Annotated in this window: 87 protein-coding genes and 2 pseudogenes (1 of these 89 running past the window's edge); 56 read left to right on the plus strand and 33 right to left on the minus strand. The window is 61.0% G+C overall.

Annotated features, from left to right (window positions below; translation table 11 throughout):
* Window positions 1-116 precede the first annotated feature (116 nt).
* The gene (locus LIY36_RS21640) at window positions 117-605 is read left to right on the plus strand and encodes a DUF1289 domain-containing protein (protein WP_226457092.1); all 489 of its coding nucleotides are present in this window, start codon (window positions 117-119) and stop codon (window positions 603-605) included.
* A 124-nt stretch (window positions 606-729) separates the two neighbouring features.
* Here the strand turns inward: LIY36_RS21640 and mdeB are convergent, their stop codons facing one another.
* A complete protein-coding gene (gene mdeB / locus LIY36_RS21645) occupies window positions 730-3,390 on the minus strand; it encodes an alpha-ketoglutarate dehydrogenase (protein ID WP_226457093.1) in 2,661 nt (886 codons plus the stop codon).
* A 192-nt stretch (window positions 3,391-3,582) separates the two neighbouring features.
* Between mdeB and LIY36_RS21650 the strand changes: the two genes are divergently transcribed.
* The 3 genes from LIY36_RS21650 to LIY36_RS21660 all read left to right on the plus strand — a co-directional run bounded on the left by LIY36_RS21650 (window position 3,583) and on the right by LIY36_RS21660 (window position 6,322).
* On the plus strand, window positions 3,583-4,497 hold the full coding sequence (locus LIY36_RS21650) for a class I SAM-dependent methyltransferase (RefSeq protein WP_226457166.1): 915 nt from the start codon (window positions 3,583-3,585) through the stop codon (window positions 4,495-4,497).
* A 150-nt stretch (window positions 4,498-4,647) separates the two neighbouring features.
* On the plus strand, window positions 4,648-5,367 hold the full coding sequence (gene pcsA / locus LIY36_RS21655; RefSeq protein WP_192299583.1) for a phosphatidylcholine synthase: 720 nt from the start codon (window positions 4,648-4,650) through the stop codon (window positions 5,365-5,367).
* A 175-nt stretch (window positions 5,368-5,542) separates the two neighbouring features.
* Window positions 5,543-6,322, plus strand: a complete 780-nt coding sequence (locus LIY36_RS21660; RefSeq protein ID WP_226457094.1) for a TSUP family transporter — start codon at window positions 5,543-5,545, stop codon at window positions 6,320-6,322.
* On the opposite strand, the gene nudC is transcribed toward LIY36_RS21660, so the two are convergent.
* Window positions 6,290-7,123, minus strand: a complete 834-nt coding sequence (gene nudC, locus LIY36_RS21665; protein ID WP_226457095.1) for an NAD(+) diphosphatase — start codon at window positions 7,121-7,123, stop codon at window positions 6,290-6,292. The genes LIY36_RS21660 and nudC overlap by 33 nt on opposite strands.
* A gap of 5 nt (window positions 7,124-7,128) precedes the next feature.
* The gene (locus LIY36_RS21670) at window positions 7,129-7,941 is read right to left on the minus strand and encodes a crotonase/enoyl-CoA hydratase family protein (protein WP_226457096.1); all 813 of its coding nucleotides are present in this window, start codon (window positions 7,939-7,941) and stop codon (window positions 7,129-7,131) included.
* 172 nt (window positions 7,942-8,113) lie between these two features.
* Between LIY36_RS21670 and LIY36_RS21675 the strand changes: the two genes are divergently transcribed.
* From LIY36_RS21675 to LIY36_RS21685, 3 genes are all read left to right on the plus strand, one after another.
* Window positions 8,114-8,668, plus strand: coding sequence for a UPF0149 family protein (locus tag LIY36_RS21675; RefSeq protein WP_192299587.1), 555 nt, complete (start codon window positions 8,114-8,116; stop codon window positions 8,666-8,668).
* A gap of 91 nt (window positions 8,669-8,759) precedes the next feature.
* Window positions 8,760-10,016, plus strand: coding sequence for a 3-phosphoshikimate 1-carboxyvinyltransferase (locus tag LIY36_RS21680; protein WP_226457097.1), 1,257 nt, complete (start codon window positions 8,760-8,762; stop codon window positions 10,014-10,016).
* 32 nt (window positions 10,017-10,048) lie between these two features.
* Entirely contained in the window at window positions 10,049-10,438 is a 390-nt protein-coding gene (locus tag LIY36_RS21685; RefSeq protein ID WP_192299589.1) for a hypothetical protein, read from the plus strand.
* Window position 10,439: 1 nt separating this feature from the next.
* Here the strand turns inward: LIY36_RS21685 and LIY36_RS21690 are convergent, their stop codons facing one another.
* Window positions 10,440-11,039, minus strand: a complete 600-nt coding sequence (locus tag LIY36_RS21690; protein WP_226457098.1) for an NAD(P)H-dependent oxidoreductase — start codon at window positions 11,037-11,039, stop codon at window positions 10,440-10,442.
* Between the two features lie 69 nt (window positions 11,040-11,108).
* Here LIY36_RS21690 and LIY36_RS21695 point away from each other — a divergent pair, with 69 nt between their 5' ends.
* On the plus strand, window positions 11,109-11,741 hold the full coding sequence (locus tag LIY36_RS21695; RefSeq protein WP_226457099.1) for a TetR/AcrR family transcriptional regulator: 633 nt from the start codon (window positions 11,109-11,111) through the stop codon (window positions 11,739-11,741).
* Window positions 11,742-11,889: 148 nt separating this feature from the next.
* Here the strand turns inward: LIY36_RS21695 and LIY36_RS21700 are convergent, their stop codons facing one another.
* Together LIY36_RS21700 and LIY36_RS21705 are read right to left on the minus strand one after the other, a co-directional pair.
* The gene (locus tag LIY36_RS21700; protein ID WP_226457100.1) at window positions 11,890-12,567 is read right to left on the minus strand and encodes a GNAT family N-acetyltransferase; all 678 of its coding nucleotides are present in this window, start codon (window positions 12,565-12,567) and stop codon (window positions 11,890-11,892) included.
* 28 nt (window positions 12,568-12,595) lie between these two features.
* A complete protein-coding gene (locus LIY36_RS21705; RefSeq protein ID WP_226457101.1) occupies window positions 12,596-13,489 on the minus strand; it encodes a LysR family transcriptional regulator in 894 nt (297 codons plus the stop codon).
* A 113-nt stretch (window positions 13,490-13,602) separates the two neighbouring features.
* Between LIY36_RS21705 and LIY36_RS21710 the strand changes: the two genes are divergently transcribed.
* The 6 genes from LIY36_RS21710 (at window position 13,603) to LIY36_RS21735 (ending at window position 21,481) form a co-directional block, all read left to right on the plus strand.
* Complete coding sequence (locus tag LIY36_RS21710; RefSeq protein ID WP_226457102.1) at window positions 13,603-14,775, plus strand: MFS transporter; 1,173 nt, start codon at window positions 13,603-13,605, stop codon at window positions 14,773-14,775.
* Window positions 14,776-14,829: 54 nt separating this feature from the next.
* On the plus strand, window positions 14,830-15,540 hold the full coding sequence (locus LIY36_RS21715; protein ID WP_192299595.1) for a FadR/GntR family transcriptional regulator: 711 nt from the start codon (window positions 14,830-14,832) through the stop codon (window positions 15,538-15,540).
* 103 nt (window positions 15,541-15,643) lie between these two features.
* A complete protein-coding gene (gene lhgO, locus LIY36_RS21720; RefSeq protein ID WP_226457103.1) occupies window positions 15,644-16,837 on the plus strand; it encodes an L-2-hydroxyglutarate oxidase in 1,194 nt (397 codons plus the stop codon).
* A 58-nt stretch (window positions 16,838-16,895) separates the two neighbouring features.
* The gene (locus tag LIY36_RS21725; protein WP_192299597.1) at window positions 16,896-18,221 is read left to right on the plus strand and encodes an MFS transporter; all 1,326 of its coding nucleotides are present in this window, start codon (window positions 16,896-16,898) and stop codon (window positions 18,219-18,221) included.
* Between the two features lie 82 nt (window positions 18,222-18,303).
* On the plus strand, window positions 18,304-19,155 hold the full coding sequence (locus LIY36_RS21730; RefSeq protein ID WP_226457104.1) for a CAP domain-containing protein: 852 nt from the start codon (window positions 18,304-18,306) through the stop codon (window positions 19,153-19,155).
* A gap of 139 nt (window positions 19,156-19,294) precedes the next feature.
* Complete coding sequence (locus LIY36_RS21735; protein ID WP_226457105.1) at window positions 19,295-21,481, plus strand: ATP-binding protein; 2,187 nt, start codon at window positions 19,295-19,297, stop codon at window positions 21,479-21,481.
* A 4-nt stretch (window positions 21,482-21,485) separates the two neighbouring features.
* Here LIY36_RS21735 and LIY36_RS21740 read toward each other — a convergent pair whose 3' ends face one another.
* The 5 genes from LIY36_RS21740 to LIY36_RS21760 form a co-directional block, all read right to left on the minus strand.
* On the minus strand, window positions 21,486-22,652 hold the full coding sequence (locus tag LIY36_RS21740; RefSeq protein ID WP_226457106.1) for a GGDEF domain-containing protein: 1,167 nt from the start codon (window positions 22,650-22,652) through the stop codon (window positions 21,486-21,488).
* A gap of 119 nt (window positions 22,653-22,771) precedes the next feature.
* On the minus strand, window positions 22,772-26,767 hold the full coding sequence (locus tag LIY36_RS21745; RefSeq protein ID WP_226457107.1) for a hypothetical protein: 3,996 nt from the start codon (window positions 26,765-26,767) through the stop codon (window positions 22,772-22,774).
* A 397-nt stretch (window positions 26,768-27,164) separates the two neighbouring features.
* Window positions 27,165-29,396: a 1,4-alpha-glucan branching protein GlgB gene (gene glgB / locus LIY36_RS21750; RefSeq protein WP_226457108.1), complete on the minus strand. Its 2,232-nt coding sequence runs from the start codon at window positions 29,394-29,396 to the stop codon at window positions 27,165-27,167.
* Window positions 29,393-32,734, minus strand: a complete 3,342-nt coding sequence (gene treS / locus LIY36_RS21755) for a maltose alpha-D-glucosyltransferase (protein ID WP_226457109.1) — start codon at window positions 32,732-32,734, stop codon at window positions 29,393-29,395. Before treS ends, glgB begins: the two co-directional genes overlap by 4 nt.
* A 97-nt stretch (window positions 32,735-32,831) precedes the next feature.
* A complete protein-coding gene (locus LIY36_RS21760) occupies window positions 32,832-34,808 on the minus strand; it encodes an alpha-1,4-glucan--maltose-1-phosphate maltosyltransferase (RefSeq protein ID WP_226457110.1) in 1,977 nt (658 codons plus the stop codon).
* A gap of 203 nt (window positions 34,809-35,011) precedes the next feature.
* Here LIY36_RS21760 and LIY36_RS21765 point away from each other — a divergent pair, with 203 nt between their 5' ends.
* Window positions 35,012-35,188 (plus strand): hypothetical protein, encoded by a 177-nt coding sequence (locus LIY36_RS21765; protein ID WP_192299604.1) that lies wholly within the window; start codon window positions 35,012-35,014, stop codon window positions 35,186-35,188.
* Here LIY36_RS21765 and LIY36_RS21770 read toward each other — a convergent pair.
* Window positions 35,166-35,657 (minus strand): MgtC/SapB family protein, encoded by a 492-nt coding sequence (locus LIY36_RS21770; protein WP_192299605.1) that lies wholly within the window; start codon window positions 35,655-35,657, stop codon window positions 35,166-35,168. The genes LIY36_RS21765 and LIY36_RS21770 overlap by 23 nt on opposite strands.
* A gap of 121 nt (window positions 35,658-35,778) precedes the next feature.
* Here LIY36_RS21770 and LIY36_RS21775 point away from each other — a divergent pair, with 121 nt between their 5' ends.
* The 4 genes from LIY36_RS21775 to LIY36_RS21790 all read left to right on the plus strand — a co-directional run bounded on the left by LIY36_RS21775 (window position 35,779) and on the right by LIY36_RS21790 (window position 39,513).
* Window positions 35,779-36,018: a DUF3203 family protein gene (locus tag LIY36_RS21775; RefSeq protein ID WP_192299606.1), complete on the plus strand. Its 240-nt coding sequence runs from the start codon at window positions 35,779-35,781 to the stop codon at window positions 36,016-36,018.
* Between the two features lie 185 nt (window positions 36,019-36,203).
* On the plus strand, window positions 36,204-37,619 hold the full coding sequence (gene ccoG / locus LIY36_RS21780; RefSeq protein ID WP_226457111.1) for a cytochrome c oxidase accessory protein CcoG: 1,416 nt from the start codon (window positions 36,204-36,206) through the stop codon (window positions 37,617-37,619).
* Window positions 37,620-37,779: 160 nt separating this feature from the next.
* Window positions 37,780-39,189, plus strand: coding sequence for a GntR family transcriptional regulator MpaR (mapR, locus tag LIY36_RS21785; RefSeq protein WP_226457112.1), 1,410 nt, complete (start codon window positions 37,780-37,782; stop codon window positions 39,187-39,189).
* 66 nt (window positions 39,190-39,255) lie between these two features.
* Complete coding sequence (locus LIY36_RS21790; RefSeq protein ID WP_226457113.1) at window positions 39,256-39,513, plus strand: hypothetical protein; 258 nt, start codon at window positions 39,256-39,258, stop codon at window positions 39,511-39,513.
* Between the two features lie 7 nt (window positions 39,514-39,520).
* Here the strand turns inward: LIY36_RS21790 and LIY36_RS21795 are convergent, their stop codons facing one another.
* The 7 genes from LIY36_RS21795 to tpx form a co-directional block, all read right to left on the minus strand.
* Complete coding sequence (locus tag LIY36_RS21795) at window positions 39,521-40,267, minus strand: SDR family oxidoreductase (RefSeq protein WP_192299610.1); 747 nt, start codon at window positions 40,265-40,267, stop codon at window positions 39,521-39,523.
* A gap of 54 nt (window positions 40,268-40,321) precedes the next feature.
* A complete protein-coding gene (locus LIY36_RS21800) occupies window positions 40,322-42,418 on the minus strand; it encodes a putative bifunctional diguanylate cyclase/phosphodiesterase (RefSeq protein WP_226457114.1) in 2,097 nt (698 codons plus the stop codon).
* Window positions 42,419-42,826: 408 nt separating this feature from the next.
* On the minus strand, window positions 42,827-44,296 hold the full coding sequence (locus LIY36_RS21805; protein ID WP_192299612.1) for an efflux transporter outer membrane subunit: 1,470 nt from the start codon (window positions 44,294-44,296) through the stop codon (window positions 42,827-42,829).
* A complete protein-coding gene (locus LIY36_RS21810; protein WP_226457115.1) occupies window positions 44,293-47,400 on the minus strand; it encodes an efflux RND transporter permease subunit in 3,108 nt (1,035 codons plus the stop codon). The genes LIY36_RS21805 and LIY36_RS21810 overlap by 4 nt, the downstream gene beginning before the upstream one ends.
* The gene (locus tag LIY36_RS21815; RefSeq protein WP_192299614.1) at window positions 47,397-50,498 is read right to left on the minus strand and encodes an MdtB/MuxB family multidrug efflux RND transporter permease subunit; all 3,102 of its coding nucleotides are present in this window, start codon (window positions 50,496-50,498) and stop codon (window positions 47,397-47,399) included. Before LIY36_RS21815 ends, LIY36_RS21810 begins: the two co-directional genes overlap by 4 nt.
* The gene (locus LIY36_RS21820; protein WP_226457116.1) at window positions 50,495-51,799 is read right to left on the minus strand and encodes an MdtA/MuxA family multidrug efflux RND transporter periplasmic adaptor subunit; all 1,305 of its coding nucleotides are present in this window, start codon (window positions 51,797-51,799) and stop codon (window positions 50,495-50,497) included. The genes LIY36_RS21815 and LIY36_RS21820 overlap by 4 nt, the downstream gene beginning before the upstream one ends.
* A gap of 232 nt (window positions 51,800-52,031) precedes the next feature.
* Window positions 52,032-52,532, minus strand: a complete 501-nt coding sequence (gene tpx / locus LIY36_RS21825) for a thiol peroxidase (RefSeq protein WP_226457117.1) — start codon at window positions 52,530-52,532, stop codon at window positions 52,032-52,034.
* A gap of 156 nt (window positions 52,533-52,688) precedes the next feature.
* On the opposite strand from tpx, the gene LIY36_RS21830 reads away from it, so the two are divergent.
* The 12 genes from LIY36_RS21830 (at window position 52,689) to LIY36_RS21885 (ending at window position 71,001) form a co-directional block, all read left to right on the plus strand.
* Complete coding sequence (locus LIY36_RS21830) at window positions 52,689-53,978, plus strand: glycosyltransferase (RefSeq protein WP_226457118.1); 1,290 nt, start codon at window positions 52,689-52,691, stop codon at window positions 53,976-53,978.
* Between the two features lie 72 nt (window positions 53,979-54,050).
* Complete coding sequence (locus tag LIY36_RS21835; RefSeq protein ID WP_192299618.1) at window positions 54,051-54,956, plus strand: AraC family transcriptional regulator; 906 nt, start codon at window positions 54,051-54,053, stop codon at window positions 54,954-54,956.
* A gap of 139 nt (window positions 54,957-55,095) precedes the next feature.
* The gene (locus LIY36_RS21840) at window positions 55,096-61,497 is read left to right on the plus strand and encodes a hypothetical protein (RefSeq protein WP_226457119.1); all 6,402 of its coding nucleotides are present in this window, start codon (window positions 55,096-55,098) and stop codon (window positions 61,495-61,497) included.
* 254 nt (window positions 61,498-61,751) lie between these two features.
* Entirely contained in the window at window positions 61,752-63,062 is a 1,311-nt protein-coding gene (locus tag LIY36_RS21845; RefSeq protein WP_192299620.1) for an ABC transporter substrate-binding protein, read from the plus strand.
* A gap of 160 nt (window positions 63,063-63,222) precedes the next feature.
* Complete coding sequence (locus LIY36_RS21850) at window positions 63,223-64,149, plus strand: carbohydrate ABC transporter permease (protein WP_226457120.1); 927 nt, start codon at window positions 63,223-63,225, stop codon at window positions 64,147-64,149.
* Window positions 64,150-64,159: 10 nt separating this feature from the next.
* The gene (locus LIY36_RS21855) at window positions 64,160-64,990 is read left to right on the plus strand and encodes a carbohydrate ABC transporter permease (protein WP_003173672.1); all 831 of its coding nucleotides are present in this window, start codon (window positions 64,160-64,162) and stop codon (window positions 64,988-64,990) included.
* Window positions 64,991-65,012: 22 nt separating this feature from the next.
* Window positions 65,013-66,116: an ABC transporter ATP-binding protein gene (locus LIY36_RS21860; protein WP_226457121.1), complete on the plus strand. Its 1,104-nt coding sequence runs from the start codon at window positions 65,013-65,015 to the stop codon at window positions 66,114-66,116.
* A 16-nt stretch (window positions 66,117-66,132) separates the two neighbouring features.
* Window positions 66,133-67,608 (plus strand): mannitol dehydrogenase family protein, encoded by a 1,476-nt coding sequence (locus LIY36_RS21865; protein ID WP_226457122.1) that lies wholly within the window; start codon window positions 66,133-66,135, stop codon window positions 67,606-67,608.
* Window positions 67,609-67,662: 54 nt separating this feature from the next.
* The gene (gene xylB / locus LIY36_RS21870) at window positions 67,663-69,144 is read left to right on the plus strand and encodes a xylulokinase (protein ID WP_226457123.1); all 1,482 of its coding nucleotides are present in this window, start codon (window positions 67,663-67,665) and stop codon (window positions 69,142-69,144) included.
* Window positions 69,145-69,156: 12 nt separating this feature from the next.
* Window positions 69,157-70,095, plus strand: coding sequence for a carbohydrate kinase family protein (locus LIY36_RS21875; RefSeq protein WP_226457124.1), 939 nt, complete (start codon window positions 69,157-69,159; stop codon window positions 70,093-70,095).
* Window positions 70,096-70,266: 171 nt separating this feature from the next.
* A complete protein-coding gene (locus tag LIY36_RS21880) occupies window positions 70,267-70,521 on the plus strand; it encodes a DUF2790 domain-containing protein (protein WP_192299624.1) in 255 nt (84 codons plus the stop codon).
* An 81-nt stretch (window positions 70,522-70,602) separates the two neighbouring features.
* Window positions 70,603-71,001 carry a hypothetical protein gene (locus tag LIY36_RS21885; protein ID WP_226457125.1) on the plus strand — a complete coding sequence of 133 codons (399 nt, stop codon included), beginning with the start codon at window positions 70,603-70,605 and terminating at the stop codon, window positions 70,999-71,001.
* Here LIY36_RS21885 and LIY36_RS21890 read toward each other — a convergent pair whose 3' ends face one another.
* A complete protein-coding gene (locus tag LIY36_RS21890) occupies window positions 71,002-71,268 on the minus strand; it encodes a DUF1652 domain-containing protein (RefSeq protein ID WP_192299626.1) in 267 nt (88 codons plus the stop codon). It abuts the gene before it with no gap.
* A gap of 258 nt (window positions 71,269-71,526) precedes the next feature.
* Window positions 71,527-72,495 (minus strand): annotated as a pseudogene (gene ilvA, locus LIY36_RS21895) (threonine ammonia-lyase, biosynthetic); the annotation flags it as partial.
* 254 nt (window positions 72,496-72,749) lie between these two features.
* Between ilvA and LIY36_RS21900 the strand changes: the two are divergent.
* Window positions 72,750-72,950 carry a ParD-like family protein gene (locus LIY36_RS21900; protein ID WP_226457126.1) on the plus strand — a complete coding sequence of 67 codons (201 nt, stop codon included), beginning with the start codon at window positions 72,750-72,752 and terminating at the stop codon, window positions 72,948-72,950.
* Window positions 72,950-73,711, plus strand: a complete 762-nt coding sequence (gene map, locus LIY36_RS21905) for a type I methionyl aminopeptidase (protein WP_226457127.1) — start codon at window positions 72,950-72,952, stop codon at window positions 73,709-73,711. The genes LIY36_RS21900 and map overlap by 1 nt, the downstream gene beginning before the upstream one ends.
* Here map and sfnG read toward each other — a convergent pair.
* A complete protein-coding gene (gene sfnG, locus LIY36_RS21910; protein WP_226457128.1) occupies window positions 73,683-74,780 on the minus strand; it encodes a dimethylsulfone monooxygenase SfnG in 1,098 nt (365 codons plus the stop codon). The genes map and sfnG overlap by 29 nt on opposite strands.
* 255 nt (window positions 74,781-75,035) lie before the next feature.
* Between sfnG and LIY36_RS21915 the strand changes: the two genes are divergently transcribed.
* On the plus strand, window positions 75,036-76,274 hold the full coding sequence (locus LIY36_RS21915) for an acyl-CoA dehydrogenase family protein (RefSeq protein ID WP_226457129.1): 1,239 nt from the start codon (window positions 75,036-75,038) through the stop codon (window positions 76,272-76,274).
* 73 nt (window positions 76,275-76,347) lie between these two features.
* Here LIY36_RS21915 and LIY36_RS21920 read toward each other — a convergent pair whose 3' ends face one another.
* The 3 genes from LIY36_RS21920 to LIY36_RS21930 all read right to left on the minus strand — a co-directional run bounded on the left by LIY36_RS21920 (window position 76,348) and on the right by LIY36_RS21930 (window position 79,293).
* Window positions 76,348-77,133: a sulfite exporter TauE/SafE family protein gene (locus LIY36_RS21920; protein ID WP_226457130.1), complete on the minus strand. Its 786-nt coding sequence runs from the start codon at window positions 77,131-77,133 to the stop codon at window positions 76,348-76,350.
* A gap of 153 nt (window positions 77,134-77,286) precedes the next feature.
* Complete coding sequence (locus tag LIY36_RS21925; RefSeq protein ID WP_226457131.1) at window positions 77,287-78,588, minus strand: ATP-binding protein; 1,302 nt, start codon at window positions 78,586-78,588, stop codon at window positions 77,287-77,289.
* A 3-nt stretch (window positions 78,589-78,591) separates the two neighbouring features.
* Complete coding sequence (locus tag LIY36_RS21930) at window positions 78,592-79,293, minus strand: response regulator transcription factor (RefSeq protein WP_192299634.1); 702 nt, start codon at window positions 79,291-79,293, stop codon at window positions 78,592-78,594.
* 290 nt (window positions 79,294-79,583) lie between these two features.
* Between LIY36_RS21930 and LIY36_RS21935 the strand changes: the two genes are divergently transcribed.
* From LIY36_RS21935 to LIY36_RS21950, 4 genes are all read left to right on the plus strand, one after another.
* Window positions 79,584-80,738 (plus strand): efflux RND transporter periplasmic adaptor subunit, encoded by a 1,155-nt coding sequence (locus tag LIY36_RS21935; RefSeq protein WP_226457132.1) that lies wholly within the window; start codon window positions 79,584-79,586, stop codon window positions 80,736-80,738.
* A 6-nt stretch (window positions 80,739-80,744) separates the two neighbouring features.
* Window positions 80,745-83,837, plus strand: a complete 3,093-nt coding sequence (locus LIY36_RS21940; protein ID WP_226457133.1) for an efflux RND transporter permease subunit — start codon at window positions 80,745-80,747, stop codon at window positions 83,835-83,837.
* Window positions 83,838-84,029: 192 nt separating this feature from the next.
* Window positions 84,030-84,671 (plus strand): DUF1345 domain-containing protein, encoded by a 642-nt coding sequence (locus tag LIY36_RS21945; RefSeq protein ID WP_226457134.1) that lies wholly within the window; start codon window positions 84,030-84,032, stop codon window positions 84,669-84,671.
* Between the two features lie 324 nt (window positions 84,672-84,995).
* Window positions 84,996-85,457 (plus strand): hypothetical protein, encoded by a 462-nt coding sequence (locus LIY36_RS21950; protein WP_226457135.1) that lies wholly within the window; start codon window positions 84,996-84,998, stop codon window positions 85,455-85,457.
* Window positions 85,458-85,521: 64 nt separating this feature from the next.
* Here the strand turns inward: LIY36_RS21950 and LIY36_RS21955 are convergent, their stop codons facing one another.
* From LIY36_RS21955 to LIY36_RS21965, 3 genes are all read right to left on the minus strand, one after another.
* Window positions 85,522-87,786: an autotransporter outer membrane beta-barrel domain-containing protein gene (locus LIY36_RS21955; RefSeq protein WP_226457136.1), complete on the minus strand. Its 2,265-nt coding sequence runs from the start codon at window positions 87,784-87,786 to the stop codon at window positions 85,522-85,524.
* 245 nt (window positions 87,787-88,031) lie between these two features.
* The gene (locus tag LIY36_RS21960; protein WP_226457137.1) at window positions 88,032-90,026 is read right to left on the minus strand and encodes a hypothetical protein; all 1,995 of its coding nucleotides are present in this window, start codon (window positions 90,024-90,026) and stop codon (window positions 88,032-88,034) included.
* 221 nt (window positions 90,027-90,247) lie between these two features.
* Window positions 90,248-91,495 (minus strand): hypothetical protein, encoded by a 1,248-nt coding sequence (locus LIY36_RS21965; RefSeq protein WP_226457138.1) that lies wholly within the window; start codon window positions 91,493-91,495, stop codon window positions 90,248-90,250.
* 248 nt (window positions 91,496-91,743) lie between these two features.
* On the opposite strand from LIY36_RS21965, the pseudogene LIY36_RS21970 reads away from it, so the two are divergent.
* The 5 genes and pseudogenes from LIY36_RS21970 to LIY36_RS21990 form a co-directional block, all read left to right on the plus strand.
* Window positions 91,744-92,783: pseudogene (locus tag LIY36_RS21970) on the plus strand (LacI family DNA-binding transcriptional regulator); the annotation flags it as partial.
* Between the two features lie 44 nt (window positions 92,784-92,827).
* A complete protein-coding gene (locus tag LIY36_RS21975) occupies window positions 92,828-93,610 on the plus strand; it encodes a sugar phosphate isomerase/epimerase family protein (protein WP_226457139.1) in 783 nt (260 codons plus the stop codon).
* The gene (locus LIY36_RS21980) at window positions 93,603-94,544 is read left to right on the plus strand and encodes a sugar kinase (RefSeq protein ID WP_226457140.1); all 942 of its coding nucleotides are present in this window, start codon (window positions 93,603-93,605) and stop codon (window positions 94,542-94,544) included. Before LIY36_RS21975 ends, LIY36_RS21980 begins: the two co-directional genes overlap by 8 nt.
* A gap of 45 nt (window positions 94,545-94,589) precedes the next feature.
* Entirely contained in the window at window positions 94,590-95,882 is a 1,293-nt protein-coding gene (locus LIY36_RS21985; RefSeq protein ID WP_226457141.1) for an MFS transporter, read from the plus strand.
* Complete coding sequence (locus LIY36_RS21990; protein WP_226457142.1) at window positions 95,879-96,856, plus strand: 2-hydroxyacid dehydrogenase; 978 nt, start codon at window positions 95,879-95,881, stop codon at window positions 96,854-96,856. The genes LIY36_RS21985 and LIY36_RS21990 overlap by 4 nt, the downstream gene beginning before the upstream one ends.
* Window positions 96,857-96,939: 83 nt before the next feature.
* Here LIY36_RS21990 and LIY36_RS21995 read toward each other — a convergent pair whose 3' ends face one another.
* Window positions 96,940-98,565 (minus strand): methyl-accepting chemotaxis protein, encoded by a 1,626-nt coding sequence (locus tag LIY36_RS21995; RefSeq protein WP_226457143.1) that lies wholly within the window; start codon window positions 98,563-98,565, stop codon window positions 96,940-96,942.
* Window positions 98,566-98,799: 234 nt separating this feature from the next.
* Here LIY36_RS21995 and LIY36_RS22000 point away from each other — a divergent pair, with 234 nt between their 5' ends.
* Both LIY36_RS22000 and LIY36_RS22005 read left to right on the plus strand, forming a co-directional pair.
* Window positions 98,800-100,227 carry a nucleobase:cation symporter-2 family protein gene (locus LIY36_RS22000; protein ID WP_226457144.1) on the plus strand — a complete coding sequence of 476 codons (1,428 nt, stop codon included), beginning with the start codon at window positions 98,800-98,802 and terminating at the stop codon, window positions 100,225-100,227.
* Window positions 100,228-100,239: 12 nt separating this feature from the next.
* On the plus strand, window positions 100,240-100,683 hold the full coding sequence (locus LIY36_RS22005; protein ID WP_192299650.1) for an LEA type 2 family protein: 444 nt from the start codon (window positions 100,240-100,242) through the stop codon (window positions 100,681-100,683).
* 147 nt (window positions 100,684-100,830) lie between these two features.
* On the opposite strand, the gene LIY36_RS22010 is transcribed toward LIY36_RS22005, so the two are convergent.
* Complete coding sequence (locus LIY36_RS22010; protein ID WP_192299651.1) at window positions 100,831-101,757, minus strand: carbon-nitrogen hydrolase family protein; 927 nt, start codon at window positions 101,755-101,757, stop codon at window positions 100,831-100,833.
* Between the two features lie 81 nt (window positions 101,758-101,838).
* Between LIY36_RS22010 and LIY36_RS22015 the strand changes: the two genes are divergently transcribed.
* Window positions 101,839-102,732, plus strand: coding sequence for a LysR family transcriptional regulator (locus LIY36_RS22015; protein WP_226457145.1), 894 nt, complete (start codon window positions 101,839-101,841; stop codon window positions 102,730-102,732).
* Here LIY36_RS22015 and LIY36_RS22020 read toward each other — a convergent pair.
* Complete coding sequence (locus LIY36_RS22020) at window positions 102,725-102,979, minus strand: hypothetical protein (protein WP_003190904.1); 255 nt, start codon at window positions 102,977-102,979, stop codon at window positions 102,725-102,727. The two genes, LIY36_RS22015 and LIY36_RS22020, sit on opposite strands and share 8 nt — an antisense overlap.
* Before the next feature lie 163 nt (window positions 102,980-103,142).
* Here LIY36_RS22020 and LIY36_RS22025 point away from each other — a divergent pair, with 163 nt between their 5' ends.
* Window positions 103,143-103,463 carry a DUF883 family protein gene (locus LIY36_RS22025; RefSeq protein WP_095015928.1) on the plus strand — a complete coding sequence of 107 codons (321 nt, stop codon included), beginning with the start codon at window positions 103,143-103,145 and terminating at the stop codon, window positions 103,461-103,463.
* A 34-nt stretch (window positions 103,464-103,497) separates the two neighbouring features.
* Here the strand turns inward: LIY36_RS22025 and LIY36_RS22030 are convergent, their stop codons facing one another.
* Entirely contained in the window at window positions 103,498-104,535 is a 1,038-nt protein-coding gene (locus LIY36_RS22030; RefSeq protein WP_226457146.1) for an Ldh family oxidoreductase, read from the minus strand.
* Between the two features lie 194 nt (window positions 104,536-104,729).
* Between LIY36_RS22030 and LIY36_RS27755 the strand changes: the two genes are divergently transcribed.
* Both LIY36_RS27755 and LIY36_RS27760 read left to right on the plus strand, forming a co-directional pair.
* Complete coding sequence (locus LIY36_RS27755; protein WP_329959619.1) at window positions 104,730-106,772, plus strand: hypothetical protein; 2,043 nt, start codon at window positions 104,730-104,732, stop codon at window positions 106,770-106,772.
* Window positions 106,699-109,875: a dermonecrotic toxin domain-containing protein gene (locus LIY36_RS27760; RefSeq protein WP_329959620.1), complete on the plus strand. Its 3,177-nt coding sequence runs from the start codon at window positions 106,699-106,701 to the stop codon at window positions 109,873-109,875. The genes LIY36_RS27755 and LIY36_RS27760 overlap by 74 nt, the downstream gene beginning before the upstream one ends.
* 19 nt (window positions 109,876-109,894) lie before the next feature.
* Here the strand turns inward: LIY36_RS27760 and LIY36_RS22040 are convergent, their stop codons facing one another.
* Window positions 109,895-110,164 carry a PepSY domain-containing protein gene (locus LIY36_RS22040; RefSeq protein ID WP_192299655.1) on the minus strand — a complete coding sequence of 90 codons (270 nt, stop codon included), beginning with the start codon at window positions 110,162-110,164 and terminating at the stop codon, window positions 109,895-109,897.
* Between the two features lie 142 nt (window positions 110,165-110,306).
* Here LIY36_RS22040 and LIY36_RS22045 point away from each other — a divergent pair, with 142 nt between their 5' ends.
* From LIY36_RS22045 to LIY36_RS22075, 7 genes are all read left to right on the plus strand, one after another.
* Window positions 110,307-111,302, plus strand: a complete 996-nt coding sequence (locus tag LIY36_RS22045; protein ID WP_226457147.1) for a FecR family protein — start codon at window positions 110,307-110,309, stop codon at window positions 111,300-111,302.
* Between the two features lie 351 nt (window positions 111,303-111,653).
* Window positions 111,654-112,088 (plus strand): hypothetical protein, encoded by a 435-nt coding sequence (locus tag LIY36_RS22050; protein ID WP_192299770.1) that lies wholly within the window; start codon window positions 111,654-111,656, stop codon window positions 112,086-112,088.
* A complete protein-coding gene (locus tag LIY36_RS22055) occupies window positions 112,085-112,636 on the plus strand; it encodes an adhesin (RefSeq protein ID WP_226457148.1) in 552 nt (183 codons plus the stop codon). The genes LIY36_RS22050 and LIY36_RS22055 overlap by 4 nt, the downstream gene beginning before the upstream one ends.
* A gap of 67 nt (window positions 112,637-112,703) precedes the next feature.
* The gene (locus LIY36_RS22060; protein WP_226457149.1) at window positions 112,704-113,453 is read left to right on the plus strand and encodes a hypothetical protein; all 750 of its coding nucleotides are present in this window, start codon (window positions 112,704-112,706) and stop codon (window positions 113,451-113,453) included.
* A gap of 61 nt (window positions 113,454-113,514) precedes the next feature.
* Window positions 113,515-114,195 carry a C39 family peptidase gene (locus LIY36_RS22065; RefSeq protein WP_226457150.1) on the plus strand — a complete coding sequence of 227 codons (681 nt, stop codon included), beginning with the start codon at window positions 113,515-113,517 and terminating at the stop codon, window positions 114,193-114,195.
* A 39-nt stretch (window positions 114,196-114,234) separates the two neighbouring features.
* Complete coding sequence (locus LIY36_RS22070; protein ID WP_226457151.1) at window positions 114,235-114,981, plus strand: hypothetical protein; 747 nt, start codon at window positions 114,235-114,237, stop codon at window positions 114,979-114,981.
* A 49-nt stretch (window positions 114,982-115,030) separates the two neighbouring features.
* Window positions 115,031-115,343, plus strand: the beginning of a protein-coding gene (locus LIY36_RS22075; RefSeq protein ID WP_192299661.1) for an autotransporter outer membrane beta-barrel domain-containing protein. Its footprint extends 992 nt past the window's final position; 313 of the gene's 1,305 nt are visible here — the first part of the coding sequence; the start codon lies at window positions 115,031-115,033; the stop codon falls past the right edge of the window.

Raw genomic sequence — 115,343 nt, forward strand, 5'->3', positions numbered from 1 at the left:
CCAAACCGGCGGCGCGTTGAGCTGGGACTAAAAATGTGGGAGCGGGTTTGCTGTGGCGAGCCCGCATCTACATTATTGGTTTTCGGTGTTCTCTGGATTTTGCAAGCAAGCGACTTATGCCCAACCAAACCATCAAGACCCCGTGCATCGGCCTGTGCTCCACCGTCTACGGGGACCTCGTCTGCCGGGGCTGCAAGCGTTATCACCACGAAGTGATCCAGTGGAACGGTTACAACGCCGAGGAAAAACAGGCGGTGTGGCTGCGTCTGGAACAGCTGCTGGTGCAGGTGATGGCCAGCAAGCTGGAAGTGTTTGATCCGCACCTGCTGCGCCAGCAACTGGAAAGCCGCAAGATCCGCTTTGTGCCGCATCAGTCGCCGTATTGCTGGGCGTACCAGTTGATTGCCCGGGGGGCGCGGGTGATTTCCCGGCTGGATGCGTATGGGCTGGTCCTGCAACCGGAGTTTCGCGAGCGCCAGCTGGCGGATTTGCGTGATGCGATTGATCGGGAGTTTTTCCTGCTGTCCGAAGCGCACTACGAGCGCTATATCGCCCCAGGGTTTCTGAAGGAAGCATTTGGGCCGGCCCTGATAGCTACCCTCTAAAGACCAGCACAAAACCCATGTGGGAGCGGGCTTGCTCGCGAAGGCGGTGCATCAGTCAGCACATGCATTGCCTGACACAGCGCTTTCGCGAGCAAGCCCGCTCCCACATTTTGATTTGCGCCTGTCAGGAGATCCAGGACGCCGCACGTTCCGTCTGCAAACCGTATTTCTCAATCGCCTGCTGACCCATCTGCGCGTCCAATGCCGTCAACGCCGCCAGCACGATGTGATATCGATCCACCTCAAAAAAGTCGCGCAACGCCGCCCGCGTATCACTGCGCCCAAATCCGTCGGTACCCAGCACGGTGTAGCGACTGTCCAGGTACGAAGCGATCATCTGCGGCACCGCCCGCACATAGTCAGAAACCGCGATGACCGGCGCGCCGTGGGGCAAGCAGGCATTCACATGGCTTACCCGCGCTGTCGCCTGGGGATGCAACCGATTCCAGCGTTCCACCTCCCGCGCGTCCCGCGCCAGTTCGCTGTAACTGGTGACGCTAAACACCTCGCTCGTCACTTGCCAATCATCGGCCAATAGCTGCGCCGCCGCCTGGGCTTCGCGCACCAGCGTGCCCGAACCCAGTAACCGCACCTGGGCGCCAACCGTGCCTTCCAGACGGTACATGCCCTTGATGATCGCTGCTTCAACCCCTTGCGGCAGGCTCGGCTGCGGGTAGTTTTCGTTCATCAGCGTCACGTAGTAGAACTCGTCCACCTCGTGCTCCAGCATCTGGCGCATGCCGTGGTCGAGGATCACCGCGAATTCCCCGGCGAACGCCGGATCGTAGGCGCGGCAATTGGGCACGGTGGCCGCCATGAGATGGCTGCTGCCGTCCTGATGCTGCAAGCCTTCACCCCCCAAGGTAGTGCGCCCGGCCGTAGCGCCGAGCAGGAAGCCACGGGCACGCTGGTCGGCGGCGGCCCAGATCAGGTCGCCGACGCGCTGGAAGCCGAACATCGAGTAATAGATGTAGAACGGCAGCATGCGCAGGCCATACACCGAATAGCTGGTGGCCGCAGCGACCCAGGAGCTGATGGCGCTGGCTTCGCTGATGCCCTCTTCGAGGATCTGCCCGTCGGTGGCTTCGCGGTAGCTGAGGATCGAACCGATGTCTTCCGGCTCATAACGCTGGCCGACGCTGGAGTAGATGCCGATTTGCTTGAACAGGTTGGCCATGCCGAAGGTGCGCGCCTCATCGGCGACAATCGGCACAATGCGCGGCCCCAGGGCCTTGTCCTTGAGCAGGTTGGTCAGCATGCGTACGCAGGCCATGGTGGTGGACATTTCCTTGCCATCGGCCGCCGTGGCAAACCCGGCGTAGCCCGCCAGCGGCGGCACGCTGAGCGGCGCGGCAAGCGGGCTGCGGCTCGGCACATAACCGCCGAGCGCCTGGCGGCGCTGGTGCAGGTAGCGCATTTCCGGGCTGTCGTCGGCGGGCTTGAAGAAGCTCAGGGATTCGGTCTGCGCATCGCTCAGGGGCAGTTGAAAGCGATTGCGGAAAGCAAGCAACGCGTCGCGGTCCAGCTTCTTCTGCTGGTGGGTGGTCATCTTGCCCTGCCCTGCTTCACCCATGCCAAAGCCCTTCTTGGTCTGGGCGAGGATCACCGTGGGCTTGCCTTTGACCCGGCGCGCGGCATGGTAGGCCGCATGGATCTTGACCATGTCATGGCCGCCGCGCTTGAGGCGGTCGATCTGTTCGTCGCTCATGCCTTCCACGAGTTTGGCCAGGGCTTCACTCTGACCGAAGAAGTGCTCGCGATTGAAGGCGCCGTCCTTGGCGGCGAAGGTCTGCAATTGACCGTCGACGGTTTGCGCCAAGGTGTTCACCAGCGCGCCGTCGTGGTCCTTGGCCAGCAAGGGGTCCCAATCCGAGCCCCACACCAGCTTGATCACGTTCCACCCGGCGCCGGCGAACAACGCCTCCAGTTCGTCGATGATCCGCCCGTTGCCGCGCACCGGGCCGTCAAGGCGCTGCAGGTTGCAGTTGACCACCCAGGTCAGGTTGTCCAGGCCTTCGCGCGCGGCCAGGGTCAGGGCCGACATGCTTTCCGGTTCGTCCATCTCACCGTCGCCGAACACCCCCCAGACGTGGCGGTCAGTGGTGTCCAGCAGGTTACGGTGTTGCAGGTAACGCATGAAACGCGCCTGGAAAATCGAGCTGATCGGGCCGATCCCCATGGAACCAGTGGGGAACTGCCAGAAGTCAGGCATCAGCCACGGGTGCGGGTAGCTGGACAGGCCACGTGCGCCAGCCTTGGGCCCGCCGATTTCCTGGCGATAATGGGCCAGGTCTTGCTCGCTGAGGCGCCCTTCAAGGAAGGCGCGGGCGTAGATACCAGGCGCGGAATGGGGTTGATAGAACACCAGGTCGCCGCCAAACCCGTCACGGCGAGCGCGAAAGAAATGGTTGAATCCCACTTCGAACAAATCCGCCGCACTGGCATAGCTGGCGATATGCCCCCCCAACTCGCCATACGCCTGGTTGGCGCGGACCACCATGGCCAGGGCGTTCCAGCGGACCAGCGAGGCCAGGCGTTCTTCGGTGGCCAGGTCGCCGGGAAACGCCGGCTGCTGCTCGACGCTGATGCTGTTGACGTAGGGCGTGCCGTGGCGCGGTTTCCAGTCGATGTGCGCAGCGCTGGCGTCCTGGGCCAGTTGGTCGAGGATCTGCCGGGCCCGCGCAGGACCGGCGTTGGCCACCAACGACGCCAGGGCGTCGCGCCACTCGTCCAACTCTTGCTGATCCAGGGCGGTGTGATTGACTGCGCTCGCGAAACCGTTCATGGGCATCTCCAGGCCTTTTTTTCCAGTTTATGTCGACGCCCAAGGATTTTTTGTCTGTTCTCAGGCGTAAAATTCTGAATCTTGAGCATGAATCACTGGTATTGCGATTTTCCCCAGCACGATGTGCTCAACCCCCCCGGAACCTCGCCATTGTGTTTAAAATGCCGCCCGCTCAATGACTGACGTTTAATGATGAACCCAGACGCACTCGCTACCCTGCACGCCCACCTGCTCGACGCCTTGGCGACCCCACCAGACGAAACCCGGCGCCTGTTCCACGGCCGCGGGCGCTGCTGGCCGGGCCTGGAGCAACTGACGGTGGACTGGCTGCAAGGCGTGATACTGGTCGCATTGTTCAAGGAGCCGGAACCGGCCCAGTTGGAAGCCCTGAAACAGTTGCTGCGAACGCAGTTGAGTGCCTACACCGTGGCGCTGCAACACCGCTACCTGCCGCAAAGCACCACCGAATGGCTGGTGGGCAGCCCCATCGACGAGTTGACCATCACCGAAGGCGGCCTGCGTTATTTGATCGACCTGGGTAAAAAGCAGAACAGCGGGCTGTTCCTCGACATGCGCTACGGCCGCAATTGGGTGCGCGAACACGCCAAGGGCCAGCGCATCCTCAACCTGTTTGCCTACACCTGCGGCTTCTCCGTGGCCGCCATCGAAGGCGGCGCCGACCATGTGGTGAACCTGGACATGGCCCGTGGCGCCCTCAGCCGTGGCCGTGACAACCATCGCCTGAACGGTCATGACCTGAGCCAGGTCACGTTCCTGGGCCACGATCTGTTCAAGTCCTGGGCCAAGGTCACCAACAGTGGCCCCTATGACTTGGTGATCATCGATCCGCCGTCGTTCCAGAAAGGCAGTTTCCTGCTGACCAAGGACTACCAACGCGTGCTGCGCCGCCTGCCGGACTTGCTCACAGCCCAGGGTACGGTGCTGGCGTGCATGAACGACCCGGCCTTCGGCGAAGACTTCCTGATCGACGGTGTGACCCGTGAGGCACCGGGGCTGCGATTTGTCGAACGCCTGGAAAACCCGCCGGAATTTCCGGATATTGACGCGCAAAGTGGTCTCAAGGCGCTGGTGTTCCGCCAGGGTTGATGCCGAAACGGCCAGCGCTTGCTACGCTTAACTCTAACGCCGGGGTGGTGAACCTTATCCCCCCCTTCCCGGTCGATACCTGCATTCCCTGGCCAGACTCGACCGCGCTTCGCTGTCGGCTGCCCCGTTTCACCTTTTGGAGAACCGCCCGTGATAACGACCCTGCATGTAGCCAGACTCAAAGCCTGGGGCGCCCACGGCTTTACCGCCACCGGCGTGGTACTGGCTTTTCTGGCCACCCTGGCGCTGCTGGAAAATTCCCCCAAGGCCTGCCTGCTGTGGCTGGGCCTGGCGCTGGTGGTCGATGGCGTCGACGGTTCCCTGGCGCGCAGGGTCAATGTCAGCACGGTGTTGCCGAGCTTTGACGGCTCGGTGCTGGACCTGGTGATCGATTACCTCACCTACGTGTTCATCCCCGCGCTGTTTATCTACCGCTATATCGACCTGCCGGACTTTACCCACCTGTTCACCGTGTCGGTGATCCTGGTGTCGTCGTTGTTCTGCTTCTGCAACGTCAACATGAAGAGCAAGGACAACTACTTCGTCGGCTTCCCCGCCGCCTGGAACGTGGTGGCGCTGTGTGTGTACATCATCCAGCCGGATGCCTGGGTCACCTTGCTCACGGTGATCGGCCTGGCCCTGCTGACCGTGACGCCGATGAAGTTCTTGCACCCGTTCCGCGTGAAGCGGTTCATGCCGATCAATATCGCAGTGACCACCATCTGGTTGCTGTGCAGCTTCTTGATGGTGGTGGATTATCCGAACACCAACCCGTGGACGTTTGGGTTGTGGTCGCTGATGTCGGCGTACTTTCTGGGGATTTGTATCTGGCGCACGGCCTTGGAATGGTTGGATAAACGTCACGGCTGATCGCTGTTAAACATGTGGGAGCGGGCTTGCTCGCGAATGCGGTAGTTCAGTCAAAAACTTAGTGACTGACACACCGCCTTCGCGAGCAAGCCCGCTCCCACATTTGGTTCTGTGTACATCTGGCAGTAAGATGGCGGCCTTCCGCATAGCGCCTTGCCAACCATAAGCCCTGTCCATGCCCTTCGAACTCAGCGTTGACCTCACCACCCTCGCCATTCTCGCCGCCGTGGCCTTCGTCGCCGGTTTTATCGACGCCATCGCTGGCGGCGGCGGCCTGCTCACTACCCCGGCCCTGCTCACCGCGGGCATGCCACCGCATCTGGTACTGGGCACCAACAAGCTCAGTTCCACCTTCGGCTCGGCTACCGCCAGCTTTACCTTCTACCGCCGTAAGCTGTTTCACCCGCGCCATTGGGTACACGCCATTGTCGGCACCTTCATCGGCGCACTGACCGGCGCGGTGGTCGCCCACTACCTGCCAGCCGAAACCCTGAACAAGATGCTGCCGGTGATCGTCTTCGGTTGTGGCCTGTACCTATTGTTCGGCGGCACGCCCAAGGCGCCGCTGGAAGCCGACGCACCGATAAAGAAGAAGTGGCAATCCACCCAGGGTTTCGGCCTGGGCTTCTACGACGGCGTGGCCGGCCCCGGCACCGGCGCGTTCTGGACCGTCAGCACCCTGCTGATGTACCCCGTCGACCTGGTGAAGGCCAGCGGCGTGGCGCGCAGCATGAACTTCGTCAGCAACGCGGCGGCACTCTCGGTGTTTATCTTCAACGGCACGGTGGACTGGATCGTCGGCCTGACCATGGGCATCTGCGTGATGTTCGGCGCATTCTTTGGCGCTCGCAGCGCGATCAGCGGCGGCGCCAAATTCATTCGCCCGGTGTTTATCACCGTGGTCCTGGGCCTGACCGTGCGCCTAGCCTGGCAGCACTGGTTCAGCGTGGCCTAAGCGCCGCGCCAGGTAGAGGTCGATCAGGTAGCGCGCAATCGAACGTGACGCCGGCAACGGCGGCAGGTTATGGATATTGAACCATTGCGCATCTTCGATCTCGTCGGCTTGGGGCACGATGTCGCCACCGGCGTATTCGGCATGAAAGCCCAGCATCATCGAATGGGGGAACGGCCAGCACTGGCTGCCCATGTACTGGATGTTCTTGACCTCCACCTGCACTTCCTCGCGCACCTCGCGGATCAGGCAGTCTTCGGCCGACTCACCCGGCTCGGCAAAGCCCGCCAGGGTGCTGTAGACACCACTGACGAAGCGCGGCGAACGCGCCAGCAGGATCTCGTCGCCACGGGTCACCAGCACGATCATGCTCGGCGAAATCCGTGGGTAGCTGCGCAGGTCGCAAGCCTGGCAGAACATCGCCCGCTCCCGTGGCACCTGGGCCATGGCCTGGCCGCAACTCCCGCAAAACCGGTGTTCCCGCGCCCAGGTGCCGATCTGCGCGGCGTAGCCCAGCACTTTGTACAGCCTGTGATCACCTTGCAGCATAAAGCCGCGCAGGCCCTGCCAACTGCACCCCGGCACGTCGACGGGGGCGTTGAGTTCCAGCAGGTACACCGGCTCGCCGTCGAGGTGGCCGATGCCGTGTTCGGCAAACACCGACACATCCTGGCGCTTGAGCCATTCCCGGGGGAACAGCGGGCCATTGCTGTCATGCAAAAAGCCCTCGCGGCTGCGGGCGACGGCCCAGCCGCCAGGGGTGTCGTTGTCCAGCAGTGTGGTGGTAATCCAGCCTGGGGTCATGTCAGTCAATCCACGAATTCGGGTTTCTGCTTGCTCATATGGGCCGCGATGGCCACGCGCAGGTCGTTGGATTGCAACATAGCCGCGTTCCAGGTGGCAACGTATTCCAAGCCATCATTGACTGTATGGTCACGCATGTAGCTGATCATGGCTTTGGTGCCGGTCACCGCAATCGGCGACTTAGCGGCGATTTCACGGGCGATCTCCATCACACCGGCCAGCAGGCTTTCCTGATCGGCGTAAACGCGGTTGACCAGGCCGATGCTGCGCGCCTCTTCGGCGCCGAACTGGCGCCCAGTGTAGGCCAGCTCACGCAACATGCCGTCGCCGATAATGCGCGGCAAGCGTTGCAGGGTGCCGACGTCGGCGGCCATGCCGATGTCGATTTCCTTGATCGAAAATTGCGCGCCCTCGGCGGCGTAGCGCATGTCGCAGGCGCTGATCAGGTCGATGGCGCCGCCGATGCAGTAACCCTGGATCGCCGCCAGCACGGGTTTGCGGCAGTTGTCGACGGCGTTGAACGAGGCTTGCAGTTCGAGGATCTTGCGCCGCAGCAGACGCGCATTGCGGCCCACGTCCTTACCGAACTCGTTGGCCACCGAGGCCAGCATCATCAAGTCGATCCCCGAGGAGAAATGCTTGCCGGCACCGCTCAGTACCACGGCGCGTACCGCGTCGGTGTCTTCGATCCACTGGAAGATGTCGATGATCTCGGTCCAGAACACCGCGTTCATCGCGTTGATCTTTTCCGGGCGGTTGATCTGCACATGGGCAACATTGCCGCTGAGTTCGACAACGAAAGCTTGATATTCGGACATGGCAGTGATCCCTGACTGGCGAGTGATAAGGGCCGAACTATAACAAGGGTGCACAACGGCGCATCGGCCAAAAGCGGGACTGGGAAAACGCTGGATAAAACCCCGCACACACGCCATCCTTCGCGTTTTAAGCCGCCCCGTCCGCGGCGCTCGACGTTTGAAGGATATGCCCATGCACGCCCAACCCCTCTCCCCGGCCGAATTCGACTTTATCGAAGACACCCTGCAAAAGTACGGCGACGACCATTCGGTGCTGAACCTCGCCGAACTGGACGGTTACTTCACGGCACTGGTGTCGAGCCCGGCCCAGGTGGACGTGGCCGAGTGGTTCCCCGCGATCTGGGGCGGCCAGAATCCCGCGTGGGACAACATGGACGAGGCGCAACGCTTCCTTGAACTGTGCGTACGCCACATAAACACCCTGGCCGGGCAGCTGGCGACCGATGCGACGGGCTTCAAGGCCCGCTTTGACGACACCGAACACCAAGGGCAAACGGTGACCCTCGCCGAGGAATGGTGCTTTGGTTATATCCGTGGCGCAGCCATCGGCAACTGGCCCGCGCTGCCAGCACCACAGGCCGCCGAATTGGAAAAAATCTCCTGGTGCGCCGAACAGGACAATTTCGAACTGCCGGCCGACCTGGATGTGGCAGCGCACCAGCAACGCGTCAGCCAGATCGAACCGGCGGCGCGGGCGCTGCACGATTACTGGCTCAGCCAGCGCTAAGCCTCGACAAGCACTGCGGGTTTGGCCGATTATTCGGGTCCGCCCGTCGGCCACTCCGTACCACCTTGCCTTGCATCAGGAGCCTTGTACCTTGAGTTCGCAGAAAACCGTGACCGTTACACCGCCCAATTTCCCCCTCAATGGCAAGGTCGCGCCCCCCGGCTCCAAATCCATTACCAACCGCGCCCTGTTGCTGGCGGCCCTGGCCAAGGGCACCAGCCGCCTGAGCGGCGCGCTGAAGAGCGATGACACCCGCCATATGTCGGTGGCCCTGCGCCAGATGGGCGTGAGCATCGACGAGCCGGACGACACCACCTTTGTCGTCACCAGCTCCGGCAAGCTGCAACTGCCGACGCAACCGCTGTTCCTCGGCAATGCCGGCACCGCGATGCGCTTTCTGAGCGCCGCCGTCGCCACCGTGGAAGGCACCGTGGTGCTGACCGGCGACGACTACATGCAAAAACGCCCGATCGGCCCGCTGCTGGCGACCCTGCGCGCAAACGGCATCGCGGTCGACAGCCCGACCGGCTGCCCGCCAGTGACCGTGCACGGCGCGGGTAAGGTGCAGGCCAAGCGCTTCGAGATCGACGGCGGCCTGTCCAGCCAGTACGTCTCGGCCCTGCTGATGCTCGCCGCCTGCGGCGACGCCCCGATTGAAGTGGCGTTGACCGGCAAGGACATCGGTGCCCGTGGCTACGTCGACCTGACCCTCGACTGCATGCGGGCCTTCGGCGCCCGGATCGAAGAAGTCAACGACACCACCTGGCGCGTGGCTGCGACCGGCTACAGCGCCCACGATTACCTGATCGAACCGGACGCGTCCGCCGCCACCTACCTGTGGGCCGCCGAAGTGCTGACTGGCGGGCGCATCGACATCGGCGTCGCCGCCCAGGACTTCACCCAACCGGACGCCAAGGCCCAGGCCGTGATCGCCCAGTTCCCAAACATGCAGGCCACGGTGGTCGGCTCGCAGATGCAGGACGCGATCCCGACCCTCGCGGTACTCGCAGCGTTCAACAACACCCCGGTGCGCTTCACCGAGCTGGCCAACCTGCGCGTCAAGGAATGTGACCGCGTGCAAGCCCTGCATGACGGCCTCAATGAGATCCGCCCGGGCCTGGCGACCATCGAAGGCGACGACCTGCTCGTAGCCAGCGATCCGGCACTGGCCGGTACCTCGTGCGATGCGTTGATCGACACCCACGCCGACCACCGCATCGCCATGTGTTTTGCCCTGGCCGGGTTGAAAGTCGCGGGCATCCGCATTCAGGACCCCGACTGCGTGGCCAAGACCTATCCTGACTACTGGAAGGCCCTGGGCAGTCTTGGGGTCCAGCTCAGCGACTGAGCCGGCAGCGTCGGAATGGGGAGGCCAAGCACATGAATATTCGCCAACCCTGCCCACCCGGCGCTTGCGACTGCGACCGCGAACAACTGCTGCAAAGCCCTGGCGCCGATGTGCGCATCCTCAACCTCACGCGCCAGGAAGAGAAGAAACTGGTCGAGCGCCTTGAAGACCTCAAGAGCCTGCAAGACCTGGAGCGCATGCAGCAGCTGATGTACCAGCAATTGGGCATCCGCGTGCAGGTCGCGCCGGGGCACACCGAAGTCAGGAGCATGCGCGGGATTCAGATCGAGATCGACGCCTTGCCGGGCCTGTGCCGCAAGACCCGGCAAGCGATTCCGGCAGCGATTCGCCGGGGCCTGGAGAAGCGCCCGGAGATTGCCTACCGCCTGCTCGACGCCCACGACCTGTTTCGCGAAGGTTGAATCAACCCGCCACGGTTTCCCCTTGGAACAGCCGCTGCCCGATCGCCCGGGCGGTGTTCAGGTGCGCCTGCGCGGTGCCGCTTTCCGACTCCAGCATCAGTACAGAGGTCAGCACTTTCGCCCCGCAGTAATCAAAAATCCCATGGTCGATCTGCGTGCGCATGGCCTTGGCGTAACCGTGGCGCTCAAATGCGCTTTCATCCGCCGCACCGACGGCCAGCAAGTGCACGTGCAAGTGCCGCAGCTTTTTCACCACTGGTTTATCCGGACCGTAATCAATCGCCCAGCCGTTGACGAACACGCGGTCGATCCAGCCTTTGAGCAGGCCCGGCAGCGACCACCAGTAGATCGGAAACGCCAGTATCAGCGCATCGGCACGGTCGATACGCGCCTGTTCGGCCAGCACATCGGCAGGCGGCTCGGCGCGGCTGCGATGCACGCGCTGGTCGGCGGCACCGTAACGTGGGTCGAAACCCTCGGCGGCGAGGTCGGCGATCTCATGGGTGTGACCGGCGGCGGTCAGCCCCGCTGCGGCTTGCACAGCGATGCTATGGGTGAGGGATTGTGGGTCGTGATGGGCAACAACGATCAGAGCGTGCATGACATTGACTCCATTTCGGTTTAGGCTGGGCTTAAGTTACCTTTGGTAAGTTACTTTTGGTATATAAGCATGTCAAGCCATGAATCCCCTGCCCCACGTCGCCGCCTGTCGCGCGAAGATCGCCTGCGCCAACTGTTGGATGTGGCCTGGCAACTGGTGCGCGATGAAGGTACCGACGCCCTGACCCTGGGCCGCCTCGCGGAACTCGCGGGGGTGACCAAGCCGGTGGTCTACGACCACTTTGTCACCCGCGCCGGGTTGCTCGCCGCGCTGTATGAAGACTTTGATGGGCGCCAGAATCAGCTGTTTGCCGAGGCTATCGAGGCGAGCAACGCGACACTGGAGGACCGCGCGTGGGTGATTGCCTCGTCCTACGTCGATTGCGTGTTATTGCAGGGCCGCGAAATTCCAGGGGTGATCGCCGCGCTGAGCAGTTCACCCGAGCTGGAAAGCCTCAAGCGCCAGTACGAGGCGATTTTTCTGGATAAATGCCGCGACGCGCTGTCGCCGTTTGCGCCCGGCGGGTGTGTGTCCCAGGCCGGATTGCGCGCCATGCTGGGGGCGGCGGAAGCGCTGTCCCAGGCGGCGGCCAGTGCTGAAATCAGCCGGGAAGAGGCGCAGCAGGAGCTGTTGGCGACGATCATGGCGATGGTGAATCGGCGATCTGTATCGCCAGTGCCGCCGCTTTCGAAGCCTCGCTGAAGCTCGACATCTCCCACAGGGGATTGGCAGTGCCTGAACGATCTCCAGCCGAACACTCACTCTCCATCAACCGCGATCAAATGTGGGAGCGGGCTTGCCCGCGAAAGCGTTGGCTCGGGCAACACATCTCACACAACGGCGCGCTATTTCAGCCCCGCCCCCGCAAAAACACCTGCACCTTGCGCGCCAGTTGATCAAGGTGACGGTCGCGCTGCTTCTCGGCATCGACCATCGCGCGCTTGCCGTGTTTTTGCAGCAGGTAGGTGTGAATCTGCCGCACCTCAAGCGAGCTGTAGATAGGCGCCACTTCCACCACGCCCATCAGCCCGTCGGTCGCGTAATCGCGGGTATTCATCAGCACCTGGGTGTCGCGTGCGCCGCGCACCTGGAAGCCCATGGCTTCGAAGGCCGGCACCTTTTCCACCGCGCAGGCCAGCTCGGCGTGGGGATAGCGCGCAAGCACCTCGCCCACCATGCCGCGCGCCACGCCTTGGCGTCGGCAACCCTGCCGCACTGCCATGAACGCAATGCCGCACGCCTCGGGGTCGTCCTTGACCGGCAAATACAACACAAAGCCGATCACCTTTTCCGGGTCCTGGGCATCGGTGGCCACGACCAGTTCAACCGCAATCCCCTTCGCACCGTTCAAGGCTTCCAGGTACAGGTGCACCTCAAAGCCGATGGCGTACTGGTAGATGTTGTAGAGCAAGTTGCTCGGTGGCAGTGCCACGCTGCTGATGTCGGTGAGGTTGTCCACCACCAGTTGCAGGATCTGGCCATTGATGGACTCCGGGCACGGCGTGGTGTAGCGGGTAAGGCTGAACATGCAAATTCCTGGGGTTGGGGTGCGGCGATTATACCTGTTGCTGTCCGCACACCTCACGCAAACATCCACGCAACCAGCGATGGGCCAGGTCGGCGTCCAGGCGCGGGTGCCAGAGCATGGCCACGGTAAACGTCGGCAGGCTCAATGGCAGCGCAAAGCTGTGCAAGCCTTGGCGTTGGTGCAGGGTGTAGCGCTCGGGCACGCTGGCGATCAGATCGGTGCTGCGGGCCAGGGCGATGGCGGTGGCGAAACCGGCAACGATGGTGCTGATCTGCCGGGCCAAGCCCAGGCCTTCGAGGGCAGCGTCGATCTGCCCACGGTCCTGTCCGCGACGGGAGACGTAAACATGTTGGCCTTCGGCGTAACGCTGCACGCTGACGTCGCCCTGGCTCAGTGGATGCCCACTGCGCACCACGCCAATCAAACGGTCGCGGAACAACGCCTGGGTCAGCACTTCCGGGCTGCCGGCGGGGTCGACCACGCCGGTTTCCAGGTCGACGCTGCCTTCGCGCAGCAACGCACTGTCCTTGTCGGTCTTGTTGACGAAACGCAGGCGCACGCCGGGAGCCTCGCGGGCAATCCGTGCGAGCAGCGCCGGGCCGACGTTTTCGACGAACTCCTCGCTGGTGCGCAAGGTAAAGGTGCGCTCGACAGAGGCCAAGTCCAGGCTTTGCAAGGGCCGCAGTACGGCATGGGCGTCCTGCACCAGTTGGCTGACCTGTTCGCGCAACTGCAGCGCACGCGGCGTCGGCACCAGGCCACGCCCGGCGCGCACCAGCAACGGGTCGCCGGTGGTTTCCCGCAGGCGCGCCAATGCACGGCTCATGGCGGAGGGGCTCAGGCGCAGGCGCTTGGCTGCACCGGCAACGCTGCCTTCAGCGAGCAACACGTCCAGGGTGATCAACAGATTCAGATCGGGCATCGGCGCTCCTTATCAGGCGTTAGACGCAGGTATTCAGTGCAACCCATGCGTCTTCCGCCATGTTAGGCGACGCCGTAGATTTGTAACAGTTGCGATCACTCAAGGAATTCCGGATGCAGACCTCTTCACGCGGCGCGCTGTTCAGCCTGTCACTGTCCATGTTGCTGGCCTCCCTTGGCACCAGCATCGCCAATGTCGGCCTGCCCAGCCTGGCGCAGGCGTTCGAGGCGTCGTTCCAGGCAGTGCAGTGGGTGGTCATCGCGTATCTGCTGGCGATCACGGCGGTGATTGTCAGTGCCGGGCGCCTGGGGGATCGACTTGGGCGCGGGCGGCTGTTGCTGGCTGGCTTGCTGGTGTTCGCGGCGGCCTGCGGGCTTTGCGGCATGGCGCCCACCCTGCCCTGGCTGATCGCCGCGCGGGTGCTGCAAGGCTTGGGCGCCGCGGTCATGATGGCGATGACCCTGGGTATGGTCGGTGACACCGTCAGCAAGGAACGCACCGGCCGGGTGATGGGTTTGCTCGGCACGCTCTCGGCCGTCGGCACCGCCATGGGCCCCAGCCTCGGCGGTGTGTTGTTGAGCCTGTGGAACTGGCGCGCGCTGTTTGTGCTTGGCGTGCCATTGGGCCTGTTGGCGGCCGCGCTCGCCTGGCGGTATCTACCGATGAAGGAAGGGGTACGTCCAGGCGGGCCATTCTGGTCGGCACTCGGAACCCCCGGCCTGCGTTCGGGCCTGGCGCGGAGCACGCTGGTATCCGCGGTGATGATGGCGACGTTTGTGGTCGGTCCGTTCTACTTGTCCCGTGGCCTGGGGCTCGCGCCGGGCTGGATGGGCCTGGTGATGGCGGTCGGGCCGTGTGTCGCCGCCGTCACCGGCGTACCGGCGGGCCACCTCACCGACCGTTTCGGCAGCCCGCCCATGACCCTCGCCGGGCTCGGCATCATGGCCGTGGGGGCGCTGTCACTCGCGCTGGCCGCCGGGCTGCCGGCCTACCTGGGCGCGCTGGTCTTGCTAACGACGGGTTACAGCCTGTTCCAGGCCGCCAATAACACCGCAGTGATGCGCGATGTGGACGGCGCGCGCCGGGGCACGGTATCGGGGCTGCTGAACCTGTCGCGCAATATCGGCTTGATTGTCGGCGCCTCGGGCCTGGGTGCGGTGTTCGCCTGGGCCACGCCGGATGTGATCCGCGCCACCCCGCAGGCCGTAGCTTTTGGCCTGCACAGCACCTTTGGCGTGGCGGTGGGCCTGATCCTGCTGGCGGCAGGAATACGACACAAATATTGACAAGGTAAAATCGTAACGACTATTGTCTGACAACCTGATTACCAAGGTTGTCCCATGCTTGAGCTCCAGCGCCCCGACTCGCTTGTCGTGCGGGTTGTCAGCGCGATTCGCGCAGAAATCGATTCCGGCCAATTGCCGCCGGAATCGCGCATGCCTACCGAACAGCAACTGGCCGAACAACTCAACGTCAGCCGCTCGGTGGTGCGCGAAGCCATCGCCCAGCTCAAGGCCGACGGCATCATCACCGCCCGCCGGGGCCTGGGCTCGTTTATCTCGCAGACGCCTGCCGGCACGGTGTTCCGGTTCCCGCAGCCCAATGGCCGCAGCCCGGACCTGGCGCAGATGTTCGAAGTGCGCCTGTGGATCGAAACCCAAGCCGCTTCGATTGCCGCAAAGCGCCGTGACGAGGCCGACCTGCACCGCATGAAAAGTGCCTTGCAAGCCATGCAGGACAACCGCGACAACTTCGAAGCCGCCGCCATCGCCGACGTGGAATTCCACCGCGCCATCGCCGACGCCAGCAAAAACGAATACTTCGTCGCCTTCCACGACTTTCTCAGGAGCCAATTGGCCAGCGCGCGCAAAACCGCCTGGGAAAACTCCGCATCACGCTTCGCCACCGGCTCTGCCGACGCCACCCAAGAGCACCAGCAGCTCTTTCAGGCGATTGCCGATGGCGACGCCCAACGCGCCGCCGCCAGCGCTGAAGCCCACCTGCGCGCAGCGGCACGGCGTCTGAGCCTGGAGTTGCCCGAGACAAACTGATCCTTTAAGTAGCGTGTCCTGGACACGCCATTTTTTTAACAAAAACATTAGTCTGACAACCTGATAAGCAGACCGAAATGTGCAACTTTAGGTAGCCCACCCCATGATTCACGACTATTGCATTATCGGCGGCGGCATCGTCGGCCTGGCCACGGCGATGGAACTGCTCAAGCGCCAGCCCGGTGCCTCGCTGGTGATCCTGGAAAAAGAGCCCGTGCTGGCCAAACACCAGACCGGCCACAACAGCGGCGTGATCCACGCCGGCATCTACTACGCGCCGGGCAGCCTCAAGGCGGACCTGTGCAAGCGCGGCGCCGAGCAGACCAAACAGTTCTGCACTGAACACGGGATCAAGTTCGAGGTATGCGGCAAATTACTGGTGGCCTCCAGCCCCCTGGAAATGCAGCGCATGGAAGCCTTGTACGCACGCTCCCAGCTCAATGGCATGAAGGTCGAGCGCCTCGACGCCGACCAGTTGCGCCAGCGTGAACCGAACATCGTCGGCCTCGGCGGGCTGTTCCTCGACGCCACCGGCATCGTCGACTATCGCCAGGTCTGCGACACCATGGCCCGGGTGATCCGCAGCAACGGCGGCGAGATCTGCCTGGAGCGTACCGTCACCGCGATCCATGAAGACACCGACAAAGTCACCGTCAACACCCGTGGCGAAAGCTGGCAGGCCCGCCGCCTGGTGGTGTGCGCGGGCTTGCAGTCGGACCGCCTGGCGACGCTGGCCGGCATACCGATCGACCACCAGATCATCCCGTTTCGCGGTGAGTACTTCCGCCTGCCAGCGACGAAAAACAACATCGTCAACCACCTGATCTACCCGATTCCCGACCCGGAGCTGCCGTTTCTCGGCGTACACCTCACGCGCATGATCGACGGCAGCGTCACCGTCGGCCCAAATGCCGTGCTTGGCCTGGGCCGCGAAAACTACCGCAAGTTCTCGGTGAACTGGCGCGACGTGGCGCAGTACGCCAGCTTCCCCGGCTTCTGGAAAACCATCTGGCAAAACCTCGGCTCCGGCACTACCGAGATGAAGAACTCGCTGTTCAAGTCCGGCTACCTGGAGCAGTGCCGCAAGTACTGCCCATCGCTGACCCTCGACGACCTGCTGCCCTACGAGGCGGGTATCCGCGCCCAGGCGGTGATGCGCGACGGCAGCCTGGTACACGACTTCCTGTTCGCCCAGACCCCACGAATGCTCCACGTGTGCAACGCGCCCTCACCCGCCGCGACGTCCGCCATGCCCATCGGCGCGATGATCGCCGACCGCCTGTTCAAGCCCGAGTAACACCCCGTACCACGCGTCCATTTGACAATAACTACAAAGACCCAGAAGGAAGTACAGCATGACGGTAACTGCCCCGATTCCCGGCACCGAAACCCCCGAGCAAACCCGCAAGCGCCTGCGCAAGGTGGCCGCCGCGACCATCTTCGGTTCGATGCTGGAGTGGTACGACTTTTACCTGTACGCCACCATGGCGGCCATCGTGTTCTCGAAGATCTTCTTTGATAACAGCGACCCCAAGACCGCCACACTGATGGCCTTTTCCACCTTTGCCATCGGTTTTATCGCGCGCCCCTTCGGCGGGATTCTGTTCGGCTACCTCGGTGACAAGTTCGGCCGCAAGCAAGTGTTGGTGCTGACCTTCTGCCTGATGGGGGTGTGCACCACCCTGATCGGGCTGATCCCCAGCTACGCCTCCATCGGCATCTGGGCGCCGATCCTGCTGGTGTTTATCCGCATCATCCAGGGCCTGGGCGCCGGTGCCGAGCTGTCGGGCGCGGCGGTGACGTCCTACGAGCACGCCTCCCAAGGCAAACGCGGCAGCCAGGGCGCCTGGCCGGCACTGGGCCTCAACCTGGGCCTGTTGCTGTCGTCGCTGACCGTGTACCTGCTGACCATCAACGGCAACGAGTTCCTGCTGGCCGGTGGCTGGCGCATCCCGTTCGTGTGCAGCATCGTGCTGGTAGGCGTCGGCCTGTGGGTGCGCAACAGCATTCCGGAAACCCCGCAGTTCAACCAACTGAGCAAAGAAGCGACCAAGGCCAAGGCCTCGCCACTCAAGGCGCTGTTCAAGAATGACCTCAAGGGCCTGGCCGTGGTGTTTTTCGTGGCGATTGGCTACAACGCCCTGAGCTACATCTTCAAGACCTTCTCCCTGGCTTACCTGACCCAGTTCAAAGGGGTGGATGTGCACGTCACCTCGCTGTCGGTGACCATCGCCAGCCTGATCGCGATTGTCGCCGTACCCTGCTTTGGCTGGCTGTGCGACAAGTGGAGCAGCAAGACCGTGTTGATGCTCGGCGGGCTGTGCTCGCTGCTGTTCGCCTACCCGTTCCTGGCCCTGCTCAACACCGGCGAAAGCCTGATGATCTACATCGCCATCGGCGTTGGCACCGGCATTCTTGCACCCATGATGTTTGCCCCGCAGGGTTCGTTCCTGAGCCGCCAGTTTCCGACCCAGACCCGCTCCTCGGGTTTTGGCACTGGGCGCGAAATCGGTACCGCCATCGCCGGCGGGCTGGCCCCACTGGGCGCGTTGTCGATGGTGGCGGCATCAGCCACCCACTCCACCGATGGCGTGGTGATCATCCTGGCGATTTCCGCGCTGCTGGTGGTGGTATTCGCCCTGTGTGACCAGGGTCGCAAGCACTCCACATTCAAGAACTGAAGGAAAAAGTTCAGACCAACGGGTGCATGGACGCACCCACATCGCGCATCATGGGCACTTTACAAGCTCAAGGGTAATGTCCATGCGCGTTCTGTCATTGATGATGGGTCTCACGACGCTGGCCGCCAGTTCGGTGTTCTGCGCCAGCGCGATGGCGAATGAAGAAAGTCAGTTGATACAACAGATCAACGTCTACCGCAGCCAGCTCCAGCGCTGCGGTGACCAGGGTTCCCAGGAACTGCCACCGCTGACCAGCGATACGCGGCTGGTGTTGCCGGCCAGCAACGTCGGCGACCTGCAACAGGCCCTGGCGCGGGCGGCGTATCCGATGGTCAACGTGCAGGCCATCAGCCTGTCCGGTCCCAAGGATGCAACGTCGGCGATGAAGGCCGTGCGCGAAAGCTTCTGCCGCGTGGTGCTGGACCCGCAATTTGTCGACATCGGCGTAAGCAACAGCGGCCAGGACTGGCGCATCGTGCTCGCCCGCCCGCTGCTGTCCAGCGGCCTTGGCGACTGGCAGACCGAAGGCAAGCAACTGCTCAACCTGATCAACACCGCCCGATCCCAGGCACGCCAATGCGGCACCCAAGCGTTTACCGCCACCACGCCGCTGAGCTGGAACGACGACCTGGCCGGCGCTGCCAACAGCCACACGCGCAACATGGCCAACGGCAACTTCTTCGACCACCTCGACCATGACGGCCGCACGCCGGGCGATCGTGCCGAGTTGGCTGGGTACATTGCAAAGAACATCGGTGAAAACATCGCCGCCGGTCTGGACACCCCGCGCAAAGTGGTAGACGGCTGGCTCGCCAGCCCCGGGCATTGCGCCAACCTGATGAACCCGCAATTTCGCGAACTGGGCGCGGCGTACGCCATGGACCCGAAGAGTGATGCAGGCATCTATTGGACGGGGTTATTCGGCAGCCAATAGGGGCAATCATTTGGACCAAGCATCAAATTGCCATCACGTGGATAATAGCGCTGAACTGCCAACGGCGATTCCGGTCTGTAGCTTGTTGGCCTGACCCTCCAGGCCACTAAAAGGTTGCGGCAAACAAGGTGTTCTCCCAATGATGAATTGGCTGCAAAGCAGCAGCGACATGGCCGAGCAGGTGCGCGTGTATGACTGGGCCAGTACGCCGCTGGGCCCGCTTGAGCTATGGCCGGACGTACTCAAGACCACCGTCGCACTGTGCTTTGCCTCAAGCTTCCCCCAAGCCATCGTGTGGGGGCCGTCGCTGACCATGCTCTATAACGATGCGTTTATCCCGATCCTGGGTGACAAGCCCTACGCCCTGGGTCGCCCATTCAGTGAAGTGTGGAGCGAAGTCTGGCGTGATATCAGCCCCATCGCCCAGGCGGCCTTTGAAGGGCATGCGACCTACATTGAAAACTACCCGCTGGTGATCGAACGCGGCGCCGGGCCCGAGCAGGCGTATTTCACCTTTTGCTACAGCCCGATCCGTGACCCTCGCGGCGCCGTGGTCGGCATGCTCGACACCGTCACCGAAACCACCGCGACCGTGTTTCTCACCCGTCGCCTGGCCATGCTCGATGCCATCGGCAACGCCGTGGCCAATGCCACCGATGCCGAAGCCATCATGACCAGCACCACGCGCTTGCTGGCGCAGCACCTGCAAGTCACCAATTGCGCGTATGCCGACATGGACGCTGACGAGGATGGCTTCACCATTCGCGGCAATTGGGCGGCTCCAGGCTCGCCGAGCATCGTCGGGCGCTACAGCCTGGCGTCGTTCGGCGAACTGGCGGTACGCCGCCTGCGGGCCGGTGAACCGTTGGTGATCCGCGACAACCGGGTCGAATTCCCGCCAGAGGAGTCGGCCAGCTACCAAGCCCTGGGGGCTACCGCGACGGTGTGTTTCCCACTGATCAAGGAAGGCCGGCTGACAGCACTGATGGCCGCGCACCACAAATCCCCGCGCACCTGGTCGCCCTACGATCTGGCGCTGGTGGGCGAAGTCACCGAGCGCTCGTGGGCGCATATCGAGCGCGTACGCGCCGATGCGGCCGTACGCGAGGGGCTGGCGGCATTTTCAGAACTCAATGCCACGCTCGAGCAACGGGTCGCCGAGCGCACCCTCGCCCTGACCCAGGCCGAAGCCGCACTGCACCAATCGCAAAAACTCGAAGCCATCGGCCAATTGACCGGCGGCGTGGCCCACGACTTCAACAACTTGCTGACCATCATTCGCTCCTCGGTGGACTTCCTGCGCCAACCGGGGCTGTCCGAAGAGCGCCGCCAGCGCTACATGGCGGCAGTGTCGGACACCGTCGAGCGCGCCAGCAAGCTCACCAGCCAACTGCTCGCCTTCGCCAGGCGCCAACCGCTGAACCCGCAGGTGTTCGACGCGTGCCAGCGGGTGGCAAACATCGGTGAGATGCTCGAAAGTCTCACGGGTGCGCGCATCCACGTGCAGGTGGAACTGCCCGCACAGCCGTGCCATGTGCGCGTCGACTCCAGCCAGTTCGAAACCGCGCTGATCAACATGGCCCTCAACGCCCGCGACGCCATGGACGGCCAAGGCACCCTGACCCTGCGCGTGTCGACTGTCAGCGCGCTACCGCGCATTCGTGGCGATGCCGGGTTGCATCAGCCGTTCGTGACGGTTTCACTGAGCGACACCGGCGCCGGTATTGGCTCGGACGTCTTCGAACGTATCTTCGAGCCGTTCTTCACCACCAAGGCCGTCGGCAAAGGCACCGGGTTGGGCCTGTCGCAAGTGTTCGGCTTCGCCAAACAATCGGGCGGCAACGTCGATGTGACCAGCACCCAGGGCCAGGGCACGCGCTTTACCCTGTACTTGCCCGCCGTGGCCGCAGAGGCGGACTCGCCTGCCCCGTCACCCCACGAACAGGCCCCGGTCACCGACACGAGGCAGCGCCATATCCTGATCGTGGAGGACAACCTGGAAGTCGGCCGTTTCGCCAACCAGATCCTGCAAGACCTGGGCTACCAGACCACCTGGGCCACCCATGCCGAACAGGCACTCACCTTGGCAGGCCCGAATGCGATGGCGTTCGACGGGGTGTTCTCGGATGTGGTGATGCCCGGCATGACTGGCGTGGTAATGGCCAAAGTTCTGCGCCAACGGCGGCCGGACCTGCCGGTGGTGCTCACCTCCGGCTACAGTGAAGAGCTGGCCGACAGCGGCTACGAAGGCTTTGAGTTCCTCGCCAAGCCCTATTCCGCCGACCAGGTGGCACGGGTCCTGGCCAAGGCCATGCAGCGCGACTGACGCCCTACTCCGCCACTGCGACTCGGTTGCGACCCTCGGCCTTGGCGCGGTACAGCGCCTTGTCGGCCGTGTTCATCAGGCTGTGCAAGTCCTGGTCAAGGTTGCGGCTCGAGGCCACGCCCAGGCTGGCGGTCAAGCCATGCACCGGCTCGGCGGCCAGCCCGGAGATGGACTTGACCAGCTGTTCGGCGATGTCACGCGCGGTGTCCAATGAAGTGTTGGGCAGCAATACGCCAAACTCTTCGCCGCCCAACCGACCGTACACATCCGACTGGCGAAATGACGCGCTGATCACCCCGCCGATCTGGCGCAACACCTCGTCACCGGCCTGATGGCCGTAGGTGTCGTTGATGTCCTTGAAGTGGTCCATGTCCATCATCAGCGCACACAAGGGTTGCCGGTTGCGCCGGCATTGCGCGTACAGCAACTGGGCGTGCTCAAAGAAGGCGCGGCGGTTCATCAGGCCCGTGAGCTCATCGGTCTGTGCGGCGCGGGCGGAAATATTGTGGGCACGCTCCATCTGCCGGGTCAGGCGAAAGGCTTTTTCCAGGGCGTCCGAGAGTTTGCGCGTGGCGCTGACCACAAAGGTCGAAAACACCAACACCGCCGCCGCCACCCCGACTTGCATCGGTGACGGCTGGAACAGCAGCCACAAGGTACACGGCAACAACACCAGGGACATGGACATCAAGGTCATGTAGCGATATGCCGAGTAACACGACACCGCACTGACCGACATGCCCACGGTAAACAGCATCACCAGCACCTGGGACACGCGGTCATCGGTGGGCATCACTGCAAACGCGCCCAACCCCCAGATTCCGGCGGACAGCATCAGTGTCAGCCAGTAGCGCCGTTCCCAGCGATCCGGCGTGCGTTCGGCACGGGGACAGCGAAACCAGCCCATGAACAAGTGGATACGCAGCAGCGAGGACGCGCTCAGCGCGACCAGCCAGATCAGGATGACCTGATGATCGAACCGATCCCAGCACAGCCAGCACAGCATGATCGCGGCGAAGAAACTGCCGAAAATCGCGGCAAATGACTGGCGAAACAGCTGGTGCAAACGATCGGTTCGCACCTGCTCTTCGATAAAGCAATCCTGGTCCTGCTCACGCTCAAGGCCATTCATGAAATCCGCCTGCTTTGACTGCCACGACAAAGGCGCCATTGTGGCATCCTGCCACCAATCTGAACAACTGAATCCAGCCAGACAGAGCCGTTGTTTGGCCCTAGACGCATGAGACATTCATCGGCGCCAAATCATTGGTTGTGATTGTCGGCCCGCCGTCAAAAAACCTGGGCCTCGCCGTTAACGGTTGCATTTATCCAACGCGGCTCCATGGGGTCACTCCACACCGAGCTAGGCGGTAGCTGGCCATCGCTGATCAGGATTCGCCGGCCTTCCTGGCTCCACTCCTGCATGCGCGCCTTGAATCGGGCGGGATAGTCCGAGGCCTTGCAGGTAATGCCTGCCCACGGATCAACAACCCAGGCATCGGCCCATTCCGGCCCGGTAAAGCCCTTGCTCCTGGAATAGCCTGGCGGGCCGCCGACAATGCCGAAAGTGTGCCCTTTGACTTGCGCGATACGCGCACTGCCACCACTGGCGTTGATGGTATCAACGGCAACCTTGGCCATCTGGTCGCAGTTCCCGGCCCCGGTCTTCAACACGATTTCGGAATAATTTGGCGCATTTGTGCGCGTGTAAAGCCAACCTACCGTCTCGGCGGCAGAGTCTGCACGAATCTTCTCACCGGGTTGTCCCGGCACTTGTTGATTGGCGGACCTGATACCCGTGGCCTGGAACTGATCGTCAACGGCCTTACTCCCCCCTTCAGCATAGAGCTGGTTTTGATCCGCTGGCTGCCGTTGGGAAAAATCTGCCGGCTTCTTGATGGGTTCGAGTCGAACCGGTTTTGCCGCCACCACCACCTTTCCTGGGTTGGGTCCAGACGCGTAAACGCTCATCAGTACTTCGCGCTGCTTCTCGGGAGTAAGACCTTTCAATACCTTGGCAAGGTGTTCGATATCCGCGTTGGACAGGGTATTCTCAGCCACAATTTTCTTGACCAGGGTTTCCATGGTAGGCAGGACAATCAACTGATTGTTTGGACTTTTCTGCGCAGCATAACCATGAAAGTCCCTGTATTGATCATGGGTTTCAATAAAATGCCGGCTGACGGGGTCACTGCTATTCAAGCGGTAAAAGTCGAGCTTGCCTGTTGGGTTGAGCTCGGCGTAGTAATGAACGCCGATATCGCCCTCGACCACCACATATTGCTGCCCGTTGTGGTCGATTTTTTGGCCTCTGACGACTCGTTGATCATTGCTCAAGTCGCTGATCGCATCCACTTTCACCACCACCGTGTCGTTGTTGAGCGAGCGCGATACACCGAAATCATCAAAACCGAAATCTGGCTCGTTGATCACCGTGCCCGACGTTTGTGCCTTGTAGGTCACAGGCTGCGTAGTCACAACCGGCAACAACTCTTGCTTACCCGCTTCATTGACTCGGTATAAACGATGCTCGTGCACCACTGTGCGCGGCCCGTTAGCCTGCGCAGGGCCAGGAATCAGCCGACGGTGGTCAAGGGCTTGGGCGTCCTGGAAGATGGGGGTTCCACCTGGTTCGATCTCCTTGGTGTAACAGAGGTCATTGAGGTCACGCTTGGACCTGCGCCCCCCGCCGCCACACGTCGTTGCGAACCCCTCCAACGGGCCGCCATGATCGGGGCCACCCAGTTTAGTCAGGCTGTCCGGTTTGCCAGGGTCATACCGAAAGACATCATCACCCACGACCACATCGGTGTGATTCTTCCTATTCAGCATCCGTACCTCATCACTGGAGATGCCCTCGGGCACTCGTACGCTTCCACCTTCTGGTAGGTTTCTGGAGGTCAAGGGTATTTTCGGGGTAACGTCATAACTCCCTTTTCCAGGCAGTTGTTTGAAGGGCGATGACCGCCGGAACTGCGCAATGCCTGCCTGGATATTGTCGATGTCCCCTTTCAGGAACTTCAGGCCTTTCCCTCCCTTGATGTTGAAGCCCGCCATTACCGGTTCAAGCGGGTTCAGGTTCTGTACCACAGAAACACCAAATTGCTTTATCAAGGGCAAGAATTTTGGCAGCAGCGCGCGCATGCTGAGCTTGCCAGCATTGGCCATCACTCGCACCGAGCCGGCGGCCAGCTTGCCGGCCGGCCCTGCGAACGTAAACAGACCGTCGACGATAAGACTGATAATGCCATCTTTGGTACGGCCCTTGACGAGGTCCTCGATCCCGCTCCAGAAAGGAATAAAGAACTGGGCCACGCCTTTTATACGCTCCCAGAAACTCTCGTCATTTTTCTTCGCTGAGCTCTCCCTGTTAGGGTCCGCGGTGGCCCACTCCCGCAGTTGGTCTTCATCGACATAAAACAATTTATCGGAAATGGACTTGGCAATGGCTGCCGAGCGTTCTGATTCCAGGGTGTTTGGCACTGCAGCCTTACCGACGCGGTCAGTGGCGGGAAAATGATCGAGCTGTTGCGGGACAACTATCGAAAAGCTCTTGGGCCGCGGGCCTTTGCCAGCCTTGTATTCGCCCCACTGCTTCTTGAACGCCTCCTTGCCGGTGTGGCTATTGCGCACAACCAGCTCTTCGGACGGTACGCCATCATTGGTGTGTTCGATGGAAATAAAGTCTTTGTCATAACTTTTTTCAGCCGGATCGTAGGCCTCCAGGACCGGCTTCAAGTCGTCGCGTCGCCGGGCTATGCCCTTGACCGGGTTGATTTCATAGTAGCTTGTTTGCCCCTCGTGTTCTGCCTTGAGAATGAACCCCGGGCGGGTCTTGGCGGCCTTTTTCTGCTCTTCTGTCTCCTTGTTTGTATCGGGCTTGACCCGCAGTGCATAGACCGTGGTTGCACCCTGTTCAATCGCGACCCGGTCCTGGGTCGGCAACTGCGATAACAGGTTGCGCAGTACTTTGTCATAACCCGACTTGGCATTAGCCAAATACCCATCAAACGCAGACTTGAAACGATCTTCGTCATAAACAGGGTACTGATAGAGGGCATCGGAGGGCTTGATCTTCTCGCCATTGAGGTGCCGGTACAACGCAAAAAACGGGCTTATCAACGACAAGAGTTCGGTCCGAGAGGTGCCCTTTTCCATTTTCTCAAAGTAGTTCTTACGCATTGGCACATCGACTGCAAGTTGCGCCGTCGCCTCTACGATACCGCTGACATGCCCATCAAAAGCTGACACTGCCTTGGCGATCTCTGCCTGCGAATACTCATCTTTTTGTTCAATCACGCCCTGCAAAGCCGCCCATTCCAGCATCGCCGGAATACGGGTCGCCGCGATAAGCGACCACTGCTGGCTTGTCGTCGCCTGTTCGCTGAGCTTGCCGGGCAGGTCCACCAACTCCTGAAAGCTCATGCTTCGCGACGAACCGGGTTCAATCGCCTCCGCCAGCGCCACACCATGCTTGAAATTGACCCACACAGCGGTTCCTTGATAGCGCATCTCCGTCGGGATATCGCGCACGGCAAAGTCTGCCGGGAACTGCGGGCGGAAAAGATAGGCGGCCAGGTTCGCGTCGGTGGAAGATATTTTATTTGCGTCGACCAGGTGTTGCCTGAACTGCGTATCGATTTCTGCGTAGCCCTTGTTGCCATGCTCGCTGGACGCCAGGTGAAACCCTGCAACATGCCCGGGTTTACGCGACTGCACAGGGTCAAGGCTCAAGGTGATGGCCTTGATCAACAACTGAACTTTCACTTGCGGGGAAGTCAGCTGCGTCAAAGGAAAGTCACTGCCGCCAAGCTTTTTCAGTAGCGCTTGAACCAGCGCTTCAGCCTTAGGTGATTTTGCGATCAGCTCCAATAGGGTAGCCGGCGAGCGCTGGGCTTTTTCGAGTGCGGACTCCGAGATGCCCTCGGTCAAATAACTCAACAAAGGCTTTTTGTGCTTGTGTTGCAGCTCACCCACTAGTGCGGATATTGAATCGTCGTTGCTGTCCTGCAACAACGCATCAGCTTTGCTTGACTCATTCCCTATGCCCAGGACAATTTCGCTGCGGGTATTTTCCAGCGCATCAATCGCCGCTTGTACTTGCGTTTGCGTGCTGGGGTTGGCCGGAACAATGCCGTAGTACTTGAGCATATTGTCAAGCCGGTTGGTGCCCGGCTGAGTCGAGCCGTTTTGCGGAATAAGCGGTGAATTCTTGTTGAGGAACAAGCTTTTCTTCTGGGCATTTGGGGGGGCTGGCTGAGCCTGAAGCTCGCGTAAAGCGCTCAACATTTCATCCAGGTCAAGCAGCTTTCCCTGTACCTGCGTAGCTGGCGAGTCGGGTGCGCGTACGGGGGCCTTCACGAGCGCAGGAGCTGACTTGACGACGGGGGCGGTTGCGAGAGTGGAGATTGGCGCCCTGAGCGCTGTCACAGGAGCGTGCACGTTGTTGGTTGAGAATGGCGTCATGGCAGAAGTTTCATTTCCGGGAGTGTTATACACAGACCGAGCGAAGAAACGAGATGTGTTGGAAGACCTACGCTCAATCGCTGACGTCCATGTGTGGACACCCCGTAGGAAATTGTTCCTACGCAATACATGACAATTTGCGTCCAGCTCCTACGGACGTGTCGCCACCGCACGCCCGCAGGTTTTTAGAAACGCCAGCCCTTCTTGGAGACGGCCGTTATTCAGGACGCAGGATCAGCACGCCAAGCGGTGGCAGGTTCAGCGTCAACGACACCGGTTGCCCATGGCGCGGCTCATCCTGAGTAAACACTTCACCACCATTGCCATAGTTCGAACCGGCATAGGTGTCGGCATCCGTGTTGATCACCTCGCTCCAGCGCCCGGCAAATGGCACACCCACCGCGTACGCTTCACGGGGTACCGGGGTGAAGTTGGCCACCACCAGCACCGGCCGGCCGTCCTTGCTCCAGCGCAGCCAGGCATAGACGCTGTTGATTGCATCGTCGCCGATCAGCCACTGGAAGCCCTGAGGCGCGTCATCCTGTTCGTGCAGCGCCGGCTCCTCGCGGTACAGGCGGTTCAAGTCGCCGACCAGTTTTTGTACGCCCTTGTGTTCGGCGTACTGCAACAGGTACCAGTCCAGTTGCTGGTCGTGGTTCCACTCGCGCCACTGGCCGAATTCGCAGCCCATGAACAGCAGTTTCTTACCCGGATGCATCCACATGAAAGCCAGGTAGGCGCGCAAGTTGGCAAACTTCTGCCAGCGGTCGCCGGGCATCTTGTCGATCAGCGAATGTTTGCCGTGCACCACCTCATCGTGGGAAATCGGCAGGATGAAGCGCTCGGACCAGGCATACACCAGGCCAAAACTCAGCTCGTTGTGATGATGGGCGCGGTACACCGGGTCTTGCTGGATGTAATGCAGCGAATCGTGCATCCAGCCCATGTTCCACTTGTAGTTGAAGCCCAGGCCGCCCTGTTGGGTCGGTTGGCTGACGCCGGGCCACGCGGTGGACTCCTCGGCGATCACCAGCGCGCCGGGGGCTTCCAGGGCGACAACGTCGTTCAGGTGGCGCAGGAAGTCGATGGCTTCGAGGTTCTCCCGACCACCGTGGCGGTTGGGCACCCATTCCCCGGCCTTGCGCGAATAATCGCGGTACAGCATCGAAGCCACCGCATCGACGCGCAGACCGTCCACATGGAAGTGTTTCAGCCAGTGCAGCGCCGAGGCCAGCATAAAGCCATGCACTTCGGTGCGACCAAGGTTGTAGATCAGCGTGTCCCAATCCTGGTGAAAGCCTTCCAGCGGGTTGGCGTATTCGTACAGCGCAGTGCCGTCGAACTGTGCCAGACCGTGGCTATCCGTAGGAAAATGCGCCGGGACCCAATCCAGAATCACGCCAATATCTGCCTGGTGCAGCGCGTTGACGAAGTAGGCGAAATCTTCGGGTGAACCAAAACGTGCGCTCGGTGCAAATTGTGACAACGCCTGGTAACCCCACGAGCCGCCGAATGGGTGTTCCATGATCGGCATCAGTTCGACGTGGGTGAAGCCCAGTTGCTGCACATAGGGCACCAGGCGCTCGGCCAGTTCCCGCCAGCCATATTGGCGCGCGACTTCGCCGGCTTCGTCCAGTTCGCACTGCCAGGAGCCCACGTGCAGCTCGTAGATCGAGAGCGGCGCGGTGGTTTTGTGTTTGTCGGCCCGCGCCTGCATCCACCCATGGTCCTGCCAGTCGACCTGCAACGGCGGGGCGACTTTGGAGGCGGTGTCGGGCGGCAGCTGGGTCGCCAGCGCCATGGGGTCGGCCTTGAGCGGCAAGATCCCATGGGCACCAAGAATCTCGTATTTATAGGCCGCGCCCGGTTGCAGGCGTGGGATAAAGATCTCCCACACGCCAGACGGGTGCCGCAAACGCATCGGATGGCGCCGACCATCCCAAATATTGAAATCTCCCACCACTGACACGCGCCGCGCATTCGGTGCCCACACGGCAAAGCGCACACCCTGCACGCCATCCACCGTGGTCACCTGGGCGCCGAGGCAACTGCCGAGGTCGCGGTGGTTGCCTTCGGCAAACAGGTACAGGTCCATTTCACCCAGCAACAATTGGGCGAAGCTGTAGGGGTCCTCGGTAATCTGCTCGCCACCGGCCCACTGGATTTTCAGCAGGTACGCCTGGCGATGCTTGAAGTGCCCGACAAACAGGCCGGGCACCTGGGTCGCGTCCAGGCTGCCGATCAGTTCGCCGCTGTCGCGCTCCAGCACTTGAACGCTCAAGGCTTCTGGCAGAAAGGCGCGGATAAACTGGCCACCGTGTTCATCATCGTGCGGGCCCAGAATCGAGAACGGGTCCGGATGTTCGGCGCGTACCAGCGCGTCGACGTCGTGGGACGCCGGCAGTGCTGTCAACTTAGGCTGCAGCGGTTCTTTATTCGTAAAGCTCATGACCTCTCCCCACCGCGTGCGGTTTTCGATACAAGCCCGCTGAGCAGACCGTGCAACCCCTGCAGGGGCACCGGCAGCCAGCTTGGGCGATTTTCCGCTTCGTAAGCCACTTCATACGCGGCCTTCTCCAGGCTGAACAACGTCAGCGCGGCGTCCTGGCCTTTGGCGTCCTGCCAGTCATGCGCCAGTGTAGACGTAGCTGACTGATAAGCCTGGATAAATGCCTGACGTGCATCAGTCAGGTAACGCTCGGTCACGCGTCGGCGCGCCAACTGCGCGGCAGGCGATTGATCCAGGCCTTGGTCATTGCGCGCCATCGCAGCCGCGTAATCAAACGAGCGCAGCACGCCGCTCACATCCTTATAGGGGCTGTGCTTGCCACGTCGTTCATGCAATGGTCGCGCCGGTTCGCCTTCAAAGTCGATCAGGTACGCATCGCCCTTCACCACCAGCACCTGGCCCAGGTGCAAATCGCCGTGGACGCGTATCCGCAGGCCACCCAGCGTGGCGTTCGCCAATGCCTGGACGTGGCTGGTGATGGCTTTTTTCTGCGCCAGCAAATCACTGACCAACGCCTGATCCGCGGGGTTCAATTGATTTTGATGCAGGTCAAGCAGGTGCAAGGCGCGCTCGATCTGCGCAGCCACATCCTTGGCCCAGGCCTGGGCCTGCCTGGCCGTGGTGAGCTCGGGGCGGAAGTCCTTGTCGCTGGTTTTGGCCCCCAACACCCCATGCATCTCGCCCAGGCGGCGGCCGAGCAACCCGGCAAACTCCTTGAGTTCGTCAAGGGCGTTGTAATGCTGTTCCTGCTCGGAGATGGCTTGGGCCAGCTCATCGCGAATCGCCCGTTCCAGGTTGTTTTGGGTCCAGGCCCACGCATCGCCCTGATTGCTCAGGTAACCCTGGGCGATCATCAACAGGTTGTCCTGCCCTGCCCCGTCACGGCGAATCACCGAGCCCAGCAGCGGCGAGATATTCGGGTAACCGGCAGCGGTCAGGTAGGCGCTCATTTCCAGTTCAGGGTGTACCCCAGAGGCAACTTTGCGAATCAGCTTGAGCACCAGGCTTTCACCCACCACCACCGAGCTGTTGGATTGCTCGGCCGACAGGTAGCGCACTGGTGCGTCGTCGCCCAATGGCAGCTTGGCCAGGTGTGGTGTGGCTTCAAAGCGCAGTTCGCCCTCGCTTGAGTTCAATAGCGTACCGGCTTGCAGCCCATGGATAACGGCACGGATAAACGGCTCAAGGCTGAACGCGTCGGTCACCAACCCCACCTGACGCGCCCGTCGCACCCGGGCCAGGGCCAATTGCTGGGGCAAGGCGCTGGTGAACTGGTCCTCACCCAGAAAACCGAACGGCAACTGATAACGGCTGACCTGCCCGCCGCTGCTCACGTCAATTTCGCTGAGCAACACCGGGTGCTGCGGGTCGCCAAAGCGCACACCGTAGGCGATATGCACGCTGTCGATGCTCGCATCCTTGCCCGCGAACCAGCGGCGTTTGGGCAGCCAGGCGGGTAGCGAAGTCTGCTCCAGGGTGGCGCAGCACGCGGGTTCAAGCAGTTCTTCCAGGCGCTGTTTAAGCACCAGGGTGGTGAAGTCCGGCATGCTTTGCGCCGGTTCCACGTGCCAACTGGGCATCTGGTTTTCCGCGGCCAGCACGAACCAGTAGAAACCATAGGGCGCCAGGGTCAGCAGGAAATTCAGCTGGCCAATGGGCGGGAAGGCATTACCGCCAAGCATCTCTACCGGGACCATGCCGGCGTAGGCCGACAGATCCAACTCGGCGGCCTGGGCGCTGCGCGACACGTTGGCCACGCACAGGATGATTTCGCTGCGACCATCCTCGCCGGTGAACTCGCGGGTATAGGCGAGGATGCGGCGGTTGCTCGGCGAGAGCATCTTCAAGCTGCCCCGACCAAACGCCTTGGACTGTTTGCGAACTGCGAGCATGCGCCGGGTCCAATTCAACAGTGAATGGGGATCTTGGGCCTGGGTTTCGACATTGACCGACTGATAACCGTATTGCGCATCCATGATCGGCGGCAGCACCAGGCTGGCCGGGTCGGCGCGGGAGAAGCCGCCATTGCGGTCGATGGACCACTGCATCGGCGTACGCACGCCGTCGCGGTCACCGAGGTAGATGTTGTCACCCATGCCGATTTCATCGCCGTAATACAGGGTCGGCGTGCCAGGCATCGACAACAGCAGGCTGTTGAGCAGCTCGATGCGGCGGCGGTCGCGCTCCATCAGTGGCGCGAGGCGCCGACGAATGCCCAGGTTGATGCGCGCACGGCGATCGGCGGCGTAGTAGTTCCACAGGTAGTCGCGTTCCTTGTCGGTGACCATCTCCAGGGTCAGCTCATCGTGGTTGCGCAGGAAGATCGCCCACTGGCAATTGGCGGGAATCTCCGGGGTCTGGCGCAAAATATCGGTGATGGGGAAGCGATCTTCCTGGGCCAGCGCCATATACATGCGCGGCATCAGCGGAAAGTGGAAGGCCATGTGGCATTCGTCGCCGTCGTCGCCTTTTTGGTCACCGAAGTAGAGTTGTGTGTCCTCCGGCCATTGGTTGGCTTCGGCCAGCAGCATGCGGTCCGGATAATGGGCGTCGATCTCGGCGCGGATCTGTTTGAGCACCTCGTGGGTTTGCGGCAGGTTTTCGTTATTCGTGCCGTCGCGCTCGATCAAGTAGGGGATGGCGTCCAGGCGCAGGCCGTCGATGCCCAGGTCGAGCCAGAAGCGCATCACTGCGAGCACGGCCTGCATGACTTGCGGGTTGTCGAAGTTGAGGTCGGGCTGATGGGAGTAGAAGCGGTGCCAGAAGTACTGGCCGGCGACCGGGTCCCAAGTCCAGTTGGAGGTCTCGGTGTCGAGGAAGATGATGCGGGTGCCGGCGTATTTCTGGTCGTCATCGGACCACACATAGAAATCCCGCGCGGCCGAACCCGGCTTGGCCTTGCGCGCCCGCTGGAACCATGGGTGCTGGTCGGAGGTGTGGTTGATCACCAACTCGGTAATCACCCGCAGCCCGCGCTTGTGGGCCTCGGCGATAAAGCGCTTGGCGTCGGCCAGGGTGCCGTAGTCCCTGTGCACACCACGGTATTCGGCGATGTCGTAGCCGTCATCACGGCGAGGCGAAGGGTAGAACGGCAACAGCCAGAGGGTGTTGACGCCGAGGTCGGCGATGTAATCGAGTTTGGCGATCAGGCCGGCAAAATCGCCGATACCATCGTTGTTGGCGTCGAAAAACGATTTGACGTGAACTTGATAGATCACCGCATCCTTATACCAGAGCGGGTCTTGGGTAAAGGTGTTCGGGGCGGGCTTCTTCGCCATTGGAAACTCCTGAGAATACGTTCAAAACCACCTGGGGACACTCGCTCAATGTGGGAGCCGGCTTGCCTGCGCCCACATTTTTGGATCTCCAACAGGTTCAAGGGAGGGTGATACGCCAGATACCGAACGGCATCTGCGGCTCCAGCCGCATCCACTGGGTCTTGCCGTACCATGTCCAGCGGTGACCATTCATCAGGTCTTCCCCCCCAGTCTGGGCATCGTCCGGCAAGCCCAATTCCCACAGAGGCAACTCAAAATTCGCCTCCTGGGCGTTGTAGGGGTCAAGGTTCACCGCCACGAGGATAAAGTTGCTGCCATCCTCACTGCGCTTGCCGAAATACAGGATGTTGTCGTTCCACGCGTTGTAGAGCTTCAGCCCCAGGTGCGTGTGCAACGCCGGGTTTTGCCGGCGGATGCGGTTGAGCTGGGCGATCTCGGCGATGATGTTGCCGGGCGCGCTGAAGTCTCGTACGCGGATCTGGTACTTCTCCGAATCCAGGTATTCCTCTTTGCCCGGCACCGGCGCGGCTTCGCACAGTTCATAGCCCGAATACATGCCCCACAGGCCCGAGCCCATGGTGGCCAGTGCGGCGCGGATCAAAAAGCCCGGGCGCCCGGATTCGTGCAGGAACGCCGGGTTGATGTCCGGCGTATTCACAAAGAAATTCGGCCGGAAACACTCGCGCCACGGCGACTGGTTCAGTTCGGTGAAGTACTCGCTCAGTTCGGCCTTGGTGTTGCGCCAGGTGAAATAGGTGTAGCTCTGGGAGTAACCGACCTTGCCCAGGCGCGCCATCATCGCCGGGGTGGTGAAGGCTTCGGCGAGAAAGATCACCTCGGGGTGCTTGGCGCGCACATCGCTGATCAGCCATTGCCAGAACGGCAGCGGCTTGGTGTGGGGGTTGTCGACGCGAAAGGTCTTCACGCCCTCTTCCACCCACCCGACCACGATGTCGCGCAGCTCGGTCCACAGACTGGGGATCGCATCCGCCGCATAAAAGTCGACGTTGACGATGTCCTGGTATTTCTTCGGCGGGTTTTCCGCGTATTTGATCGTGCCGTCCGGGCGCCAGTTGAACCAACCCGGATGCTGCTTGAGCCACGGGTGGTCCTGGGAACACTGGATAGCGAAGTCCAGGGCGATTTCCAGGCCATGCTCGGCGGCGGCCTTGACCAGCCGGCGGAAATCTTCGCGGCTGCCCAGCTGCGGGTGAATCGCCTCGTGGCCACCTTCCTCGCTGCCGATGGCGTAGGGGCTGCCGGGATCATCGGGGCCAGCCGTCAGGGCGTTGTTGCGGCCCTTGCGATGGCTGCGGCCGATGGGGTGGATCGGCGGGAAGTACAGCACGTCGAAGCCCATATCGTGGATCGTCGACAAGCGCGAGTGCACATCATTGAATGTGCCGTGACGCGCCGGGTCGTCGGTGATCGAGCGCGGGAACAGCTCGTACCAACTGGCAAACTGCGCGGCGCTGCGTTCCACATCGATCGGGTACACGGTGCTGATGCTCAAGTAGGCGCGGTGGTCGGCCTGGGTCATCAGGTGTGCACTGTCTTCGTGCAGGAACAGCGCAACCTGCTCGGTTTCCAGCAGGCCGGAGAGTTCGTGGTGCAGCAACATCAGGCGGTCGCGCAGCTCGTTGTCGCTGCGCTCGGCAGCTTGCAGCACCAGGCTGCGGCCTTCCTGCAACTCCAGGCTGACCGGCACGCCGGCCTCATGTTTCTTGCGCAGTTCGTAGCAGAAGCTGGCGAAGGTATCGATCCAGGCTTCGATGCAGTATTCGTGGGGGCCCTGGTCAACCACGGTAAACGCGCCCGCCCAGCCGTTGTTACCCACATCCGTCATCACCACGCTGTGCCAGCTTTCTTCATGCAGCGCGCGCCAGCGAATCAGTACGGCGAGTTTGTCGTGGCCGTCGGCGAACACCTTGCTGCTGACATTGACGCGCTGGCCAACCACGGCCTTGACGGCAAATTCGCCGCCGTCGATGACGGGTGTGGTGCTTTCGATTGCGATCCTGGGCAACAGCAGCGCCTGGGACAGTGGTAACAAAGCCTCTGTTTCAGCAGTCATCGAGCATCTTCCCCTTACGCCCTGTGGACGCTCTTTGCTTGATCCGGATTCCGATACGGCGGCGCTTCCCTGAGCCAGACCGACTTAGGTCCGAGCCCGGGCCCGCGGGAAAAGTTCAGATGGATGTGCCGCCATTGGGCGGGGAATCAAATCCCCCTGGCGGCTGTCCACCGATAGAGCAAAGCACAAAGGAGGCCACACCGATGAATATCCCGATCCCGGCAGAAACCCCAGACCCGAATATCGATAACCCGACCCTGCCGCCCAGTGAACCGGAGCCGATTCCTGAGCAGGAACCACCGCAGCACCAGCCGCCACCGGTCGAAGAGCCGCCGACGAGCATGCCACCGGTGATCGTCAGTCCTTGTCGAAACGCTTGACGATTTTCGGCATCACGCTGAACACCGCCAGTGCCAGCAACGTACTCAACACCGCTGTCGATTCCCGGCCCAATCCGGCCGAGACCCCGATCGCAGCGGTCATCCACAGGCCCGCCGCGGTGGTCAGCCCCTTCACGTGACCCTCTTCATCATCCTTGCCCTTGATGATCGTACCGGCGCCAAGAAAGCCGATGCCGGCTATCACGCCCTGCACCACCCGGCTCATTGCGTCCGCCTGGTTGCCGGACATCTGCGGCACCATCACAAACAGCGCCGCGCCCAACGCCACCAACATATGGGTGCGCACGCCGGCGGCCTTGCCCTTGCTCTCGCGCTCGAAGCCAAGAATGCCGCCGAGCACGGCGGCGATCAGCAAGCGCACGGTGATCTGGGTCAACTGTTTCGCATCACCGATATCGGCGAACTCGGTTTGTAAGGTTTGCCACACTTGATGCCACCAGGCGTCCATGAACAGCTTCCTTTGTCGGGATGGGTAAAGGATGGACAGCAGCGACCGCCAGTCAGTTGCCGGGAACGCTTGGCAATGCACCGGACCCTAACCTTCACCAGCCTTTGTGAAGGAGATCACCATGCCCGTGCGCATTGAAAACCAGACGTGCTATTTCAAGCTCAACACTGATGGCCAGGAACAAAGCCTGCCTGCCAGCGCGGTGACGGTCAGTACCGACATCCCCAAGGCCATGTCCTACGTGGAATTGGCCACAGGCCGGGTGTACATCACCGAACAGGAAGCCGACGCTCTGACTGTTGCCGGCGCAACCGATGGGCGTCAGCACAAGAAGGTCACCGAGCCTGGTTCGGCGATTTGATTGATCTGTATCAGCACAGCAAAAAAACCAGCTGCACCCCAGGCGGGACGGGGTGCAGCAGATTGACGCAGGGTTGCCTGCAGAGCGCATCTGATCCGCTTTTTATCGCCATACCTGAGTCTGTTATGCAAACAGTCCCACGCGCATAGTTCATCGGCCTGATGGAGGCTGATGAGCGAACGACCATGAGCGAAAGAATCCCCGTCCGAACCGTGGAAACCTTTGAGCCACTTCACCCAAAGAAGGTGAAGGCCAAATCCAGCGACAACCTGATCCACACCCGTAGTTTCACCGGCCTGTTCCGCACCTTGCGCTTGAGCGGTGCAGGCTTTCTGTTCCTGGCCTTTTTCGGCACCGTGTGGCTGAACTGGGGTGGGCGCCAGGCCGTGCTATGGGACTTGGCTGAAAGTAAATTCCATATCTTTGGCGCCACGTTCTGGCCGCAGGATTTCATCCTGTTGTCGGCGTTGCTGATCATCTGTGCCTTTGGCCTGTTTGCGATCACGGTGTTCGCCGGCCGTGTGTGGTGCGGCTACACCTGCCCGCAAAGCTCGTTCACCTGGCTGTTCATGTGGTGTGAAAAGGTCACCGAGGGCGAACGCAACCAACGCATCAAGCTGCAAGCCGCGCCGTGGAGCCTGAACAAACTGGCGCGGCGCTCGGCCAAACACACCTTGTGGCTGGGCATCAGCGTGCTGACCGGGCTGACGTTTGTCGGTTACTTCACGCCGATCCGGCCACTGGCGGCCGAGTTGCTGACCTGGCAGATGGGCGGTGTGAGCCTGTTCTGGGTCCTGTTTTTTACCGGCGCCACCTACATCAACGCCGGCTGGCTGCGCGAAGCGGTGTGCATGCACATGTGCCCCTATGCGCGGTTCCAGAGCGTGATGTTCGACAAGGACACCCTGACCATTTCCTACGACGCCGCCCGCGGCGAGCAGCGTGGCCCACGCAAACGCGAGGTGAACCCCGCCGACGTCGGCCTCGGGGATTGCATCGACTGCCAGCTGTGCGTACAGGTCTGCCCCACCGGCATCGACATCCGCGACGGCTTGCAAATGGAATGCATCGGCTGCGCGGCGTGCATCGATGCCTGCGATTCGATCATGGAAAAAATGGGCTATGCCCCAGGACTGGTCAGCTATACCAGCGAGCATCAGTTGCAAGGTGGCAAGACCCACCTGCTGCGCCCGCGCCTGATCGGCTACAGTGCAGTGCTGCTGGTGATGATCGCGGCGTTGGTGGTGGCGTTGGTCGAACGGCCGATGGTGTCGCTGGATGTGACCAAGGACCGTGGCATGTTCCGCGAGAACGCCCAGGGCTTGATCGAAAACATCTACAGCCTCAAGGTCATCAACAAGACCCAGCAGCGCCAGGATTACCGCCTGGAACTGGTGGACGCCGACGGCTTCCAGTTGCAGGGCAAGACCGAGATCAGCCTGGCGCCAGGGGAAATCGTCGATGTGCCGGTGTCGGTGGCGTTACTGGCAGATAAACCGGCAAGCAGCTCGCAGACCTTGCGTTTCAAGGTCACGGATGTGGATGAGCCGTGGGTCTACAGTGCTGCCGACAGCCGCTTCGTAGCACCGCTGAACCGCTGAGACCTGTCCGAATAGAGCAGATCCAAATGTAGGAGCGGGCTTGCTCGCGAAGGTGGTGTATCAGTCACCTTTATTGATGAACTGACCCAGCACCTTCGCGAGCAAGCCCGCTCCCACAGTGTGTTCCGTTTACATTCTGAAGAATTTGTTTAAGGCCAAAATGAAACGCTACGAAAAATTCGCCGACGACATCGCAGAACTGATCCGCTCCGGCGTCCTCGGCCCCGGCCAGCGCGTGCCCTCGGTGCGCTATGCCAGCCAGACCTACGGCGTCAGCCCGTCCACGGTGTTCCAGGCCTATTACCTGCTGGAGCGTCGCGGCCTGATCCGCGCACGCCCGCGCTCCGGCTACTTCGTCAACACCCACGCACCCAGCCCGTTTTCCGAGCCGGTGGTGAGCGAGCAAGTGCACGAATCCACCGAGGTCGACGTGAGCGAGCTGGTGTTCTCGGTCCTCGACTCGATCAAGGACCCGAACACCGTGCCCTTCGGCTCGGCGTTCCCCAGCCCGATGCTGTTCCCGCTACCGCGCCTGGCGCGCTCCCTGGCCAGTGCCAGCCGTGAGATGGACCCGCGCCTGGTGGTCACCGACATGTCGCCGGGCAACCCGCAACTGCGCCGCCAGATTGCCCTGCGCTACATGGTCGGCGGCCTGATGCTGCCCATGGAAGAGTTGCTGATCACCAACGGCGCGCTGGAAGCCCTGAACCTGTGCCTGCAAGCCGTGACCGAACCCGGCGACTTGGTGGCCATCGAAGCCCCGGCCTTCTACGCGTGCCTGCAAGTGCTGGAGCGTCTAAAGCTCAAGGCCGTGGAAATCCCGGTGCACCCGCGGGACGGCATCGACCTCAACGCCCTGGCGCAAACCCTGGCGCGCTACCCGATCAAGGCCTGCTGGACCATGACCAGCTTCCAGAACCCCATGGGCGCCACCGTGCCCGAAGCCAAGAAACAAGCACTGGTGGAACTGTTGCGCACTCACCAAGTGCCGCTGATCGAAGACGATGTCTACGCCGAACTGTATTACGGCCAGCACGCCCCGAAACCGGCCAAGGCCTTCGATACCGAAGGGTTGGTGATGCATTGCGGCTCGTTCGCCAAGAGCCTGGCCCCGGGTTATCGCGTTGGCTGGGTCGCAGCCGGGCGTTTCGCGCAAAAGGTCGAACGCTTGAAGCTGATGACCTCGCTGTGCCCGTCGATGCCGGCCCAGGCGGCGATTGCCGATTACCTGCAACACGGCGGGTACGACCGGCACCTGCGCAAATTGCGCTATGCCCTGGAAGAACAGCAAAGCGCCATGCTCGCCGCCATCGCCCGTTATTTCCCGGCACAGACGCGGGTCAGCCAGCCGGCCGGCGGGTATTTCCTATGGTTGGAATTGCCGGAACAGACCGACTCGTTGAAGTTGTTCCAAATGGCCCTGGCCCAAGGCATCAGCATCGCACCGGGGCCGATTTTCTCGGCGACCCAGCGCTTCAGGAACTGCATTCGCTTGAACTATGGCAGCCCATGGACGGAGGCGTCGGAGCAGGCCATGGAGACCTTGGGAAGGATCGTGCGGTCGTTTTGAATGGGAACCGAATCTGCCAGAAAGCCACAGAGGCCAAGACTTTTCCTCACGGCAATGATCGATGACTTGAGACGACAGGTGGGCGATTGGAGCGGCGCCAACCCGAACCCGCAGACCCGGGCGGACGCGGCCTACGACCTGGACAAAGTCTTGCGCTTTATCGATAACCTCGACGACCGCCAACTGAACGCCAGTCACAGCCGCAACGGCAAAATCGACGGCTTCGCCGACGACGGCTACGACACGCTGGAAAACTCCGAAGCCAGCGTACTCAAGGAATTTTCCGACAAGGGTTATCCAGTGCTGCGCGAGTTTCTCACCTGACCGCTGTCTAGCGACCGCCCCCCAGATCCAGGAACGTCCCGGTCGTGTAGGAAGCCTTATCCGACAACAACCAGATAATCGCTTCCGCCACTTCGTCCGGACGCCCGCCCCGGGCCATGGGGATACCCGACTCCAACTTGCTGACCCGATCCGGGTCGCCGCTGAGCGCATGAAAATCGGTAAAGATATAACCGGGGCGCACGGCGTTGACCCGGATACCCTCCCCCGCAACTTCCTTCGACAGCCCGATGGTGAAGGTATCCAGCGCGCCCTTGGACGCGGCGTAGTCCACGTATTCTCCCGGCGCGCCCAACCGCGCCGCCACCGACGACACGTTGACGATACTGCCCCCCTGCCCGCCATGCTTGGGCGACATGCGCAGCAGCGCATGCTTGGCACACAGGATCGGCCCCAGCACGTTGGTTTTCATGACCTTGAGGATACGGAACTCGGACATCTCATCGACCCGCGACTTGTGCCCCACGGTGCCGGCGTTGTTGACCAACGCTGTAACGCGCCCCAGTTCGGCATCGACGCGATTGAACAGCATGATCACTTCATCTTCGATGCTGACATCTGCCCGCACCGCGATGGCCTGTGCACCCAACGCGCGGACCTGCTCAAGCACGCGGTGGGCAGCGTCCTCGTCGGACTGGAAATTGATGCAGATGCGATAGCCCTGGCGCGCCGCCAGCAAGGCCGTCTGCGCGCCAATCCCCCGACTGCCCCCGGTGATAATGACGACTTTGTCCATGGGAGTGATCTCCTGTTTCAACCGAATGTTTAGGGTTGGGCCCAAGAATACCCGTCACACACGGTTTTTGTCAGGCGCAACGGCCGCTTCCGCGCTTTGGATATCGGCCATGAACCGCTCCGCCGGCAACGGATGGCCCAACAGGTAGCCCTGCAACGAGTTACAGCCCAGCCGCGTGAGGAAGGTTTGCTGCGCATCGGTCTCCACCCCTTCGGCGACGATGCGCAAGCCCAGAGCCTGGCCGAGGGCAACGATGGCCGAGACAATGGCGGCGTCGTCGCCGTCGTGCTCAAGGTCGCGCACAAAACCGCGGTCGATCTTCAGCTCGTTGGCCGGCAGGCGCTTGAGGTACATCAGGCTGGAATAGCCGGTGCCGAAATCGTCGATGGACAGGTCCACGCCCATGTCCGAGAGCTGCTGCAACACGGTCATGCTCGCGTCCGCATCACTCATGGCGGTGGTTTCGGTGATCTCCAGGGTCAGGCTGTTGGCCGGCAACTGGTGACGTTCAAGTGCCGTGGCCACGCTGTTGACCAGCCCGGCGTGGCAGAACTGCAGCGCCGACAGGTTCACGGCGATACGCCAGTCTTCATAACCCTGCACGTACCACAGGCGCATCTGGCGACAGGCTTCGTTGAGCACCCATTCGCCGATAGGAATGATCAGCCCGGTTTTTTCCGCCAGCTCGATAAACGTCGCCGGTAGCAACAGGCCTTGTTGCGGGTGTTCCCAGCGCAACAACGCTTCGGCGCCGACCGGGATGCCAGTCACCGCGTCGAACTTGGGCTGGTAATACAGACGGAACTGTTGCTGCTCGACGGCGTTGCGCAAGTCCTGCAACAACTGCAATTGCTTGCGCGCGTTGGTGTTCATCGACACGTCGAAGAAGCTGTAGCCGTTCTTGCCCATGCCTTTGGCGTGGTACATCGCGGCGTCGGCGTTCATCAGCAGTTCCTGGGGGTTGCTGCCGTTGCCGGGGTAGATTGCAATGCCCACGCTGGCGGAAATCTTCAGCTCATGCTCGGCGACCTTGAAGGCGCGGTTGACCAGGCCCACCTGGCGCTCGGCCAGGCGCAGCGCATCGTCGGGCTGGCTCAGGCGCACCAGCAATACAAATTCATCACCGCCGATGCGCGCCAGGGTGTCCTGGCTGCGCAGGTCTTCGCGCAGGCGCAGGCCGACTTCGTACAGCAATTGGTCGCCCATATGGTGGCCGAACGCATCGTTGACCGGCTTGAACCCATCCAGGTCGATAAACATCAGGGCAAAGCAGCCGCCCTTTTCGTTGACCACCTGCATCGCTTGTTGGATACGGTCGGCGAGCAACGTGCGATTGGGCAGCCCGGTCAGGGGGTCGTGCAGGGCCAAGTGGGTCAGTTCCTGGTTGGCCAGGCTCAGGGAGTCGGCCAGTACCGAGGTACGCGCTTCCAGGCGGGCATCCAGCACCGAGGTGAGCAAGGCAATCACCAGGACCGCCAGGCTGGTGACCACGACCAGGTTGTCCAGGCCCTTGCCACTGAGGCCCGACACCGCGGCGCCGCAGTAACTCTCGTCGGCAAATTGCGCCGCCGCCATGCCGGTGTAATGCATACCGACGATAGCCAGCCCCATGATCACGGCAGCGCCACCGCGCATCAGACGCACGTAAGGCGTATCGCGGCGCAGGTGGAAGGCGATCCACAACGCTGCGCCGGAGGCCACCACCGCGATCAGCAACGAGGCGCTGAAGAGTGTGGGGTCGTAGTCGATGCCGGGGGTCATGCGCATCGCGGCCATGCCGGTGTAGTGCATGCTGCTGATGCCCGCGCCCATGACCAGCGCACCCAATGTCAGTTGCCAGGCGGGCAAGCGTGACTGGTTGACCAGCCACAACGCAAAGCCGCAGGACAACACCGCGATCAGCAGCGACAGCGCAGTGATACCCACGTCGAAACCCAGGGCGAACGGCATGCGCAGCGCCAACATGCCAATAAAATGCATGGACCACACGCCCACGCCCATTGCCACGGCCCCACCGCTCATCCAATACAAGACCGCACGGCCCTTGGCGGTCGCAATGCGCCCGGCCAGGTCCAGCGCGGTATAGGACGCGAGGATCGCAACGAGCAGAGAAATCACGACCAGCGAGGGGGAATAGCTACCGATAAGCATGGGACTTCTCAAGACTGACGGGCCTTAAAAAACCCGTGCCAGGTGGCAAAGGCGGCGATTGTAGCGAGATTGATTATTGTAGAGTTGAAATATTAGCGCATGGCCATCATGGACTTTTTGACGCCAAACTACTGGCTCAAATACCCCAGAATCCGCAGACTGATCGAAACCAGATGTGGGAGATTCCATGGCTGAGGGGCAACCCCTCAACCACAGCGCCGCCTTCGTCGCCTCGCTCAGAAGACTAGCAGTGTCTGGGCGATCCAGCAGAGCACTGACGCCCCATCAACACCCATCAACTGTGGGAGCGGGCTTGCCCGCGAAGGCGCTGGATCAGCCAATGAATCCGTTGACTGACACACCGCATTCGCGAGCACGCCAGCTCCCACATTTAGTCCATGTTTGCCGTTAATCCTTTGCGTCAAACGCGGTTTTCCCGTCCCAACCGCCGCCCAACGCCGCAATCAATTGCACACTCGCCACCAGTTGCGTCTGCAACAGGGTCAGCACGGTGCGCTCATTGCTCAGGGCCGTCGCTTGCACCTGCACCACATCCAGGTAGGCAATCAACCCGGCCTTGTACTGGTTCTGGGTCAGGCGCAGCGACTCACGCGCGGCCTCCAGCGCCTCGTTGCTGACCACCGCCTCGTCTTCCAGCACCTTGAGCTGGACCATGTAGTTTTCCACTTCGCGGAAACCATCCAGCACGGTCTGGCGGTACTTGGCCACGGTCTCGTCATAGCTGGCGACGGTGCGGTCGACTTCCGCCGAGCGCTGGCCACCGTCGAACAGGGTCATGGCGAGTTTGGGCCCCACCGACCAGAAGCGGTTTGGCAGGCTGATCCAGTCGGCGTAGGTGCTGCTGGAGTAACCACCGGCCAGGCTCAGGGTCAGGTCCGGATAATAGGCGGCCTTGGCCACGCCGATATTGGCGTTGGCGGCGATCACCGCGCGTTCGGCCGAAGCGATGTCCGGGCGCCGTTCCAGCAGCTGCGACGGCAGGCTCACCGGGATCTGCGGCAACGCGGGAATATCATTGCTCACCGCCAGCTTGAAGTTGGCCGGAGCCTCGCCGATCAACACCGCGATGGCGTTTTCCAGCTGGGCGCGCTGCCAGATCAGGTCGATCAGGCTGGCCTGTGTCGACTTGAGCTGGGTTTGCGCCTGAGCCACTGCGTCCTTGCCGGACACACCGGCGCGGTATTGGTTTTCGGTCATTTGCAGGGAGCGTTGATAGGTCTCCAGGGTCGCTTGCAGCAGGCGCGTCTGTTCGTCCATGACGCGCAACTGCAGGTAGCTTTGTACCAGTTCCGACTGCTGGCTCAGGCGCATCGCCGCCAGGTCCGCCGAGCTGGCTTCGGCGCTGGCCTCGTTGGCCTCCAGGCCACGGCGCAATTTACCCCAGATGTCCGCCTCCCAACTCACACCCAATTGAGCATTGAGGGTGTCACGGATACCGCTGCTGGAACTGCTCAGGCTGGCGCTGCTGCTGCCGGTACCCTGGCTGGCGCGGGTTTTCCCGGCGCTCAGGTCAACCGTGGGGTAAAACGCGCCACGGGAACTGCGCACCAGCGCCTGGGCCTGACGAAAGCGCGCTTCGGCCTGGGCCACAGTCTGGTTGGCACTGTTCAGGCGCAGCACCAGCTCATTGAGCTGGCGGTCGCCGTACAACTCCCACCAGGCGCCACGGGCCAAGGAGTCGCTTGGGGTCGCCTGGCGCCAACCCTGGGCTTCCTTGAATTGTGCCGGCTCGACCACGTCCGGGCGTTTGTAGTCGGGACCGACGGCGCAGGCACTGAGCAACGCGCCGCAGAGCACCAGGCTCGCCACGCGGGAGCCCCGCAACAGGGCCAATCGGGCAAAGGTTGAATCGGTCATAGCGCAGTGTCCAGGGCAGCATCGGTACGCACGCCGCGCCAGGCGTTGAAGCGGTGGCGCGCGCGGTCGAGATAGAGGTAAACCACCGGGGTGGTGTAAAGGGTCAGGATCTGGCTGAACACCAGGCCGCCGATAATGGTCAGGCCCAGGGGACGGCGCATTTCCGCGCCATCGCCGGCACCCAGCAGCAGCGGCAAGGCGCCGAGGATGGCGGCCAGGGTGGTCATCAGGATCGGCCGCAAACGCAGCAGGCAGGCACTGCGAATCGATTCGAGCGGCCCCATGCGGTCATTGCGCTCCAGCTGCAACGCCAGGTCGATCATCAGGATCGCGTTCTTCTTCACCACCCCAATCAACAGGAACAGGCCCAACAGGGAGATCAGGCTGAACTCGCCTCCCGTCAGGTAGATGGCGAGCATGGCGCCGACACCTGCCGACGGCAAGGTCGAAAGAATCGTCAACGGGTGAATGTAGCTTTCATACAGAATGCCCAGCACCAGGTACACCGCCACCAGCGCGCCGAGGATCATGAACGGCTGGCCCTTCTGGGTCGCCGCAAACGCATCGGCGGTACCGGCCATCTTGGCGATCACATCTTCCGGCAAACCGACCTTGGCGATCGCCCGCTCAATGGCCGCCGTGCCCTGCTCGACCGTGACCCCGGGTGCCATGTCGAAGGCAATGTTCTCGGAAGCGAATTGGCCTTCGTGGCTGACACGGTCGTCGGCCAGGCTGTTCTCATAATGCGCGATGGTCGACAACGGCACCCGCGCCCCGCTGGAGGTGATCACCTGCATCTGGTTGAGGGTGATCGGGTCCTGGGCGTATTTCGGGTTGACCTCCATCACCACCTGATACTGGTTCAGGCTGTCGTAGATGGTGGAAATCTGCCGCTGGCTGTAGGCGTTGTTCAGCACCGCGGTGACCATATTCATATCGATACCCAGGCGCTTGGCCTGGTCGCGGTCGACCACCAGCGTGACCTGCGCCGCGCCACGCCCCTCGCGGGCGTCGATGGCGGTAAGTTCCGGCAGCTCGCGCAAGGCGCTGACCACTTTCGGATACCACAGGCGCAACGCGGCCAGGTCGCCGCTTTGCAGGATGTAGGAATACTGCGCGCTGGTCTGGTCGCGGCTGCCGCCGAACTGCAGGTCCTGGTCAGCCATCAGGAACAGGCGCCCGCCCGGCACCAACGGGACGTTCTTGCGCAGACGCTCGATCACCGCCTGGGCCGAGACCTTGCGTTCACTGATCGGCTTGAGGCGCACCAGCATCACCGCGTTATTGGTGCCGTTGTTGCCGCCGATAAAGCCCGCCACGCTGAGCACCGCCGGGTCCTTGAGCACCGCTACGCGGAAGGTCTCCATCTTCGGCTGCATCACGTTGAACGACAGCCCATCATCGCCGCGCACAAAACCGATCAACTGCCCAGTGTCCTGTTGCGGCATGAAGGTCTTCGGCACCACCACGTACAGCGCAATGTTCACCCCCACGGTGATCAACAGGCTGAGCAGCGTCAGGCGGCGATGGCGCAACGCCCAGTCGAGGCTGGTAGCGTAGCCGGCGACCATGCGGTCATTGACCTTCTGGCTCCAGCGCTGCAACCCACTCAGCTGGCCTTTGACATGTGGCTTGAGCCAGCGCGCGCAGAGCATCGGGGTCAGGGTCAGCGACACCACCAGCGAAACGATGATCGCCGCCGACAAGGTGATGGAAAACTCGCGGAACAGGTTGGTGACGATCCCGCCCATGAACAGGATGGACAGGAACACCGCCACCAGCGACACGTTCATCGACAGCAAGGTAAAGCCGACCTCCTTGGCACCCAGGTACGCCGCCTTCATCGGCGGCACCCCCTCGTCGATATGCCGGGAAATGTTCTCCAGCACCACGATGGCATCGTCCACCACCAGCCCGGTGGCGAGGATCAGCGCCATCAGCGAGAAGTTGTTCAGCGAGAAACCGAACAGGTACATCACCGCAAAGGTGCCCACCAGCGACACCGGCACCGCCAGGGTTGGAATCAGCGAGGCGCGGAAATTGCCGAGGAACAGGTACACCACCAGGATCACCAGGGCCACGGCAATCAGCAGGGTCATTTCGGCTTCATGCAGGGTTGCGGTGATCACCGGCGAACGATCCATGGCCAGGTTCAATTTAACGCTGGACGGCAGCACCGCCTGCAACGCCGGCAACTGCGCCTTGATCTGCCTGACGGTCTCGATGATGTTGGCGCCGGACTGGCGGTTGATCACCAGCAGCACCGCCGCATCGTTGTTGAAGAAACCGCTGTTGTAGCGGTCCTCCACGCCGTCGCTGATCCTGGCCACATCGCCCAGGCGCAAGGCCGCGCCATTCTGGTAGCGGATCAGCAGCGGCTCGTAGTCCTTGGCTTTTTCCAACTGGTCGTTGGCCTGGATCTGCCAGTTGCGCTCGCTGTCTTCCAGCGAGCCCTTGGGCCGCCGCTGGTTGGCGTTGGCGATGGTGTTGCGCACATCGTCCAGGGCCACACCGTATTGATCCAGGGCCTTGGGTTCGAGTTCGATACGCACCGCGGGCAAGGAACTGCCGCCGATCTGCACTTCACCCACGCCCGGCACCTGGGACAGGCTTTGCGACAGGATGGTCGAGGCCAGGTCGTACAACTGGCCCTTCTGCAACACGTCCGAGGTCAGCGACAGCACCATGATCGGCGCCTGGGACGGGTTGATCTTCTTGTAGGTCGGCATGCTGCGCATACCGCTGGGCAGCAGGTTGCGCGAGGCGTTGATCGCGGCCTGCACTTCCCGCGCCGCGCCGTTGATGTCGCGGTCGGAGTCGAACGCGAGGATCACCCGCGTCGAACCCTGGCTGGAGCTGCTGCTCATGGTGGTGATGCCGGCAATTGCGCCGAACGAGCGCTCCAGCGGCGTCGCCACAGTGGAGGCCATCACCTCGGGACTGGCCCCGGGCAAGCTGGCCGAGACCACGATCACCGGGAAGTCGATCTGCGGCAGCGGTGACACCGGCAACAGGTTGAAGCTCACACCGCCCAGCAGCATGATCGCCAGGCTCAACAGCATGGTGGCGACGGGGCGGCGGATGAAAGGTCCGGACAGGTTCATGACTCAACCGGCTCCAGGCTTTGCGGCTCTTTGCGCCAGCGACGGCCAAGGCGGTCGAAATACAGGTAGATCACTGGTGTGGTGAACAGGGTCAATACCTGGCTCACCAACAAGCCGCCGACCATCACCAGGCCCAATGGCTGACGCAACTCTGCGCCGGAACCGGTGGCCAGCATCAACGGCACCGCGCCAAACAAGGCCGCCAGGGTGGTCATCAGGATCGGCCGGAAACGCAGCAGCGCGGCCTGATAGATCGCGGTCTGCGGGTCCAGGCCTTGATTGCGCTCAGCGTCGAGGGCGAAGTCGATCATCATGATCGCGTTCTTCTTCACGATACCGATCAGCAAAATGATGCCGATGATCGCGATCATGCCCAGGTCATTGCCACTGAGCAGCAAAGCGAGCAAAGCGCCCACCGCCGCCGACGGCAAGGTGGAAAGAATGGTGATCGGGTGGATATAGCTCTCGTAGAGCACGCCAAGCACGATGTACATGGTCACCACCGCCGCCAGGATCAGCAGCAAGGTGCTCGACAACGACGCCTCGAACGCCTGGGCCGCGCCCTGGAACTGGGTCTGCACGCCCACCGGCATGCCGATGTCCTTCTGCGTCTGGTTGATCAGTTCCACGCCTTTGCCCAGCGCGACGCCGGGGGCCAGGTTGAACGACATCATCACCGCCGGGAACTGGCCGATATGGGCAATCGCCAACTGCGCCTGGCGCTGCTCGACCCGGGCCAGGCTGGACAGGCGCACCTGGCCGCCATCGGTGGTCTTCACGTGGATCTGGTTCAGCGCGTCCGGGCCGAGGGTTTCGCCGGACTGGGCCTGCAACACCACGCGGTACTGGCTGGCCTGGGTGTAGATGGTGGAAATCTGCCGCTGGCCGAAGGCGTCATACAGCGCGTCGGTGATGGTAGAGACCGTCACGCCCAGGCGCGAGGCCGCATCGCGGTCGATCACCAGAAACACCTGCAAGCCTTTGTCCTGCAAGTCGCTGGCGACGTCAGTGAGTTCCGGCAACTGGCTCAAGGCATGCACCAGCTTGTCACTCCACAGCGCCAGCAAATCGGCGTCTGGCGACGACATGCTGAACTGGTACTGGGTACGGCTCACGCGGTCTTCGATGGTCAGGTCCTGCACCGGCTGCATGTACAGGCGGATGCCCACCAGCTTGTCGATTTGCGGTTGCAGGCGGGTGATCACCTCGGCCGCACTCAAGTCGCGCTGGCCGTGGGGCTTGAGGTTGATCAGCAGGCGACCGCTGTTGAGGGTCGCGTTGTCGCCATCCACGCCGATATAGGAAGACAGGCTTTGCACCGCCGGGTCGGCCAGGATGACCTTGGCCAACGCCTGCTGGCGCTGGCTCATGGCCGCAAAGGAAATCGACTGCGGCGCTTCGGAAATGCCCTGGATCACACCGGTGTCCTGCACCGGGAAAAAGCCCTTGGGCACCACCAGGTACAGAAACACGGTCAGGCCCAGGGTGGCGATGGCCACCAGCAGGGTCAGCGGCTGGTGCTTGAGCACCCACTGCAACTTGCGGCCATAGGCTTCGATCATCCAATCGATCCATGCTCCGCTGGCCTTGTAGAAGCGGCCCTGTTCCTCTTCCTTGGGTTCACGCTTGAGCAGGCGTGCGCACATCATCGGCGTCAGGGTCAGGGACACCACCAGGGAAATCAGGATCGCCACCGCCAGGGTGATGGCAAATTCGCGGAACAAGCGCCCCACTACGTCGGCCATGAACAGCAACGGGATCAATACCGCGATCAGCGACAGGGTCAGGGAGATCAGGGTGAAGCCAATCTGTTTGGCGCCCTTGAGTGCCGCCGCCAGCGGGGTCTCGCCCTCTTCGATATAGCGCGAGATGTTCTCCAGCATCACGATGGCATCGTCCACCACAAACCCGGTGGCGATGGTCAGGGCCATCAACGTCAGGTTGTTGATGGAGAAACCGGCCAGGTACATCACCCCAAACGTGCCCACCAGCGACAGCGGCACGGCGATGGACGGGATGATCGTCGCGCTGAACCGACGCAGGAACAGGAAGGTCACCATCACCACCAGGGCGATGGCGATGAGCAATTCGTGTTGTACGTCAGTGACCGAGGCGCGGATGGTCTGGGTGCGGTCGGTCAGCACGAGCACATCGAGGCCGGCCGGCAGGTTGTCAGTGATGCTTGGCAGCAGCGCCTTGATGCGGTCGACCACTTCAATCACGTTGGCGCCAGGCTGGCGCTGGATATTGAGCAGCACGGCCTGGTTTTCGTTGGCCCAGGCAGCGAGGCGTTCGTTTTCGGCGCCGTCGACGATCTGTGCGACGTCCTTCAGACGCAACGGCGCGCCATTGTTGTACGCCAGGATCAACTCGGCGTATTGCTGGGGCGAGACCAACTGGTCGTTGGCGTCAAGCATCGACACGCGGGTCGGGCCGTCGAAGTTGCCCTTGGGCTGGTTGACGTTGGAGGCAGCGATCAGGGTGCGCACGTCCGACAGGTTCAAGCCGTTGGCCGCCAGGGCCTCGGGGTTGACCTTGATACGCACGGCCTGGCGCTGGCCGCCGGCAATACTGACCATGCCGACGCCACTGATCTGCGCGATTTTCTGCGCCATGCGGGTGTCGACCAGGTCGTTGAGCTTGGGCAGCAGCATGGTCTTGGAGGTGACGGCCAGGGTCAGCACCGGGGTATCCGCCGGGTTGACCTTGTTGTACACCGGCGGCGCGGGCAAGTCCTTGGGCAACAGGTTGGTAGCGGCGTTGATCGCGGCCTGCACCTGTTGCTCGGCGACGTCCATGTTGACGTCGAGGTTGAAGCGCAGGGTCAGCACCGACGCGCCACCGGAACTGGTGGACGCCATCTGCGTGAGGCCGGGCATCTGGCCGAACTGGCGCTCCAAAGGCGCGGTGACGGCACTGGTCATCACGTCCGGACTGGCGCCGGGGTACAAGGTCATCACGCGGATGGTCGGGTAATCCACCTGGGGCAGCGCCGAAACCGGCAGCAGGCGATACGCAATGATGCCGGCCAACACAATGGCCAGCATGCTCAGCGTGGTGGCGACCGGGCGAAGGATAAACAGCCGCGACAGGTTCATGAACCGACCTTTTGCGCCTTGCCGGCGGTGGTGCCGGTCTCCCCTTTCGCCGCAGGCTTGCCTTGCAGGTGTTCGGTCGCAGTGGTCAACACTTCGCTGCTGTCGTTGACCACTTCGATTTCACTGCCGTCCTTCAAGCGGTCGGTGCCTTCCAGTACCACGCGGTCACCCGCCACCAGGCCTTGCTTGATCACGGTGTTGTCGCCATCGGTGTCACCGACTACCAGCGGCTGGATCTTGACCTTCTTGTCGCCATCGAGCTTGTAGACAAAGGTGCCGTTGTTGCCGAACTGGATCGCCGCGGACGGCGCCAGCACAACGTTGTGCAGGGTGTCGGCGAGCAAGTGCACATTGACGAACTGGTTGGGAAACAGCACCTGGTCCTTGTTATCGAAACGGCCCTTGAACTTCAGGGTTCCGGTGGTGACGTCGATCTGGTTGTCGAGGCTTTGCAGCACGCCGGCCGCCTGCTTCTTGACGTCGCCACGGTCCCAGGCTTCCACCGGCAGCTTGTTGCCGGCGTGATAGCGGGCAAGCACCGTGTCGAGGGTGTTTTCCGGCAGGGTGAAGGCCACGTTGATCGGCTGGGTCTGGGTGATCACCGCCAGCGACGTGGTGTCGTTGGCCGCCACCAGGTTGCCCACATCCACCTGGCGCAGGCCGACACGACCACCGATAGGCGCACGGATCTTGGTGAATTCAAGGTTGAGCTTGGCGTCGTCCACCGCGCCCTGGTTGGTCTTGACCGTGCCCTGGTATTGCAGGACCAGTGCTTCGGCGGTGTCCAGGGTCTGCTTGGCGATACTGTCCTGGGCATACAGGCCGCGATAACGCTCCACATCCACCTGGGCGTTCTTCAACTGCGCCTGGTTTTGCAGCAGCGTGCCCTGGGCCTGGAGCAAGGCGTTCTGGTAGCTGCGCGGGTCGATCTCTGCCAGCAGGTCGCCGGCCTTGACCATCTGCCCTTCTTCAAAGGCGATCTTGATCAGCTCGCCGCCCACCCGGCTGCGCACATTGATGGTGTTGAGCGCCGTCACGGTCCCCAGCGCCTTGTAATACACCGGGAAATCACCGACTACCGCAGGCGCGACACGCACCGGGATCGGCCCCGTGGCACCACCAAAGCCCGGGCGCATCATCCCCGACTTGCCAGCACGCCCGGCCGGCGCCTGTGCGGCGGCGTCCTTGTGGCTGGCGGGCCAGAATTTCCAGCACAGGCCGGCGATGACCAGCAGCACGAGCAGGCCGAACAGCCAGCGGCGGGATTTACGGGGGGAGGATTGCATGGATTGATCAACCATTGGGCGCGAGAGCTTCTTCTTCGGGAGGCTGAAAGATAAGCACTGGAGCGCGTTTAGAGAAGCGCCTTTACCGGCTATTTACCTTGGGCTTACAACTTTTAACTTCTGACTTTAGTCCATCCGCTAATTCAGCTAAGCGGTTGACCCTTAAATGAAAACGGCCTGGACTAGGCCAGGCCGCAATCATGTAGCACGCGTGTTACTGCCAAGCGACAGCAATGCGCCGAAACAGTTACTTCAACACAGCCAGGGCTGCATCGTAGTTTGGCTCTTGGCCGATTTCGGCGACCAGTTCGCTGTGCAGGACGTTATCGTTTTCGTCCAGTACCACGACAGCGCGAGCGGTCAGGCCTTTCAGCGGGCCATCAGCAATCGCGACACCGTAGTCAACGGCGAACGCCGCGTCACGGAAGTCAGACAGGTTCTTCACGTTTTCCAGGCCTTCGGAACCGCAGAAGCGCGCCTGGGCGAACGGCAGGTCGGTGGAGATGCACAGGACAACGGCGTTGTTCAGCTCGTTGGCCTGGGCGTTGAACTTGCGCACCGAGGTCGCGCAGGTCGGGGTGTCGACGCTTGGGAAGATGTTCAGCACTTTGCGCTTGCCGGCAAAGGTCGCCAGGGTTGCATCCGACAGATCGCCGGCAGTCAGGGTGAAATCGGGCGCCGGGGTGCCAACTTGCGGCAATTGGCCTTCAACCTGGACAGGGTTACCACGGAGGGTGACTTGAGCCATGAACGGAATCCTTATGCTATTTGGGTTAAACGAATTCGAGAGGCCGAAGTTAACCACAAAGCGCGGTGGCTACCTACCGCCAGACACAAATTCTCATCGGTGGGGTTGTGGTTTAATTGCGCGCTTTTCGCCTGCCCTTCAAGAGAGTCGTTGTTGATGAATCAGCCCGCCACCAAAGTCCTGGTCATTGGTTATGTCTGGCCGGAGCCGCGCTCCTCGGCCGCTGGCGGACACATGATGCAAATATTGCAGAGTTTCCTTACGCAAGGCTGGGATATCACCTTCAGCAGCCCTGCCGCGCTTGGCGAACACAAGGCCGACCTGCAAATACTCGGCATCAGCGAATGCGCCATCGAACTCAATAACAGCAGCTTCGACGATTTTATCCGCGAACTGGCCCCGGACATCGTGCTGTTCGACCGTTTCATGATGGAAGAGCAATTCGGCTGGCGCGTTGAAAAACACTGCCCCGACGCCCTGCGCGTGCTGGAAACCAGCGACCTGCAAAGCCTGCGCGACGCGCGCCAGCAGCGCCTCAAGGACCACCTCAAGGCCCATCCCGACAGCGACGACTTCAGCGCCCTGTTCGCCCCGGCGCTGGAGGAAGAATTCCAGCTGATGGCCGACACCGATATCGCCAAGCGCGAGATCGCGGCGATTTACCGCTGCGACATCAGCCTGATGATCTCCGACGCGGAAATCCGCCTGCTCACCGAACACTTCAAGGTGCCGGCGGCCCTGCTGCACTGGTGCCCGTTGATGCTTGACGCACCGGCCGCGCCCTTCACCCCGTTTGAAGACCGCGCGCATTTCCTCAGCATCGGCAACTTCCGCCACGCGCCCAACTGGGACGCGGTGCTGTGGATGAAGAACAGCCTGTGGCCGCTGATCCGCCAGCAGCTGCCGGGCGCCCAACTGCACATCTACGGCGCCTACACGCCGCCCAAGGCCACCGCGCTGCACAACCCGGCGCAGGGTTTTCATGTAATGAACTGGGCCGAAGACGCGCTGCAAGTAATGGGCGCAGCACGCATCTGCCTGGCGCCGCTGCGCTTTGGCGCGGGTATCAAGGGCAAGCTGGCGGATGCAATGCTCTGCGGCACGCCGAACATCACCACGCCGATTGGCGCCGAGGCCATGGGCGACAGGCAAGCCTGGCCAGGCGTGATCGCCCACAGCGCACCTGCCCTGGCCGCTGCTGCCGTGGCGCTGTATCAGGACCGCGCGCGTTGGACCGAGGCCCAGGAACAGGGGCGTCGATTGCTGGCAAGTCGCTACGACACCGCCCTCCACGCCCCGGCACTGGTGGCCTGCCTGGCGCAGTGCCGCAGCCGCCTCCAAGCCCATCGCCGCGACAACTTCACCGGCGGCATGCTGCGCCATCACGCCCATAAAAGTACCCAGTACATGTCCCAGTGGATCGAGGCGAAAAACCGCACCGTATAAACATCGGCGCTGGCAGGCTTACACGCATAGGGGCATTATTCGGGTCGCAACCAACAATAAAGCGACGGCAGCATGACCCGAGCAACGCGCATCACCGACCCTTCCTACGAGCTGATGGACGATCACAACGGTCTGTCCATCATCTATCGTCAGCACGGCTTCCCCTGCCCGCTGGTGCGCTGGCATTTCCACAAGGAATACGAGCTGCACCTGATCGTCGCCAGCTCCGGCAAGGTGTTTATCGGCGACTATATCGGCAATTTCTATCCGGAAAGCCTGTTCCTCACCGGCCCCAACCTGCCCCACAACTGGATCAGCCAGGTTGAAGAAGACGAAGTGGTGCCCAAGCGCGACATGCTGGTGAACTTCACCGATGAATTGCTGGAAAACGGCAGCCAGATCTTCGCCGAGCTCAAGAGCCTGGCGCCGCTGCTGGAACGTGCCCAATACGGCATCGAGTTCCGCTGCAAAAAGACCATCGCCCAGGCCATGGCCTTGATGCAGCGCATCGAGGATGCCCAGGGCATGGCACGGTTGGGGCACTTTTTTATCCTGTTGGAAGTGCTCAGTGCTTGTGAGGATTACCAGTTGCTGTCTGGCGTGACCACGCCGCAACTGGCTGACGAACACAGCATCGACCGTACCAACCGCGCGGTGGACTACATCTTTGCCCACTACGCGCGCGAGTTGCCGCTGGAGGAAGTGGCGGATTACCTGGGGATGAAACCCACGTATTTCTCGCGAGTGTTCAAACAGGCCACGGGCCGCACGTTTATCGAGTTTGTCAATCGCCTGCGCATCAGCAAATCCTGCGAATTGCTGGCCGATGGCGATAAAGCCGTCACGGATGTGTGCTTTGAGTCGGGCTTCAACAACATCTCCAATTTCAACCGACGCTTCCAACAGCTCAAGGGCATGACGCCGTCCCACTACCGACGCCTGGCGGTGCAGCGGCTCACTGAGCAAAACCTGGCCTGAAACCGCAACACCGCAGCCATAGCCTTTCGGGGGTACAAAAAAGGAACTCATACACGGCCCGCCGCCACGCAATGAGGGAAGTTTCCAATACCGGTTTACGGGAAGTTCTTTCTCATATTCGCAGCTATCCAGGCCCTCTATGATCAGACTTTCGCAGTCCACTCCCGCAGTGACCACTCCACATTTTGACACGCAGCGCCCACCCGTCGAGCGCGCAACCCCCTCTGTCACCTCCAGCGTCATCGGACTTTTCAATCGGCGCACCGAACAAGATCCAACACCCTCCACCCCGTCCGTTGACGTGCCGGCGAGCACGCGTCTACATATTGAATACCTGCTCAGATTTGCCGTGGCAAAAGGGCAACCCAGCCTGGCCGAGCAGATCAAACAACGCGTAATGAGCACCCCTGACCCGCTGAGCGCCTCTGCAGTACGGGCCGACGTAGAGAAACTTCTTGACCAGCCAAGTGCGCTCAATCCGCAAAAAAGCTACGGCCAGTTGATTAAAGAAATACTGGGGGGCACAGCGCACAGTGCGCCGAACATTCGTCCTATTTCATCGCGCTCACGTCGAGACCTGCAAAACACGCCCCCCACCCAAGACTCAGGCAAAGCCCTGTTGCGCAAATTCGCCGACACCCTGGTTAACAAGAGTGATGGGGAGATGGCGATCAATACAGCCTACACCCTGATCAACGCATTGCTTAACGCTGAACAACTTGCCTCAAAAAACCAGATGTATGTGGTGCCCGTCGAGCCCGACTCCACCTTTGGCATGGCCCTGGCCGAGCTGGATGATGCGCTGCGCTCGGAACCCTTCAAGTCGTTTGCCCAAACCCATGACATCGATATTGAATCTTTGGTGTTTGACCCCGCCGGGAGCATTTATATACAGCGGGAGGACGAGGACATCGACATCCGCCATTACGATGAAAACAGTTTTATAAAAGCCACATCAGCGGTGTTCAAAGCCGTCACAAAGCTGGCGGGCCCAGGGGGTGAACGCTTCGGATTTCACGGGCGGGATCAGGCACTTCCCGAGCAGGTTGCCAACTTCTATGGCATGCAACTGCCCAGTGATTATTCCCGCGACTTCAACGGCGATACGTTGTTCAGGATTGGGCAGTTGATTCATGAAGGAACATTCCCTTCGCTGAGTAATACCAATCCGCTCTACGAGAGCCAATTTGCCCCCGTCAAGCAACGTCAACGGGACGCCAAGCAACACATCGTCGATCTGCCAGCGCAACAACTGGATCAACCTCTCGCTCGCCATGCTTCATTGACAGCGGCCCAGACAGTGCAGAACGCAGACAAGGCGCTCGCGTGGCAGTGCAGCAAGATGCTGCTAAAACAAGTGCCAGAACTGAATGGTGGACGTGATAGAACACCGCCTATCCTCGATACCATTCCAGAATATTCAACCTTCAATCAGGTCCGCCAACAGCTCCTGAATGCACTCACAGGCCCGGCTTTCAGCGATTTTGCGCAGAAGCATGGCGTTGACCCCATGACTGCGCGCATCAACCCCAATGATGGAAGCCTGACTGCCAGCGTGAACCGGGTGCAAACCACCTTCACCGTCAACGATGTGTCGGAAGACTGGAGCAATGTCTGGGACGCGATAAAGGATGCGGTGCAACAGATGGCTGCGGGCTCCAATGCGGATGTGCACTACCCCACTGCGTCTACCGCCACACTGGAAGAGGTGATGCGTTTCTACAATGAAGAAATGCCCGCTCAACCAGACACAAAACCACAAGAAGCGAACACCCCCCGACTCACGACGTTACTAAGCCACGGTTTGGAGTTGGTTCGAAAAAGCAGTTTCAAAGCACTGGTCGACACATCATTGAACGATCCCAGGTCTGTTGCCGTACGCAAACACCAGGACACCGTGACGAAAATGCTGGCCTCTGCGCCGCTGACTCTCTCGCCGATTCAAAACCTGGCCGCCGCCATCACCGCCAATCGCCCTACGCCAGTGGAAACTGCAAATAACCGCGAAGAACTTTTGGCGCGCGCCGAAGTTGAACTCGCAACCACTGTTCATCGCGCAATGCTTGAGCTCAAAGCCAAGCCGGAGCAAGCCGCGTCAAAAATCATCCAACCGATACCGGCCAACAGCCTGTTCGGTGAATGGCAGGCCTACCTGAATAAAGCCCTGCAGGGCCGCGGTTTCCAGGAATGGGCACGTAATCAAGGGGTTGACCTCGCGACCCTGCGCTATGACCCCACCGACAACGCGCTGGTTGGCAAAGTGCAGGGAGTGGAGCAGCGCTTCACTACCCGCGACTTCGCGAAACAGTATCCCGAACACTTTGATGTGCTCGAGCCCGTGCTGACCGCGGCAAAGGCATTCGCGAACGATACGCACCCTATCGCACTGTTTAACGCCGAATCCAGCGGCGCACCTTACCAATGGGTGGCCAACTTTTATAACCTCAGCGACCTTCCAGGCAGCCCGAAATTCGAACAACAGGTTGCGCTGATGGGCCGTACCCAACAGTTCCCCGACCACCCTGATGATCCACAAAGCGTAGTGGCCTTTGTGGGCCGGCAAAAAACCGCACTGGGTGATAGCAACAACCGGTATGGGCTGATCAACGAACTGAAAAACTGGACGCCGGACAGCGGCTCCAAGGACTTTGTGGTCGACCCGGACTCTTCTTACCCGCCTGACGGTACGACGTCGGTTGCAACCTTCATCTCGCAAAACGACTGGTACCCAGTGCGTTCAAGGTCAGACGCTGACCATTTGCTGGCCGCCTTGCAGACGCCGATGCCACAGTCCCCACCCCTGGGCAATCGCTGGGGGTTCCTGTCAACACAACTGCCGTTGAGTACCGAACAACGCAACGTACTGGTCAACGAGGTGAAAGAGGCGATAGGCCCCGACACCCTCCTCAACTACCTCGGCAACCAGGTGACCACACTCGACACCAACCCTGAACGCGCCTTGGAGCAACTGCTCACCAGCGACAAGGCACTTGATCTTGCCGAGCACCTGCAAACCCAGATGAAAGGCGCCTTGACCCCATCCAGCGCTAAACAATGGCTTTTGACCGCCTTGGTACTGGAGCTTGATCCAACGGCCGGCACTCAACACAAGACCGTTGCAGGTGCGGATTTAACGGACCCTGATAACGTCGGGCGCGGCGTTTCATCTATCCGCGACCGATTTGACCAATACCTGACCGCCCAGAAAGATATACCTGCCCACCTTGCACCCATAGCGTCATACGTGTTGCTGTCAGGGGCTGCGCCGCAGTTGTTGGTCAACGAGGTACCGAAACAAATAACGCTTGGCTCCCCAGAGTATTTCAACTTTACGGCAGCGGTAAACCTGGTCGAGTGGACTGCACCCGGCGCTAGCGCAAACATGACCTACCCGCAGGTCATGAGGCATTACAACATCCAGCCTGTTTCAGCACTGGAAACGCAGATACAAAGTTACGCACAGATGGCTCCCTTACTGGAATGGGCCTCCATCCATAACAACATCGACAAGAACAACTACACCCTGGAACAGTTGAAAGACAGCCAGCAAAAACTCCAGACACAGATCAATAACACCACCGAAGCGGTACGCTGGCTAAGCACGACTGAAGCGCCCAATAGACGGGATATGGCGCTTAAGGTACTAAGAGAACAGTTCGGTGCCGATATTGATTATGAAAAACGCTTTATGGTGGAAAATGAATTCGCCGGCATAATCACCGGTAATCATTACAGCCTCGTAGAGATCTATGAAGCAGGCAGGCTGGATGAAAGATGGATACAGGAAGGCAATCATGTGGACTTCAACAGCCTGCGTGAAAAAGCCAGAGAGCCTGGCTTTCCGATTATCAACGATGAATTCGACAAGGCCATAAAAGAAGATTTCAACCTCCGCAGACAGCACACCACGACGTTGTTCGAAAACATGCTCAAAAAAATGCCTGTCGAGGAGCAAAAGAGCCTGCTCTATGGCGACGTAGAGTTTTTGAATGTTGAAGGCACCCACAGTGGCAGTGGCAGTGGCATGTTGATAACGTCGAATTACAACGGGGTCAGAAGAGATTTCGCGGTTTATCCGACATGGGGCCAGATCGTAAGAATTGCAGACATTGATCCGAATACACCACTGGGCCAAAAAGTCAGCCTCGACATTGATGCCCAGGCGTTCAAAAGCGGCGAGGAACCCAAGCAAGGGGTTAAATCAGAGGTTGTATTGCGCGTCACTGATCAACACCTGCTGAATGACAATAACGAACCTTGGCCGTTGGAAGTGACCCTTCCAGCCCACAACGAAAATGACACGTTCTCTCCAAACTATGTGGCCGGCAGAATTTCCAAATTGGCCAAGGTCATGATCGACTCGACTTACCTGAATAAAAGCGAGTTTGTAAACCTTCACCGCAATTGGTCCAGCAATACACTCGAAACGGCCACCGAGCCCAGTGACTTCTTCAAAGCGCTGTGGCACTCCTTGCCCGGGGCCAGCACGCTGGAGGATCTCTATCATGGCCAGTTCCTCAAAGCAGCCGTAGACCTTGCCATTGATGTCGCGATCGCGATGGCCACAGAGGGCGCAGGCAATCTGTGGAGCTTGGCAAAATCTGCGGCGTCCTGGGCGGCTGCCAAGGTATCTGCGGGGTTTATCGAGAAGTTTGGCGTTAAAGAAACGGAAGCGATTGCCCTCAAGGACTTCACGGCTGCCACGACCACGCAATCGACTCGCTCCCTGAGCCGGCTACAGAATGGCCAGCTCACTGAGCAGACAGCGGATATGGCAAATGGCAGCGTGTCACTTTCCGGGGCTCAGGGCAGGGTCGAACTCACAGCCATACGCCAGGGCGGCCAGTGGTATGCCTACGACGCGAAGACCGCGGCCGCTTACGGTCCTGCGCTTGAGGGTTTTGTGTCTGACACCTCATCGATCGTGAAACAGGAAACCTTTTCCGACGGCACCCAAGCCCTGGTTACCGAAAAACCTTTGGCCGCAGACGCGTACACCATCACGCGCACCCATGGCTTCGACTTGATCAATGAGGGCAAGGTTTATCGCTACGACTCCCGCAATCCAGGCTTGCTACGCGATCTGGAGTCGGCCGATCACTACCAGCCACTGGAAGGCTTCGAAGCTTTCTGCCCGGCCCCCAGTATCGGCGGCCGCATCAAGCGCGGCGCCAACGACACGTGTTTTACCAAGGTCACCGAGGACGTATCCGGCGAGTTGAAACAGGAACTTCAGGCGCTTGAGCACGTGCGCTTGTTTCCCTCGGCACCGAAGTTCCTGCGAAAGAACCAGTTTGTGGTTTTCGAACGCCGCCGCTGGAAAATGCTCGACGCAGACACGGGGCCAAAATTGATTCCGGTGCCTGAGACCACGCCCATCACCTACAAACCAACGATCACCGGCACGCTCAAAAACGAACCCCAATTCGGCTTTTTCAGCGCACAAAGCAGTGAGGGGCTGGAGCGCGAAACACGTGTGGTCAAGCTCAACCGCATCACTGATGCCGTCGACGATAAACGTGAACTGCGTGGCGTGATCGTTAACGGCCCGGCACGCGGCAGTACCGCCAAATACCTGGTGATCGAGGCGGATACCGCCGAGTTCTACTACGCACAATTGGAGAAGGAACCCGGCAGCCAGCTGACGTTCTACAAATGCACACCTAACGAGCTGCCGATGGTGACTGCTTACCGGAATAAATTCAGCATTCGTCAAGGTGCTGCCACTTTACCGTTTGATGCCAATTTCATTGCGCTGCCGAAATTGAAATCTGCCTTTGAAGAACTGGAGCGCGCGGGCTACTTGAAAGAAGATATAGATGACTTAAAAGCACAGTGCAAAACGCTGACCGAGGAACAGCAACGCGAGGTTGTCTATCAGCTGCAGCGGGCCAAAGCGATCGATAAAGCGAATATCGCCTTGAAACCCAACCAGGTTTCCGCGCTGGCCAAACCCGCCGACTTCACCTCGTGGACCGCTGAGCAGCAAAACAAATTCTACGCACAACAAACGCAAGACAGCGTGAACCGTTCCATGAAAGCCACCGGCCTGGGACCTGCTAACCAAATGCGCTCTAGAGCGGACGAGGCCCGCACTGACGCGGCGAATATGACGATTGGCTGGTTGCGCAGGACCGTACCGCCTGGGGCGTTGAACCATTCAAACCTGATTTTGAAGTCCGGGGCTGGAAACTGTGGGGAAATGGCATTGCTATCCGGAGACATCATCGAAAAAAGCGGAGGAAAAGCACAGCAATGGTATGTGGCAGGAGGCGACCACGTGTTCACAGTTGTCGGCGGACCGGCTTCAGCAGGTAAAGCCACCGTTGATTTTTCACAGGCCGAATGGAAAGACGCCTGGATCGTCGACCCCTGGGCCGACATTTCATGCAAGGCATCCGAGTACACCGAGCTAGTGAAGAATAAAATGGCTGAGTGGGACGCAAAAGGCCTGCAAATTTACACCCGTGGTGAATGGCGTAAGCCGATGGACCCACAGTGGATCAAAGAGCTGACCACGCTTGAAAAAAAATCCTATTAAACCGTAGCGTCTCAACCTCCAAAGACCTGGCGCTGCCGCGCTATTGACGGCGCCAGGTTTTCGGTTGCAAGCCAGCTTCAAGCAGTCACCTGAACTGAAGTGCAAAAAAGTATCAGTCCCAGTGCGCCCAAGGATTTGTCACATCGCCATTTCAAGGCTGTAATCGACGCACACTCTTCCTGACTCCCTGTAGGAAGACACAACAACAATAACTGTCCTTCTGTAGCCCCCCGGGCGCGGAAAAGGAGTGCGCGATGAAGTTCACAGCAAAAGTTCTGCTTGCCTCTACCTGCTTGACTATCAGCGCCGTCAGCCTTGGCGCGCAGACCCTGACCATTGCCACCGTCAACAACAGCGACATGATCCGCATGCAAAAGCTCTCGAAAACCTTCGAGGCCGAGCACCCGCAGATCAAGTTGAACTGGGTGGTACTCGAAGAAAACGTGCTGCGCCAACGCCTGACCACGGACATCGCCACCCAGGGCGGGCAGTTCGACGTACTGACCATCGGCATGTACGAAGCAGCACTGTGGGGCGCCAAGGGTTGGCTGGAACCGATGAAGGATCTGCCTGCATCCTACGACCTCGACGATGTGTTCCCTTCAGTGCGTGACGGTTTGTCGGTCAAGGGTTCGCTGTACGCCCTGCCGTTCTATGCCGAAAGCTCGATCACCTACTACCGCACCGACCTGTTCAAGGACGCCGGGCTGACCATGCCCGAGCATCCGACCTGGACGCAGATCGGCGAATTCGCCAGCAAACTCACCGACAAGACCAAAGAACAATATGGCTTGTGCCTGCGCGGCAAAGCCGGCTGGGGCGAGAACATGGCGCTGATCACCACCCTGGCCAACGGCTACGGTGCGCGCTGGTTCGATGAGAAATGGCAGCCGCAATTCAACGGGCCCGAGTGGAAGGACGCGCTGAACTTCTACGTCGACAACATGAAGAAATCCGGCCCGCCGGGTGCGTCCAGCAACGGTTTCAACGAAAACCTTGCACTGTTCAACAGTGGCAAGTGCGCGATCTGGGTCGATGCCAGCGTGGCCGGCTCGTTTGTTACCGACAAGACCCAGAGCAAGGTGGCTGACCACGTCGGCTTCACCTTTGCTCCCCACGAAAAAACCGATAAAGGCACCTCGTGGCTGTACTCCTGGAGCCTGGCGATTCCCACCAGCTCCAAGGCCAAGGACGCCGCCAAGGTGTTCACCAGCTGGGCGACCTCCAAGGAATATGGCGAGTTGGTGGCCAAGACCGACGGTGTGGCCAACGTACCGCCAGGCACCCGTAAATCCACCTACAGCGATGAATACATGAAGGCGGCGCCGTTTGCCAAGGTGACCCTGGAATCGCTGAAAGTTGCAGACCCAACCCAACCGACGCTCAAGCCAGTGCCCTATATCGGCATCCAGTTGGTGACCATTCCTGAGTTCCAGGCGATTGGGACGCAGGTGGGCAAGTTCTTCTCGGGGGCACTGACCGGCCAGCAAACCGTTGATGCCGCACTGACCGCCGCGCAGACCACCACCGAGCGCGAAATGAAGCGGGCCGGGTATCCCAAATAAAGTGGGTACACCGCGGTAAATGTGGGAGCGGGCTTGCTCGCGCATGCGTTCTTCCAGTGAATACTTCAGTGACTGACACTCCGTATTCGCGAGCAAGCCCGCTCCCACACTGACCGCGCTTCGATTCTAGTTCTGCATGTACCTGACTGGTTCTGATCCTATGAATACCAACACTGCCCAAGTGCAAACCGCCGTGCCGGACAAGCCGCGCAAAAACCGCCTGGCCAACCCCGGCTGGTTCCTTGTCAGCCCCTCGGTAGCCCTGCTGCTGCTGTGGATGATCGTGCCGCTGGGCATGACCCTGTACTTTTCGCTGATCCGCTACAACCTGCTCTACCCCGGCGAAAATCAGTTCGTCGGGCTGGAAAACTTTACCTACTTCATCACCGATTCGGGCTTCTTGCCCGGCGCCACCAACACCCTGTTGCTGGTGGGCAGCGTGCTGCTGATCAGCGTGGTGTTCGGCGTGTTGATCAGCGCCCTGCTGGAGGCCAGTGAGTTCCTCGGTCGCGGCCTGGTGCGGGTGTTGCTGATCTCGCCCTTCTTCATCATGCCCACCGTCGGTGCGCTGATCTGGAAGAACCTGATTTTCCACCCGGTGTCGGGGATTCTCGCCGCCGTGTGGAAGTTCTTCGGCGCCGAGCCGGTGGACTGGCTGGCGCACTACCCGTTGCTGTCGATCGTCATCATCGTGTCGTGGCAATGGCTGCCCTTCGCCATCCTGCTGCTGATGACCGCCATGCAATCCCTCGACCAGGAACAAAAGGAAGCCGCGCGCCTGGACGGTGCCGGCGCCATCGCGATCTTCTGGCACCTGACCCTGCCCCACCTGGCCCGCCCGATTGCCGTGGTGGTGATGATCGAGACGATCTTTTTGCTCTCGGTTTTCGCCGAAATCTTCACCACCACCAACGGTGGCCCCGGCTATGCGTCAACCAACCTCGCCTACCTGATCTACAACCAGGCGCTGGTGCAGTTCGACGTGGGCATGGCCTCGGCCGGCGGCCTGATTGCCGTGGTCATCGCCAATATCGCGGCGATCATCCTGGTGCGGATGATCGGCAAAAACCTGACTGACAAGCCTTGAGGGCCGCGCCATGACGCTTCAACAATCCCGTCGCCTGCAAAGCCTGTTGCTTGGCACCCTGGCCTGGGCCATCGCAATCCTGATTTTCTTCCCGATCTTCTGGATGGTGCTGACCAGCTTCAAGACCGAAATCGACGCGTTCGCCACGCCGCCGCAGTTCATCTTCACACCGACGCTGGAGAACTACCTGCACATCAACGAGCGCAGCAATTACTTCAGCTACGCGTGGAACTCGGTGCTGATTTCCTTCAGCGCTACGGCCTTGTGCCTGCTGATCTCGGTGCCGGCGGCCTACTCCATGGCGTTCTACGAAACCCAGCGCACCAAGGGCACGCTGCTGTGGATGCTGTCCACCAAGATGCTGCCACCCGTGGGCGTGCTGATGCCGATCTACCTGTTGGCCAAGAGCTTTGGCCTGCTGGATACGCGCATTGCGCTGATCATCATCTACACCCTGATCAACCTGCCGATCGTGGTGTGGATGGTTTACACCTACTTCAAGGACATCCCCAAGGACATCCTCGAAGCCGCCCGCCTCGACGGCGCCACCCTGTGGCAGGAAATGGTCCGCGTGCTGCTGCCGATTGCCAAGGGTGGCCTGGCATCCACGGTACTGCTGTCGCTGATCCTGTGCTGGAACGAGGCGTTCTGGTCGCTGAACCTGACGTCGTCCGCGGCCGCGCCGCTGACTGCGTTGATCGCCTCCTACTCCAGCCCCGAAGGCTTGTTCTGGGCCAAATTGTCTGCCGTCTCGACCCTGGCCTGTGCGCCGATCCTGATCTTTGGCTGGATCAGCCAGAAGCAATTGGTGCGCGGCCTGTCCTTCGGCGCCGTCAAATAACAATTCCTAGCGGAGGCCCATCATGGCCAACCTGAAAATCAAGAATCTGCAAAAAGGCTTCGAAGGTTTCTCGATCATCAAAGGCATCGACCTGGAAGTGAACGACAAGGAATTCGTGGTCTTCGTCGGCCCCTCGGGCTGCGGCAAATCCACCCTGCTGCGCCTGATCGCCGGGCTGGAAGAAGTCAGCGATGGCACCATCGAACTGGACGGGCGCGACATCACCGAAGTGACCCCGGCCAAGCGTGACCTGGCGATGGTGTTCCAGACCTATGCGCTGTACCCGCACATGAGCGTGCGCAAAAACATGTCGTTTGCCCTGGACCTGGCCGGCGTCGACAAGCAGCTGGTGGAGAGCAAGGTCAGCGAAGCCGCACGCATCCTCGAACTGGGGCCGTTGCTGGAGCGCAAGCCCAAGCAATTGTCCGGCGGCCAACGCCAGCGTGTCGCCATCGGCCGTGCGATCGTACGCAACCCGAAGATCTTTCTGTTCGATGAACCGCTGTCCAACCTCGACGCCGCGCTGCGCGTACAGATGCGCCTGGAACTGGCGCGCCTGCATAAAGAGCTGCAAGCGACGATGATCTACGTGACCCACGACCAGGTCGAAGCCATGACCCTGGCCGACAAAGTGGTGGTGCTCAACAGCGGCCGCATCGAACAGGTCGGCTCGCCGCTGGAGCTCTATCACCAACCGGCCAACCTGTTTGTCGCGGGGTTCCTGGGCACGCCGAAGATGGGCTTCCTCAAGGGCAAGGTCACCCGCGTCGACAGCCAGAGTTGCGAAGTGCAACTGGACGCCGGCACCATCATCAGCCTGCCACTCAGCGCTGCCAGCCTGAGCGTCGGCAGCGCCGTGACCCTGGGTATCCGCCCGGAACACCTGGAAATCGCCACTCCCGGCCAGACCACCCTGACCGTCACCGCCGACGTCGGCGAACGCCTGGGCAGCGACACCTTCTGCCACGTCAATACGGCCAACGGCGAGCCGTTGACCATGCGGATTCGCGGGGACATGGCCAGCCAATACGGCGAAACCCTGCACCTGCACATCGACCCGGCGCACTGTCACCTGTTCGACTCCGATGGCGTGGCCGTGGCACGTCCACTGCGCGCTGCCGCCTGATTTCGCGAGATTTGTGATGAAACTGAATAAGCAAAACCTCACCCGCTTGGCGCCAGACGTACAACTGCCGACTTACACCCATACCTCCCAGGGCATTGCCCACATCGGCGTCGGCGGTTTCCACCGGGCGCATCAGGCGTATTACACCGATGCGCTGATGAATACCGGCGAAGGCCTGGACTGGAGCATCTGCGGCGTCGGCCTGCGTGCCGAGGACCGCAAGGCCCGCGACGACCTCGCCGGCCAGGACTACCTGTTCACCCTGTATGAACTGGGCGACAGCGACGACACCCAAGTGCGCGTGATCGGCTCCCTCAGCCACATGCTGCTGGCCGAAGACGGCGCCCAGGCGCTGATCGACAAGCTCGCCAGCCCCGAGATCCGCATCGTCTCGTTGACCATCACCGAAGGCGGCTACTGCATCGATGACAGCAACGGCGAGTTCATGGCCCACCTGCCGCAAATCAGACATGACCTGGCGCATCCCAAGGCACCGACGACCGTGTTCGGCTTTCTCTGCGCGGCCCTGACCCAACGCCGCGCCGCCGGCATCCCGGCATTTACCGTGATGTCCTGCGATAACCTGCCGCACAACGGCGCCGTCACGCGCAAGGCGCTGCTGGCGTTCGCCGCGTTGCACAACGCCGAGCTGCGTGACTGGATCGCCGCCAATGTGAGCTTCCCCAATGCCATGGTCGACCGCATCACGCCGATGACCAGCGCCACCCACCGTCTGCAATTGCACGATGAACACGGCATCGACGATGCCTGGCCGGTGGTGTGCGAGCCGTTTGTACAGTGGGTGCTGGAAGACAAGTTCGTCAACGGCCGCCCGGCCTGGGAAAAGGTCGGCGTGCAGTTCACCCATGACGTCACGCCCTACGAAGAGATGAAGATCGGCCTGCTCAACGGCAGCCACCTGGCCCTCACGTACCTGGGGTTTCTCAAGGGTTACCGGTTTGTGCACGAGACCATGAATGACCCGCTGTTTGTCGCCTACATGCGCGCCTACATGGACCTGGACGTCACGCCCAATCTGGCGCCGGTGCCCGGCATCGACCTTACGCAGTACAAGCAGACCTTGGTGGACCGCTTCTCCAACCAGGCGATTGCCGACCAGTTGGAACGCGTGTGTTCCGATGGGTCGTCGAAGTTTCCCAAGTTCACCGTGCCGACCATCAACCGCTTGATCGCCGATGGCCGCGAGACGGAACGTGCGGCGCTGGTGGTTGCCGCCTGGGCCTTGTATTTGAAGGGCGTGGATGAAAATGGCGCGAGCTACAAGATCCCGGACCCGCGTGCGCAGTTTTGCCAGGGGCTGGTGCGTGACGAGGCATTGATCAGCCAACGGTTGTTGGGCGTGGAGGAGATTTTCGGTAAGGCTATTCCCAACTCGCCTGAGTTTGTGGCAGCGTTCGAGAAGTGTTATGCGAGCCTGCGCGACAATGGCGTGACTGCAACACTGAAGCAACTCCAGAAGAAACCGAATTAAAAAATGTGGCAGCGGGTTAACACTCCAAACAATAAAACTGCTGAGCAAATCATCATGACCCAGCAAAACCTGTTCCTTGGCATCGACTGCGGCACCCAAGGCACCAAGGCCATCGTCCTCGACGCCACCAGCGGCAAAGTGCTGGGCCTCGGCGCGGCGGCCCACACCCTGATCAGCGGCGCCAATGGTCGCCGTGAACAGCACACCCAGGAGTGGCTCGACGCCTTTACCGAGGCTACCCACCGTGCCTTGCAACAGGCCGGCGTGGACGGCCAGGCCATCCTCGGCATCGGCGTTTCCGGGCAACAGCACGGCCTGGTGTTGCTCGACGAGCAGGGCCAGGTCCTGCGCCCGGCCAAGCTGTGGTGCGACACCGAAACCAGCGCGCAAAACGACCGCCTGTTGCAGCACCTGGGCGGCGAAAGCGGCTCGCTGGAACGGCTCGGCGTGGCGATCGCGCCGGGCTACACCGTGTCCAAACTGCTCTGGACCCGCGAGCAACACCCCGACCTGTTCGCGCGCATCGCCCACATCCTGCTGCCCCACGACTACCTCAACTACTGGCTCACCGGGCGCGCCGTCGCGGAATACGGCGATGCATCGGGCACCGGTTATTTCAACGTGCGCAGCCGCGCATGGGATGTGGCGCTGCTGCAGCATATCGACCCCAGCGGGCGCCTGGTCAACGCGTTGCCGCAACTGATCGAGGCCGACCAGAGCGTCGGTACGATCCTGCCGCACATCGCCGAACGCCTGGGTATCAACCCCAGCGCCATCGTGTCCAGCGGCGGCGGCGACAACATGATGGGCGCCATCGGCACCGGCAATATCGCCCCTGGCGTAATCACCATGAGCCTCGGTTCTTCGGGCACGGTCTACGCCTTTGCCGATCAGCCCAACGTGAGTCCCCAGACCTCGGTCGCGACCTTCTGTTCCTCCAGCGGCGGCTGGCTGCCGCTGATCTGCACGATGAACCTGACCAATGCCACCGGGGCGATCCGCGAGCTGTTCGAGCTTGACCTCGCCGCCTTCAACGCCCAGGTAGCCGAGGCACCGATTGGTGCCGATGGCGTGAACATGCTGCCGTTCCTCAACGGCGAGCGCGTGCCCGCCCTGCCCCATGCCAGCGGCAGCCTGCACGGCTTGACCATGAGTAACCTGAGCCGCGCCAACCTGTGCCGCGCGGTGGTCGAGGGCACCACGTTCGGCCTGCGCTACGGCCTCGACCTGCTGCGCCAGACCGGCCTGCAAAGCCAGAGCATCCGCTTGATCGGCGGTGGTTCGAAAAGCCCGTTGTGGCGGCAGATGGTCGCCGACATCATGCACACCGAGGTGATCTGTACCGAACAAAGCGAAGCCGCCGCCCTGGGCGCGGCGATCCAGGCAGCCTGGTGCCAGTCTGGCGAATCCCTGGCCAGCCTGTGCGATAGATGCGTCAGTATCGACCCGGCCAGCCGTACCGTGCCGGTAGCGGCCAATGTGAGCGCCTATCAACAGGCTTACGAGCGCTACCAGCAGCTCGTGGCAACCCTTTAAGAGCGAACGACTATGTATCTGGTGTGTGGTGAAGCGCTGTTCGATTTTTTCAGCGAGGAAGATGCCAGTGGGCAGGCGTCCAAGGTCAATTACAAGGCGATTGCCGGCGGTTCACCGTTCAACGTGGCGGTGGGGTTGCGTCGGCTGGGGGTCGAGTCGGGATTGTTGGGCGGCGTGTCGAGCGACTTCCTCGGCAGGCGCCTGGTGCAGGTGCTCAGGGATGAAGGTGTGAGCGAGCAGTTCCTGGTGCAGTTTGCCGCGCCGACCACGTTGTCGATGGTCGCGGTGGGCACCGATGGTTCGCCGCAGTACAACTTCCGTGGCGAGGGCTGCGCCGACCGCATGCTGGAGGCCCACCATCTACCGCCACTCGGCGCTGACATCCGTGGCCTGCATATCGGCTCCTACTCCCTGGTGGTGCAGCCGGTTGGCGACACTTTGCTCAGCCTGGTCCGCCGCGAAAGCGGCAAGCGCCTGATCAGCCTCGACCCCAACGTACGCCTCAACCCGCAGCCGGATATCCAGCTGTGGCGCGCACGCATCGCCGAGCTGGTGCAGCATGCGGACCTGATCAAGGTCAGCGACGAAGACCTGCACCTGCTTTACCCAGACCAGTCGCCGGAGAGCGTCCTGCAAGGCTGGCTGCAACACCGTTGCCAACTGGTATTCCTGACCCGCGGTGGCGACGGCGCCAGCGTGTTCAGCCGCCAGCACGGCCATTGGTCCGCCCCTGCGGTCAAGGTGGTGATGGCCGACACCGTCGGTGCCGGGGATACTTTCCAGGCGGCGCTGATCACTTGGCTGACCGAGCATGGGATGGACTCGGTAGAGGGCCTGCAACAGCTGTCCCGCGAGCAGATCGATAGCATGCTGGGCTTTGCCATCCGGGCTGCGGCGATGACCTGCACCAAGACCGGTCCGGACCTGCCTTACCGTCATCAACTGGGCTAAATACCACGAAGATGTAGGACAAAGTCGGCGATCATGTAGGTAATCGCTTTTTAAACATGAAGCTTTTGTCAGCAACCCCCGGCATTAATCCATGGTTAATGCTTGGGGCCAACAGTGAGCTCGTCCGCCCATCAGCTCGATGGGCCAATGAACTGCTGTTGGAGAACTGTCATGAAAAGCCAATCCCTGCTAATCGCCCTTAGCCTCACGCTGGCCGCCGTGTCGGGCGTGGCACACGCCGATGCCGAACCCGTGCCGTATCGCTACGGCATGCCCATGGATGTGCAGAAAGTCATTTCGATGAACGAACCGCAGACCAGCGAATGCAAGGTGATCAAGGCCAATATCAAGTTCCTGGACAAGGCCGGCACAGAGCAATATGTGAGCTACAAAAAACTCTCCGATGCCTGCATGTCCCAGAATTGAACAGCGTGCTGACAAAGGGCGGCGTTAGCTGTGCCGACAGGTTATCCTTGCGCGCTGACCCCACGGCCGAAAGGACTCATCATGCCGCTGCGCTTTCATACGCTCGCCCTGTTTACCGCCCTGCTCTGCTTCGCCCTCGCATTGACGTGGGGCCTACGCCCCGACTGGCTGCTGTGGTTGTGGAACGTCGAGTATTCAAGTGCCACGGGGCTGGTCTGCCGGCGTAACGCCGCGCTGTTCCTGGCCCTTGGCATCATGTTTTACCGCGTCCGTCACGCACCTGCGTCCGACACACGCCGCGCCATCACCACCGGTTTTATCTGCGGGTGCTTTGTGCTGGCCGCCTTGGGCCTGAGTGAGTGGATCAATGGCAATGCCGGCCCGGGTATCCTGCTGGCAGTGGTGACAGAAATCGTGCTGGGCCTGGCGTTTATCCAGGCCCATAGATCCTCGGTGATTCACCCTCAAACCACAGCCTGATCAGTAGCCGCGCGCTGCCACCCGTTGCAGGGTGGGTGCGTGGCTGTGCTTGAGGTCTTCGCGCAACCCGGTGATCAGGTTGCAAATGGCGCGACTGCTGTCGAGCTTGTCGGCGTTGATGCCTTTGACTTCCAAATCCACCCGGTCACGGTCGCGGTCGTCATAGACCTTGATCGTCAGCGAAGCATCTTCGGCTTTGGTGCATTCGCACCGTTTGGGCAGGAAACTCGTTTCAATGATGCTGCGAAGTTCCAATTCCGAAAGCATGGTCAACCTCTCCTTTCATGAGACTGCCAATCGATTGTTGTGAGTCCGGCAGGCACTGGCCTGCCGCGTCTTGCCGACCCTGGCAGACGTTTACAGTCAATAAGCCTACTCGGCAAAATCCGACCTTGTTGTAACCTTTCCTCATAAGCGCGCAGCACGGTTATATAAGTTGGACGGTGCCGTTTAAAACATCGTCGAACCGCCGCGATTAAACGTTTAACCCGGCGCCCCGATTCAAGCCACAGCTTGCGCAGCCACTCTTTCTGCAACATGTCGCAAACTATCGAAGTTGATATTCGCCCCGGAATTCACCGCCACCAAGGTCTGCCCACGGACGCCGCTGCGCGCGACGTACTGGCAAATGCCTGCCACGGCCAATGCCCCCGACGGTTCGGTGATCGAGCGCGTGTCGTCGTAGATCAGCTTGATGGCGCTGCACAGTTGGTCATTGCTGACGGTGATGACCTCGTCCACCCAGTCCCGGCAGATTTCAAAACCATAGGCGCCGACCTGCGCCACCGCCGTGCCGTCGGCAAAACCGTCGACACCGGGCAACACCACCCGCTCACCCGCGCGCAGGGCCGCCAGCAGGCAACTGGAACCTTCGGGCTCAACGCCGATGATGCGCACATCGGGGCGCAGGTATTTGACGTAGGCCGCGATCCCGGCGATCAGGCCGCCACCGCCCACCGGCACGAAGATCGCGTCCAACGGACCTTGCTGCTGGCGCAGGATTTCCATGGCGACCGTACCCTGGCCGGCAATCACATCCGGATCATCGAACGGCGAAACAAAGGTGCACCCCGACGCTTCGGCCAGTTGCAACGCATGGGCCAGGGCCAACGGGAAACTCGTGCCGTGCAGCACCGCTTCGGCCCCCCGGGAGCGTACGCCGAGCACCTTCAGTTCCGGCGTGGTGGCCGGCATCACGATACGCGCCGCGATCCCCAACTCCCGCGCCGCCAGGGCCACGCCCTGGGCATGGTTGCCCGCCGACGCAGTCACCACGCCCCGGGCCTTTTGCTCGTCACTGAGCTGCACCAGTTTGTTGTAGGCGCCGCGGATCTTGAAGGAAAACGTCGGCTGCAGGTCTTCGCGCTTGAGCAGCAGGGTATTGCCGAGCAACGCCGACAAGGCCGGCGCCGCTTGCAGGGGCGTGCGCACCGCCAGGTCGTACACCGGGGCGGCGAGGATCTTTTTCACATAGTGCTCAAGCAAGGTGCTCATGGGTGTCTCCTGGCGTTGTGTCGAAGGCCCTGGAGACGGATAAACAAAACCCGCCTCTAGGGCGGGTTTGGGTACAGCCGTGCGCTATCCCGCCAAATGAGGAATGGCGGTAATAATCATGCTCGGCTGGGTACGGAAGGCTTGATAGGTCATGCCCTGAAATTAACCGCCGACGCCGGATGAGTCAACAAAAGGTTTACTCGCAACATACGAAACGTATACGCTTTGTATATTACTCAATCACAGTGAACCCCATGGGCATCGTCAAGATCACCGACCAACTGCACGAACAACTGCGCGTGGCCAGCGCCGCGATGGATCGCTCCATCAACGCCCAGGCCGAGTTCTGGATCAAGATCGGCCTGCTCGCCGAACTCAATCCCGACCTGCCCTACAACGCGCTGATCAACAAGCTGCTGCTGGATAAACCCGACCTGATCCGGGGGCGCAGTTGATGATCAAGACCGCCGCACAACTGGCTGTGATGCGTGAATCCGGGCGCCTGCTGGCGCAAGTGTTCGACATGCTCGACGGTTTTGTCGCCGCTGGCCGCTCCACCCTGGAGCTGGATGCCGCCGTCGAAGCCTTCATCCGCAACGACCTGCAGGCCCGCCCGGCCAGCCTCGGCCAATATGACTATCCGTTCTCGATCAACACCTCGATCAACGAAGTGGTGTGCCACGGCATGCCCAGCGCCAAAGCCGTGTTGAAGGACGGCGACATCATCAATATCGACATCACCCTGGAAAAAGGCGGCTACATCGCCGATTCCAGCAAGATGTACATGATTGGCAGCGTCGCCCCCAAGGCGCGGCGCCTGGTCGAGCAGACCTTCGAAGCGATGTGGGCCGGCATCCGCCAGGTCAAGCCTGGCGCGCGCCTGGGCGACATCGGCCACGCTATCCAGAGCCACGCCCAGGCCAATGGCTACAGCGTGGTGCGCGAATACTGCGGGCACGGCATCGGCCGGCAGATGCATGAAGAACCGCAGGTTCTGCACTTCGGCCGCCCCGGCACCGGGCTGGAACTGCGCGAAGGCATGGTGTTTACCGTGGAGCCGATGCTCAACCAGGGCGGCGCCAAGACACGCAGCCTCAAGGATGGCTGGACGGTAGTGACCAAGGACAACAGCCTGTCGGCGCAATGGGAACACACCGTGGCCGTCACGGCGGACGGCTTCGAAGTCCTTACCCTGCAAGCTCGCTCACCACATTGATCGCGGCTTTGGCTTCCAGCTCACGCACCAGCGGCAACACGCGCTTGCCGAAGTATTCGACCTCTTCCTGGAAGTGCAGGAACCCGGCGAGCACCAAATCCACCCCCACGGCCTTGAGCGCGACGATGCGTTCGGCAATCTGCTGCGGGGTGCCGATCAGGTTTGTCTTGAAGCCGTCGTTGTACTGCACCAGGTCCTCAAAGCTGGACTTGGCCCAATTGCCCTCGCCTTCGGGCGACGCCTTGCCCGCCTGCCTGGCCGCGTCGCCAAAGGCATTCACCGCTTCCGGGTCGGCCTTGTCGATGATCTCGGCGAGCACGGCGCGGGCTTCTTCTTCGGTGTCGCGGGCGATCACAAAGGCGTTCACGCCGATTTTGACCGAATGGTTATTCGCCGCCGCCTTGGCGCGGATGTCATCGACCTGGGCCTTGATGCCTTGCGGGGTGTTGCCGTTGGTGAAATACCAGTCCGACACCCGCGCCGCCATGTCCCGCGCAGCCCGTGAGCTGCCGCCCTGGAACACTTCCGGCTGGCCCAATGGCTTTGGTTTGAGCGTGTAGTTGTTGAAACGGTAGAAATCGCCTTTAAAGGTGAAATCGTCCTTGGTCCAGATGCCTTTGAGCGCGCGGATAAATTCTTCGGAGCGGCGATAACGCTCATCGTGCTCCAGCCAGTGTTCGCCAATAGCCTGGAACTCGCCCTTGAACCAGCCGCTGACGATATTGACCGCGATACGGCCGTTGGTGAGCTGGTCGATGGTCGCCAGTTGCTTGGCCGCCAACGCCGGTTGCCACGGGCCGGGCAGGATCGCGGCGATCACTTTGAGGGTGGTGGTCGCTGCCAGCAGCGCATGGCTGAACGCCACGGATTCATGCTGGTTCTCCGCACCGTAGCCGGCGGTAAAGCGGATCTGGGTCAAGCCATATTCAAAGCCGGCCGCTTCCGCCAGCTGCGCCAGTTTGCGGTTGTAGTCGATGCCCCAGTGGGTGCGTTGCTCGATCTTGCTGACCACCAACCCGCCGCTGACGTTGGGCACCCAGTAGGCAAATTTCACAGGCTTCTGACTCATCGAACACTACCTCGTACAAATGGGATGTACCCAAGGCTTGAGCAGCAAGCGTGCCAGCCAGGGCAAACGCCCGTGGCAAGGGGGTTGCAGCGCTTGGCGGGCCAAACCGTCACTGCACTGGATTACGCCGGTTTGTCGATTCGCTGTTGCCAGGGCAACAGTCACGGCGGCCTTGCCCCCGCAAACACGGGCCCGCGCACCCGGCACGGACTGTGCAATCGCCCTTGCATTGATCACAGCCCAGGAACCCTTGCCATGACCGAACACCACGTCATCAACCCGCTGTCCACCGGCGTCGATTACCCCACGCTGGCCGCCCGCTTCCGGCCGATCTTCGCGCGTATCGCCGCAGGCGCCGTGCAGCGCGAACAGGCCCGCACCCTGCCCCATGAGCCGATCCAATGGCTCAAGGAGGCGGGTTTCGGCGCAGTACGCGTGCCAGTGGAATACGGCGGCGGCGGCGCGTCCCTGCCGCAGCTGTTTGAACTGTTGATCGAACTGGCCGCCGCCGATTCCAACGTGCCCCAGGCCCTGCGCGGGCACTTCGCATTTGCCGAAGACCGCCTCAACGCGCCGCCGAGTGCCGGTCGCGACCTATGGTTCAAGCGTTTTGTCGACGGCGATATCGTTGGCTGCGCCTGGACCGAAATCGGCAACGTCGCCATTGGTGATGTGGTGACCCAGGTCAGCCCTGACGGCGACCAGTGGAAACTCAACGGTGAAAAGTTCTACAGCACCGGCAGCATTTTCGCCGACTGGATCGACGTGTATGCCCAGCGCAGCGACACCGGTGGCGATGTGATCGCCGCCACCCGCGCACGCCAGCCCGGCGTGGAGCACAGCGATGACTGGGACGGCTTTGGTCAGCGCACCACCGGCAGCGGCACCTCGCGGTTTACCGACGCGGTAGTAGAGGCTGAAAACGTCATCGACTTTGCCACGCGCTTCAAATACCAGACCGCGTTCTATCAGCTTGTCCTCTTAGCCAGCCTGGCCGGGATCGGCCGTGCCGCGCTGGTTGACGTGGCCGAGCAGGTGCGCAGCCGCAAGCGCATCTACAGCCATGGCAACGCGCCCCATGTCAGCGGGGATGCGCAGATCCAACAAGTGGTGGGCGAAGTCGCAGCACTGGTCTACGCCGCCGAGGCCAGCGCGTTGAAGGCCACGCTACCGGCACAACGGGCCTATGTGGCGCGGTTTGGCGGGGATGCTGCGGTGGAGCGCGAAGCCAATGTGGCGGCCGAGATTGAATCGGCGACCGCGCAGGTGGTGGTGTCGGACTTGATCCAGCGCGCCACCAGCCAATTATTCAATGCACTGGGGGCATCGGATGTCCGCCAGGGCAAGGCCCTGGATCGGCATTGGCGCAATGCGCGTACAGTGTCGTCGCACAATCCGGTGATCTACAAGGCGCGGATTGTCGGGGATTGGCAGATCAATGGAACTGAGCCGCCGTTTGTGTGGCAGATCGGCAACGGGCCGGCGAAAGCCTGAGGCCAGCCTCGGTGAAACCTGTGGGAGCGGGCTCCCACACAAGCCCGCCCCACAGGTTCAATGGCGTACGGTCTTAGAAAGCGAGTTTGTAGCCGATGGCCATCAGCATCACCGCCAGGCACGGGCGCAGTACGCCGTCCGGGAGTTTGCCGGTCATATGGCTGCCGATGTAGATCCCCGGCAGCGAACCCATCAACAGGAAGCCCAGTAAGTGCCAATCCATGTTGCCCATGCTGGCGTGGCCCAGGCCCGCGACCAGCGTCAGCGGCACGGCGTGGGCGATCTCGGTGCCGACCAGGCGCCGCGTGGCAAGGAACGGATAGAGGATAAACAGCGCCACGGTGCCGAGGGCGCCAGCGCCGATGGACGTCAGTGCGACCATGGTGCCCAGGATAGCCCCGGTAACCACCGTCAACAGGTTCAGGTTGCGCGGGCTCATGTGGTAGCTGTCGCCGGCATGGCGCTGGGCGAAGGCCAACAGCTGCCTCTTGAACAGTATCGCCAGGGCGGTCAGCAGCAGCACCACGCCGAGGGCCTGCTTGATCACCGCGTTCATCGAACTGGGGTCGGTGTGCAGGCTGGCGAGGAACCACAGGGTCAGCAACACCGCGGGCACGCTGCCCAGGGTCAGCCAGCCGGTGATGGTCCAGTCGATGTTCTTGTTCTTGCCATGCACCAGCACGCCACCGGACTTGGTGATTGCCGCGTACAACAGGTCGGTGCCCACGGCGGTGGCCGGGTTGATGCCGAACCACAACAGGATCGGGGTCATCAACGAGCCCCCGCCCACACCGGTCATGCCCACGATAAAACCCACGATCAGGCCGGCAACGACGAAACCAAAATTACCCACATCCATTACAGCTACCTGCGGCCATATAAATTTCTGGCGGCAGGATAGCGATTTTTCTTATAACGACTTATATCAATATGATCTGACTTTAGATCATTTTGTGTTTTTACCCCCTGCATCCCACCGCCCTGCTGGTTCAGCCCTTGGGGGATCGTGGGGTCAAGGCACGCTGGGCAACCACAGGCGAAAGCGCGCGCCGCCCAGCGGCGAGGCCTGGGCGATCAATGTACCGCCTTGGGCCTCCATGGCGCGTCGGCTGATCGCCAACCCCAGGCCGAAACCGCCGGTGGCGCGGTCGCGGCTGCGGTCGAGGCGGTAGAACGGCTCGAAGATACGCTCACGCTGGTCCAGCGGGATGCCGATGCCATCGTCGTCGACCCAGATCTCGCAGCCGTCGGCCCCGACCTTGACCCCCACTTGAATGCGTCCATCGCAGTAGCGCGTGGCGTTGCGCAGCAGGTTTTGCAGCACGCGGGCGGTGAGACGCGGGTCGAGGTTGAAGCGTTCGACGGCGCAGTCCAGGGCCACATCGATGACGATGTCGGGATTCTCCAGTTCGTCATCGACGCTGCCGAGCACGCTGTCGATAAACTCATCGAGCACCACGTCGACCCGCTCCGGCAACTGCGCCGGGTTTTGCAGGCGGCTGTAGGAAAGCAGTTCCAGCACCAGTTCATCCAGCTCGCGGATATGCGCCACCAGGCTTTGCAGGCGTGCGCGGCTGGCCTCGGGCAAGTCATCGGACAGCGCCAGGGCCAGGCCGAAATCCAGGCGCGTGAGCGGTGTGCGCAGTTCATGGGAGACGGCGTTGAGCAAATCGCGTTGCTGGTTGAGCAGGTGCTCGATGTCATCGGCCATGGTGTCGAACACCGCCGCGAGGCTGCCGATGTTGGAGCTTGATGGAATCCGCGTACGCTCCGCCAAATTGCCCCGCCCCAGTTGTGCGGCAGTGCTTTTCAGGCGCTCCAGGTCTCGCCAGTGCGGGCGCAGCCAGACCAGCAGGCACGCCAGCAGCGCGGCGCCGATCAGCACGTTCATCGACCAATACAGCAGGTTCATGTCCAGTGGGTCGGGCGGGATGGTCAGCTTGACCACGAACTGTTGGTTGATCGGCGAACTGATGTCCTCCATCCAACCCCATTCGCCCAGGCGGATCACCGGTTTGCCGGCCGCCAGTTGTTGCTCTTCTTCTGGTGTGTAGCTGGCGTCCTGGCGCAACAGCAATTGCACTTTGAGCGGCGCGAAATCGGCGTTGAGGTGTTCAGTGACCTGGGACCAGCGCTCCACCGGCGCGCGCAGGTATTGCTTGACGATCAGCTTCTGCATGCCCCGCGACTGCTCGACGTTGTAGTCCATGTAGCGGTGTTCGAACAGTTGGATCACCAGCTTGGGAATCAGGAACGTCGCTGCGCTGTAGGTGACTATGATGATCAGGTACAGCCTGAGGAGTACACGAAACATCGCTTAGCATTCCCACTCGGAACGGCTGAACAGGTAGCCCTTGCCCCACACCGTCTTGATCTTGCGGGCTTCGCCGGCGTGGTCGTCGAACTTGCGGCGCAGCTTGGAGATAGCCACGTCCACCGAGCGGTCGGTGCCGTTGAACTCGATGCCGCGCAGGCGTTGCAGGATCTGGTCGCGGCTGAGCACTTCACCGGCATGCCGGGCCAGCACCACCAGCAGGTTGTATTCGCCGCTGGACAGCTCCACCACCTGTTCGCGCCAGGTCACGGTGCGCTCCGACAGATCGATGCACAGGTTGCCCATGATGATCTGGTCGTTGGCCACCTGCGGCTCGGACAGGCTGCTGCGGCGCAGCAAGGTGCGCACGCGGGCCAGCAGCACGCGAGGTTCGCAGGGTTTGGTGACGTAGTCGTCGGCGCCCATTTCCAGGCCCAGCACCTGATCGTGGCTGTCGTCGCGGGCGGTCAGCATCAGGATCGGCAGGCCCGCCGAGTCGGCGCGCAGCAGGCGGCACACTTGCAGGCCGTCGAGGCCGGGCAGCATCAGGTCGAGGATCACCAGGTCCGGCGGGTTCAGGCGTGCGCGTTCACGGACATGATCGCCACGGCTGAGCACACTGACGTGGTAGCCATTGCGTTCCAGGTAGCTGGCAATCAGCTCGGAAAGTGCGGCGTCGTCTTCCACCAGGAGGATGTTGGGCATGGTGTTTCCAGTAGATACGGTTAAAAGTCATACACAAATCCAATGTGGGAGCGGGCTTGCTCGCGAATGCGGTGGGCCAGCCAACTCATCAGGTGACTGACCCACCGCATTCGCGAGCAAGCCCGCTCCCACATTATTCGATCTTTGGTGTTTGCAGGATTGTGCAAGGATATACGTCCTCTGCCGACTATGGGCGGCACCTTACATTTCTTCACACACCCCCTACATAGCTTCACAGCACTCCCCCACCCGTGACCTTAGGATGCACCTCTCATTATTGGGATAAGAGCATGTCGAAGAATCTGTTTGCGCCATTTTGCCTGCTGGCCCTCACCCTGGCCCTGAGCGCGTGTGGCGACTCTGGCGCCCAAGCGCCGCAAATGCCCCTGGCCAAAGTGCGCATCGAAACCCTGGAAGCCAAGCCCCTGTCGATCAGCAGCGAGCTGAGCGGGCGCATTGCCGCGCCGCGCATCGCTGAAGTGCGCGCACGGGTCGCCGGCGTGGTGATGCAGCGGGTGTTCAAGGAAGGCCATGACGTCAAACAGGGCGACGTGCTGTTCCGTATCGACCCGGCCCCGTTCAAGGCCGACCTCGACAGTGCCCTGGCCAACTTGAGCAAGGCCGAGGCAGACGCCTTCAAGGCGCGCCTGCAGGAGCAGCGCTACAGCCAATTGGTGGAAGGCAACGCCATCAGCGGCCAGGACTACGACAACGCCCGCGCCGCCGTGCGCCAGACCAACGCCGAAGTCGCCGCCAACAAGGCCGCCGTCGAGCGCGCCAGGTTGAACCTGGGCTACGCCACCGTGACCGCGCCGATTTCCGGGCGTATCGGCCGGGCGCTGGTCACCGAAGGCGCCCTGGTGGGCCAGAACGAAGCCACGCCGCTGGCGATCATCCAGCAGTTGGACCCGATCCACGCCGACCTGACCCAATCCACCCGTGAGCTGAATGATCTGCGCCGCGCCTTCCGTGCCGGCAGCTTGAAGCAGGTTGGCCAGGACCAGGCCAAGGCCACGCTGGTCCAGGACGATGGCAGCCTCTACCCGTTGCCAGGCAAGTTGCTGTTCGCCGAGATCAGCGTCGACCCCGGCACCGGCCAGATCATCCTGCGCAGCGAGTTCCCCAACCCGGACCTCGACCTGTTGCCCGGCAGCTTTGTGCGGGTGCGCCTGGAGCAGGCCGTCGACAGCCAAGGCATCAGCGTTCCGCAACGCGCCATCACCCGTGACAGCGCGGGCATCCCCATGGTGTTGCTATTGGACGCCGAGCAGACCGTCAGCCAGCAACCCGTGGAGCTGGGTGCGGTGATCAACGATCGCTGGGTGGTCAGCCACGGCCTCAAGCCCGGTGACCGCATCATCGTCGAAGGCCTGCAACACGCCCGCCCCGGGGAAAAAGTCGAGGTGGACGACAGCCCAACCTCCGGCCAGCTCGCAAAGGAATAATCCGACATGCCGCAGTTCTTTATTGACCGCCCGATCTTCGCCTGGGTGGTCGCCCTGTTCATCCTGCTCGCCGGTTTGCTGGCGATCCCGCAGTTGCCGGTGGCGCAGTACCCCAACGTCGCGCCGCCCAAGGTGGAAATCTACGCGGTGTACCCCGGCGCCTCGGCGCAGACCCTGGATCAAAGCGTGGTCAGCCTGATCGAGCAGGAGCTCAACGGCGCCGATCACCTGCTATATTTCGAGTCCCAGAGCAGCCTCGGTTCGGCCACCATCACCGCCACCTTCCAGCCGGGCACCAACCCGGAAATGGCCCAGGTCGATGTGCAAAACCGCCTCAAAGCGGTAGAGCCGCGCTTGCCGCAAGCCGTGACCCAGCAGGGTTTGCAGGTGGAGAAAGTCTCCGCCGGCTTCCTGCTGTTGGTGACCCTCACGTCTAACGACGGCAAGCTTGATGACGTGGCGCTCAGCGATTACCTGGCGCGCAACGTGATGAACGAGCTCAAGCGCCTGGACGGTGTGGGCAAGGCCCAGCTGTACGGTGCCGAACGCGCGATGCGCATCTGGGTCGACCCGCAGAAGCTGATCGGTTTCAACCTCACGCCCGCCGATGTGAATGCGGCGATCAGCGCGCAGAACGCCCAGGTTTCAGCGGGCAGCATCGGTGATCTGCCGGGGACAAACACCCAGGAAATCACGGCTGCGATCCTGGTCAAGGGCCAGCTGTCCACACCGGCAGAATTCGCCGACATCGTGCTCAAGGCCAACCCCGACGGCTCTACCGTGCGCATCGGCGATGTGGCACGGGTGGAAATCGGCAGCCAGGAATACCAGTTCTCCACGCGCCTGAACGGCAAGCCGTCCACCGCCGTCAGCGTGCAACTGGCGCCGGGCGCCAACGCGTTGAACACCGCGACCCTGGTGCGGGCAAAGATGGATGAGCTGTCGCGCTACTTCCCGGCGAACGTGGAGTACAAGATTCCGTACGACACCTCGCCGTTCGTCAAAGTCTCGATCACCAAGGTGGTCTACACCTTGCTCGAGGCCATGGCGCTGGTGTTTGCGGTGATGTTCCTGTTCTTGCAGAACGTGCGCTACACGCTGATCCCGACACTGGTGGTGCCGATTGCGTTGATGGGCACCTTTGCCACCATGTTGCTGCTGGGGTTCTCGATCAACGTGCTGACCATGTTTGGCATGGTGCTAGCGATCGGCATCCTGGTGGACGATGCAATCGTGGTGGTGGAGAACGTCGAGCGGATCATGGTCACCGAAGGCCTGTCGCCCAAGGAAGCCACGCGTAAAGCCATGGGCCAGATCACCGGGGCCATTGTCGGCATCACCCTGGTGCTGGTGGCGGTGTTCCTGCCGATGGCGTTCATGGCCGGTTCGGTGGGGGTGATCTATCAGCAGTTCTCGCTGTCGATGGCCACCTCGATCCTGTTCTCGGCGTTCCTCGCCCTGACCTTGACGCCGGCGCTGTGCGCCACCTTGCTCAAACCGATTGCCAAGGATGAACACCACGCCAAGGGCGGCTTTTTCGGCTGGTTCAACCGGCGTTTTGAACAGCTCACCGACCGCTACGAAGGCTGGGTGGCCTATGCCCTCAAACGCAGCGGCCGCTACCTGTTGATCTATGCCGTACTACTGGTGGGCCTGGGGCTGATGTTTATGCGCCTGCCCTCCTCGTTCCTGCCGGTGGAGGACCAGGGCTACACCATTACCGACATCCAGCTGCCGCCCGGCGCGAGCAAGAACCGCACGGTGCAGGTGGCCGAGCAGATCGAAGCGCATAACACCGGCGAGCCTGGGGTGGGCGATACCACCATGATCATGGGCTTCAGTTTCTCCGGTTCGGGGCAGAACGCGGCGCTGGCGTTTACCACGCTCAAGGATTGGTCCGAGCGCGGCAGCGACGACTCCGCGGCGTCGATTGCCGACCGCGCCAACATGGCCTTCAGCGAACTTAAGGATGCGATTGCCTACGCGATCCTGCCGCCGCCGGTGGATGGGCTGGGTACGTCGAGCGGGTTCGAATTCCGCTTGCAGGACCGTGGCGGCGTCGGCCATGCGGCCTTGATGGCGGCGCGTACCGAGTTGCTGGCGGCCGCCGAGAAAAGCCCGATCCTCGCCAACGTGCGCGAAAGCGCCCTGGCCGAGGCGCCGCAGGTGCAACTGGTGGTGGACCGCAAGCAAGCCAATGCGTTGGGCGTGTCCTTTGCGGACGTGGGAAATGTGTTGTCGTCGGCGATCGGCTCGGCCTATATCAACGACTTCCCCAACCAGGGCCGCATGCAGCGCGTGGTGGTGCAGGCCGAAGGCGACCAGCGCAGCCAGGTGGCAGACGTGATGAAGATCCACGTGCGCAACAACGCCGGCAAGATGGTACCGCTGTCCGCATTTGTCGAAGCCAAGTGGACCCAAGGCCCGGCGCAGTTGACCCGGTATAACGGCTACCCGGCAATTGCGATCAGCGGTGAAGCGGCGCCAGGGCACAGTACGGGCGAAGCGATGGATGAAATCCAGCGACTGGTCAGCCAGTTACCCGCTGGCCTGGGTCAGGAATGGACCGGGCTGTCGTTGCAGGAACGTTTGTCCGGCGCCCAGGCACCGTTGCTGTTGGGCCTGTCGTTGTTGATCGTGTTCTTGTGCCTGGCGGCGCTGTATGAAAGCTGGTCGATTCCAACGTCGGTGCTGCTGGTGGTGCCGCTGGGCGTGCTTGGCGCGGTGTTGGCAGTGACCTTGCGCGGCATGCCCAACGATGTGTTTTTCAAAGTGGGCTTGATCACCATCATCGGCCTGTCGGCGAAGAACGCGATTTTGATCATCGAGTTTGCCAAGGACTTGTACGACCAAGGTGAAGACTTGATCAGCGCGACATTGAAGGCCGCGCGCCTGCGTTTGCGGCCGATCATCATGACCTCGCTGGCGTTCATCCTTGGCGTGGTGCCGCTGGCGATTGCCACCGGGGCCAGCTCGGCGAGCCAGCAGGCGATTGGTACGGGGGTGATTGGCGGGATGATCACCGCGACGCTGGCGGTGGTGTTTGTGCCGGTGTTCTTTGTGGTGGTCATGAAACTCGTGAAGAAAAAGCCTCGATAGCCCCAACACCGCAGCTCCCCTTGTGGGAGCTGGCTTGTGTGGGAGCGGGCTTGCTCGCGAAGGCGGTGGGTCAGCCAATGAATGAGTTGACTGACACACCTCCTTCGCGAGCAAGCCCGCTCCCACAGGGGGTTAGTTACCGCATTCTCGTTCCTGTACAGTCTGCTCACACGCCGTCAGCTGTGAGTCCCTATGCCCTTCCTCGCCCGCACCCACCCTCGCCTCTCCGCCGCCGCCCTGCTCGGCCTTGCCGTCGGCATCCTGGTCCCCGCCGGCAGCCTCATCAGCAAAACCCTCATCGGCTGGAACGCCGGTGTCTGGACCTACCTGATACTGATGCTGTGGCTGACCATCCGCGCCAAGGCCCCGGACGTCAAACGCATCGCCGAAATCGAAGATGAAAACGCCGGGCTGGTGCTGTTCACGGTGTGCATTGCCGCTATCGCTAGCCTGGCGACCATCACTTTCGAACTGGTCGGCAGCAAGGACCTGGCCACCACCGAACGTCTGCTGCATTACGGTTTTACTGGCTTGACGGTCATGGGTTCGTGGTTGCTGATCGGGGTGATTTTCAGCGTGCATTACGCCCGCCTGTATTACACCTGGGACGGCAAGGAACCGGCGCTACGTTTTGCCGAAGGCCTGACGACGCCCAATTACTGGGACTTCCTGTACTTCTCGTTCACCATCGGCGTGGCGGTGCAAACTTCGGATGTGGGTGTGGCCACGCGGGGCATGCGCAAGGTAGTGCTGGGGCAGTCCTTGATCGGGTTTCTGTTCAACACCGCGATCCTCGGTTTCTCGATCAATATCGCGGCGGGGCTGTTTGGCTGAGTCGCACAGCGTCCCTAGCCATTAATGCACATGCGCCGCAAAAGCGGCTCGGTCTGGTTCAGCGCTGTCACTTGACGCACAGTCCATTAGTACAAAAGCTGATTAAAACGTCACCACTTAGATGTATCCCTTAACAGCAGGCAGCCGCTAACGCGTACTTCTGTAGCAAAGAGTCGTTGAACTCTCAGGCGCTCATACACTGTTGCATTCGTATACTGTTAGTGTTGACAGTTTACAGCGCCTACACTCTCCTATCTCATGCTTCATGACAGAGCCGCTGACACCTCTGTTACACGCACATTCATCAGCGATGGAGAAGCTATCATGTCCGCACAACAGCAAGCTTTAACGCCCGCACAACAAAAGCTGTTACGTCCAAAGCGCCTTATGGCCACCGGGCAATTCGATGCAAAGATCAATTTGTCGCCCGTTATTTTTCAGACACTGACACTAAAACATGACTTCGAGCGGGCAACCTACAGCATTGACGCACGACATGCGGACAACTCCGTAACCATTAAGGAAATACATATCCAACTGCCCGACAATGTTCGCACAGGCAGCGTTATCGACTTGTCCAAGCAGGAGTTTACCGAGGTCAAAGTATGGTATGCGGTCAAGTCGCCCACGGAACATTACACGGTAACTTGCATCGCCGGAACATTGACCATCCTGAGCTTGAGTGCAGGCATCATTAAAATCAGTGGCCAGTTGAGAGGTACCACTGACACCAACCCCAGCGGTAACGCTTTCGTTTTGGATGTAGATTTCGATCTGAGCAGTTGACCCTTCTGCGGGCACAAAAAAACGCCCGTATCTTGCGATACGGGCGTTTTTCATTGACCGGCGCTTACCACATATAACGTACGCCTACGTTGGCACCCCAAGGCTGCTCGACCTTGCCGCCGCTGCTGTGTTCAAGATCGGCATGCAGTTGCAGGTTCTTCGACAGCTTCACCGCAACACCCGCACCGAACTCAGCACGCGAACCTGACAGGTCGTTGTTGAACACATTATTGTTCACCGACACCTTATTGTTGTTGGCAAACTCGTGCACCATCGCCGCGCGCAAGTAAGGCTGGACCACGCTGCCACTGTCGAGTTGAATATCACGCCCAACCGTTGCACCGGCCTTGGCCATGATTGAGCGAGTACGCTCGCCCTCGGCTTTGAGGCCATTATCCAAGTTGTAGTTGGCGCCCTGGATCACCACGGTCGACACTTGGGCATACGGCTCGACAAAGAAGCCATCATCCAGCTTGATGTTGCGACCGAACTCGGCCGACAAACCACCACCGGTGTTGTTGTACTTGCCCTTGGACGAGGTGCCGTCGCTCAAACCGACCTTGGACTCGTTGTGGAAGCGGTTGACCTTGGCAACTGCGTCGAAATACAGGCCGCTTTCATCATCCAGCCAGGTGGCATATGCCCCCAGGTAGTAGCTCTTCACGTTACCGGAAGTGCCGCGTTTGAGGTTCAGGTCGGACGAACTGTGGCCAGCCATCACACCTACCAACCACTGGCTATCGGCCAGCGGCGTGTCGGCACCCAGAGTAAAGCCCTGCTGGGTTTGGTCGTAGCCCACGCCCGTGCTCTCGGCCACTTTGTATTTATTGCCATAACCACGAATCCAAACACCCGCCTGACCTGGCTCAAATCGCAATTCACCCATACGCGTACGCAGTGAAGTGGCCTCGCCATACCACACGGTCGGTGCGGTGTTGAACAGCGCCAGCACCGAGCGAGTACCAGGGCTGATCACACGATTGTTTGGGTCAAGGAACCAATCGGTGCCTTCCTTCTTCAGGCCGTAGGAATAAGCACCTACGTCGACCACGTCGCCCACCAGGGAGAAGTTGGCGTCACCACCTCCGGTGTGTACCACGCGGATCTCTTCAGGCTTCACCGGTTCTGCACCGCTGGCTGCGAGCAACAGGCTGTGGTTGCCCTTGGCCTCGCCTTCGATGTTCAGGAAATCCGTAACGCCACGGGCAAAATCAGTGCCCATGACAAAGGTGCCATTGCCTTCCAGGCTGTCCAGGTCCAATTGATAGAAGGCGTTGGTGTCGCCAAATTTCACTGTACCACCCGCCAGGCTCAAGGCGCCGACCTGGCTGTCGCCGGTCAACTCCCAGAACGACGCGTCGCCAACGTTCAGGCTGGTGACATTCTTCAGTTGGCCAGTGAGACCCGCATTGTTCTGCAGGTTCAAGTGCGCAGTGCTGCCATTCTCGACAATCACGTTGCCGTTCAAGCGACTGTGATCGACGTTCATGCTGGCCGTTGCACCACCGTTGACTTCCAGCAACGTACCGTTGCCACCGGTCAGGGTCGAGCCGTTGCGCACGTCGATCTCAACGTTCATAGCCTCGCCAGGATAACCATTGACGACAAGGGCAGAACCCGTACGACCTTCGACATGGGAGTTGTCCAGCGCCAGTTTGCCGATATCACCTTTACCGAAATCATTGCTGAATACCACGCCATTCTTGCCACCCACGATGGTACTTTGGCTGGCCGTGGCCGTCGCGCCGTCAAGCAATACGCCGTAGCTGTCGGCGCCCGTACCTTCCACCAACGTGTTCTGCTTGAAGTGCAATTCACTGTTCCCATACGCCATGGCGCCGCCAAGAAGACCACGGATGGTACTGTTATAGACCTCAGCAACACCGCCTTTTTCCGAGTTGAAATTCTGGAAAGCTTGCAGGCCAACAGTTGTGTTACTGGTGATGGTGCTGCCTTGAATAAGAGCAGAACTGTCATCCAGGCGAACGGCGCCAAACGTCGAGTGGTTGGATTCAACCGTAGCGTCATTGATCCTGACGGTGGAGCCTTGGGTTGCACGAATGTCATCGACCTGGCTGCCCGCATTGACAGTAAGTTCTGAATCGTTGACCAGGATATTACCGGCCCGTGCGCCGTTAAGCGTCAGATCGGATTTCTTATCCAATTGCCAATCATTCTTCAATTCACTGGAATCAATAACTTTTGACTCACCGACCAATTGACCGGCTTCAACAGTTGTTTGAGAGGCGGCAAACATTAAAAAAGCAACCGCAGGAAGTTTCATCATCTTGTTCAGTGGCTTGAGTTCAAAATTAACTAACGTAGACATGGTGGTTCACTCTCTGGGATAGAGCCTCTAAAACGGTATGACTCGTTCCCTAGGAATGGAGCCTTACCTGTGCGGCGCAGAGATTACGTAGTGAACGTACCCTTTGATGTAGGATTAATCTGAACAGTCAGCGCTACATATCAATTGAGCGATAGCGAAACGAGCAAAGAGCCTGAAACAGCAACGGACAGATGCACAAAAGGGAAGCCGGGCTTCCCTTTTGTGCTATCAGTTTTCAACGCACTTCAAGGTGTGGGTACAAAGGGCTCCCGATCGCAGAAAGAGTCAGGGTTGGAGAAGCCGGTGTACACATCGGCCAATTCACCGTGACCGGTTGCTCCCGTCGATGTGATCGTGGAGTAAGTCACCTCACAAGGCCCGAACGGCACCTGTGCCAGGAAGGGTCGGTACGTCACTTCAACGTTAAAACCACTGGTCACCTGTGCGGGAGTCAATGGTGGCGTCGTAATCGAAAGCATGAATGGCCCTGCTGGCAACCCTGGGAAATCGTTAGTGATCGTGATCGTGACGTCCACGGTATTGCCTGCCACCAGCCTCGGGTCCCCTGGAATGAACAACTCCCCATAGAGAACCGGTGGCGAACCGGGCATACGGGTCAGCAACGACGCACAAGACCATTCGCCCAGACCATCAAGGCGCAAGAACTGTGCAGGCGGCAATACCACCGTTACGGCGTCAATCACGTTGACTGTGGTGACACCCGATGGGTTCTCATTGGTGGTACCGGGGCCGGTAACAACGTAGCTGACAGGTTGCGGGCCGTTGCCGTGTCGGGCGACTACATCCCATGGAATGGTGAATTCAAAGTCGGTGCCGGGGGCAGTTGCTCCGATATTGAAAGGACCCACGCGTTCTTTGGTGACACCCCATAACAGATAAATGTCATTCAATGGATGAGGCAGAGCGGGAATATTCCAGAGCTCAATCCTGATGGTCACAGGCTGATCAGCGTCGGCAATCCGCAAAGTATTCAGCTCGGTGGCCGTGACCGCGCCAAACACCCGAGCCAGCTCAAGCCCCGGATTTTCGCTGCCTGGCGGAAGCGTAATCGGCAACACTGGCCCCTCTACTGACAAATCGAGGCGCACTTGTTTATCTGGAGATGGAAAAAACAGGCCATTGCGTTCGATCCGATAACGCACGCTCACCGTCTGCGGCCCCAGGGCCGCAGTGTAGGCGGCCCGGATCGCATCATTCATGTTGTCGAAGATTACGTCAAAGTCAACGAGCGGAGGGGATTGCGGGCCAAAGGGTTGCGCCTGCCATTGCCATTCGAACTGGTCCAGCCCGGTGGCAAAATTCAGGTACTCCTCAATATGCAGCTCAATGCCTGCCAGAAAATCTGGAATATCGAGCAAATCATCCGCACCGCCAATATCGTCAGGCGCAAGCGGAAGTACAGGCGCCAACGGCACGGGGTCGGCCAACAAGGAAACGGTGCGAAAATCAACAAAAGATGGACGACTGACATTCCCCGCCCGATCCGTGATGGTGTAGAAAATATAGTACAAACCGCTTAACACTATTTGCGCGGCTGACAGGAAGAAGGTGGCGCCGGTTGGCAACATCGGCACGCCGGGACCGCTTACTAAATACTCTGGTCGGGGGTCCATGACCGGGCTGAAATAAACGTTAATCATATCTCCCGCTTCATAGCGTCCTGGCTGCGGACCAAAGGTATTCGCAGGGATACCAATTTCCACACCGCCTTCACGGATCAGAAACGCATTATCGATAACCTCCCCCGGCGCCACATTGTTGAACGTCGGGACTGTCGGTTGTTCGCGCGAGGTCGCTACGGCATACGGCGCAATGGTATCGACACGGAATGCGCCGGGGTTGGATTCATCAAAGGCAGGTCCAGGGATACCCCCTGCCGCGTTACGGTACTGAGTGTTTTTGAGTTCATAAAAGCCGTGTCGAAATTCAGGCACTGGCGCAGCAACAAACCGGTTGATGATGGCTGGAACTGGATTGGTGTTGATCTGGAAGGGCGCCACCAGCGTGCTCCAGGTGGGCGGCGTCGCCGCGACATCGCGAATTTCGATGCTCATCCAATCGGTTGGCCGTGAGATTCCCCCAGTGCTCAGTTCCACGGTTATCCCGACCGGCGCAACGATCGCCGGAATAAGACCAGTGGCATCATCCAGTGCTTCGGCGATCGTGGGTGCATTGATGACGAGCGGCGCAGGTGCAGAGGTATTCGGATTGCTGCTCATTTCAAACTCTCCTTGCTGTTGATGTAGATACCGCATATCTCCGCCTAAGCCGTCAGAACAGGTCCGCGCCCCGCCAGAGCATTACAACCGGCAGACCAAAACCCGGGCACGCCCCTTCCGTCCGACTGACTTTCGGCCAAACAACGCTGGTGAAAAATTCGTTACACACTCCCCCCTCGAGCGCCCAGTGCTTAAGCGCTCAAGGGGGAGAACAGCAGAGCCTAGGGTTCAGGACCATTACCGCCAAGCCAGCAGTAGATAGGATCTGGTGGTATTGGCGAGGTCGGCACAACCCGATCGAACTGCACGAACCGGGAAGCAGAACGACCCATCGGCACGCCCAATCTGGACACCGTATAGCTTGCCTCGCCGCCCGCATTTTTCTTCAAGGGTCGGATCACCCGCTCGACGTCTGTAATCCTGAAGTTGTACCCCAAGGCATCCGCAACACCGTCCCAAAAATGCGTCAAGGTCTCAACGACAGAAGGGTCCGGGTTGACATCAGGGTATTGGCCATAACCCTGGAACCGCAACGTAACCAGGTCCCCATCCTGCAGGTTTGGATCAGGTGGAATGAACACTTCGACATAAAACCAAATCGCAGGGGTAGTACTGCAGGTCATATATCGATTTGGATGCGACTCAGATTGAGGGAAACTGGGCCGCGTGTAGATTGGCGCAGGAAGATCCGTCTCTAGCCTTACTCGGGCCACCTGCGAGAACAACGGATTGACATTGCCCGCGCGGTCCATCAGACGATAGAAACAGAAGAGGAACAAAGCCCCTGGAAAACTGCGGAAAACCTCGCGGGGCACATCAACGAATATCCGGCCAGTGGCACTGCTAAGCGGGGGGGAGACAAGCGTCGGAGCACCGGTTGGCAGCAGATTCATATCAGAAAAATAAAGTAGCACTACGTCGCCCACCTCACGGTCCAGATACCCATCTGGAATTTCCATGGGCACCAGGGGATTGGCGTCCAGATAGGAGGTGGTAATCGGGTCTCTAGGATAAATGGCCGGAGGTAGCAACGCTCCGCTACCTGGTGCATCACGATCGATTCGGATGGTTACGGTGCTGGAAATATCAAAACTCGGACCGTCCGGCGTACGGTTATGCACGCGATACCGAACATCAACAATTGCGCTGCTCAACAAAAAAGCCTGCGGTATTTGCACACGCAGAGGAAAATCCGCAGCGGTCAGCGGATTTGGCAACAAAATAGGCGGTGCATCAGTAGGTCGGGCACCTCGCACAGCCCACTCGAACACCACATACTGGTCGCGGCCCGGAGTCGGTAAAAACGCCCAGGGTGTTGGAAGATCGACCTCAAGGTCCGCGAAGTAAAATCGGGCGGGTATCAAGCCATCCGACTCCGCGTCGACGAAATCCGCTGCGTCCAGAATGAGCGGCCCAGCCGGCCCCGAGGGTCCACTCGCACTTGACTGCCCAGAACCTACAGTGTTCATAAAGGCCTCCCATAATACAAACACGCCTGACTCTCAGGCGATTCGAATAAACGTTTTACGAGGTCGATTGAACTCCATTCACCTGTCTGCAACTACTGTCAGAACTAACAGGTTCACACTCCGTTCGTCGTTTTCACCCGCCACTTCATTGGCGGGCTGGGCGAATATTTGCTTGACGATGCCTGCGGACTGGTGTTTTCTGAAACCGGTTTCAGTCGTATCCCAAATCGAATAAGAAAGGCGCAACCGTGACTTCATTTTCCGCCGCTCAGCGCAGCCGCGTGACCATGCTAGATGTGGCCCAACACGCCGGCGTTTCCAAAGCCAGTGTCTCGCGCTTCATCGGCGACGACCGCGCCCTGCTCTCCGACGCTATCGCGTTGCGTATCGAGCAAGCCATCGAGCAACTCGGCTACCGCCCCAACCAGATGGCCCGTGGCCTCAAACGTGGGCGCACACGCCTGATCGGCATGCTCGTCGCCGACATCCGCAACCCCTATTCCATTGCCGTGATGCATGGCGTTGAAACCGCCTGCCGCCAGCACGGCTACAGCCTGGTGGTGTGCAACACCGACCGCGATGACGAGCAGGAGCGCCAACACCTGGCCGCGCTGCGTTCGTACAACATCGAAGGGCTGATCGTGAACACCCTCGGCCATCACCTTGACCAATTGCTGGAACTGCAACGGGAAATGCCCCTGGTGCTGGTAGACCGCAAGGTCGCGCCGTTGCACAGCGACCTGGTCGGGTTGGACAACCCGGCGGCGGTGCGCATGGCCATTGAGCACCTGCAACAACAGGGTTACCGCGATCTGTTGCTGGTGAGTGAAGCCACCGACGGCACCAGCTCGCGGCTGGAGCGACTGGAAAGCTTCAAGGCCGAGATCGCGGCCCGTCCCGACTTGAACGGCGCGGTGCTGGAACTGGACGAAAAACTGCACGCCAACCTGCAAACCTTCCTCGCCAAGCCCGGCCCCAAAGCGCTGTTTTGTGCCAACGGTGTTGCCGCGCTGGCCTGCACCCGTGCGCTCAAGCAACTAGGTTGTGACCTGTTCGGCGACGTCGGCCTGATCGCCCTGGATGACCTGGACTGGTATCCCTTGGTCGGCAACGGCATCACTGCCCTCGCCCAACCCACCGAGGCCATCGGCGCCAGCGCATTCGACTGCTTGCTCAAGCGCCTGCGCGGTGATACCGATCCCACGCGCACCCTGGGTTTCCTGCCCCAACTCATCATTCGAGGCTCGACCCGCCCCTCGTAGGAGCCGGCTTGCCGGCTCCTGCAGTTTGTTTTGTGAATAAAAATGAAACCGGTTTCAGAGGTAAACAACAATGCATAAATACCCCGTTTCCATCAGCCTCTCCAGCTACGGCGCCGACCGGGTCCGTGAGCAAGGCCAATTGAGTTTCGTCGAATTGCTCGCCTCTGCCGGTGCGCAACGCATCGAATGGCGTGAGGAATTACTGACGCACGAACACCCCGCCGAGTTGGCTCAGGCCGCGGCGCAACACGATTTGCAATCGGTGTTTTCATCGCCGCTGGAGCTGTGGGTCGCCGGCCGCGCCCAGCCCAACGCCGAACTCGCCGCCACCCTCGACCGTGCCCAGGCCTTCGGTGCGCGCTGGCTGAAAGTCTCCCTCGGCTACTTCACCGACACCAACGACCTCGAAAGCCTGCACGCCCTGCTCAGCCGCCACCCGGTGCAGTTGCTGGTGGAAAACGACCAGACCCTGCACGGCGGGCGTATCGAGCCGATGCAACGCTTTTTCACCGAAGTCGAACGCCTCGGCCTGCCGGTCAAGATGACCTTCGATATCGGCAACTGGCAGTGGCAGGACCAATCTGCCCTGACTGCCGCGCGCCTGCTCGGGCGACATGTGGATTACCTGCACTGCAAAGCGGTGGCGCGCCGCCCGGACGGCAAACTCGTGGCCCTGCCACCCGGCGCCACCGACCTGCAACTGTGGGAACAACTGCTCAAGCACATGACCCAAGGAATTGCCCGGGCAGTGGAATTCCCGCTGCAAGGCGACGACCTGATCGCGGTTACCGCACACCAGGTCGCCACCCTCGCCCTGCTAGGCCAACCTCGCGTGGAGAACGCCCATGTCTGAGATCGATATTCTGTCTTTTGGCGAAACCATGGCGATGTTTGTCGCCGAGCAGACCGGCGACCTGGCCCAAGTGGCGCAGTTTCATAAACGCATCGCCGGGGCCGACAGCAACGTCGCCATCGGTCTGTCGCGCCTGGGTTTCAAGGTGGCGTGGCTGAGTCGGGTGGGCAACGATTGCCTTGGCCGCTTTGTGGTCGATACGTTGAAACACGAAGGGCTGGATTGCCGGCACGTGGCCGTCGATCCCCTGCATCCGACCGGCTTTCAGTTCAAGTCCCGCGAAGAAGCCGGTGCCGATCCCCAGGTGGAGTATTTCCGCAAAGGCTCGGCGGCCAGTCACCTGTCGCTCGCGGCGATGAGCCCTGGCTTGCTCAACGCCCGCCATCTGCACGCCACGGGAATTCCGCCGGCGTTGTCCGAGGCCACCCGCGAGTTGTCCGTCGAGTTGATGACACAGATGCGCAAAGCCGGGCGCAGCGTGTCGTTCGACCCCAACCTGCGCCCGTCGCTGTGGCCCAACCAGCAGACGATGATCCGTGAAATCAATGCCCTCGCCGGCCTGGCCGACTGGGTCTTGCCGGGCCTGGGCGAAGGCCGCCTGCTCAGCGGTTTCGACGACCCGGCCGACATCGCCGCGTTCTACCTCGACCGGGGCGCCGAAGCCGTGGCGATCAAGCTCGGTGCGGACGGCGCCTACTACCGCACCCACCTGGACCAGGGCTTTGTCGCCGCCGTACCCGTGGAAAAAGTGGTCGACACCGTCGGCGCCGGCGATGGTTTTGCCGTCGGCATGATCAGCGCCCTGCTGGAAAACCTCAGCTTCCCCGAGGCGGTGCAGCGCGGCAACTGGATCGGCAGCCGGGCCGTACAGAGTCGCGGTGACATGGAGGGTTTGCCCACCCGTGAAGAGTTAACCGTCAAATCCGTTGCTTGACCCACAACCTGTTGCCACAACTACAACAAGCTCAGGAGCAACCCCATGGAAACCGTGAAACTCGCCACCCGCCGTTGGTGGTACATCATGCCCATCGTTTTTATCACCTACAGCCTGGCCTACCTGGACCGCGCCAACTACGGCTTCGCCGCTGCCTCCGGGATGGCCGAAGACCTGATGATCACGCCGGGCATGTCCTCGCTGCTGGGTGCATTGTTTTTCCTCGGCTACTTTTTCTTCCAGGTGCCAGGGGCGATCTATGCGCAAAAACGCAGCGTCAAAAAACTGATTTTTGTCAGCCTGATCCTCTGGGGCGGCCTGGCCACCCTGACCGGCGTGGTGTCCAACGCCTACATGCTGATCGTGATCCGCTTCACCCTCGGCGTGGTCGAAGCGGCAGTGATGCCGGCGATGCTGGTGTACCTGTGCCACTGGTTTACCCGTGCCGAACGCTCGCGGGCCAACACCTTCCTGATCCTTGGCAACCCGGTGACCATGCTGTGGATGTCGGTGGTGTCGGGCTACCTGGTGCAGCATTTCAGCTGGCGCTGGATGTTTATCATCGAAGGCCTGCCCGCCGTGTTGTGGGCATTTATCTGGTGGCGCCTGGCCGATGAGCGACCAAACGATGCGAAATGGCTGAGCGACAGCGAAAAACACAGCCTGCAAAGCGCCCTCGCCGCCGAACAGGTGGGCATCAAGGCGGTGAAGAATTACGCCGAGGCGTTCCGCTCGCCGAAGGTGATCATCCTCGCGCTGCAGTTCTTTTGCTGGAGCATTGGCGTGTACGGTTTTGTGCTGTGGCTGCCGTCAATCCTCAAGGCCGGTTTGCAGATGGACATGGTCGAGGCCGGCTGGCTGTCGGCGCTGCCTTATCTGGCAGCGGTGATTGGCATGCTCGTGGTGTCCTGGGGCTCGGACAAGCTGCAAAAACGCAAACGCTTCGTCTGGCCGCCGCTGCTGATCGCGTCCATCGCGTTCTACGCGTCCTACGTGCTCGGCGCCGAACATTTCTGGTGGTCCTACACCTTGCTAGTGATCGCCGGGGCCTGCATGTACGCGCCGTATGGGCCGTTTTTCGCCATCGTTCCGGAGATCCTGCCGGCCAACGTCGCCGGGGGCGCCATGGCGCTGATCAACAGCATGGGCGCCCTTGGTTCGTTCGGCGGTTCGTACCTGGTGGGTTACCTCAATAGCAGCACCGGCTCGCCCGGTGCCTCGTACCTGCTGATGAGCGGTGCGTTGCTGCTGTCGGTGGTGCTGACGATTTTCCTCAAGCCCGGCGCCAGCGATCGCGTGCCGGCGCCAACCCTGGATTTGAAGGTAAAGACCGCATGAAAAAGTCCGTTGTGCTGTACAAAAAACTCTCCGCGCCGCTGATGGCGCGCCTGCATGCACAGGCCGAGGTCACGTTGATCGACGCCCTCGACGAACCGGGCTTGGCCAAGCTGCGCGACGCCCTGCCGACCGCCCACGGCCTGCTCGGTGCCAGCCTGCGCCTGGACGCGCAACTGCTGGACCTCGCGCCGCACCTGGAAGCGGTGGCGAGCGTGTCGGTGGGGGTCGACAACTACGACATCGACTACCTGACCGCGCGCGGCATCCTGCTCAGCAACACCCCCGACGTGCTCACCGAAACCACCGCCGACACCGGCTTCGCGCTGATCCTCGCCACTGCCCGTCGCGTGGTCGAACTGGCCGACATGGTGCGCGCCGGGCAGTGGCACAAGAACATCGGCCCGGCGCACTTTGGCAGCGACGTGCACGGCAAGACCCTGGGCATCATTGGCATGGGTCGCATCGGTGAAGCCTTGGCCCAGCGCGGGCACTTCGGCTTTGGCATGCCGGTGCTCTATCACAGCCATTCGCCCAAGCCGCTGGTGGAAGCACGGTTTGGCGCGCAGTACCGCAGCTTGCAGGACCTGTTGCAGCAAGCCGACTTTGTCTGCCTGACATTGCCGCTCACCGCTGAAACCGAAAAGCTGATCGGCGCCGAGGAGTTCGCCTTGATGGGCCCGGACACGATCTTTATCAACATCTCGAGGGGCAAGGTGGTGGACGAAGCGGCGCTGGTGCAGGCGTTGCAACAACGCACGATTCGCGCGGCGGGGTTGGATGTGTTTGAGCGTGAGCCGCTGAGTCACGACTCACCGTTGCTGCGCCTGAACAATGTGGTGGCAACCCCGCATATCGGCTCGGCGACCCATGAGACGCGGGAGGCGATGGCCAAGTGTGCGGTGGATAATCTGCTGCAGGCATTGGCGGGTGAAAAGCCAAAAAATCTGGTGAACTCAGCCGCCTGGAGACAGTAACCCCTCGCACCCTACAAAACCCATGTGGGAGCCCGCTCCCACACAAGCCCACTCCTACCTTATTGATCTCATTTCACGCCAAGTCAGATAACGAACCTGGCCACCATCCCATTCAAATCCACCGCCAGGCGCGACAGCTCATGGCTGGCCGCGCTGGTCTGGTTGGCGCCCGCTGCCGACTGGGTTGCCAGGTCGCGGATGTTCACCAGGTTGCGGTCCACCTCACGGGACACCTGCGCCTGTTCTTCCGAAGCGCTGGCGATCACCAGGTTGCGTTCGTTGATCAGGCTGATGGACTGGGTAATCTGCTCCAGCGCCACACCGGCGGCGCGGGCCATTTCCAGGGTGTTTTGCGTGCGCTGGTTACTTTGCTGCATCGATTGCACCGCTTCACCTGTGCCGTTCTGGATGCCGGCGACCATCTTCTCAATTTCCTGGGTCGACTGCGCAGTGCGATGGGCCAGGGCGCGCACTTCGTCCGCCACTACGGCAAAACCGCGTCCGGCCTCACCGGCACGGGCGGCCTCGATGGCGGCATTGAGCGCCAGCAGGTTGGTCTGCTCGGCAATGGCGCGGATCACGTCGAGCACTTTGCCGATGTCCCGGCCCTGGGTCGCCAGGCCTTCGATCAATACGGCCGTGTTTTGCACGTCGTGGGTCATGGTCTGGATCGCCTCGACGGTTTCCACCACACGGTCGCGGCCTGCCCGCGCCGCCTGGTTGGACTGGCCGGATGCTTCGGACGTGGACACCGCATTACGCGCCACCTCTTCCACGGCCGCCGTCATCTCGTTGACCGCCGTAGCGGCCTGATCGATTTCGTTGTTTTGTTGTTGCAGGCCTTTGGAGGCTTCTTCGGTGACCGCGCTCAGCTCTTCAGCGGCAGACGCCAACTGCGTGGCCGAACCGGCGATGTGCTGGATGGTCTGGCGCAGGTTGGCCTGCATCGTCGCCAGGGCGCTGAGCAGCCGGGCCGGTTCGTCCTTGCCGTCGTCCTCGATGGTTTTGCTGAGATTGCCGGCGGCGATGGTCTCGGCCACTTCCACAGCCTTGCGCAGCGGCGTGACGATGCTACGGGTCAATAGCCAGGCCAGCAGTACAGTGAGCAGCGCGGCGGCGACCGCGACCACAATCACCCCCATGATTGCGCCTTGGTAACTCTGCCCGGCATCCGCGTCGGCTTGCTTGGCATTCGCCGCGTTCATCGCGATGAGCTTGTTCAACTGCTCGCCCATCTGGTCGGTGCCTTCCTTGATCCGCGTGTTGATCAGGGCGCGCATTTCCTCGACCTGGCCCTGTCGCGACAAGGCCAGCATGTCGGCCTGGGCCTTGCTGTAGTTGTCCAGGGTGGTCACAAAGGTCTTGTACAGCGCGGCCTCATCTGCGCTGGCAGGCAGCGCCGCATAACCCGCCTGGGCGGTTTTTACCTTGTCGGCCAGTGCCGCCATGCGGGTTTCCGCTTCCTGCAGGCTGGCCGGCTCGCGGTTGACCAATACGCGAAATGACAGGATGCGCAAACGCAACACGTTTTCGGTGATGTTGCCCAGGTACGTCACGCTGGGCAGTTGGTTGGCGCTCATGTCCACCGAGGACTGGCGGATCTGCGTCATGCGGTTGACCGCGAACACCCCCAATAGGATCACTAACAACGCAATAAAGGCGAAACCGAGAAACGCGCGAGGGGCAATGTTCAGTTGGCGAAGTGACATAGAGGATGCTCTCAGATGGAATGTTTGCGCGCGTCCCTGCCGCGAAACGATCCGTCAGCGACAACGCGCTGCTCAGACCTTGGTCACCACTGTTGTAATTGATAGGTGGGCCTATCCACGTTATCGGCAAGCAACCGCGTTTTATGCAGGGTCTTTATAAATATTTTTTTACACTTCTGGCGTTGGGCAGTTTCTGGCATCCTGCGCCTCCATTTTCTGACCCGAGCCATCATTTTGTCTGACGCTCAAGCCCCGCGCCCCCGCTATAAATCCGACCTGATCTACGGCCTCGAAGACCGTCCGCACTTCACTGCCGCGATTTTTGCCGCACTGCAGCACGTGTTGGCGAGTTTTGTCGGGATCATCACGCCCACCCTGATTGTCGGCGGCGTACTGGGCCTGGAAAGCGAAGTGCCCTATCTCGTGAGCATGGCGTTGTTCGTGTCGGGCCTTGGCACCTTTGTGCAGGCGCGCAAGTTCGGCCGCATCGGCTCCGGCTTACTGTGCCTGCAAGGCACCAGTTTCTCGTTTATCAGCGTCATCCTCAGTGCGGGGTTCATGGTCAAGGCCCGGGGCGGCGGCACCGATGAGATTCTGTCGACAATCTTCGGCATCTGCTTTTTTGCGGCGTTTATCGAAGTGGTGCTCAGCCAGTTCATCGGCAAACTGCGCAAATTGATCACCCCGGTGGTCACCGGCACCATCATTACCTTGATGGGGTTGTCGCTGATCAAGGTGGCGGTCACCGACATGGCCGGCGGTTTTGGCGCCCCGGACCTGGGCGCCGCCGGCAACATGGGCCTGGCGGCACTGGTGCTGCTGACCATTGTGGTCCTCAACCGCTTCAGCAATCCGTTCCTGCGCCTGGGTTCCATCGTCATCGGCCTGACCCTGGGCTTCGTGGTGGCCTGGATGATGGGCCGCGTGGACCTGGCGGCGCTGCCCCAGGTGCCGTTGATCAGCGTGCCGGTGCCGTTCAAATACGGCTTCTCGTTCGACTGGGTGGCGTTTATCCCGGTGGCGGTGATCTTCCTGATTTCGCCGTTGGAAGCGGCCGGCGACCTGACGGCCAACTCGATGATTTCCCAACAGCCGGTCAAGGGCCCGCTGTACATCAAGCGCATCAAATCGGGCCTGCTGGCCGACGGTCTCAACTCGGCGATGGCCGCGACCTTCAACAGCCTGCCAATGGTGACCTTTGCCCAGAACAACGGCGTGATCCAGTTGACCGGCGTGGCCAGCCGCTACGTGGCGTACTTTATCGCCGGCCTGCTGGTGCTGTTGGGGCTGTTCCCGATGATCGGCGCGGTGCTGCAACTGATGCCCAAGCCGGTTCTGGGCGGCGCCACCCTGATCATGTTTGGCACTGTGGCCGTGGCCGGCATCAAGATCCTCGCCGAAGCCGGGCTGCACCGCCGCAACGTGCTGATCGTGGCGATCTCCCTCGGCATGGGCCTGGGCGTCGCCGCCGTACCGGAAGTGCTGCGCGACCTGCCCAAGGCGCTGCACAACATCTTCGAATCGCCGATTACCGTGGGTGCGTTCTGTGCAATCGTGCTGAACATTTTCCTGCCGGAAGAGTTCATAGAGCTGGAAGAAGATGAATTTGATCCGGAGTCCTCTACCCTCAAGGTGATGCAAGACCCGGACGTCACTAAATAGGAGCACCTTTGTATGCGCAAGCTCATGGTTGTAACGCTAATGCTGCTGACCTTGAGCGCCTGCGCGCTGTTCCCGCACCGTGACCCGGTGACCATCAACGTGGTGGGCATCGAACCGCTGCAAAGCCAGGAGCTGGAAGTGCGGTTCTTGGTGAAGCTGCGGGTGCAGAACCCCAATGAAACGGCGATCGACTACAACGGCGTGGCCCTGGACCTGGAAGTCAATGGCCACCCGTTGGCATCGGGAGTGAGCGATCAGGCCGGAAGCATCCCACGCTTTTCCGAGACGGTGCTGAAGGTGCCGGTGAGTGTTTCGGCGTTCTCGGTGTTGCGCCAGACCCTGGGCCTGAGCCAGACCCAGAGTTTGAACAACCTGCCCTACGTGCTGCGGGGCAAGCTGGCGGGCGGGCTGTTTGGCACCATGCGCTTCGTTGACCGCGGAACCCTGGACCTGTAGTGAGCGGGCTTGCCCCGCGCTGGGCGGCGAAGCCGCCCCAAACGGTCCGCCGCGGTATATCAGAAAGACCGAGGCGTCTGGATTTGGGGCGGCTTCGCCCCCCAGCGCGGGCAAGCCCGCTCACTACAGGTTTTCAGCGGGTGCATGTCAGTCAGTGATAAAGCGCACCCCCGGCCTGGCCCGTTCATCCACGACCAACTCGAACACGTCCGGGCGGGCATAGTGCCCCACCACGTCGTAGTCATACCGCGCACGCACCAGCTCATCGGTATCGATCTGCGCCGTGAGCAACCCCGCCTCGCCCAGCAATGGCCCTGCCAGCACATCCCCCATCGGCCCGACAATCACGCTGCCACCGGCAATCAACGGCCGCTGCGCCGGCCAGTTGGCGATCTGCACACCTAACGCCTCGGGCGATGCCTGCACCTGACACGCACTGACCACAAAGCAGCGTCCCTCATGGGCGACATGACGCATGCTGACCTGCCACATCTCACGCTCGTCCACCGTCGGTGCGCACCACACCTCCACGCCCTTGGCGTACATCGCCGTGCGCAGCAGCGGCATCATGTTTTCCCAGCACACCGCACCGCCAACACGTCCGACGGCCGTGTCGATCACGGGTAACGTCGAGCCATCGCCCTTGCCCCAGATCAGCCGCTCGGTGCCGGTGGGCATCAGCTTGCGGTGCTTGGCCACCAGGCCGCCTGCCGGTTCGAAGTACAACACGGTGCAATACAGGGTATTGCCACTGCGCTCGATCACACCAAGGACCAGGCTGGCGCCGGTACGCGCCGACAAGCCCGCCAGCGCGTCAGTCTCGGCGCCGGGCACGTCGATGGCATTGGCAAAATAGCGCGCAAAGGCCTCGCGCCCCTCCGGCAGCCGGTAGCCCAATTGCGTGCCGAAGCTTTCGCCCTTGGGATAGCCACCGAGCAACGCCTCGGGCATCACCACCAGTTGCGCGCCACTGCGCTGGATCTCGTCCTCGTAACCGAGGATTTGCGCAAGGGTGTCAGCCTTGCCGCCGGGCAAAGAACCGATTTGCAAAGCAGCTACAGTCGAAACAGGCATCACGATCACTCCGGAAAATGGGGTTGCCCATTCTCCCGCCAGCCTCGATCATGAATAAAGCCCAGTTCACTGCTGAATGATATGAGCCAAATGAATATCGCCAAGGTCGATCTGAACCTACTGAAAACCTTCGAAGCCCTGTACGACGAATCCAGCGCCAGCCGTGCGGCATTGCGCCTGGGCGTCACGCAATCGGCCGTCAGCGCCGGGCTGCGGCGCTTGCGTGAGGTGTATGAGGATCAGTTATTCGTGCGCACCGGCCGCGGGTTGGCGCCGACCTTGCGCGCCAATCAACTGAAACCGCTGATCAGCGAGGCCCTGGAACGCTGCCGGCAAAGCCTGGCCATGGTCAACCCGGATAACCAGCAATATCAGGGGCGCTCGGTGGTGCTGGGTTTGTCCGATGACTTCGAAATCGCTTACGGCCGCCGGCTGATACAAGCCATCGCACAACGGGCGCCGAAACTGCGGGTGATTTTCCGTCAGACCCACAGCCAGATCGTCGCCGGCGCCCTGCTCGACCGCAGCCTGGACCTGGCGATCACGGCGGGCGGCTTTGCCCAGGGCAGGCTGAGCCGCCAGGTGTTGGGAGAAGGTGATTACCGCTGCCTGCTGGACTCGGACCAGGCGGGCATCAGCCTGGACGAGTTCGTCAGCCGCGAGCATGTGCTGGTGTCATCCGGCGGGTTTATCGGGATTACCGACGAGGGCTTGGCGGCCAAGGGTTTGAGCCGCCAGGTGTGTGCGTCCACCAGCCACTTTGCCGCGCTGCCGTTTCTGCTCAAGGGCAGCCAGGCGGTAGCGACCATTCCGGGGCATGCGGCGCAGGCCATCGCGCAGATGAGCGGCCTGCGTATGCTGCCGTGCCCGCTGGCGTTGCCGCGCTACCCGGTGGAACTGGGCTGGCGCACCCAGGCACAGCTGGATCCGATGTTACTGAAAGTGCGTGAAGCGATCGTGGCGAGCTTTATTTAGCCGCTGCCATCAACTTGTTGACCTCACTGCGCACCATGTTGGAAAACTCCGGCGGCGACATGCCGTCGAGTTCGGCGCGGACCCACTCGGCCCATTTACCCTTGCGCTTGGCACGCTCGCCGAACAAGCGCGCCGCTTCGCCCTTGGCCTTGCCCAGGTTGGTTTGCCACAGGTCGTAGAGGCGCGACTTTTCATCTTCCAGCTCGGCACGTTCGGCGAGGGTCTTGTTGGCCAGATTGAAGCTCATGTTGAAATACCTGCTGCACAAATAGGCGACATCTTACACTGTAGGTCCAAATTTCCTGATTCGGATTTTGCCCAAGACCCGGCGGCGGCAAAAAAAACGCAACTTTTGCCGCCGCCCGATACTCCATTGTTCACTGTCACATTCACTCGCAAGGAGTCACACAATGGCCCGCAAAACCGCTGCCCAAGCCGTCGAAGACCAAATCAAGGACCAAGCCTTCAGCGAACTGACCGCGCTGATCGAAGAATCGGACAAACTGCTCAAAAGCAGCGCATCCCTGGTGGGCGAAGAAGGCGAAACCCTGCGCGAGCAGGTTGCCATCAAGCTCAAGCAGGCGCTGGACTCGGTGTCCAGCGTGCGTGAACGCAGCAAGCCGGTGGTCGATGCCACCGAAACCTACATCGGTGGCCATCCTTGGCAGACCGTGGCCATTTCCGCAGGCTTTGGCCTGGTGGTCGGCCTGTTGCTCGGTCGCCGCAACTGAGTACGCCGGGCTGCGCCACTGGCGCAGCCCGCTTTCACGCTTCGGCCAGCGCCTGCAACTCGTGCAATTGCTGCGCCTCGATCTCGATCCCCTGCTCCAGCGACTTCGCCCGCGTGCGATGGCGCCGATCCCCCGGCAACCGCCGCAACCCCGCCGCATGCATCTGCCGCACCAGTTCCTGGCTGCGCTCGGCGAACGCCTGGCCGCTGGTTTTGCTCGGGTCGATCACGATCAACAGTTGGCCGGTCCAGGGCGTACGTGCGCCGGGGTGATCGGACCAATCGAACTCGAAGGAAAAATTGCCGCCGGTCAACGCTGCCGCGAGCAACTCCACCATCATCGACAACGCCGAGCCCTTGTGGCCACCGAACGGCAGCAAGGCGCCGCCTTCAAGAATGGCTCTGGGGTCCTGGGTCGGCTGGCCAAGGCCATCCACGCCCATGCCCGGCGGCAGGCGTTCGCCCTTGCGTGCGGCGATCTGCACGTCGCCATGGGCGATCGCACTGGTGGCCAGGTCGAACACAATCGGCAGACCGTCGGCACGCGGCGCGGCAAAGGCGATGGGGTTGGTGCCGAACAGCGGACGGTCGGCGCCGTGGGGCACCACGCAGGTCATGCTGTTGACCACACTCAATGCCACCAGGCCTTCTTCGGCGAACGGTTCGACGTCCGGCCACAAGGCCGCAAAGTGATGGGAGTTATGAATCGCCAGCAACGCGATCCCGGCACTGCGGGCCTTCGCCACCAGCAGTGCCCTCGCCGCTTCCAGCGCCGACTGGGCAAACCCGTTGCCGGCGTCGACCCTGACAAACCCCGAGGCCACATCGGTAACGACGGGCTCGGCCTTGCCGTTCACCCAGCCGCTGGCCAGGGTACTGAGGTAGCCGGGGATACGGAAAATGCCGTGGCTGTGCGCGCCGTCGCGCTCGGCCATCGCGCAGTTGTGCGCCAGCACGGCCGCCACGTGGGGCGAGGTGCCATGGCGTTCGAAAATGCGTTGCAGCAGTGCCACCAGGTCGGTGAAGCGGATACGAGCATGGGAACTGCCAAGTTGCGAGGACTGCGCAGACATCTGTAGCTCCGATTTTATGATTGGAAGGGGCGACAAGACTGGAAACCCAGGCCTGGGATTAAACAACGCCGACAGCACAGGCTGTCAATCGCCGTTTGATAACCCATCGGGATTTGCAGCAGTTATCTACCGCTGTATGCCAAGCCGAGGCTCCTACCCTGCCGCTCCAGACGCTGACCGACACGGAGCAAACGATGGCGCGCGTAACCCCACCCTATTTTTTCAACGAGTTCCTGCAGCCAGTCAGGAGGAAACAGCCAACCGAGCGCGAACAAGCCCTGGGTTTGACACTCAACGACCTCGACTGGCTGCACACGCTGTACTACGCCACCGATCACGCCCGCCAGAACACCGAACTGCGCAAGTACCCCATGCAAGTGGAGAAATTGCAGGTCAGCATGAAGGACCAGCCCGCGCTCCCACTGGCCGGGGCATTCATCATGAGCCCCAGCCCCGATGGCCAGAAGGCATTGCTGTACACGCCCTATGGCGGGATTGAGGTATTCGACAGCCGCGACGAGCTACTTACAGAGTTAAACAATCGCATCAATATACAAGGCCAACGCACTGATTTAATTATTTTTTTATCAATATCTCAGCGTGCCAAATTCACCCCAGACCAGCCCTGCACCCTGACATCTTCGATCATCGACGGCGCCGTCATGCAGGATCAGGAGCATACCCTGCAGGCCTGCCAGCTTCAGAATGCGCAGGACATGCTGGCGCAATTGCGCACCACGCCAACCCTGTCATGGATGCTCGATACGCTGCTCGGCATCATGGCGCGCTCGTACTTCTCCGGCCTGGATCAGCGCGATACACGCGTCAACACACGCCACCAAGACGCTTCGCAGTGGACCAGTTCTGTCCCTTTGAGTGAGGTGTTGTTGCAGTTCTACCTCAAGCAGGCGTGGCCCGGCAGCCAAACGCGCACATTCACCAACCCACGGCATGACACTCACGCCTTCACCGCCGCGCAGCTGGCAGCCGATCAGCGGCAGTGGGAAAGCCTGATCGAACAAACCGCCGGGATTCTGTCCAAACTGCTGAGCAGCCTGTTGCTGACGTGGTGGAATGAAGACATCGGCGGCGGCCGCTCACGGCTGGGGCTGTTTGCCCAGGTGATGAGTGACAAGTTCCGCGTCGACCTGCTGCTCAAGCGCCAGAACGGCATCCTGTCGGCCGAGGAAAGCCACCAACTGCTCGCCACCTTTCTTCCGGACCAGGCTGCACGCAGCGCCTGGCACGCACACCTGAACATCGACAAGGTGAAGATCCACGCGCCTTATCAACATTACGTGGAACTGGCTGCCACGTTGTTGATCAATGACACCCACGCCTACCTGTACACCCAGTCGCGCGGGTTGCAGCTGCTCAAGGACCTCGCCGACCTCAACGATACGCTGCTCGAGATGCTCAAGGCCGCCGGGCATCAGGATGAACTGCTCAACTTTCTGTCGCTGGACGAACGCAGCGTGTACATCGGCATGGATCAAGTGCAGATCAGCGGCGTGCCGGTACTCGCAGACGTGTTCGGCGAAATGGTTCAGGACATCGCCGCCAAACAATTGAGCAACCTGGAGCACGCCCTCGCGGTATATCGACGCAGTGAAGGGGCGGTGGACCTGGCGGCGTTGCTCGACTGTGCGCTGGACCTGCGCCACATGCTCGACAGTCGCTTGCTGGCGCTGGACGCGCAGGGACGCTGGAGCGCACATCCTGTCTCCAGCGACAACGGCCGCCCTTCCACGGTGCAAGCCGAACGTGCCAAACAACAGTTGCTCACTTTGCGCGCCGCCGACGCGGCACTGGCGATGCGCCGGCGCGAGCACCCCACGTTACGCACGCTGGCGACACAGGCGTTGGACAAAGAGTTGAACGAGCGCTCGCTGGCCTTGCACGCCGATGACGTCTACGTGAACACCTACGCCACCGAAGCCCGGCAAAAGGAAGACCGCAAGCCCCTGACCTCTGTGAGCATGGTCGATCACTTTATCCAGCGCTTGAGTCATGCAGCCCCACCTGTGGAAGAGACGCCGCAGTTAGGGTTCTATGGCAAACACCGCGCCGGCTTCTCCAGCCGCTGGAACAGCTTGAACGGTACAACCTTCAATGCGGTGATCGAACAGCGCCCTGGCGCCGTTCAGCAATCACGACATCCGCATGCTGCCGCGCCTGTTCCTGCGAAGCCATCAGGATGCCTTGAACGACGCGCTGATGCTGGGCTTGCGCAGTGAAGCCGAGCTGCGGCTGCTGAACAAAACCCTGAGCCCGGCGAGCCAGGCGATTGTCGACACGGTGTTGCGCCCCGATAGCATGACCCGCGTCAAACGGCACGGCCTCAAGGGCTTTCTGCCGGATGCGTTTGGCTTGACCCTCAAGGTCGGCACCGACGAGCGTGCGCACGCCCTGGCCAACTGCTTTGTACTCACGGAACGCGGTGGCCTGGACCCGGACCATTCGGGGCAAGCCGTGCTCTGGACCCCGCAACTGGGACATGAAGCGTTCGTATCGTTGCAGGCCCTGCGCGACAGTCTCGCGGTGCGCCTGTCAACCGCCGATGACCGTTTGATGCTGCTGGATAACCTGCCGATCGGCCTGCGCTGGCCTCATCAAACCTTCCAGCTCGGCCCGCTGCAACGTATCGACGAACACTTCCTGGAAAATCGCCAGCAGAGCTACCTCGATTACAGCCTCAACGCCATCGACTACTGGCTCGCCGCGCCGCTGGGGCCCCGACAGTTACAGGACTGCCTGGACAACCAAATGCTGCGTGCAGCACCTTCCAACCTGGGCCGCGCCACCGACATCGCCCGTGCGATGGTTCTGCAACAAGCATTGCCCGTCTGGCTGGGCATGGCGTCAGCCCAGGAGCAACTGCGGCATGCCGAGCTGCTTGAGCAATACCGCCTCAGTGCCCCCGATGACCGGGATTACCTGCACGCCCTGCCGCCCCTGCGCGACCACGTCGCCAGCGCCTTGCGCGCCCTGCTCAACGCTCGGTTTGACGGCTTCGGGCTGGACCCGGATGACATCCTGATCCCCACGCGAGTCATGCTCAACGGCCATAGCCAGAGCCTCACCGATTTTGCCCAACGCCACCTGCCACACCTGCTGGCCGACACGCTCAAACCGTTTTCGCGCACCCGTACACCCCTGCCCCCGACCCTGGACGGTGCGGCGCTGGTGCAGTTGATTCGCCAGTTGGACATCGCCAAGGCTTACCGCGCCTTGCTCGATACCCACCTGAGCGCAGACACCGAAGATGCCCGTAAGCGCAAAGCGTTGTTCTGCCAGCAGCTACCGTGGCAGCTGTTGAGCCATGCCCACGAAGAAAAACTCGAAGAACGCTTGAGTGCGACGGCCTGGAGCTTTGTGCAACAGGTCTTTGATATGCCGGATGCCATAGCACGGGCGAGTGTCAGCGGGGTGACCGCGATGATTCGGCCACTGGAACTGGTGGCCACGCCTGGCGCGACGCCGGCCAGGGCCCGGGGCATTTACCTGATCGGCCCACACACCGGGGCCTCCGGGCCCCAGGTGCTGTACGCCCCCTACTGCCCGACGCAGACATTGACAGAGTTCCCCCGCGAGGAGGACCTGCTCGACCAACTCAACCGTCCGGGACCTTTGCAGGACTGGGTAATTCGCCAACTGGACGATCCCCAGCGCGCCACCTATCGGCATTTGATGCAGGCGCACGCGCGCAGCCCTTCCAGCGATCTGGGCCTGGCCTCGTCGCCGGTGCGCGGCAACCTGCTGCCGCTGCTGTTCGATGACAACACGCAACAGCTGGCAAGAATGCTTGGCAGCCAATTTGACCCCAACGGCAAGAGTGCCTGGGACGCTGTCACCAGCCTGTTCGGCAAGGGTATACCCATGGCCCTGCAATTTATCAGCGGCAAGCTTCAGTACCCGCTTGCGGTGTGGCGCAGCTACAAGCTGTTCAAGGCGTCAGCGGAAAGCTTGCAAAACCAACGCTGGGCCGAAGGCATGAGACCCTTCATCCAGGGCGTGGCGACCCTGGCCTCACTGCGCAGTCGCCTCGACCAGCCGTTCAAGCCACGCCATCCTCCCGCCGGCCCCGCGCCCGAGATGCCGGATGAAGCCGGCCCTGGCGCAGCAACCACCCTGGAGACCCTGGACATCACCGACCCTTTGCGCACCCGATTGCGGCACTTTGAAAATGTCGATATTTCACTGATAGACCTGCAACGTCGCGCCCCGCAGCAACCGTACTCGCACCCTGTGAGCAAGCGAACCTACGTACCAGTGGCGGGCAAGGTGTACCCGGTGACGAAAGCCGGCGCGCGTTGGCGGATTGTCCTCGACGAAGAAATAGGCCCGTATGTCGAACGCAACGCACGAGGTGAATGGGTGTTCGACCTATCCCAACACCATCCACGCCTCGGCCCGACGTTGTCGCGTTACATCGGCCGCAGGCAAACCCGTTCGGCTGAGCGCGATGCCATCAATATCGAGGCCGTCGGGCTACCGGCCATCACCGCGCTCTCGCCGTGGAAGGCCCAGTGCATCAACGAAGGCCTCAACGTCGCGACGTATTACGCGGTGACCTGCAAGCGCAATATCGTGCAGTTCGCCACGGACCCTAAACCGGGCTCGCGCGTCGGCTTGTTCCTGACCGAGATGTTCGGGGTGCTGAGCTTCAGCCCCTCGCAACTGCAAAAAATCGAGCAGCGCGTGGACGAGATACTCGATGCGCTGGTAGACCCGACCCTGACCAACCTCGACTCAGGTCGATTTGTCACCGGCACCGCACGCTGGAGCCCGCGGGACACCTACGCATTCACCCTGCCAGATGATGTGCAGAAAAAAATCTACCTGCTGGATCGCTTTTTCGACCCGCAGATGGACGTGTATGAGAACCGCTTGAAAACACCATTCAACATCTCTGCCCACGCCCGCGCGACGATCATCATGCATGAGATCTCGCACTTCAAATGCAACACCGAAGACCTGGCCTACCTGGACAGCATGCGTCCGTTCCACGACCTGATCAACGTCGGCACCCTGCACGGCCAGTTGCTGTACACCGACCTGTCGGACTTGCGCGCCACCGCCTTGTCGACGCTGACGCCAGCGAGCCTGTTATTCAAGACCTGGGACAGTCTGTCGCAACGCTGGGAAGACCTGGGTCGATTTGGCGGGGTGCACGGGCGCGACCGGGTGTTCAAACTGACCGGCGCGAAGACGCTGGATGATGCGCGGCATATCTTCATGAGTGACGCGGACAAGCGTATCGATACGATCCTGGCCAATGCCGATTCGCTGACGTACCTGATCAGTCACTTGGGGCGCGAGTTGGATCAGGGGGCCTGAAACGGCCCCCTGGAGGGAGTCAGTCTTTCTGGTCGCGCAGGATATTGCCGGAGGCGCCATCGATGCGCGCTTCATAGACGGTGCCATCGGATTTGCGGCCTTTGACTTCCCAGTAGCCATTGTCATCGGCTTCGGCCGCATAGACCTCGATATAACCGGCCTTTGTCTTGGCGACTTCGATCGCCTTTTCAATCGGGATCCAACCCGCCCCCGGCTTGTCCGCCAAGGCGGCGCCAGCGCTGAGCAGCGCGGAGGTTGCACACAGGGCGACTAAGGTTTTCTTCAGCATATTCGTTCTCCATTGTAAGAATGTCCTGAGATTTTTTAGGCAGCCACAAACGAGAATAAGTTCCAATTGGCGTGCAATCACCATGATGGCAGTTCTCGGCCCATGCCTGGGAGGTTAGAATGTGGGAAATCAGGACGTTTAAATGACAGAAAAGTCTCTTTCAGAAGCCGAATATGACGCGATCACCGACGCCGCCGCGCATTGGTGCATGCGTTTGCACGCGCACGATTGCACGCCCGCCGAGCGTCAGGCTTTTGAACAGTGGCACGATGCTGATCCGCTGCACGCCTTTGAATACGCGGCCATGCTGGAGATCTGGGACGTTGCCGACCACCTGCCGCGCAACGAAGCCTTGGCAGCGGTAGTGCCGTTCAAGCCCCGCAGGCGCCTGCGCCAGTACGCGATAGCCGCGGCAATCTGCCTGGCGGCGCTGCCCGTGGCGGCGTTCACCGGCTGGGAAGCCGGCTGGCTGCCGAGTTCCTACGAACGCTTCGAGGCGTCCACCGGCTTGCGCCAAGTGACCTTGGGTGACGGCAGCCAGGTGGAGTTGAACCTGGGCACCGAGCTGGTCTTCAGCAATTACAAGGATCAGCGCCGGGTCGTCCTGAAAAAAGGCGAGGCGTTTTTCAAGGTCAGCCATGACAACACCCATCCATTCATCGTACGCGCTGGCGAAGGTCAGGTACGCGTAACCGGCACGCAGTTCAACGTCTGGAAGTACGAAGATCAGGTGCGGGTGATGCTACTCGAAGGCTCGGTACAGATCGCCAGCGATCAGGTGCACGGCAGCGTACCGCTGACGCCGGGCATGCAGGCCAGTTATCGCCTGGGCGACGCGACACCGCAGGTCCAGGCGTTCAACGCCAATGACACGGCCCTGGCCTGGCGCCAGGGCAAGCTGGTGCTCGACAACCTGGCGTTGGCCGACGCGTTGCCGCTGATCAACCGCTACCTCAACAAGGCGGTGATGCTGGCCGATGCCAACACTGGCGCGATCCGCATCGGCGGTATCTACAACATCAATGAAGTCAACAATCTCATCCCCTCGCTGCCCAAGGTCCTGCCGGTCTACCTGACCCAGAACCAGGACGGCAATCCCGTACTCAATTCCATCCCGCGTAAAGCGCCGAAAGGCTGAGCCCTGCCTGCAGGACCGGGCGCCCTTGCGTCTGCAGTGTCCATTTTTGAAACACCTCCCTGCCCTGAACCGCCCATGCAGCGCGGATTCACGGTTTTGTCATGTGTGCTGTTACAGCGCTGATACAGCTGGGTGAAACGTTTACGGTGTGGCCGGCGGTGGGCGCCTGGCGGGCAGGTGTCTCATCCGTGAAACAGCGCCGATAGCACTTTGCTGCGTGAAATACGCAAGCCATTGAATAACAACAACAATTAAAAAGCGGCACGGCTTCTGCTCTATCCCTTACAGCGCTGTTTAGGGTCAGCGCGAAGAACAAGGAATATCGCCGTGATCACATTCACTCAAGGTTCGATGAACGTTCTGCTGATCAGCTGTGTACTCAGCGTTGGTATCAGTGTTCCGAGCTATGCGGGTGACGGTGTGATCGTGACCGGCCGCGATGTCCAGGCGCACATGTATGGCCGCGCGTCCTTCGGGCCCGATCCTTATCCCAACACGGCGAATGCCAATCCCAGCAAAGACATTCTGAACGCCATGTCCGGCGAATTGACTGACCGTGACTTTGGCGGCGTCAACAGCGGCTTGGGCATCACTCGCACGGCACTGCAGCCAACCGGCAATTTCTCCGGTGTCAGTGCGACGCAGAACAGCATGTCCACCCTCGGCGCCGGCGCTTCCTCCGGCCACGGCTCGGGCAGCAGCATGGGCGGGCAGATCAGCGATTCGATCCAGCGCGGCATGGCGCCCTTGAACAATCTCGGCAACATGCTGGGGGGCAAACAATGAACCGTTCCCTGCTCCTTCTCGCGCTGCTGGGCAGTGCCTGCGCCATGGCCGACAACAGCGCCGTGATCAACAACAGCGGCACTGACTACACCGGCAATTTATCGGTCAACCAAGCGGCCGGTAATCAGCAGCAACAGGCCAACAACCGGGCGATCACGCTCGGTGGCCAGGCCAGCACACTCAATATCCAGAGAATGGATGGCAGTGTTGACCCGTCCACGAACGCCAAGGCGGCGATTCAGGGCAACTCTTTTACCAACGGCAACGGTGTACTGGGCGTCAACCAGTCGGCCGGGGCCAATAACCAACAAGTCAATGCCGTGCGGATCAGCGTAAACCCTGCCCCGCAAAGCATCGACGACAGCGTCCTGGTGCAACAGAACACCACGACGCTGGCGACCGACTCAGGGCTCACCCCCACCACTGGCAGCCGCCAGGTCGTGACAAGCGACCAGGCCTTCACCGGCAGCCGAGGAGTGATACAGGTGAACCAGAGTGCCGGGGTGGGGAACCGAGTGGCTAACACCCTGGGCATCACTATCAAGTAACTGCTTGATAGCACTAGTTAGACCGTACCAACACTTAACCAACTAATTAGAAGCAAGGAGAAACACCATGAAACCTCAAATGGCTCTGAAACCAATGGTTTTCGCTCTCGCCGCACTGATGGCAGCAGCTGCTCAAGCAGGTGGTGGTGGCTGGCACCCAGCTCCGCAACCCACTGGCGTGGTTGCCTCCGTGGTGACCGATGTGCAAAACAGCATCGGTAACAAGTTTGACGACACCAAGACCGAAAACAACGCCTCTGCCGATAACTCGGTAAACGACAACAGCGGTAACACCGGGGTTAACGTCCAGGCTGGCAGCGGCAACCAAGCAGACAACTCTGGCGCGATCTCCAGTGCCAAAGGCGACTTTGCCACCGTGTTCGCTGTAGTCGATGTGAACCAAAACAGCGGGTTGAACAACTTCGTCAACAAAGGCACGCAAAACAACACCTCGCTGGACAACGCCGTTAACCATAACTCCGGCAACGTGGGCTACAACGGTCAGTCCGGCCAAGGCAACCAAGGCAAAAACAACCTGGCAATCACCACGGCTGATGGCAAAAACATCGCTGCAGCTGCCAACACCGAGCAAAACTCGCTCGGCAACAACTACCTGAATGCTGCCGCTACCAGCCACGGGTACGGTTGGGGCAACAAGGCTCAATACGTATCTAACAACTCCAGTGCCGACAACTCGATCAACCGCAACTCCGGCAACGTGGGTGTGAACCTGCAATCGGGTTCGGGTAACCAAGGCAGCAACAGCCTGTCTGTTGGCCAAGGTTGCAGCGTCTGCCAAAGCGGCGTGCGCTTCTGATGCAACGGGGCCTTGGAAACAAGGCCCTTTTTTATTCCAGTGTCCAACAGGTCATACGATCATGCGCCTCGCGACCCTCAGCCTCCTGATGTTGCTCACCGGCCCGGCCTGGGCAGGCAACATGGCGATTTCCGCCATGCCTGGCGGTGCAGTCATCTTCAAGAAGGTCGAGAGCATCCGTGAGCGCCGGTTCGCCAACCTGGTGGAACAGAAAACCGATTTCAGCTGCGGTGCCGCGGCACTCGCCACCATCCTGCGCCAGGGCTATTGGCTCGACGTAGACGAAGATCACGTCATCAAAGGCATGTTGGTCAACGCCGACCAGGATCTGGTCCGCACCCAGGGCTTTTCGATGCTGGACATGAAGCGCTACCTCGAAAGCATCGGCATGCGTGCGCGGGGCTACAAAATTGCACCAGAGACCCTGGTGACCGTGAAGATCCCCGTGGTGGTCCTGCTGGAAATTCGTGGCTACAAGCACTTTGTGGTGATGCAGCGGGCCGACAAGGACTGGGTCTACATCGGCGACCCGGTACTGGGCCACAAACGCTACTCACACGACGACTTCGTCAAAGGCTGGAACGGCATCGTCTTCGCCGTACTGGGCGAAGGTTACGACAAGGCCAACGTCTTGCTCGACCCGCCCCTGCCGCTGACCGCCAAGAACCAGTTGAATGAGTTCAGGCCTGTCGGCGACGCCGAGCTGATGGACTTCGGTTTCATCCAAAGCGACTTCTTTTAACGAAGCGCAATAAGGAGCAGGACGCTCCAGGAGCAAAAGATGAACACTTACCGTTGGCTGACGGTCATGTGCCTGGCAGCCTCAATGCCCGCTTATGCTTCATCGGCGTTCAAGCCTATTGAACTCAAGGATTCGGAGATGTCCGAACTTCGCGGCCGTTATGTGATGCCAGGGCGAATCATCAGCTTTGGCATTGTCATGAGCAGCACCTGGACCAACGCCATCGGTGACACCATCACCGGCAAGGCCAGCATGCAGATCGACAAAACCACCATTACCCCGCAATTTTATGTGCAAACCACTGGCTCGTCGGGCACTGGTACCAACCAGAACACCGGCACCGGCACGGTAACCGGCGGCGCTGGCCTGGGCAGCGGCCAAGGCGTGACGCAGAGCGTACGCTCGGCAGGTGATGGCAATACCGCCTACAACAACGTCGGCATCACTATCAGCGACAACGGCTTCGCCCCCGCCAACATGGCGCAATCCGGGCAAGTACTGGCGGCGGGCGGCACGGTGACAGGGGCCAGTGCAGCCGGTCAGGTGAGCGTCTCGGCCAACAATGGCGGCTTGCAGATGGCGATCCAGGCCAATCACAACCAGGGCAACAGCCTCCAGAGTATTGGTGGCGGCACTGTGCTGCAAGGCACGGTACTGACCGGCAATACCAACTTCGTCAATAACATGACCCAACTTAACGTCGTGATGAACAATAACAGCCTGAACAACCCAGCCTTGAACTGCAATCTTGAACAACTCAAAGGCCTACGCACGCTCGGTTATTGAACTACGCTGACCCTCGACACTTTAGCATTCAGAAAAGGACGGCTTTTTCATGCATCGATCGTTATCGCTACGTGCGGTGGTCTGCTTAAGTACGCTCTTGCCCGCATCCGTTTTGTATGCAGCGCCAGATGCCGATATCGAGACCCTCAAACAGGAGCTTCTGCAACTTAAACAGCGGTACGAAGTGCAACAAAAAGCCTTGGCCGTGCTCGAACAGCGCGTACGCCAAGTGGAGGATCAGCCGGCCACACCGGCACCGAGGCGCCTGGCCAAGTCCCCTGCGGACTTCCAGAAAGCCAGCGGCGCTACCGTGGCAGGCACGGGCGCGGCAGCCGCATCCGGTGGCGCGGGCGGCGGTGGCA

This window comes from Pseudomonas sp. AF03-9, assembly GCF_020515815.1.
Classification (GTDB): domain Bacteria; phylum Pseudomonadota; class Gammaproteobacteria; order Pseudomonadales; family Pseudomonadaceae; genus Aquipseudomonas.

What these genes read in the sequence shown, in the direction of transcription:
- LIY36_RS21640 (WP_226457092.1), top strand. Translation starts at nt 117, where the DNA reads ATGCCCAACCAAACCATCAAGACCCCGTGCATCGGCCTGTGCTCCACC.
- mdeB (WP_226457093.1), bottom strand. Translation starts at nt 3,390, where the DNA reads ATGAACGGTTTCGCGAGCGCAGTCAATCACACCGCCCTGGATCAGCAA.
- LIY36_RS21650 (WP_226457166.1), top strand. Translation starts at nt 3,583, where the DNA reads ATGAACCCAGACGCACTCGCTACCCTGCACGCCCACCTGCTCGACGCC.
- LIY36_RS21660 (WP_226457094.1), top strand. Translation starts at nt 5,543, where the DNA reads ATGCCCTTCGAACTCAGCGTTGACCTCACCACCCTCGCCATTCTCGCC.
- nudC (WP_226457095.1), bottom strand. Translation starts at nt 7,123, where the DNA reads ATGACCCCAGGCTGGATTACCACCACACTGCTGGACAACGACACCCCT.
- LIY36_RS21670 (WP_226457096.1), bottom strand. Translation starts at nt 7,941, where the DNA reads ATGTCCGAATATCAAGCTTTCGTTGTCGAACTCAGCGGCAATGTTGCC.
- LIY36_RS21675 (WP_192299587.1), top strand. Translation starts at nt 8,114, where the DNA reads ATGCACGCCCAACCCCTCTCCCCGGCCGAATTCGACTTTATCGAAGAC.
- LIY36_RS21685 (WP_192299589.1), top strand. Translation starts at nt 10,049, where the DNA reads ATGAATATTCGCCAACCCTGCCCACCCGGCGCTTGCGACTGCGACCGC.
- LIY36_RS21690 (WP_226457098.1), bottom strand. Translation starts at nt 11,039, where the DNA reads ATGCACGCTCTGATCGTTGTTGCCCATCACGACCCACAATCCCTCACC.
- LIY36_RS21695 (WP_226457099.1), top strand. Translation starts at nt 11,109, where the DNA reads ATGTCAAGCCATGAATCCCCTGCCCCACGTCGCCGCCTGTCGCGCGAA.
- LIY36_RS21700 (WP_226457100.1), bottom strand. Translation starts at nt 12,567, where the DNA reads ATGTTCAGCCTTACCCGCTACACCACGCCGTGCCCGGAGTCCATCAAT.
- LIY36_RS21705 (WP_226457101.1), bottom strand. Translation starts at nt 13,489, where the DNA reads ATGCCCGATCTGAATCTGTTGATCACCCTGGACGTGTTGCTCGCTGAA.
- LIY36_RS21710 (WP_226457102.1), top strand. Translation starts at nt 13,603, where the DNA reads ATGCAGACCTCTTCACGCGGCGCGCTGTTCAGCCTGTCACTGTCCATG.
- LIY36_RS21715 (WP_192299595.1), top strand. Translation starts at nt 14,830, where the DNA reads ATGCTTGAGCTCCAGCGCCCCGACTCGCTTGTCGTGCGGGTTGTCAGC.
- lhgO (WP_226457103.1), top strand. Translation starts at nt 15,644, where the DNA reads ATGATTCACGACTATTGCATTATCGGCGGCGGCATCGTCGGCCTGGCC.
- LIY36_RS21725 (WP_192299597.1), top strand. Translation starts at nt 16,896, where the DNA reads ATGACGGTAACTGCCCCGATTCCCGGCACCGAAACCCCCGAGCAAACC.
- LIY36_RS21730 (WP_226457104.1), top strand. Translation starts at nt 18,304, where the DNA reads ATGCGCGTTCTGTCATTGATGATGGGTCTCACGACGCTGGCCGCCAGT.
- LIY36_RS21735 (WP_226457105.1), top strand. Translation starts at nt 19,295, where the DNA reads ATGATGAATTGGCTGCAAAGCAGCAGCGACATGGCCGAGCAGGTGCGC.
- LIY36_RS21740 (WP_226457106.1), bottom strand. Translation starts at nt 22,652, where the DNA reads ATGGCGCCTTTGTCGTGGCAGTCAAAGCAGGCGGATTTCATGAATGGC.
- glgB (WP_226457108.1), bottom strand. Translation starts at nt 29,396, where the DNA reads ATGAGCTTTACGAATAAAGAACCGCTGCAGCCTAAGTTGACAGCACTG.
- treS (WP_226457109.1), bottom strand. Translation starts at nt 32,734, where the DNA reads ATGGCGAAGAAGCCCGCCCCGAACACCTTTACCCAAGACCCGCTCTGG.
- LIY36_RS21760 (WP_226457110.1), bottom strand. Translation starts at nt 34,808, where the DNA reads ATGACTGCTGAAACAGAGGCTTTGTTACCACTGTCCCAGGCGCTGCTG.
- LIY36_RS21765 (WP_192299604.1), top strand. Translation starts at nt 35,012, where the DNA reads ATGAATATCCCGATCCCGGCAGAAACCCCAGACCCGAATATCGATAAC.
- LIY36_RS21770 (WP_192299605.1), bottom strand. Translation starts at nt 35,657, where the DNA reads ATGGACGCCTGGTGGCATCAAGTGTGGCAAACCTTACAAACCGAGTTC.
- LIY36_RS21775 (WP_192299606.1), top strand. Translation starts at nt 35,779, where the DNA reads ATGCCCGTGCGCATTGAAAACCAGACGTGCTATTTCAAGCTCAACACT.
- ccoG (WP_226457111.1), top strand. Translation starts at nt 36,204, where the DNA reads ATGAGCGAAAGAATCCCCGTCCGAACCGTGGAAACCTTTGAGCCACTT.
- mapR (WP_226457112.1), top strand. Translation starts at nt 37,780, where the DNA reads ATGAAACGCTACGAAAAATTCGCCGACGACATCGCAGAACTGATCCGC.
- LIY36_RS21795 (WP_192299610.1), bottom strand. Translation starts at nt 40,267, where the DNA reads ATGGACAAAGTCGTCATTATCACCGGGGGCAGTCGGGGGATTGGCGCG.
- LIY36_RS21800 (WP_226457114.1), bottom strand. Translation starts at nt 42,418, where the DNA reads ATGCTTATCGGTAGCTATTCCCCCTCGCTGGTCGTGATTTCTCTGCTC.
- LIY36_RS21805 (WP_192299612.1), bottom strand. Translation starts at nt 44,296, where the DNA reads ATGACCGATTCAACCTTTGCCCGATTGGCCCTGTTGCGGGGCTCCCGC.
- LIY36_RS21810 (WP_226457115.1), bottom strand. Translation starts at nt 47,400, where the DNA reads ATGAACCTGTCCGGACCTTTCATCCGCCGCCCCGTCGCCACCATGCTG.
- LIY36_RS21815 (WP_192299614.1), bottom strand. Translation starts at nt 50,498, where the DNA reads ATGAACCTGTCGCGGCTGTTTATCCTTCGCCCGGTCGCCACCACGCTG.
- LIY36_RS21820 (WP_226457116.1), bottom strand. Translation starts at nt 51,799, where the DNA reads ATGGTTGATCAATCCATGCAATCCTCCCCCCGTAAATCCCGCCGCTGG.
- tpx (WP_226457117.1), bottom strand. Translation starts at nt 52,532, where the DNA reads ATGGCTCAAGTCACCCTCCGTGGTAACCCTGTCCAGGTTGAAGGCCAA.
- LIY36_RS21830 (WP_226457118.1), top strand. Translation starts at nt 52,689, where the DNA reads ATGAATCAGCCCGCCACCAAAGTCCTGGTCATTGGTTATGTCTGGCCG.
- LIY36_RS21835 (WP_192299618.1), top strand. Translation starts at nt 54,051, where the DNA reads ATGACCCGAGCAACGCGCATCACCGACCCTTCCTACGAGCTGATGGAC.
- LIY36_RS21840 (WP_226457119.1), top strand. Translation starts at nt 55,096, where the DNA reads ATGATCAGACTTTCGCAGTCCACTCCCGCAGTGACCACTCCACATTTT.
- LIY36_RS21845 (WP_192299620.1), top strand. Translation starts at nt 61,752, where the DNA reads ATGAAGTTCACAGCAAAAGTTCTGCTTGCCTCTACCTGCTTGACTATC.
- LIY36_RS21850 (WP_226457120.1), top strand. Translation starts at nt 63,223, where the DNA reads ATGAATACCAACACTGCCCAAGTGCAAACCGCCGTGCCGGACAAGCCG.
- LIY36_RS21855 (WP_003173672.1), top strand. Translation starts at nt 64,160, where the DNA reads ATGACGCTTCAACAATCCCGTCGCCTGCAAAGCCTGTTGCTTGGCACC.
- LIY36_RS21860 (WP_226457121.1), top strand. Translation starts at nt 65,013, where the DNA reads ATGGCCAACCTGAAAATCAAGAATCTGCAAAAAGGCTTCGAAGGTTTC.
- LIY36_RS21865 (WP_226457122.1), top strand. Translation starts at nt 66,133, where the DNA reads ATGAAACTGAATAAGCAAAACCTCACCCGCTTGGCGCCAGACGTACAA.
- xylB (WP_226457123.1), top strand. Translation starts at nt 67,663, where the DNA reads ATGACCCAGCAAAACCTGTTCCTTGGCATCGACTGCGGCACCCAAGGC.
- LIY36_RS21875 (WP_226457124.1), top strand. Translation starts at nt 69,157, where the DNA reads ATGTATCTGGTGTGTGGTGAAGCGCTGTTCGATTTTTTCAGCGAGGAA.
- LIY36_RS21880 (WP_192299624.1), top strand. Translation starts at nt 70,267, where the DNA reads ATGAAAAGCCAATCCCTGCTAATCGCCCTTAGCCTCACGCTGGCCGCC.
- LIY36_RS21885 (WP_226457125.1), top strand. Translation starts at nt 70,603, where the DNA reads ATGCCGCTGCGCTTTCATACGCTCGCCCTGTTTACCGCCCTGCTCTGC.
- LIY36_RS21890 (WP_192299626.1), bottom strand. Translation starts at nt 71,268, where the DNA reads ATGCTTTCGGAATTGGAACTTCGCAGCATCATTGAAACGAGTTTCCTG.
- LIY36_RS21900 (WP_226457126.1), top strand. Translation starts at nt 72,750, where the DNA reads ATGGGCATCGTCAAGATCACCGACCAACTGCACGAACAACTGCGCGTG.
- map (WP_226457127.1), top strand. Translation starts at nt 72,950, where the DNA reads ATGATCAAGACCGCCGCACAACTGGCTGTGATGCGTGAATCCGGGCGC.
- sfnG (WP_226457128.1), bottom strand. Translation starts at nt 74,780, where the DNA reads ATGAGTCAGAAGCCTGTGAAATTTGCCTACTGGGTGCCCAACGTCAGC.
- LIY36_RS21915 (WP_226457129.1), top strand. Translation starts at nt 75,036, where the DNA reads ATGACCGAACACCACGTCATCAACCCGCTGTCCACCGGCGTCGATTAC.
- LIY36_RS21920 (WP_226457130.1), bottom strand. Translation starts at nt 77,133, where the DNA reads ATGGATGTGGGTAATTTTGGTTTCGTCGTTGCCGGCCTGATCGTGGGT.
- LIY36_RS21925 (WP_226457131.1), bottom strand. Translation starts at nt 78,588, where the DNA reads ATGTTTCGTGTACTCCTCAGGCTGTACCTGATCATCATAGTCACCTAC.
- LIY36_RS21930 (WP_192299634.1), bottom strand. Translation starts at nt 79,293, where the DNA reads ATGCCCAACATCCTCCTGGTGGAAGACGACGCCGCACTTTCCGAGCTG.
- LIY36_RS21935 (WP_226457132.1), top strand. Translation starts at nt 79,584, where the DNA reads ATGTCGAAGAATCTGTTTGCGCCATTTTGCCTGCTGGCCCTCACCCTG.
- LIY36_RS21940 (WP_226457133.1), top strand. Translation starts at nt 80,745, where the DNA reads ATGCCGCAGTTCTTTATTGACCGCCCGATCTTCGCCTGGGTGGTCGCC.
- LIY36_RS21945 (WP_226457134.1), top strand. Translation starts at nt 84,030, where the DNA reads ATGCCCTTCCTCGCCCGCACCCACCCTCGCCTCTCCGCCGCCGCCCTG.
- LIY36_RS21950 (WP_226457135.1), top strand. Translation starts at nt 84,996, where the DNA reads ATGTCCGCACAACAGCAAGCTTTAACGCCCGCACAACAAAAGCTGTTA.
- LIY36_RS21955 (WP_226457136.1), bottom strand. Translation starts at nt 87,786, where the DNA reads ATGTCTACGTTAGTTAATTTTGAACTCAAGCCACTGAACAAGATGATG.
- LIY36_RS21960 (WP_226457137.1), bottom strand. Translation starts at nt 90,026, where the DNA reads ATGAGCAGCAATCCGAATACCTCTGCACCTGCGCCGCTCGTCATCAAT.
- LIY36_RS21965 (WP_226457138.1), bottom strand. Translation starts at nt 91,495, where the DNA reads ATGAACACTGTAGGTTCTGGGCAGTCAAGTGCGAGTGGACCCTCGGGG.
- LIY36_RS21975 (WP_226457139.1), top strand. Translation starts at nt 92,828, where the DNA reads ATGCATAAATACCCCGTTTCCATCAGCCTCTCCAGCTACGGCGCCGAC.
- LIY36_RS21980 (WP_226457140.1), top strand. Translation starts at nt 93,603, where the DNA reads ATGTCTGAGATCGATATTCTGTCTTTTGGCGAAACCATGGCGATGTTT.
- LIY36_RS21985 (WP_226457141.1), top strand. Translation starts at nt 94,590, where the DNA reads ATGGAAACCGTGAAACTCGCCACCCGCCGTTGGTGGTACATCATGCCC.
- LIY36_RS21990 (WP_226457142.1), top strand. Translation starts at nt 95,879, where the DNA reads ATGAAAAAGTCCGTTGTGCTGTACAAAAAACTCTCCGCGCCGCTGATG.
- LIY36_RS21995 (WP_226457143.1), bottom strand. Translation starts at nt 98,565, where the DNA reads ATGTCACTTCGCCAACTGAACATTGCCCCTCGCGCGTTTCTCGGTTTC.
- LIY36_RS22005 (WP_192299650.1), top strand. Translation starts at nt 100,240, where the DNA reads ATGCGCAAGCTCATGGTTGTAACGCTAATGCTGCTGACCTTGAGCGCC.
- LIY36_RS22010 (WP_192299651.1), bottom strand. Translation starts at nt 101,757, where the DNA reads ATGCCTGTTTCGACTGTAGCTGCTTTGCAAATCGGTTCTTTGCCCGGC.
- LIY36_RS22015 (WP_226457145.1), top strand. Translation starts at nt 101,839, where the DNA reads ATGAGCCAAATGAATATCGCCAAGGTCGATCTGAACCTACTGAAAACC.
- LIY36_RS22020 (WP_003190904.1), bottom strand. Translation starts at nt 102,979, where the DNA reads ATGAGCTTCAATCTGGCCAACAAGACCCTCGCCGAACGTGCCGAGCTG.
- LIY36_RS22025 (WP_095015928.1), top strand. Translation starts at nt 103,143, where the DNA reads ATGGCCCGCAAAACCGCTGCCCAAGCCGTCGAAGACCAAATCAAGGAC.
- LIY36_RS22030 (WP_226457146.1), bottom strand. Translation starts at nt 104,535, where the DNA reads ATGTCTGCGCAGTCCTCGCAACTTGGCAGTTCCCATGCTCGTATCCGC.
- LIY36_RS27755 (WP_329959619.1), top strand. Translation starts at nt 104,730, where the DNA reads ATGGCGCGCGTAACCCCACCCTATTTTTTCAACGAGTTCCTGCAGCCA.
- LIY36_RS27760 (WP_329959620.1), top strand. Translation starts at nt 106,699, where the DNA reads ATGCTGCCGCGCCTGTTCCTGCGAAGCCATCAGGATGCCTTGAACGAC.
- LIY36_RS22040 (WP_192299655.1), bottom strand. Translation starts at nt 110,164, where the DNA reads ATGCTGAAGAAAACCTTAGTCGCCCTGTGTGCAACCTCCGCGCTGCTC.
- LIY36_RS22045 (WP_226457147.1), top strand. Translation starts at nt 110,307, where the DNA reads ATGACAGAAAAGTCTCTTTCAGAAGCCGAATATGACGCGATCACCGAC.
- LIY36_RS22050 (WP_192299770.1), top strand. Translation starts at nt 111,654, where the DNA reads ATGAACGTTCTGCTGATCAGCTGTGTACTCAGCGTTGGTATCAGTGTT.
- LIY36_RS22055 (WP_226457148.1), top strand. Translation starts at nt 112,085, where the DNA reads ATGAACCGTTCCCTGCTCCTTCTCGCGCTGCTGGGCAGTGCCTGCGCC.
- LIY36_RS22060 (WP_226457149.1), top strand. Translation starts at nt 112,704, where the DNA reads ATGAAACCTCAAATGGCTCTGAAACCAATGGTTTTCGCTCTCGCCGCA.
- LIY36_RS22065 (WP_226457150.1), top strand. Translation starts at nt 113,515, where the DNA reads ATGCGCCTCGCGACCCTCAGCCTCCTGATGTTGCTCACCGGCCCGGCC.
- LIY36_RS22070 (WP_226457151.1), top strand. Translation starts at nt 114,235, where the DNA reads ATGAACACTTACCGTTGGCTGACGGTCATGTGCCTGGCAGCCTCAATG.